This window comes from Geomicrobium sp. JCM 19055 (assembly GCF_000698185.1).
GTDB lineage: Bacteria > Bacillota > Bacilli > Bacillales > Marinococcaceae > Geomicrobium_A > Geomicrobium_A sediminis.
In genome coordinates this window covers 288,358-403,700 of sequence record NZ_BAXL01000001.1, presented here as the reverse complement: position 1 = coordinate 403,700, position 115,343 = coordinate 288,358, and the positions used below count along the sequence as shown (strand labels likewise).

General features: G+C 41.6%; 114 protein-coding genes and 24 pseudogenes (2 of these 138 only partly in view). 43 read left to right on the top strand and 95 right to left on the bottom strand.

Annotated features, from left to right (window positions below):
• From gpmI to JCM19055_RS31055, 6 genes and pseudogenes are all read right to left on the bottom strand, one after another.
• A pseudogene (gpmI, locus tag JCM19055_RS02125) lies at nt 1–564 on the bottom strand (2,3-bisphosphoglycerate-independent phosphoglycerate mutase) (it extends 960 nt beyond the left edge of the window).
• Nucleotides 561–1,318, bottom strand: a pseudogene (gene tpiA / locus JCM19055_RS02120) (triose-phosphate isomerase). The pseudogenes gpmI and tpiA overlap by 4 nt, the downstream one beginning before the upstream one ends.
• 13 nt (nt 1,319–1,331) lie before the next feature.
• Nucleotides 1,332–2,513 carry a phosphoglycerate kinase gene (gene pgk, locus JCM19055_RS02115; protein ID WP_042358294.1) on the bottom strand — a complete coding sequence of 394 codons (1,182 nt, stop codon included), beginning with the start codon at nt 2,511–2,513 and terminating at the stop codon, nt 1,332–1,334.
• A 95-nt stretch (nt 2,514–2,608) separates the two neighbouring features.
• Nucleotides 2,609–3,616: a type I glyceraldehyde-3-phosphate dehydrogenase gene (gap, locus tag JCM19055_RS02110; RefSeq protein WP_042358293.1), complete on the bottom strand. Its 1,008-nt coding sequence runs from the start codon at nt 3,614–3,616 to the stop codon at nt 2,609–2,611.
• The gene (locus tag JCM19055_RS31060; protein ID WP_370542947.1) at nt 3,617–4,273 is read right to left on the bottom strand and encodes a sugar-binding domain-containing protein; all 657 of its coding nucleotides are present in this window, start codon (nt 4,271–4,273) and stop codon (nt 3,617–3,619) included.
• Between the two features lie 57 nt (nt 4,274–4,330).
• On the bottom strand, nt 4,331–4,654 hold the full coding sequence (locus JCM19055_RS31055; protein WP_370542946.1) for a hypothetical protein: 324 nt from the start codon (nt 4,652–4,654) through the stop codon (nt 4,331–4,333).
• Nucleotides 4,655–4,841: 187 nt separating this feature from the next.
• Between JCM19055_RS31055 and JCM19055_RS02100 the strand changes: the two genes are divergently transcribed.
• The 3 genes from JCM19055_RS02100 to JCM19055_RS02090 are packed head-to-tail and all read left to right on the top strand — an operon-like array spanning nt 4,842 to nt 6,170.
• Nucleotides 4,842–5,171, top strand: a complete 330-nt coding sequence (locus JCM19055_RS02100) for a PadR family transcriptional regulator (RefSeq protein ID WP_042358292.1) — start codon at nt 4,842–4,844, stop codon at nt 5,169–5,171.
• A complete protein-coding gene (locus JCM19055_RS02095) occupies nt 5,168–5,587 on the top strand; it encodes a permease prefix domain 1-containing protein (RefSeq protein WP_042358291.1) in 420 nt (139 codons plus the stop codon). The genes JCM19055_RS02100 and JCM19055_RS02095 overlap by 4 nt, the downstream gene beginning before the upstream one ends.
• A 1-nt stretch (nt 5,588) precedes the next feature.
• The gene (locus tag JCM19055_RS02090) at nt 5,589–6,170 is read left to right on the top strand and encodes a hypothetical protein (protein ID WP_042358290.1); all 582 of its coding nucleotides are present in this window, start codon (nt 5,589–5,591) and stop codon (nt 6,168–6,170) included.
• 70 nt (nt 6,171–6,240) lie between these two features.
• On the opposite strand, the pseudogene JCM19055_RS02085 reads toward JCM19055_RS02090, so the two are convergent.
• From JCM19055_RS02085 to JCM19055_RS28010, 4 genes and pseudogenes are all read right to left on the bottom strand, one after another.
• Nucleotides 6,241–7,301, bottom strand: a pseudogene (locus JCM19055_RS02085) (hemolysin family protein).
• A pseudogene (locus tag JCM19055_RS02080) lies at nt 7,302–8,682 on the bottom strand (hemolysin family protein).
• A gap of 591 nt (nt 8,683–9,273) precedes the next feature.
• On the bottom strand, nt 9,274–9,864 hold the full coding sequence (locus JCM19055_RS02075) for a TetR/AcrR family transcriptional regulator (protein WP_042358289.1): 591 nt from the start codon (nt 9,862–9,864) through the stop codon (nt 9,274–9,276).
• A gap of 107 nt (nt 9,865–9,971) precedes the next feature.
• Complete coding sequence (locus JCM19055_RS28010) at nt 9,972–10,106, bottom strand: hypothetical protein (protein WP_265181653.1); 135 nt, start codon at nt 10,104–10,106, stop codon at nt 9,972–9,974.
• On the opposite strand from JCM19055_RS28010, the gene JCM19055_RS02070 reads away from it, so the two are divergent.
• The gene (locus JCM19055_RS02070; protein ID WP_152549697.1) at nt 10,106–10,420 is read left to right on the top strand and encodes a hypothetical protein; all 315 of its coding nucleotides are present in this window, start codon (nt 10,106–10,108) and stop codon (nt 10,418–10,420) included. The two genes, JCM19055_RS28010 and JCM19055_RS02070, sit on opposite strands and share 1 nt — an antisense overlap.
• 5 nt (nt 10,421–10,425) lie before the next feature.
• Here the strand turns inward: JCM19055_RS02070 and JCM19055_RS02065 are convergent, their stop codons facing one another.
• From JCM19055_RS02065 to JCM19055_RS22350, 3 genes are read right to left on the bottom strand one after another with little or no spacing between them, the layout of a single operon-like run.
• The gene (locus JCM19055_RS02065; protein WP_042358287.1) at nt 10,426–10,806 is read right to left on the bottom strand and encodes a hypothetical protein; all 381 of its coding nucleotides are present in this window, start codon (nt 10,804–10,806) and stop codon (nt 10,426–10,428) included.
• A 50-nt stretch (nt 10,807–10,856) separates the two neighbouring features.
• A complete protein-coding gene (locus JCM19055_RS25040; RefSeq protein WP_265181677.1) occupies nt 10,857–11,399 on the bottom strand; it encodes a hypothetical protein in 543 nt (180 codons plus the stop codon).
• Nucleotides 11,372–12,193 carry a hypothetical protein gene (locus JCM19055_RS22350; RefSeq protein ID WP_052365793.1) on the bottom strand — a complete coding sequence of 274 codons (822 nt, stop codon included), beginning with the start codon at nt 12,191–12,193 and terminating at the stop codon, nt 11,372–11,374. Before JCM19055_RS22350 ends, JCM19055_RS25040 begins: the two co-directional genes overlap by 28 nt.
• A 219-nt stretch (nt 12,194–12,412) precedes the next feature.
• Here JCM19055_RS22350 and clpP point away from each other — a divergent pair, with 219 nt between their 5' ends.
• Entirely contained in the window at nt 12,413–13,009 is a 597-nt protein-coding gene (gene clpP / locus JCM19055_RS02055) for an ATP-dependent Clp endopeptidase proteolytic subunit ClpP (RefSeq protein WP_042358286.1), read from the top strand.
• 66 nt (nt 13,010–13,075) lie between these two features.
• Here the strand turns inward: clpP and JCM19055_RS02050 are convergent, their stop codons facing one another.
• Nucleotides 13,076–14,110 (bottom strand): hypothetical protein, encoded by a 1,035-nt coding sequence (locus JCM19055_RS02050; protein WP_042358285.1) that lies wholly within the window; start codon nt 14,108–14,110, stop codon nt 13,076–13,078.
• Nucleotides 14,111–14,505: 395 nt separating this feature from the next.
• Here JCM19055_RS02050 and JCM19055_RS26905 point away from each other — a divergent pair, with 395 nt between their 5' ends.
• The 3 genes from JCM19055_RS26905 (at nt 14,506) to JCM19055_RS02040 (ending at nt 17,294) form a co-directional block, all read left to right on the top strand.
• The gene (locus tag JCM19055_RS26905) at nt 14,506–14,667 is read left to right on the top strand and encodes a hypothetical protein (protein WP_193745262.1); all 162 of its coding nucleotides are present in this window, start codon (nt 14,506–14,508) and stop codon (nt 14,665–14,667) included.
• Between the two features lie 135 nt (nt 14,668–14,802).
• Nucleotides 14,803–16,773, top strand: a complete 1,971-nt coding sequence (locus JCM19055_RS02045) for a S8 family serine peptidase (RefSeq protein ID WP_052365792.1) — start codon at nt 14,803–14,805, stop codon at nt 16,771–16,773.
• A gap of 71 nt (nt 16,774–16,844) precedes the next feature.
• A complete protein-coding gene (locus JCM19055_RS02040) occupies nt 16,845–17,294 on the top strand; it encodes a carbohydrate-binding protein (RefSeq protein WP_052365791.1) in 450 nt (149 codons plus the stop codon).
• A 161-nt stretch (nt 17,295–17,455) separates the two neighbouring features.
• On the opposite strand, the gene JCM19055_RS02035 is transcribed toward JCM19055_RS02040, so the two are convergent.
• The 7 genes and pseudogenes from JCM19055_RS02035 to JCM19055_RS26090 all read right to left on the bottom strand — a co-directional run bounded on the left by JCM19055_RS02035 (nt 17,456) and on the right by JCM19055_RS26090 (nt 22,868).
• Complete coding sequence (locus JCM19055_RS02035; protein WP_042358284.1) at nt 17,456–17,707, bottom strand: HPr family phosphocarrier protein; 252 nt, start codon at nt 17,705–17,707, stop codon at nt 17,456–17,458.
• Between the two features lie 24 nt (nt 17,708–17,731).
• Nucleotides 17,732–18,673: pseudogene (gene whiA, locus JCM19055_RS02030) on the bottom strand (DNA-binding protein WhiA).
• 35 nt (nt 18,674–18,708) lie between these two features.
• The gene (gene yvcK / locus JCM19055_RS02025; RefSeq protein WP_152549696.1) at nt 18,709–19,653 is read right to left on the bottom strand and encodes a YvcK family protein; all 945 of its coding nucleotides are present in this window, start codon (nt 19,651–19,653) and stop codon (nt 18,709–18,711) included.
• Nucleotides 19,653–20,490: pseudogene (gene rapZ, locus JCM19055_RS02020) on the bottom strand (RNase adapter RapZ). The gene yvcK and the pseudogene rapZ overlap by 1 nt, the downstream one beginning before the upstream one ends.
• Nucleotides 20,491–20,757: 267 nt before the next feature.
• Nucleotides 20,758–21,720 carry a thioredoxin-disulfide reductase gene (trxB, locus tag JCM19055_RS02015; RefSeq protein ID WP_042358282.1) on the bottom strand — a complete coding sequence of 321 codons (963 nt, stop codon included), beginning with the start codon at nt 21,718–21,720 and terminating at the stop codon, nt 20,758–20,760.
• 112 nt (nt 21,721–21,832) lie between these two features.
• The gene (locus tag JCM19055_RS02010; protein WP_152549695.1) at nt 21,833–22,699 is read right to left on the bottom strand and encodes a tetratricopeptide repeat protein; all 867 of its coding nucleotides are present in this window, start codon (nt 22,697–22,699) and stop codon (nt 21,833–21,835) included.
• Entirely contained in the window at nt 22,686–22,868 is a 183-nt protein-coding gene (locus JCM19055_RS26090) for a tetratricopeptide repeat protein (RefSeq protein WP_152549694.1), read from the bottom strand. Before JCM19055_RS26090 ends, JCM19055_RS02010 begins: the two co-directional genes overlap by 14 nt.
• Nucleotides 22,869–23,218: 350 nt before the next feature.
• On the opposite strand from JCM19055_RS26090, the gene JCM19055_RS02005 reads away from it, so the two are divergent.
• Both JCM19055_RS02005 and JCM19055_RS25035 read left to right on the top strand, forming a co-directional pair.
• The gene (locus tag JCM19055_RS02005; protein ID WP_052365790.1) at nt 23,219–23,488 is read left to right on the top strand and encodes a CrcB family protein; all 270 of its coding nucleotides are present in this window, start codon (nt 23,219–23,221) and stop codon (nt 23,486–23,488) included.
• A complete protein-coding gene (locus JCM19055_RS25035) occupies nt 23,485–23,886 on the top strand; it encodes a CrcB family protein (protein WP_081833371.1) in 402 nt (133 codons plus the stop codon). Before JCM19055_RS02005 ends, JCM19055_RS25035 begins: the two co-directional genes overlap by 4 nt.
• On the opposite strand, the gene JCM19055_RS02000 is transcribed toward JCM19055_RS25035, so the two are convergent.
• The 37 genes and pseudogenes from JCM19055_RS02000 to hpf form a co-directional block, all read right to left on the bottom strand.
• Nucleotides 23,820–24,806: a D-glycerate dehydrogenase gene (locus JCM19055_RS02000; protein ID WP_042358280.1), complete on the bottom strand. Its 987-nt coding sequence runs from the start codon at nt 24,804–24,806 to the stop codon at nt 23,820–23,822. The two genes, JCM19055_RS25035 and JCM19055_RS02000, sit on opposite strands and share 67 nt — an antisense overlap.
• A 16-nt stretch (nt 24,807–24,822) precedes the next feature.
• On the bottom strand, nt 24,823–25,764 hold the full coding sequence (locus JCM19055_RS01995) for an alpha/beta fold hydrolase (protein WP_052365789.1): 942 nt from the start codon (nt 25,762–25,764) through the stop codon (nt 24,823–24,825).
• A 13-nt stretch (nt 25,765–25,777) separates the two neighbouring features.
• Nucleotides 25,778–26,041 carry a lysoplasmalogenase gene (locus JCM19055_RS25030; protein WP_081833370.1) on the bottom strand — a complete coding sequence of 88 codons (264 nt, stop codon included), beginning with the start codon at nt 26,039–26,041 and terminating at the stop codon, nt 25,778–25,780.
• On the bottom strand, nt 26,007–26,393 hold the full coding sequence (locus JCM19055_RS22345) for a lysoplasmalogenase family protein (protein ID WP_052365788.1): 387 nt from the start codon (nt 26,391–26,393) through the stop codon (nt 26,007–26,009). Before JCM19055_RS22345 ends, JCM19055_RS25030 begins: the two co-directional genes overlap by 35 nt.
• The gene (locus JCM19055_RS01985; RefSeq protein ID WP_042358278.1) at nt 26,393–26,917 is read right to left on the bottom strand and encodes a GNAT family N-acetyltransferase; all 525 of its coding nucleotides are present in this window, start codon (nt 26,915–26,917) and stop codon (nt 26,393–26,395) included. Before JCM19055_RS01985 ends, JCM19055_RS22345 begins: the two co-directional genes overlap by 1 nt.
• Before the next feature lie 126 nt (nt 26,918–27,043).
• On the bottom strand, nt 27,044–28,273 hold the full coding sequence (locus JCM19055_RS01980) for a hypothetical protein (RefSeq protein WP_152549693.1): 1,230 nt from the start codon (nt 28,271–28,273) through the stop codon (nt 27,044–27,046).
• A gap of 129 nt (nt 28,274–28,402) precedes the next feature.
• Nucleotides 28,403–29,913 (bottom strand): annotated as a pseudogene (putP, locus tag JCM19055_RS01975) (sodium/proline symporter PutP).
• A 276-nt stretch (nt 29,914–30,189) separates the two neighbouring features.
• Entirely contained in the window at nt 30,190–30,813 is a 624-nt protein-coding gene (hisIE, locus tag JCM19055_RS01970; protein ID WP_042358276.1) for a bifunctional phosphoribosyl-AMP cyclohydrolase/phosphoribosyl-ATP diphosphatase HisIE, read from the bottom strand.
• Entirely contained in the window at nt 30,810–31,568 is a 759-nt protein-coding gene (gene hisF, locus JCM19055_RS01965; RefSeq protein WP_042358275.1) for an imidazole glycerol phosphate synthase subunit HisF, read from the bottom strand. The genes hisIE and hisF overlap by 4 nt, the downstream gene beginning before the upstream one ends.
• The gene (hisA, locus tag JCM19055_RS01960; protein WP_042358274.1) at nt 31,550–32,302 is read right to left on the bottom strand and encodes a 1-(5-phosphoribosyl)-5-[(5-phosphoribosylamino)methylideneamino]imidazole-4-carboxamide isomerase; all 753 of its coding nucleotides are present in this window, start codon (nt 32,300–32,302) and stop codon (nt 31,550–31,552) included. Before hisA ends, hisF begins: the two co-directional genes overlap by 19 nt.
• A 1-nt stretch (nt 32,303) precedes the next feature.
• Nucleotides 32,304–32,938, bottom strand: a pseudogene (gene hisH, locus JCM19055_RS01955) (imidazole glycerol phosphate synthase subunit HisH).
• A gap of 1 nt (nt 32,939) precedes the next feature.
• Complete coding sequence (hisB, locus tag JCM19055_RS01950) at nt 32,940–33,530, bottom strand: imidazoleglycerol-phosphate dehydratase HisB (protein WP_042358273.1); 591 nt, start codon at nt 33,528–33,530, stop codon at nt 32,940–32,942.
• Nucleotides 33,530–34,813: pseudogene (hisD, locus tag JCM19055_RS01945) on the bottom strand (histidinol dehydrogenase). The gene hisB and the pseudogene hisD overlap by 1 nt, the downstream one beginning before the upstream one ends.
• Nucleotides 34,803–35,447, bottom strand: coding sequence for an ATP phosphoribosyltransferase (gene hisG / locus JCM19055_RS01940; RefSeq protein WP_042358272.1), 645 nt, complete (start codon nt 35,445–35,447; stop codon nt 34,803–34,805). Before hisG ends, hisD begins: the two are co-directional and overlap by 11 nt.
• Nucleotides 35,444–36,619, bottom strand: coding sequence for an ATP phosphoribosyltransferase regulatory subunit (locus tag JCM19055_RS01935; protein WP_042358271.1), 1,176 nt, complete (start codon nt 36,617–36,619; stop codon nt 35,444–35,446). The genes hisG and JCM19055_RS01935 overlap by 4 nt, the downstream gene beginning before the upstream one ends.
• Nucleotides 36,612–37,328: a hypothetical protein gene (locus JCM19055_RS01930; protein ID WP_042358270.1), complete on the bottom strand. Its 717-nt coding sequence runs from the start codon at nt 37,326–37,328 to the stop codon at nt 36,612–36,614. The genes JCM19055_RS01935 and JCM19055_RS01930 overlap by 8 nt, the downstream gene beginning before the upstream one ends.
• Nucleotides 37,329–37,374: 46 nt before the next feature.
• Complete coding sequence (locus JCM19055_RS01925; protein ID WP_042358269.1) at nt 37,375–37,860, bottom strand: DapH/DapD/GlmU-related protein; 486 nt, start codon at nt 37,858–37,860, stop codon at nt 37,375–37,377.
• Nucleotides 37,861–37,862: 2 nt separating this feature from the next.
• A pseudogene (ppaX, locus tag JCM19055_RS01920) lies at nt 37,863–38,508 on the bottom strand (pyrophosphatase PpaX).
• Nucleotides 38,480–39,449: pseudogene (locus JCM19055_RS01915) on the bottom strand (nucleoside recognition domain-containing protein). The pseudogenes ppaX and JCM19055_RS01915 overlap by 29 nt, the downstream one beginning before the upstream one ends.
• Nucleotides 39,450–39,520: 71 nt before the next feature.
• Nucleotides 39,521–40,286 (bottom strand): annotated as a pseudogene (lgt, locus tag JCM19055_RS01910) (prolipoprotein diacylglyceryl transferase).
• 101 nt (nt 40,287–40,387) lie between these two features.
• Entirely contained in the window at nt 40,388–41,323 is a 936-nt protein-coding gene (gene hprK / locus JCM19055_RS01905) for an HPr(Ser) kinase/phosphatase (protein ID WP_042358268.1), read from the bottom strand.
• A 159-nt stretch (nt 41,324–41,482) separates the two neighbouring features.
• On the bottom strand, nt 41,483–41,836 hold the full coding sequence (locus JCM19055_RS01900; RefSeq protein WP_042358267.1) for a phage holin family protein: 354 nt from the start codon (nt 41,834–41,836) through the stop codon (nt 41,483–41,485).
• Between the two features lie 55 nt (nt 41,837–41,891).
• Nucleotides 41,892–43,040: a DUF4097 domain-containing protein gene (locus JCM19055_RS01895; RefSeq protein WP_042358266.1), complete on the bottom strand. Its 1,149-nt coding sequence runs from the start codon at nt 43,038–43,040 to the stop codon at nt 41,892–41,894.
• 79 nt (nt 43,041–43,119) lie between these two features.
• Nucleotides 43,120–45,983: pseudogene (gene uvrA, locus JCM19055_RS01890) on the bottom strand (excinuclease ABC subunit UvrA).
• Between the two features lie 46 nt (nt 45,984–46,029).
• Nucleotides 46,030–48,003, bottom strand: a pseudogene (gene uvrB / locus JCM19055_RS01885) (excinuclease ABC subunit UvrB).
• Between the two features lie 169 nt (nt 48,004–48,172).
• Nucleotides 48,173–49,303: a PDZ domain-containing protein gene (locus JCM19055_RS01880; protein WP_152549692.1), complete on the bottom strand. Its 1,131-nt coding sequence runs from the start codon at nt 49,301–49,303 to the stop codon at nt 48,173–48,175.
• Between the two features lie 202 nt (nt 49,304–49,505).
• Nucleotides 49,506–50,953, bottom strand: a pseudogene (locus JCM19055_RS25025) (S41 family peptidase).
• Nucleotides 50,954–51,266: 313 nt separating this feature from the next.
• On the bottom strand, nt 51,267–52,628 hold the full coding sequence (locus tag JCM19055_RS01870; RefSeq protein WP_042358264.1) for a murein hydrolase activator EnvC: 1,362 nt from the start codon (nt 52,626–52,628) through the stop codon (nt 51,267–51,269).
• A 35-nt stretch (nt 52,629–52,663) separates the two neighbouring features.
• Entirely contained in the window at nt 52,664–53,380 is a 717-nt protein-coding gene (ftsX, locus tag JCM19055_RS01865; protein ID WP_370542945.1) for a permease-like cell division protein FtsX, read from the bottom strand.
• Nucleotides 53,355–53,558: a hypothetical protein gene (locus JCM19055_RS31050; RefSeq protein ID WP_370542944.1), complete on the bottom strand. Its 204-nt coding sequence runs from the start codon at nt 53,556–53,558 to the stop codon at nt 53,355–53,357. The genes ftsX and JCM19055_RS31050 overlap by 26 nt, the downstream gene beginning before the upstream one ends.
• Nucleotides 53,542–54,227: pseudogene (ftsE, locus tag JCM19055_RS01860) on the bottom strand (cell division ATP-binding protein FtsE). The gene JCM19055_RS31050 and the pseudogene ftsE overlap by 17 nt, the downstream one beginning before the upstream one ends.
• Before the next feature lie 211 nt (nt 54,228–54,438).
• On the bottom strand, nt 54,439–54,786 hold the full coding sequence (locus tag JCM19055_RS22330; protein WP_052365785.1) for a cytochrome c: 348 nt from the start codon (nt 54,784–54,786) through the stop codon (nt 54,439–54,441).
• Nucleotides 54,787–54,847: 61 nt separating this feature from the next.
• Nucleotides 54,848–55,195 (bottom strand): cytochrome c, encoded by a 348-nt coding sequence (locus JCM19055_RS01850; RefSeq protein ID WP_042358263.1) that lies wholly within the window; start codon nt 55,193–55,195, stop codon nt 54,848–54,850.
• A 67-nt stretch (nt 55,196–55,262) separates the two neighbouring features.
• Nucleotides 55,263–56,138 carry a YitT family protein gene (locus JCM19055_RS01845; RefSeq protein WP_042358262.1) on the bottom strand — a complete coding sequence of 292 codons (876 nt, stop codon included), beginning with the start codon at nt 56,136–56,138 and terminating at the stop codon, nt 55,263–55,265.
• Nucleotides 56,139–56,211: 73 nt separating this feature from the next.
• Nucleotides 56,212–57,319 (bottom strand): peptide chain release factor 2 gene (gene prfB, locus JCM19055_RS01840; RefSeq protein WP_152549691.1). Its coding sequence is split into 2 segments (ribosomal slippage): nt 56,212–57,246 and nt 57,248–57,319, totalling 1,107 coding nucleotides; the frame shifts between segments, so codons are not numbered across the junction.
• A gap of 15 nt (nt 57,320–57,334) precedes the next feature.
• Nucleotides 57,335–59,851: pseudogene (gene secA, locus JCM19055_RS01835) on the bottom strand (preprotein translocase subunit SecA).
• Between the two features lie 190 nt (nt 59,852–60,041).
• Nucleotides 60,042–60,607, bottom strand: a pseudogene (hpf, locus tag JCM19055_RS01830) (ribosome hibernation-promoting factor, HPF/YfiA family).
• Between the two features lie 195 nt (nt 60,608–60,802).
• On the opposite strand from hpf, the gene JCM19055_RS01825 reads away from it, so the two are divergent.
• Together JCM19055_RS01825 and JCM19055_RS01820 are read left to right on the top strand one after the other, a co-directional pair.
• Complete coding sequence (locus tag JCM19055_RS01825; protein ID WP_042358261.1) at nt 60,803–61,261, top strand: hypothetical protein; 459 nt, start codon at nt 60,803–60,805, stop codon at nt 61,259–61,261.
• Entirely contained in the window at nt 61,234–61,731 is a 498-nt protein-coding gene (locus tag JCM19055_RS01820; protein WP_152549687.1) for a DUF6612 family protein, read from the top strand. Before JCM19055_RS01825 ends, JCM19055_RS01820 begins: the two co-directional genes overlap by 28 nt.
• 67 nt (nt 61,732–61,798) lie before the next feature.
• Here the strand turns inward: JCM19055_RS01820 and JCM19055_RS01815 are convergent, their stop codons facing one another.
• The 23 genes and pseudogenes from JCM19055_RS01815 to JCM19055_RS01715 form a co-directional block, all read right to left on the bottom strand.
• Nucleotides 61,799–62,137, bottom strand: coding sequence for a hypothetical protein (locus JCM19055_RS01815; RefSeq protein ID WP_042358259.1), 339 nt, complete (start codon nt 62,135–62,137; stop codon nt 61,799–61,801).
• 41 nt (nt 62,138–62,178) lie between these two features.
• Nucleotides 62,179–62,553 carry a hypothetical protein gene (locus JCM19055_RS01810; protein WP_042358258.1) on the bottom strand — a complete coding sequence of 125 codons (375 nt, stop codon included), beginning with the start codon at nt 62,551–62,553 and terminating at the stop codon, nt 62,179–62,181.
• The gene (gene fliS / locus JCM19055_RS01805; protein ID WP_042358257.1) at nt 62,550–62,960 is read right to left on the bottom strand and encodes a flagellar export chaperone FliS; all 411 of its coding nucleotides are present in this window, start codon (nt 62,958–62,960) and stop codon (nt 62,550–62,552) included. The genes JCM19055_RS01810 and fliS overlap by 4 nt, the downstream gene beginning before the upstream one ends.
• A gap of 13 nt (nt 62,961–62,973) precedes the next feature.
• On the bottom strand, nt 62,974–63,999 hold the full coding sequence (gene fliD, locus JCM19055_RS01800; protein WP_052365784.1) for a flagellar filament capping protein FliD: 1,026 nt from the start codon (nt 63,997–63,999) through the stop codon (nt 62,974–62,976).
• On the bottom strand, nt 63,963–64,793 hold the full coding sequence (locus JCM19055_RS22325; protein WP_052365783.1) for a flagellar cap protein FliD N-terminal domain-containing protein: 831 nt from the start codon (nt 64,791–64,793) through the stop codon (nt 63,963–63,965). Before JCM19055_RS22325 ends, fliD begins: the two co-directional genes overlap by 37 nt.
• 118 nt (nt 64,794–64,911) lie before the next feature.
• Nucleotides 64,912–65,244 (bottom strand): flagellar protein FlaG, encoded by a 333-nt coding sequence (locus JCM19055_RS01795; protein WP_042358350.1) that lies wholly within the window; start codon nt 65,242–65,244, stop codon nt 64,912–64,914.
• 161 nt (nt 65,245–65,405) lie between these two features.
• Complete coding sequence (locus JCM19055_RS01790; protein WP_042358256.1) at nt 65,406–65,603, bottom strand: putative motility protein; 198 nt, start codon at nt 65,601–65,603, stop codon at nt 65,406–65,408.
• Between the two features lie 18 nt (nt 65,604–65,621).
• On the bottom strand, nt 65,622–65,990 hold the full coding sequence (locus JCM19055_RS01785; RefSeq protein ID WP_042358255.1) for a hypothetical protein: 369 nt from the start codon (nt 65,988–65,990) through the stop codon (nt 65,622–65,624).
• A 94-nt stretch (nt 65,991–66,084) separates the two neighbouring features.
• The gene (locus tag JCM19055_RS31045) at nt 66,085–66,186 is read right to left on the bottom strand and encodes a response regulator transcription factor (RefSeq protein WP_193745261.1); all 102 of its coding nucleotides are present in this window, start codon (nt 66,184–66,186) and stop codon (nt 66,085–66,087) included.
• Nucleotides 66,140–66,823: a hypothetical protein gene (locus tag JCM19055_RS26900; protein WP_042358254.1), complete on the bottom strand. Its 684-nt coding sequence runs from the start codon at nt 66,821–66,823 to the stop codon at nt 66,140–66,142. Before JCM19055_RS26900 ends, JCM19055_RS31045 begins: the two co-directional genes overlap by 47 nt.
• Before the next feature lie 337 nt (nt 66,824–67,160).
• Nucleotides 67,161–67,385, bottom strand: a complete 225-nt coding sequence (gene csrA, locus JCM19055_RS01775) for a carbon storage regulator CsrA (protein ID WP_042358253.1) — start codon at nt 67,383–67,385, stop codon at nt 67,161–67,163.
• Nucleotides 67,366–67,824, bottom strand: a complete 459-nt coding sequence (gene fliW, locus JCM19055_RS01770) for a flagellar assembly protein FliW (RefSeq protein WP_042358252.1) — start codon at nt 67,822–67,824, stop codon at nt 67,366–67,368. The genes csrA and fliW overlap by 20 nt, the downstream gene beginning before the upstream one ends.
• Nucleotides 67,825–67,907: 83 nt before the next feature.
• A complete protein-coding gene (locus JCM19055_RS01765; RefSeq protein WP_052365781.1) occupies nt 67,908–68,465 on the bottom strand; it encodes a flagellin in 558 nt (185 codons plus the stop codon).
• Nucleotides 68,402–68,956, bottom strand: a complete 555-nt coding sequence (flgL, locus tag JCM19055_RS01760; protein ID WP_081833369.1) for a flagellar hook-associated protein FlgL — start codon at nt 68,954–68,956, stop codon at nt 68,402–68,404. The genes JCM19055_RS01765 and flgL overlap by 64 nt, the downstream gene beginning before the upstream one ends.
• A gap of 19 nt (nt 68,957–68,975) precedes the next feature.
• On the bottom strand, nt 68,976–70,445 hold the full coding sequence (gene flgK, locus JCM19055_RS01755) for a flagellar hook-associated protein FlgK (RefSeq protein WP_042358251.1): 1,470 nt from the start codon (nt 70,443–70,445) through the stop codon (nt 68,976–68,978).
• Between the two features lie 14 nt (nt 70,446–70,459).
• Complete coding sequence (locus JCM19055_RS01750) at nt 70,460–70,963, bottom strand: flagellar protein FlgN (RefSeq protein WP_042358250.1); 504 nt, start codon at nt 70,961–70,963, stop codon at nt 70,460–70,462.
• 12 nt (nt 70,964–70,975) lie between these two features.
• On the bottom strand, nt 70,976–71,233 hold the full coding sequence (gene flgM, locus JCM19055_RS01745; RefSeq protein ID WP_042358249.1) for a flagellar biosynthesis anti-sigma factor FlgM: 258 nt from the start codon (nt 71,231–71,233) through the stop codon (nt 70,976–70,978).
• Nucleotides 71,223–71,600 (bottom strand): hypothetical protein, encoded by a 378-nt coding sequence (locus tag JCM19055_RS01740; protein ID WP_052365779.1) that lies wholly within the window; start codon nt 71,598–71,600, stop codon nt 71,223–71,225. The genes flgM and JCM19055_RS01740 overlap by 11 nt, the downstream gene beginning before the upstream one ends.
• A gap of 122 nt (nt 71,601–71,722) precedes the next feature.
• On the bottom strand, nt 71,723–72,247 hold the full coding sequence (locus JCM19055_RS01735; RefSeq protein WP_052365778.1) for a ComF family protein: 525 nt from the start codon (nt 72,245–72,247) through the stop codon (nt 71,723–71,725).
• Nucleotides 72,248–72,408: 161 nt separating this feature from the next.
• Nucleotides 72,409–73,863 carry a DEAD/DEAH box helicase gene (locus tag JCM19055_RS01730; protein WP_052365777.1) on the bottom strand — a complete coding sequence of 485 codons (1,455 nt, stop codon included), beginning with the start codon at nt 73,861–73,863 and terminating at the stop codon, nt 72,409–72,411.
• 277 nt (nt 73,864–74,140) lie between these two features.
• Nucleotides 74,141–74,985, bottom strand: a pseudogene (locus JCM19055_RS01725) (DegV family protein).
• 115 nt (nt 74,986–75,100) lie between these two features.
• Nucleotides 75,101–75,821, bottom strand: a pseudogene (locus tag JCM19055_RS01720) (response regulator).
• Between the two features lie 66 nt (nt 75,822–75,887).
• Nucleotides 75,888–77,032: pseudogene (locus JCM19055_RS01715) on the bottom strand (sensor histidine kinase).
• A gap of 241 nt (nt 77,033–77,273) precedes the next feature.
• Between JCM19055_RS01715 and JCM19055_RS01710 the strand changes: the two are divergent.
• From JCM19055_RS01710 to JCM19055_RS01695, 4 genes and pseudogenes are all read left to right on the top strand, one after another.
• Nucleotides 77,274–77,897, top strand: a pseudogene (locus JCM19055_RS01710) (YigZ family protein); the annotation flags it as partial.
• A 79-nt stretch (nt 77,898–77,976) separates the two neighbouring features.
• Nucleotides 77,977–78,975, top strand: coding sequence for an LCP family protein (locus JCM19055_RS01705; protein WP_081833365.1), 999 nt, complete (start codon nt 77,977–77,979; stop codon nt 78,973–78,975).
• 122 nt (nt 78,976–79,097) lie between these two features.
• The gene (locus tag JCM19055_RS01700; protein WP_042358247.1) at nt 79,098–80,126 is read left to right on the top strand and encodes an LCP family protein; all 1,029 of its coding nucleotides are present in this window, start codon (nt 79,098–79,100) and stop codon (nt 80,124–80,126) included.
• A 120-nt stretch (nt 80,127–80,246) separates the two neighbouring features.
• Nucleotides 80,247–83,222, top strand: a complete 2,976-nt coding sequence (locus tag JCM19055_RS01695; protein WP_042358246.1) for a CotH kinase family protein — start codon at nt 80,247–80,249, stop codon at nt 83,220–83,222.
• A 71-nt stretch (nt 83,223–83,293) separates the two neighbouring features.
• Here the strand turns inward: JCM19055_RS01695 and JCM19055_RS01690 are convergent, their stop codons facing one another.
• From JCM19055_RS01690 to JCM19055_RS01675, 5 genes are all read right to left on the bottom strand, one after another.
• Nucleotides 83,294–83,878, bottom strand: a complete 585-nt coding sequence (locus JCM19055_RS01690; protein WP_265181676.1) for a CAP domain-containing protein — start codon at nt 83,876–83,878, stop codon at nt 83,294–83,296.
• Nucleotides 83,875–84,777 (bottom strand): S-layer homology domain-containing protein, encoded by a 903-nt coding sequence (locus tag JCM19055_RS01685; RefSeq protein WP_042358244.1) that lies wholly within the window; start codon nt 84,775–84,777, stop codon nt 83,875–83,877. The genes JCM19055_RS01690 and JCM19055_RS01685 overlap by 4 nt, the downstream gene beginning before the upstream one ends.
• Nucleotides 84,778–84,874: 97 nt before the next feature.
• Complete coding sequence (locus JCM19055_RS22320) at nt 84,875–85,294, bottom strand: N-acetylmuramoyl-L-alanine amidase (protein ID WP_081833362.1); 420 nt, start codon at nt 85,292–85,294, stop codon at nt 84,875–84,877.
• A gap of 31 nt (nt 85,295–85,325) precedes the next feature.
• Nucleotides 85,326–85,700 carry an SH3 domain-containing protein gene (locus JCM19055_RS22315; protein ID WP_052365775.1) on the bottom strand — a complete coding sequence of 125 codons (375 nt, stop codon included), beginning with the start codon at nt 85,698–85,700 and terminating at the stop codon, nt 85,326–85,328.
• A gap of 47 nt (nt 85,701–85,747) precedes the next feature.
• Nucleotides 85,748–86,929 carry an SH3 domain-containing protein gene (locus JCM19055_RS01675; RefSeq protein WP_042358243.1) on the bottom strand — a complete coding sequence of 394 codons (1,182 nt, stop codon included), beginning with the start codon at nt 86,927–86,929 and terminating at the stop codon, nt 85,748–85,750.
• Between the two features lie 321 nt (nt 86,930–87,250).
• Between JCM19055_RS01675 and JCM19055_RS01670 the strand changes: the two genes are divergently transcribed.
• The 10 genes and pseudogenes from JCM19055_RS01670 (at nt 87,251) to JCM19055_RS01630 (ending at nt 96,923) form a co-directional block, all read left to right on the top strand.
• Nucleotides 87,251–88,066: a lipopolysaccharide assembly protein LapB gene (locus tag JCM19055_RS01670; protein ID WP_042358242.1), complete on the top strand. Its 816-nt coding sequence runs from the start codon at nt 87,251–87,253 to the stop codon at nt 88,064–88,066.
• Between the two features lie 52 nt (nt 88,067–88,118).
• Nucleotides 88,119–90,497 carry an accessory Sec system translocase SecA2 gene (gene secA2 / locus JCM19055_RS01665; RefSeq protein WP_042358241.1) on the top strand — a complete coding sequence of 793 codons (2,379 nt, stop codon included), beginning with the start codon at nt 88,119–88,121 and terminating at the stop codon, nt 90,495–90,497.
• A 26-nt stretch (nt 90,498–90,523) separates the two neighbouring features.
• Nucleotides 90,524–91,216 carry an SLAP domain-containing protein gene (locus JCM19055_RS01660; RefSeq protein ID WP_052365774.1) on the top strand — a complete coding sequence of 231 codons (693 nt, stop codon included), beginning with the start codon at nt 90,524–90,526 and terminating at the stop codon, nt 91,214–91,216.
• Nucleotides 91,194–91,472: an SLAP domain-containing protein gene (locus JCM19055_RS31040; RefSeq protein ID WP_052365773.1), complete on the top strand. Its 279-nt coding sequence runs from the start codon at nt 91,194–91,196 to the stop codon at nt 91,470–91,472. The genes JCM19055_RS01660 and JCM19055_RS31040 overlap by 23 nt, the downstream gene beginning before the upstream one ends.
• A 5-nt stretch (nt 91,473–91,477) precedes the next feature.
• Nucleotides 91,478–92,575 (top strand): leucine-rich repeat domain-containing protein, encoded by a 1,098-nt coding sequence (locus JCM19055_RS01655; RefSeq protein ID WP_042358240.1) that lies wholly within the window; start codon nt 91,478–91,480, stop codon nt 92,573–92,575.
• The gene (locus JCM19055_RS01650; protein WP_370542943.1) at nt 92,472–93,239 is read left to right on the top strand and encodes a CotH kinase family protein; all 768 of its coding nucleotides are present in this window, start codon (nt 92,472–92,474) and stop codon (nt 93,237–93,239) included. The genes JCM19055_RS01655 and JCM19055_RS01650 overlap by 104 nt, the downstream gene beginning before the upstream one ends.
• A gap of 17 nt (nt 93,240–93,256) precedes the next feature.
• Nucleotides 93,257–93,865 (top strand): CotH kinase family protein, encoded by a 609-nt coding sequence (locus tag JCM19055_RS01645; RefSeq protein WP_042358238.1) that lies wholly within the window; start codon nt 93,257–93,259, stop codon nt 93,863–93,865.
• 60 nt (nt 93,866–93,925) lie between these two features.
• Nucleotides 93,926–95,182: a leucine-rich repeat domain-containing protein gene (locus JCM19055_RS01640; protein WP_042358237.1), complete on the top strand. Its 1,257-nt coding sequence runs from the start codon at nt 93,926–93,928 to the stop codon at nt 95,180–95,182.
• Nucleotides 95,127–95,968, top strand: a pseudogene (locus JCM19055_RS31035) (CotH kinase family protein). Before JCM19055_RS01640 ends, JCM19055_RS31035 begins: the two are co-directional and overlap by 56 nt.
• Nucleotides 95,913–96,923 carry a hypothetical protein gene (locus tag JCM19055_RS01630; protein ID WP_265181652.1) on the top strand — a complete coding sequence of 337 codons (1,011 nt, stop codon included), beginning with the start codon at nt 95,913–95,915 and terminating at the stop codon, nt 96,921–96,923. The pseudogene JCM19055_RS31035 and the gene JCM19055_RS01630 overlap by 56 nt, the downstream one beginning before the upstream one ends.
• A 46-nt stretch (nt 96,924–96,969) precedes the next feature.
• Here JCM19055_RS01630 and JCM19055_RS22305 read toward each other — a convergent pair whose 3' ends face one another.
• Genes JCM19055_RS22305 through JCM19055_RS01615 form a run of 3 tightly spaced genes read right to left on the bottom strand, consistent with a single transcriptional unit; the run spans nt 96,970 to nt 99,165 of the window.
• Nucleotides 96,970–98,121, bottom strand: coding sequence for an S-layer homology domain-containing protein (locus JCM19055_RS22305; RefSeq protein ID WP_052365772.1), 1,152 nt, complete (start codon nt 98,119–98,121; stop codon nt 96,970–96,972).
• The gene (locus tag JCM19055_RS01620) at nt 98,088–98,906 is read right to left on the bottom strand and encodes a phosphodiester glycosidase family protein (protein ID WP_042358234.1); all 819 of its coding nucleotides are present in this window, start codon (nt 98,904–98,906) and stop codon (nt 98,088–98,090) included. The genes JCM19055_RS22305 and JCM19055_RS01620 overlap by 34 nt, the downstream gene beginning before the upstream one ends.
• Entirely contained in the window at nt 98,890–99,165 is a 276-nt protein-coding gene (locus JCM19055_RS01615; protein ID WP_042358233.1) for a hypothetical protein, read from the bottom strand. The genes JCM19055_RS01620 and JCM19055_RS01615 overlap by 17 nt, the downstream gene beginning before the upstream one ends.
• Before the next feature lie 322 nt (nt 99,166–99,487).
• Here JCM19055_RS01615 and JCM19055_RS22300 point away from each other — a divergent pair, with 322 nt between their 5' ends.
• The 13 genes and pseudogenes from JCM19055_RS22300 (at nt 99,488) to JCM19055_RS01565 (ending at nt 107,681) form a co-directional block, all read left to right on the top strand.
• Nucleotides 99,488–99,841 carry a polysaccharide pyruvyl transferase family protein gene (locus JCM19055_RS22300; RefSeq protein WP_193745259.1) on the top strand — a complete coding sequence of 118 codons (354 nt, stop codon included), beginning with the start codon at nt 99,488–99,490 and terminating at the stop codon, nt 99,839–99,841.
• Entirely contained in the window at nt 99,774–100,664 is an 891-nt protein-coding gene (locus JCM19055_RS22295) for a polysaccharide pyruvyl transferase family protein (RefSeq protein ID WP_081833355.1), read from the top strand. Before JCM19055_RS22300 ends, JCM19055_RS22295 begins: the two co-directional genes overlap by 68 nt.
• Entirely contained in the window at nt 100,661–100,894 is a 234-nt protein-coding gene (locus tag JCM19055_RS01605) for a hypothetical protein (RefSeq protein ID WP_042358232.1), read from the top strand. Before JCM19055_RS22295 ends, JCM19055_RS01605 begins: the two co-directional genes overlap by 4 nt.
• A 40-nt stretch (nt 100,895–100,934) precedes the next feature.
• On the top strand, nt 100,935–102,005 hold the full coding sequence (locus JCM19055_RS01600; protein ID WP_152549683.1) for an O-antigen ligase: 1,071 nt from the start codon (nt 100,935–100,937) through the stop codon (nt 102,003–102,005).
• Entirely contained in the window at nt 102,005–102,193 is a 189-nt protein-coding gene (locus JCM19055_RS28005; RefSeq protein WP_052365769.1) for a hypothetical protein, read from the top strand. The genes JCM19055_RS01600 and JCM19055_RS28005 overlap by 1 nt, the downstream gene beginning before the upstream one ends.
• On the top strand, nt 102,190–102,372 hold the full coding sequence (locus JCM19055_RS28000) for a glycosyltransferase (protein ID WP_052365768.1): 183 nt from the start codon (nt 102,190–102,192) through the stop codon (nt 102,370–102,372). The genes JCM19055_RS28005 and JCM19055_RS28000 overlap by 4 nt, the downstream gene beginning before the upstream one ends.
• Nucleotides 102,369–103,025: a glycosyltransferase family 4 protein gene (locus JCM19055_RS27995; RefSeq protein ID WP_052365767.1), complete on the top strand. Its 657-nt coding sequence runs from the start codon at nt 102,369–102,371 to the stop codon at nt 103,023–103,025. The genes JCM19055_RS28000 and JCM19055_RS27995 overlap by 4 nt, the downstream gene beginning before the upstream one ends.
• Nucleotides 103,026–103,088: 63 nt before the next feature.
• On the top strand, nt 103,089–103,556 hold the full coding sequence (gene pssD / locus JCM19055_RS01590; RefSeq protein WP_042358230.1) for a PssD/Cps14F family polysaccharide biosynthesis glycosyltransferase: 468 nt from the start codon (nt 103,089–103,091) through the stop codon (nt 103,554–103,556).
• Nucleotides 103,553–104,029: a glycosyltransferase gene (locus tag JCM19055_RS01585; RefSeq protein WP_042358229.1), complete on the top strand. Its 477-nt coding sequence runs from the start codon at nt 103,553–103,555 to the stop codon at nt 104,027–104,029. Before pssD ends, JCM19055_RS01585 begins: the two co-directional genes overlap by 4 nt.
• Before the next feature lie 13 nt (nt 104,030–104,042).
• Nucleotides 104,043–105,604: pseudogene (gene murJ / locus JCM19055_RS01575) on the top strand (murein biosynthesis integral membrane protein MurJ).
• The gene (locus tag JCM19055_RS26070; RefSeq protein ID WP_152549681.1) at nt 105,601–106,110 is read left to right on the top strand and encodes a UDP-glucose/GDP-mannose dehydrogenase family protein; all 510 of its coding nucleotides are present in this window, start codon (nt 105,601–105,603) and stop codon (nt 106,108–106,110) included. Before murJ ends, JCM19055_RS26070 begins: the two are co-directional and overlap by 4 nt.
• Nucleotides 106,111–106,155: 45 nt before the next feature.
• Nucleotides 106,156–106,911, top strand: a complete 756-nt coding sequence (locus JCM19055_RS26065) for a UDP-glucose/GDP-mannose dehydrogenase family protein (protein WP_265181674.1) — start codon at nt 106,156–106,158, stop codon at nt 106,909–106,911.
• Between the two features lie 26 nt (nt 106,912–106,937).
• Nucleotides 106,938–107,681 carry an S-layer homology domain-containing protein gene (locus tag JCM19055_RS01565; RefSeq protein WP_042358226.1) on the top strand — a complete coding sequence of 248 codons (744 nt, stop codon included), beginning with the start codon at nt 106,938–106,940 and terminating at the stop codon, nt 107,679–107,681.
• A gap of 37 nt (nt 107,682–107,718) precedes the next feature.
• Here the strand turns inward: JCM19055_RS01565 and JCM19055_RS01560 are convergent, their stop codons facing one another.
• The 3 genes from JCM19055_RS01560 to JCM19055_RS01550 are packed head-to-tail and all read right to left on the bottom strand — an operon-like array spanning nt 107,719 to nt 109,329.
• Entirely contained in the window at nt 107,719–108,528 is an 810-nt protein-coding gene (locus tag JCM19055_RS01560; protein WP_042358225.1) for a SpoIID/LytB domain-containing protein, read from the bottom strand.
• A gap of 41 nt (nt 108,529–108,569) precedes the next feature.
• Nucleotides 108,570–109,094 (bottom strand): SpoIID/LytB domain-containing protein, encoded by a 525-nt coding sequence (locus JCM19055_RS01555; protein WP_042358224.1) that lies wholly within the window; start codon nt 109,092–109,094, stop codon nt 108,570–108,572.
• Complete coding sequence (locus JCM19055_RS01550; RefSeq protein WP_052365766.1) at nt 109,084–109,329, bottom strand: hypothetical protein; 246 nt, start codon at nt 109,327–109,329, stop codon at nt 109,084–109,086. The genes JCM19055_RS01555 and JCM19055_RS01550 overlap by 11 nt, the downstream gene beginning before the upstream one ends.
• A 277-nt stretch (nt 109,330–109,606) precedes the next feature.
• On the opposite strand from JCM19055_RS01550, the gene JCM19055_RS01545 reads away from it, so the two are divergent.
• The 3 genes from JCM19055_RS01545 (at nt 109,607) to JCM19055_RS01535 (ending at nt 112,305) form a co-directional block, all read left to right on the top strand.
• Nucleotides 109,607–110,665, top strand: coding sequence for a glycosyltransferase family 4 protein (locus JCM19055_RS01545; protein WP_152549703.1), 1,059 nt, complete (start codon nt 109,607–109,609; stop codon nt 110,663–110,665).
• Between the two features lie 127 nt (nt 110,666–110,792).
• A complete protein-coding gene (locus JCM19055_RS01540) occupies nt 110,793–111,560 on the top strand; it encodes a polyphosphate polymerase domain-containing protein (RefSeq protein WP_081833354.1) in 768 nt (255 codons plus the stop codon).
• A gap of 55 nt (nt 111,561–111,615) precedes the next feature.
• The gene (locus tag JCM19055_RS01535) at nt 111,616–112,305 is read left to right on the top strand and encodes a DUF4956 domain-containing protein (protein ID WP_052365765.1); all 690 of its coding nucleotides are present in this window, start codon (nt 111,616–111,618) and stop codon (nt 112,303–112,305) included.
• A gap of 36 nt (nt 112,306–112,341) precedes the next feature.
• Here the strand turns inward: JCM19055_RS01535 and galU are convergent, their stop codons facing one another.
• Nucleotides 112,342–113,202, bottom strand: a complete 861-nt coding sequence (gene galU / locus JCM19055_RS01530; RefSeq protein WP_042358222.1) for a UTP--glucose-1-phosphate uridylyltransferase GalU — start codon at nt 113,200–113,202, stop codon at nt 112,342–112,344.
• A gap of 214 nt (nt 113,203–113,416) precedes the next feature.
• Here galU and ssb point away from each other — a divergent pair, with 214 nt between their 5' ends.
• On the top strand, nt 113,417–113,794 hold the full coding sequence (gene ssb / locus JCM19055_RS01525; protein WP_305047328.1) for a single-stranded DNA-binding protein: 378 nt from the start codon (nt 113,417–113,419) through the stop codon (nt 113,792–113,794).
• A gap of 133 nt (nt 113,795–113,927) precedes the next feature.
• On the opposite strand, the gene JCM19055_RS01520 is transcribed toward ssb, so the two are convergent.
• Both JCM19055_RS01520 and JCM19055_RS01515 read right to left on the bottom strand, forming a co-directional pair.
• The gene (locus tag JCM19055_RS01520) at nt 113,928–114,368 is read right to left on the bottom strand and encodes a helix-turn-helix transcriptional regulator (RefSeq protein ID WP_042358220.1); all 441 of its coding nucleotides are present in this window, start codon (nt 114,366–114,368) and stop codon (nt 113,928–113,930) included.
• 232 nt (nt 114,369–114,600) lie between these two features.
• Nucleotides 114,601–115,343, bottom strand: partial view of a response regulator transcription factor gene (locus JCM19055_RS01515; RefSeq protein WP_042358219.1) — the 3' portion only. It continues 79 nt past the right edge of the window; only the last 743 of its 822 coding nucleotides appear in the window; the start codon falls outside the window, past its right edge; its stop codon occupies nt 114,601–114,603.

Genomic DNA, 115,343 nt, shown 5'->3' with positions numbered 1-115,343 from the left:
ATACCGACCATGAAGCGTACTTAGTATCCCTATACCTAATTCCTCAAGCTTCTCTTGTAACGCTTTAAGGTAGATTTTAGCACTTTTCTGACCTACGTCACGCCCATCGAGAAAACCGTGAATGAAGACGTTTTTTTACGTCATTCTCCTTAGCCATCTCGAGTAGTGCAAATAGGTGTTCAATATGACTATGAACACCGCCATCAGAGAGAAGCCCATAAATGTGCAAATTAGATTTTTTCGCTTTGACGTGATCAATTGCCTCTTGGAAAACCGCGTTCTCAAAAAAAATGTTCCCGCTGCAATACCTTTATTAATGAGCGATAAGTTTTGATGAATCACTCGTCCAGCACCGATGTTCATGTGACCAACTTCAGAATTTCCCATCTGACCAGCTGGAAGACCAACATCCTCACCTGCAGCTATTAACGTCGCATGAGGGTACTCCTTCCACAATCGATCAAAATTAGGGGTATTTGCCTTCGCAACTGCATTGCCTTCAACTTCATCTCGAAGAGCAAACCCGTCTAAAATGATAAGAGCAACTGGCGGTTGCTTTCTCATCGTACTGTCTCCTCAATCAATGCAAGGTACGAATCAACATCTACGCTCGCACCACCAACGAGGGCACCGTCGATGTTGTCTTGAGCCATGTAGCTCGCGATATTCTCTGGCTTCACACTGCTCCGTATTGAATTCGAATTGCATTTGCCGTCTCCGGTCCGTACGTGTCAAAAAGAAACTCGCGAATCGTTTTGCACATCGCTTCTGCATCTTCTGGCGTTGAAGATTTTCCAGTTCCGATTGCCCATACCGGTTCATACGCAACAACAACCTCAGCAGCTCGTGCAGATTCAATCCCCGCTAATGCTTGTTCTAATTGCGCCTTTACAACAGTATCAGCGCTTCCTGATTCTCGGTCTTCAAGCAATTCTCCAACACAAAGAATCGGTGTAATTCCGTGATTGAGGGCTGTTTTGACTTTGGCATTCACACGCTCATCTGTATCGTTGAACATTTCTCTACGTTCAGAATGACCAATAATCGCAAGCTTCACACCAATGGAAGTGAGTGCCGCGGCACTAATCTCACCAGTAAACGCACCCTTTTCTTCCTCATGAAGATTTTGAGCACCGATTTGTAAATCTGTGCCGACCGCTTTTTCCTTCATTCCTTTTAAGGAAATCGCTTGAGCACAAAGTGCATACTCAACTTTGTCAGATGAAGGCAATTTCTCTGTCACTTGTGTCACGAAATGAAGAGCATCTTCATCCGTTACGTTCATTTTCCAATTTCCTGCAATAAATGGTTTTCTCATTGATTATCACCCTTTATTTATCTTGAAGTGCTGTCACACCGGGGAGGTCTTTTCCTTCCATAAACTCAAGGGAAGCTCCTCCACCCGTAGAAATATGGCTCATTTGATCCGCGTAGTTAAACTTCTCAACTGCTGCAGCTGAGTCGCCACCGCCAATTACAGAATACGTATCGCTCTCTGCCATCGCTTCTGCAACACCTTTTGTTCCATCAGCAAACGGGTCCATTTCAAATACACCCATCGGACCGTTCCAAACGGTAAGTTTTGCATCTTTTACAGCTGCCTTGAACTGTTCAATCGTTTTCGGTCCAATATCAAGCGCTTGCCAATCATCTGGAATCGCATCGACCGTTACAATTTCAGTATTTGCATCATCACTGAATGCGTCTGCTACTTTCACATCAACAGGAAGTAACAATTGAACGCCGTTATCCTTTACCTTTTGCATGAACGTTTTTGCCATGTCAATTTTGTCGTGTTCAAGAAGTGACTTGCCGACGCTATATCCTTGTGCACGAATAAACGTATAAGCTAAACCTCCACCTAAAATCAACGTATCAACTTTATCTAATAAGTGATCAATAACACCGATTTTATCTTTCACTTTCGCACCACCGATGATTGCAACAAACGGGCGGTTCGGATTTTCTAGTGCTTTTCCGAGTACATCCAGTTCCTTTTCAAGGAGAAGTCCTGCAGCTGACGGTAAATGATGTGCAATGCCTTCTGTAGAAGCGTGAGCACGGTGAGCAGCACCAAACGCGTCATTAACATAGACGTCCGCAAGCTTAGCCAGTTGCTCAGCAAGTGCAGCGTCGTTTTTCTCTTCGCCTGCTTCAAATCGCAAATTCTCAAGTAATAAAATTCCTTGTTCTTGCAACTGATCAACAGCTTTTGTTACATCATCGCCAACGACATTGTCTGCTTTATGTACCGTTGTACCAAGCAGTTGTTCTAAACGCTTAGCGACCGGGTCTAATCGCAATTTCTCAACGACTTCGCCTTTTGGACGTCCGAGATGACTTGCCAAGATCACTTTCGCACCTTTTTGTTGTAAAAGTTGAATTGTAGGGATTGCTGCGCGAATGCGCGTATCATCAGTGACGGTTTCACCGTCGAGGGGTACGTTAAAATCAACACGGCAGAATACCGTTTGACCTGCTAGATCTACATCGTGGATTGTTCGTTTATTCATGGAAAAGGTCCTCCTTAACGCATTTATACGTTAATTTTCATAAGAAAGAAGGGAGCGAACGCGTACGTCTCTCCCTTTTCCTTTTTCATATCTTATTATAACCCAACTCTAGCCATATGAGCGACTAAGTCGACAACACGATTTGAATATCCGTATTCGTTATCATACCATGAGATAACTTTTACCATGTTTCCTTCCATAACCATCGTCGATTTCGCATCGATCGTAGAAGAAAGCGTACTACCGTTATAGTCGCTAGAGACAAGCTCTTCTTCGCTATAACCGAGAATACCTTTCATTTCTCCTTCAGAAAGCTCTTTTAGCTTCGCGTTTACTTGCTCATCCGTGACATCTTGATTAAGTTCAACAACGAAGTCAACGAGTGATACATTCGGTGTTGGCACACGCATTGCAGCTCCATTAAGCTTACCTTCAAGTTCAGGAAGCACGAGCGCTACAGCTTTTGCAGCTCCAGTAGACGTTGGAATAATGTTCTCCGCAGCAGCACGCGCACGACGATAATCTTTGTGAGGAAGATCAAGAATTTGTTGGTCGTTCGTGTACGAGTGTACTGTGTTCATAATTCCACGGCGAATTCCAAACTCATCGTGTAATGCCTTTGCTAATGGCGCAAGACAGTTTGTCGTACAAGATGCGTTAGAAACAACCGTATGCTCTTCTGGGTTGTACGTCTCATGGTTTACTCCCATTACGAACGTTGCGTCTACATCTTTACCAGGTGCTGAAATAATGACGCGTTTTGCTCCACCTTCGATGTGCTTGCTTGCATCTTCTTTAGAAGCAAAACGACCTGTCGCTTCGACTACGACGTCAACGCCATATTGATCCCAACCGATTTGTGCTGGATCGCGCTCAGAAGAAATCGCAATCTTCTTCCCACCAATAAGAAGGTTGTCGCCGTCTACTTCAATTTCTGAAGGGAACGTTCCATGTACAGTATCATATTTCAAGAGGTGTGCTAACATCTCTGCGTCTGTAAGGTCATTGATTGCTACTACTTCTACCTCTGGGTTGTTTAAAGATGCACGATACACCAAGCGTCCAATTCGTCCAAAACCGTTAATACCAATCTTCGTTGTCATTTATAAATCCTCCTCTAGAGTATCTAAAACAGCTTTCGCTGCTGCTTCGTCTGTAATCAATAAATCACTCGGTCGATGCGTCATATAGGATGCAATCGCTTTAGCTTTAGAAGCACCACCTGCAACCGTAATGACCATTTGTTCTTCATTCAAATCCGAGAGCTGTAATCCAATCGTTCGTTCTTTATGAACGATCTTCCCGTGATGATCGAAGTAATACCCAAACGCTTCAGATTGAGCGCTTTTCGTTTTTAAACCTTTAAGGTGTTCTTCCGTTGATCCTCTTCGTGTCGCCATTGATAATGCATCACCAACACTATGAATGACCATACGAGGGTGACGGATTAGCTGTAGTAGTTCTCGTATACCCGGTTCTTCAATCAATGAATCATAGGCTGTTTCACTTAATTGATCTGGTACGTGAAGCAATCGATAGTTCGCTTCTGCTTGTTTCGCTAAATCAGCGCTAATCGTATTTGCTTGCAATTCCACGTCTTCGCCAAGTCCCCCACGGGCAGGAACAAATGTGACATTGCTAAGCCTGGCATGAGGATACACAGCAGCGGCCAAAGCGGCCAGCGTTGTTCCACCTGCAACTGCAACAACGTCTCCTTCACCAAGTGTTTGAATCATTTCGTCCACACATGCGCGACTCATCTCTTTTTTTCACCCAGTCTTGTTCATCACTATTTCCTGGAGCGACGATGACTCGCTTCACATGAAGCGCGCGTTCAAGTTTCGCCTGCAAAGATGTTCGACCGTAAGCACTTGAATCGAAGATTCTAATGCCTCGAGCAAATTCTTTCCATCTTCAGTAAGGCGCATACCTTGCGTCTCAATTAAAAGCAACTGTTCATTTTTAAACAGTTCAACTTCCCTTCTCAACACGCGTTCCGAAATGTCCATTTCTTGTGCCAATGCTCTTCGACCAACCGGTTCACTCACACGAATGTAACGTAAAAGATGATACCTCCTTATAAGGTTATCCATCAGATCTGGCTGCAGTTTCTGCTGCCATTTTAGTAATGTTTCATCCATGATCTACTCAGCTCATCTTTCCGGGAACGAAAAAGTCCCGCATTGACTTTTCTGTTCCCACTAACTTAATTATCATTATAAATTAAGATTGTCGTTTTTGCAATTGATTCATCATTACTTTGACAGATAGAGTAATTAACGCTATGATTACTCTATCAGATAGAATACACAGAAAGGACCGTGCGTTGTGGTACGAAGTGACTTGTTACGAGGACACCTAGATAGCATTATTTTGACACTCATCCTCGAAAAAGATCGTTACGGTTATGAAATTTCTAAAGAGATTAGCTTGAGAACAAATGAACGATTCATGATTAAAGAAGCAACCCTCTACGCTGCCTTTCAACGGTTAGAACGAAAAGAGTTGATTCATTCTTACTTTGGTACTGAGTCACACGGCGGGAAACGCAAGTATTATGCCATTACGATTCTTGGGAAAGCATACTTACAAGAATTGAAACATGAATGGCTCGAAATGAAAGAAATTGTAGATGTATTTTTGGAGGGAAACAAATGAAAGACATACGTGCGCATGTCGAACATCTTTTTCGTGATATCCCTAACAGCGAAGAAAAAGAAGCAATGCTTCATGACCTTTGCTGGAACTTGGAAGAAAAGGTACGCGACTTAATGGAGACGGGTAAGTCAGAAGAAGATGCGATTAATAAAGCCATTGTGGAATTTGGAGATGCCGAAGAATTAAAAGCCGAATTACGTGAATCATACCCGACCAATCCATCACTTACAAAAAGAAAAAAAGCGAAATTGAATTTGCACTTTTCCCTATGGGGAAGCTCGCTTGTAATCTTGCTATTTCTTTTTATCAACTTTTACTACACACCAGACACGATTTGGTTCATCTACCCGACGTTCGCCATTCTTTGGTGGCCACTAGCGATGACGTTCGTTTACAAACGCACGGAGGACAAGTAACGTGAGCCGACGATCCGAATTGGCTGCAGTACTACTCGCAACATCAATCATCGCTATCGTCTTTATCACGCTTGATCTATTGCTAAATCCTAACGTGAGTTGGTCTATTTATGTGAGTTTGTTTTTATTACTCTGGCCTTTCTCTTTGCTGCCACATCCGGTTTACAGTACGATCGGAGCGATATGGATTATAGGGTTAATGACTGCAATAAATGTCATTGAGACACCCGAATACTTATGGGCTCTCTATATTCTTCCACTCATTTGGTGGCCCCTATCCGCTTGGTTCCCTCATCAATTTAAAACAAAACCGTTTGCATGGATTAGCTTTTTAATCTTGGGCGGCTATTATGTAATGCTAAATTTTGTTTACGATGACCGTTTTCCTTGGAGCATCTTTCTACTCTTCGCATTACTATGGTGGCCCTTCACGAGACAATGGAGCGATCGCCCCATTTGTTATTCTTATCTCATGGCAACAACGACGAGTATCTTTTTTGTTGTGGTGAACCTCATTACAACTCCCCATGAAATCTGGCAGTCTACCCGATTTTTGCTGTGCTTTGGTGGCCGCTTGCAATGACTTTCTTTTATAGGCGAAACAAAGAAACGCACCCGTAAAGGGTGCGTTTCTTTAGTGATTGTATGAATTCTTACGTTACAAGACCTGCATGATCATCGTATTCATCACGCATTTCACCGACAATTTCAGTAAGAATGTCATCCATCGTTGCAAGTCCAATCATCTTACCTTGAGAATCCGTCACGACGACAATGTGCGTTCGAGCTTTCTTCATCTTCAAGAACACTTCTTGAATCGCCATTGAAGTTTTCACATGTGGAATCTCATGAAGGAATTGTTCAATCCCACCGTTACGACCTGCTGCAATGCTCGTTAGCATTTCTTTTGTATTCAAGAAACCGAGTAGCTTGTCATTCTCATTATCCATAACTGGATAACGTGTGTATCCATGATCTTCAATGGTTTGAAGAATTTCGTCGATCTTCATTCCGACCTTTAACGTGATCATTCGTTCTTTTGGAACCATAATTTCATTCATCGTTCGTCCATCAAATGAAAAGAAGTTCTCTAAATAAGCAAGTTCTGTTTGATTGATTTGACCACTTTTATAACTGTCTGAAACGATTAACCTTAATTCTTCTTCGCTATACGCTGTTTCATGTCCAGCTGGCTTCACACCAAACCATCCGAGAATCTGCCTTGCTGAACCATTTAGAATGCGAATAAAAGGTCCCATAATGACACCGAACCAATACAGTGGTGGCGCAAGTAATAACGTCATTTTCTCAGGGAATTGAATCGCTAATGTCTTAGGCGCGAGCTCTCCAATAACTACATGGAGAAACGTTACTAAAGCGAGTGCGATTGCATAAGAAAGAACAGTCGCCATCGCATCAGAAACACTATAATAATCAAACACGGGACGAAGCATTCTCTGAACCGTAGGTTCACCGAGCGCACCTAACACTAAAGCTGTAATGGTAATTCCTAACTGACAGGCCGACAAGTAATAATCAAGGTTATGAGCAACCTTTTTTTGCTAGGATCGCTTTTTTTATTACCTTCTGCAATGAGTTGGTCAATTCTTGACATGCGGACTTTAAGAATGGCGAACTCGCCACCTACAAAAACACCAGTTAAGAGAATAAACAAAGCTACGAAAAATAAATTAACGAGAATAAATAGATCCAATTATTCCCTCTCAATAGGAGAGGGACTCACCTCCACAGTTTTTAGTATGCTTTTTGTTAAAGTTATGTCACTGATGCGTGCTGTTTGAATTTCACTTTTTTTTATCTGGTGATGATCGGCTTCAACTACAGACCATCGGTGTTCATCCATTTTCACTTCGACTTTTTGGACCGATTCGTCATTTTCTTGGGTCATGTACTGAATCCATCCACCAATGGTGTCGATATGCTCTCGGTTATCAAATTCCAGTCCGAACTGCTCTTCTAGATCATCAAGTAAGACACGACCGTTGATGAAGTAAACGTCTTTTGCTACTTTTTCAATGTCGCTCTCTTCATCCTCATCAAACTCATCTCGTATTTCACCGACTAACTCCTCGATGACTTCTTCCATCGTAACGATTCCTGAAGTTCCGCCGTATTCATCAATAATAATCGCCATCTGAACTTTGTCTTGTTGCATCTTGACCATACAATCTTGGATGCTCGTCGGTTCTAGAATAAACGGGAGGTCGCGCATGTACAGTTTAATGTCTATATCTCTTCCCGCAACGATGTCTTGTAGCATTTTTTTTGCATTTACAACACCGATAATCTTATCCTTATCACCATCATCAACCACTGGGTATCTCGTAAAATTGTGTTCATCAAAAATGGCGATGAGCTCTGCATTCGTCATGCCTTCTTGAATAGTCACAATTTCAGTTCGCGGGACCATAATATCTTTTGCAACGTGTTCATCAAACGAGAATACATTCTCCATATATTGAAGCTCTTCTTTATCAATAGTTCCGCCTTGGTAGCTTTGCGTCATAATAATTTTTAATTCTTCTTCCGTATACGCTTGGTCGTGTCCGATTGGTTTGACACCAAACGTTCGAAGCAACAAACGTGAAGCACCATTAAGTGTGACGATAAAAGGAAACATCACTTTACCGAACCAGTACAGAGAGCCTGACAACATTAACGTCATCTTCTCAGAAAACTGAATAGCTAACGTTTTCGGTGCCATTTCACCAATGACAACGTGTAAATACGTTACAAGAAGAAACGCAACCGCGTAAGAAATGACCGATGACATTGAAGGTGATACATTAAAATAATCAAACACCGGATACATAAGACTGCTGACAGCTGGCTTTCCTAATGCTCCAAGTCCTAATGCTGTCACCGTAATTCCAAGCTGACAAGCGGATAAATAATAATCTAGATTTTGAGTTATTTTTTTTGGCGACAACTGCCTTTTTATTGCCTTCTGCAATTAATTGTTCAATTCTTGAACTTCGAATCTTTACAACTGCAAATTCCGAAGCCACAAAGAACGCAGTTAAGGCCAAGAAAACCACAATTAGAATAAGATTAATTATTGTACTTAAATCCAATTATTTCCCTCAGTAAGAGGGATTCACCTCCGTGTATTTTGAAAAGACATTTATTTTAGAATTATTTGTTTTGTCATTCTTTTTGAACAGAAATACTTTTACATTCATCATCTATTTTACTTCTTTTCGCGTGTTTCTATTCAAACCGGTAAGTCGCTTATACGTTCATTTAAGTTCGATCGGTTCGGAATTCTTCGAGAGGCACACGCAATCGCTCCAACAAAATGAAAATCTCAAACTCACTCCATTTGTAAGCTCTAACACCTTCCCAAAGTCAATCACCCCGATCTTTCATATCATTATCATTCGTTTTAAAAACACTAACTATTAATCGTATTCTATGCTGCTTGAACCCCCTACTTGCTGAGGGTTAAGAAGATTATATCAAAATCGCGCTAAACGTAAAGAGTAAAAATTAGCATCACACAATTAATTTACAGAAATTTAATAAAACAAACTTTTTTTTGTTCACAATTTACTCTTACTGCCTTCATGCGTCGGCAATTATAAGGCAAAACAAAAACAGCACAACCGCTGAGGCCACGCCCACTGAAGCGAAGCCACAAAAGCCATTTTTTAAGAAGGTTATTTCTATCGACAAATATGAGCTAAATAGTGACGAACGTACGTCTCAATTTCCGTTTGGCTAAAGCCTCTTAACTTTGAAATTGCATTTAAAATAAGTCCATCCGTATAAATCTCTAATTTTTTTATTTCTAAATCTAGGTCTAACCCTTCTTTCAAACAATCTCCTTTCTGCAATTGAACAAAGACTGTTTCTAGAAATTCACGGTAAATCGTTGTAAACCGCTGATATAGTTCTTTATTCTCCTCTTGCTCCATCACTGCAAATTGAATCCAGATTGCATTTTCCATTCGCTGCTCTTGATCGCCTACTTGTATGTATTGAACAATCATCTGAACTGCATAGTCAAATGCAGACGTCCCTTTCGGTTCAACTTCGTCCATCCGTTGCTTTGTCCGTTGAAATAAGGTTTCCATTGTATACCGATATAAATCACTTTGCTTTGGAAAATAGTATTGAATGGAACCGAGCGACAGCCCGACTTCTTTAGCAATATCTCGAAGTGTCGTTGCCTCAGCCCCCTTTTGTTCAATGAGTTTCATAGCCGCTTTTGCTATGATTTGCTTTCTTTTTTGATGGTCCACTCGTTTTGGCATGCTGCATCCAACTTCTTGCCTTTTCATAAATTATTACGTTATACTTTTATTAAGTCAATTGACTTAATAAAAGGGAGGTTATTGCTTATGTTTAACGATCTCTCACACTACTTCTTCATTTTCATCGCTAGTCTGATTCCGTTTATGGAAGTCATGATTGCGATCCCAACAGGCATTGTTCTTTTTAACTTACACCCCGTCACGACAACTTTCGTTGCGACTGTCGGAAATATTATGAGCATTGTTGTTTTTGTTTTTTTGGGGAACAGCATTCGTAAATTCTCTCGGAGACTTAAGCGACGCTCTACAAGAATCAAAAAAACAACCAAATCCTAAATTCGAACATTTTTATACGAAATATGGTGTAGCAGGTCTCTCGCTCTTAGGTACCTTCCTTCTTAGCAGTCAATTGACCGCTACAGCTATTGTCTCGTTTGAAGACTCTAAAGGCAAGGCAACCTTATGGGTTAGTATTGCTGTCGTCATCCTTGCCATTGTAATGATGCTTTTATCAATCTTTGCTGCCGAGTGGCTAAGCAATCTCTTAAACTTATGACTTCACTAGTCTTCAGGGTTCATTGTGCGATGACGCTTTACTCGTCGCCATTGAAATAGAAGGTCACCGAAAGAAACAATGACAATAAACCAAAAAATCTCATGATAAGGTGTTATCCCAAGTTCAGACTCTCCACCTAATGCAGTTAATGCAAACACCATAACAACGAGGTACGTGGTGAGAAACAACTGCGTTTTAAAACGATAAAGTGGGTCCCGCGAATCAATCGCTTTCGTTATAAACATGACAATATAAATCACAATAATAATCACGAATAAGAACGAAACCGGAAGAGCACCGATTACCGGGAATTCTGGAAAAAAATCACTAATCAGTAAAACCGTAAAAGCTAAAACTAACAAACTATGTAGAGCGATATTTTTCATGGTCATAATCCTTTCCAATTGAAAAGGTCGGTGTAAAAAAACACCGACCTTTAAGCGAAACGTTTTCTTTTAGAAGATGCAGGAATCTTTAATTCATCTCGATACTTTGCGACTGCACGACGAGAAACTTTAATCCCTTGTTCACTTTGAAATCGATCGGTAATCTTCTGATCGGATAAAGGTTTGCATTTATCTTCTTCCTCAATCCACTCACGAATCGACTGCTTTAGTACGGTCGCAGAAGTATCTTCCCCAACTGCACGCTGCAAACCTTTACTAAAGAAGGCTTTTAGCTCAAAGCATCCCCGCGGGGTTTGGATGTACTTCGACGTCGTCGTTCTTGAAACTGTTGACTCGTGTACACCTGCCATCTCTGCAATATGCCTCAGCGTCATCGGTCGCAAATTACCCGTATCAAAAAATTGCTGTTGATAGTCAACAATGGCTTCTGTTACAAGACGAACGGTTTGCTGTCTTTGATCGATGCTTTTTAACAGCCAAACAAGCTGTTTGTACTTTTGGTGGGCATAGTCGAAAGCTTCCTTGTTTTCGGTATTCTTTTGTTCTAATAAATTCCGATACTGTCGTTCAATCGAATTCTCGGTAGCGATTCATCATTTAATTGCACCCGCCATTGGTCGTCTTCACGCACGACATACACATCTGGGGTGATAAAACGTGGCTGTTCGCCACCCATTCCTTGTGTTGGCCAAGGGTTAAATTGCTGAATGTAATCGTGAACGTCTTGCAATTCTTTCATCGTCACTTGTAATTCTTCACTCAACGCTTTCCATTTCTTCTCTGCAAACGGTTGCAAATAAAATTCTACAATGGTTTCTGCAAGTTCAAACTCCTCAGGATGTTCACGCATTTGAATCAATAGTGACTCTGCTAAGCTTCTTGCACCGACTCCGATTGGCTCCATCCCTTGTAAATGAAAGAGCGCTTTATGAAATTGTGACTCAGTCATACTACCTTCATTCACTGCTTTATCAACATCAACTTGTAAATAGCCTTGTTCATTTAAGTTATAAATTAAATAAGTAATATGGTCATGAGTCGCTTTATCACTATTCAAATGTTGCAACTGTTCAAACAGAATGGTTGTCAAGTCCGTACGACTTTCTTTAATTTGTTCTAAGAACGATTCTGCACCGTTTTCTACTCCAGACTCATCACGATCTCTCCAAAGTACAGGAGCATCTGGTATAAATGGCGTTTCTTCAGACTCCAATACCTCAAGCAGCGGGTTCTCAAGGGCTTGATCCTCAATGTATTCCGATAATTCTAATGATGAGTACTGCAACAGTGAGATCGCCTGGCGCAATTGCTGCGTCATGACTAGCTTCATCGTCTGTTGTTGGAACAGGCCCATCTCCAGATTCATTACAATCTCCCCCTATAAGAATTGCCTATCGTAAATCATGTCTTCAAATTATGTCTAAAAGTTGAACTTTTTCTATATTATACGTTACATCACAAAATCATGCTAGATGGGTTTGAATAATTTGCAGATCGGAAATCATATAATGAGAGTATGCGTTTGATTTGACCTTTATTGACCTAAGAGGTAAGATAAATGCAGAACATATGAGGAGGTACGACAATGAACTTAATCCCAACAGTTATTGAACAAACAAATCGCGGTGAACGTGCCTATGACATTTATTCCCGCTTATTGAAAGACCGCATTATTATGCTAGGGTCTGGAATCGATGACAACGTAGCCAACTCCATCGTTGCACAGATGCTATTCTTACAAGCTGAAGACCCAGATAAAGATATCTCTCTTTATATTAACAGCCCAGGCGGATCCATTACAGCAGGTATGGCAATTTATGATACGATGCAATACATTACTCCGAAAGTATCGACGATTTGCATCGGTATGGCAGCATCAATGGGAGCGTTCCTTCTCGCTGCTGGAGAAGAAGGTCAGCGTTTCGCACTTCCGAACAGTGAGATTATGATTCACCAACCACTCGGCGGAACGCAAGGTCAAGCATCTGACATCGAGATTCACGCTCGTCGTATTATCGAAATGCGTGGCAAGCTAAACCAAATTCTTTCTGAAAGAACCGGTCAGCCACTTGAAGTGATTGAACGCGACACAGATCGTGATAACTTTATGACAGCTGAAGCTGCCAAAACGTACGGTCTTGTTGATCAAATCTTTGAGAAAAACGGTCAACCTGGAAAATAAACAAAGGGAACGATTTAACGGAGAAGATGAGCGAGTCTCATTTCCTCCGTTTTTATTTTGCCTTCGTTAACAAGGGAATTGGTAAATTCCTATGCCGTACGGTCCATTCCCAACAGGAATTGTAACGATTACTTCACATGTATTAAGGTCAATGACGGAAACGGTATTGTCTAAGTTGTTACTCACATAAGCGAGTCGATCAATGGCATTGATTGCAATTGCTCTTGGGAATCCCCCAACGTCAATATAATCAATAATTGTGTTTGTATCACCATCAATAACAGCAACTGTACCGTTATTTAATGCGGTGTATACCGTATTCGTCGCCACATCAACAGCGGTTCTGTACGGTGTAACATTCCCCGTCGTTATCGTTGCAATGACTTGACTTGTCGTCAAATCGATTACCGGTACATCTCGACTGCCATGATTTGATACGTACGCTCGTCTCGTCGTTAGGTCAATTGTAATTTGGTTTGGATTTTGTCCTACGGGTATTTGGCCGATAATTGTTGAACCGTCAATAACGTAAACAAAATTACCAAATGAATTTGTTACATACACGTAGCCTGTGACCGAATCTCGTGCAATATCATAAGGATTACTTGCACTTGCATTGGTATTAATAAACCCAACTTGTTCAAAGGTGTTTGCATCTAACAAACGAATTCCTGAAGAAACCGTTATATAAATAATGTCTTGTACAGGGTCATAAACAAGGTTGGTTGCAATATCCGCTCCAAAGGCTACTCGAATCGTTTGTACAACTTCATCTGTTTCGACGTCAATCACTTCCAATAAACCTTCAAAACTATCAATCACGTACAATTGACGTTTGTCTTGATTGACATACGCAGAGAATGGGTTGCCCGACAATGGGATCGTTCTAATCACTTCACCGGTAGCCACGTCTAACACAGTTATTGAACGATCCCTTCCATCTGCAACGTAGATCTTTCCACAAATATCAGGCTCTGGTGGAATCGTTGGTGTTGGCACCGGTGGGACGTTACCAGGACCATTGATGAGGTTATTGTTAATGACAATTCGTTGGTGACAATGATCTTTTTTTCGATCTCGACATGTTAAACCTCCTCTCATTATTATCAGCATATGTATGAATGTATAAGTTGCATGGTTATTCGATGTCTTGACCCACCCATTTTCATACAGCGCAATGTAATCTAGACTCCACTGTGTTGTTCGTCATTCATTTCATCTTCAAGCACAAAAGATACATATCTTTTTCGATGATGTTGTGAAATGAGTGTGCTAGGCTCCTTTACTTCATGAAAACAAAAACCCCTCGATTTTAGACCTAACTATCTTTTAGTTACTAAGTCACAAATCCATCTTTTTATGGAGGTCGAAATCACTGTATTCAATTACTTGGGGAGGCTTTTTGTTTCGTATATAGAAATAGTCGTTCAATAGAAGATTAAAGGGGGGTTATTCGTACTTACATTACAAGCTTTAATTGCAAAAAGGAGGACAAGATGACTAAATTCAAAACTTTCGCACTTTCTAGTATTTTCTTTTTATTAGCGTCTTCAGCATTACCTCAAGGAGCTAATGCTCAACAAGCAGAGGACTTTATGCAGGCACAAATCTTCGGGACCATGACTTTTCTTCTTCTTCCAATAAGACGGTTATTGTAGAGTTAGAAGAGTACTCTGAACTAGAAGCAAAGCAACGAGGGGTACGTCAGTCACGCTCTGTACTTACTGATGAACGAAGTAACGTCATCGAGAACATTGAACTGAACGTAAGCTCAGTCGATGTGATTCAAGAGTATGGATACGTTTTTTTCAGGCTTTTCTATTGAACTACCTGAAAATGAAATTCCACAACTACTTACTATTGACGGAATAAAAGCGGTTTACCCTGACGTTGAATATGAAACAGGGACGGTCGGTGAGGAAATTCCGATTACAGAAGAGGAATTTAGTCCGCATATGCTCGATAGCGGTCCATTCATCGGGAATGAAGACGCATTTGACCTCGGGTTCACTGGGGATGGTGTAACTGTCGCTGTAATTGATACAGGTGTTGATTACACACACCCTGACCTTGCAAGCTCCTTTGGTTCTTACAAAGGCTATGACTTTGTTGATAACGACGAAGACCCACAAGAAACACCTCCAGGAGACCCTCGAGGTAATCAAACGAACCACGGTACGCACGTAGCAGGTACAGTCGCAGGTAACGGACTCGTAACGGGCATTGCTCCTGATGCAGATCTTTTAGCATACCGTGTATTAGGTCCTGGTGGTTCTGGTACGACAGCAAACGTTATTGCAGGGATTGAACGAGCGGTTCTTGATGGCGCAGATATTATGAACTTATCTCTCGGGAACACCTTGAATGACCCTGACTTCGCAACGAGCATCGCCTTAGATCAAGCAATGGCTGACGGTGTTGTTGCAGTCACTTCTAACGGAAATTCAGGCCCTAACAACTGGACAGTTGGATCACCAGGAACGTCACGAGATGCAATTTCTGTCGGTGCAACTCAACTTCCTTTCCCAGAATACTCCGCAGCTTTATCGAGCGGAAGTGCAAGCTTTGATTCCGCAGAGGTGATGGGATTCCCGAGTGAGTTAGAACTCCTTCGTTTAAATGACGGAGACTTTGAAGTCGTTGATGTAGGAATTGGTGCTCCAGAAGACTTTGAGGACGTTGATGTTGAAGGCAAAATTGCGCTAATGGTTCGTGGTGACCTGCCATTCGTTGAGAAAGCGGATAACGCTGAAGCAGCAGGTGCCACTGGAGCAATTATTTTCAATAATGTTGCCGGGGAACAACCTGACGTACCAGGTCTTTCTGTTCCAACGATTAAGCTTTCACTAGAAGATGGTCAACAACTTCAATCTCAAATCACTCAAGGAAACAATACCGTTTCTTTTGACCTTGATTTTGAACGTGAAGTAGGCGAAACTGTCGCTGATTTCTCTTCAAGAGGCCCGGTTATGAACACTTGGATGATTAAACCAGATGTTTCAGCACCTGGTGTAGCGATCGTGAGTACTGTTCCAACACACGATTCTTCAAACCCACATGGGTATTCATCAATGCAAGGAACGAGCATGGCTTCACCGCATGTTGCCGGTGCTGCTGCACTCCTTCTCGAAGCTGATCCAAATGCATCTGTTGATCATGTACGCTCTGCACTTATGAACACAGCTGAATCACTTTATGATGCAGACGGAAATGCTTATCCATTTAACACACAAGGAACAGGTAGCATTCGTCTCGTTGAAGCATTAACCGTTGATTCAACTGTTTCACCAGGTAGCCACTCATTCGGTATTTTCACAGAAGAAGACGGCATCCAAACGAAGCGCAGTTCATTTACGATCAATAACGTTTCTGATCAACGCCAAGCCTATGGCTTTGATATTGAATTCCACGGCAATCCAAGTGGAATTACTGCGATGTCAAGCAGCGATATCGCCCTTCAACCAGGAGATTCTGGCGAAGTACGCCTTAACATTCAGGTAAATCCTGATCTACTTGAACAAGATTACTATGAAGGTACGATTACCGTACAGAGTTTAACTGATACGATTGAAGTACCGACAATTCTTTTCGTCGGAGAGCCTGATTATCCACGTATTACGAGTCTTAATGTGCTTGAGACTGACGAAATTAATGAGTTCGATGTAGTCGCGAATGTTCCTCGAGGAGCTGAGGAACTCGGATTTTGGGTCTATGATGCTCAAACAGGTGAGTATTTAGTCTTGCAAATACGTATTCCGACGTAACTGGTGGTACGTTTGAAACGAACTACGACGCTACACTTAACGGCAACCCACTTGATGAAGGTGAGTACGTCATGATTGGCTATGCGACGTACCTCGAACAAACGAACACTGCACAAAGTGATGTGTTTGAAGTTCTGGCTCAAGACGAAGAAGCAACAGAACCTGCTCCAGAACCCGAACCTGAAAACCCACCACTGTGTGAACACGAAGCTTGGTCTAGTTCAAACATTTACACTGGTGGAGATCGCGTTGAACACAACGGCAATTTCTATGAAGCAAAATGGTGGACGCAAGGTGAGAACCCTGAACAATCTGGACAATGGGATGTTTGGAAAATCGCCTCTGATTGTACAGAACCTGAATTAGAAGACGGATACCCAGTCTGGACTCAAAGTGAAGTCTACGTCGGTGGCGATCGCGTCATGCATGACGGTCAACTATTCGAAGCAAAATGGTGGACGCAAGGAAACAACCCGAACGACTCAGGCGAATGGGACGTTTGGAAAGCTGTACAAGACTAACTCCGATACTCCCTTCAACGTACACGTCTACGTTGAAGGGAGTTTTTGATGACTCAATATGATTGTTGTGCGAGCTTCTACCGCGAACACTTACAGTATTTAACTTCGACCATCGAAGGCATAAAAAAAATGGCGTAGCCCTTAAGGAGCTACGCCGTTTTCTATTCTGTAACAAACGTTTCTAATGCATCTAATGCTTCGTTTGCATCGTTCCCATCTGCTTTAATTGTAACACTTGTCCCTTTACGTATGGCTAGACTCATGACGCCCATAATGCTTTTGGCGTTCACTTCTTGTCCGTTTTTCTCTAGAAATACGTTCGAGCCGAATCGATTTGCTTCTTGTACAAACAACGCCGCGGGGCGTGCTTGTAAGCCCGTTTTTAAGGAAACAGTCACTTCGCGTTGGATCATTGCCAGTCTTCCTTTCTATAAACGTTATGTTTGCGGAATTTGGATCGGTTCATGATTGCGAATCTTCTCAGCGAGCTCATCGATTTTACGTAGGCGATGGTTAACTCCTGATTTACTTACCTTGCCACTCGGAACCATCTCTCCCAACTCTTTGAGGGTCACATCTTGGTGTTGTACCCGAAGTTCGGCGATTTCACGAATTTTGTGAGGCAAACGCTCTAATCCTACTTCACGATCTAACAACTGAATGTTTCAACTTGTCGTAGTGCTGCACCGACCGTTTTGTTGAGGTTCGCTGTCTCACAGTTCACTAGTCGATTTACTGAGTTTCGCATATCCTTCATAATTCGGACGTCTTCGAAGTAGAGCAACGCTTGATGAGCACCAATAATGTTAAGAAACTCAGTGATCTTCTCGCTTTCTTTGACATAGAGAATAAATCCCTTTTTACGTTCTAACACTTTCGCTTGCAACTCAAACTCTGCCATCAGTTGTTGCAACGCCCGGTTATGCTCTTCGTAAAGCGAGAATATCTCCAGATGATACGATGAAGTGTCAGGGTGATTGACCGATCCCCCGCAAGAAACGCGCCCCGTAAGTATGCACGTTTGCAACATGACTCATTAACGAGTTCTTTTGAGATCGTACGTGTGAACGTAAATCCATCGTTCATGATTTCTGTATCTGCCAATATCTCTTTCACTTGTTCATATAGGCGAACAATATAGACGTTGTTTTTCTTAAGTCTCATCTTTTTGCGAACAACTAGTTCCGCTTTCATATTGCGATAAGATCGCTTTAAGAGCGTATAAATCTTCTAGCAATCGCAGCATTCTCTGTAGAAATGTCTAAAGATAAGCGTCCATTGCTAAATGAAAGGGAGCCGTTCATTCTTATGAGCGCAGCCAACTCTGCCTTTTCACAGCAATGCTCTGAATCGATTTGCGTCAGTTCTTTCTTTGTCATTGCGGCAAAAGAAGACATAGGCGCTCACCACCTTTTTATATTGATAATATTACTTCGGAGATTTTTTTTGCATGATGACGGATGTGTTCGCCATCATCAATCAGAATAAAATCATCTCGAATGACTTGTAACTTAAGTTGAAGTAGTGCTTCTTCATCACACGATACTGCCTCTGCTTGCTCATCTAAATAACGCATAGCTACTTTTTTCGGAATCGGCGCATCGTTGACAATCACATAATCAAAGAGCGCTGTCCCGACGTGTTGATGAATCGCCGTTACATGTTCTGAAGCACTGTAACGTTCTGTTTCTCCAAACTGAGTCATCACATTACAAATGTACATTTTCTTTGCACTTGAACGTTTAATGGCTTCAGAGATTTCAGGGACGAGTAAATTGGGAAGGACACTTGTAAATAGACTACCTGGACCGATGACAATCTTGTCTGCTTCATGAATCGCTTTTAAAGTTTCGGGAAGTGCCTTTGGGTTTTTAGGCTCGATCCAAACATTTGCGATCGGCTTGTTGGCTTTCGGGATGTTGGATTCACCGTGAATTGTTGTACCATCAGTAAGCGTCGCAGAAAGCTCTAAACTGTCATTTGATGCAGGTAACACCTTCCCGCGAACATTCAGTACACGACTTAACTCGGTAATTCCTTGCGCAAAATCACCCGTAATCGATGTCATTCCTGCAAGTAGCAAATTGCCTAGTGAATGACCACTAAGTCCTTCGCCGTTTTTAAAGCGGTGTTGGAACAGCTGTTCAATTAAAGGCTCTACTTCCGCAAGCGCAACCAATACATTTCGTACGTCACCAGGTGGGGGCACGTTCAGTTCTTTTCGTAACCTCCCTGAACTTCCGCCATCATCAGCTACCGTTACGATCGCGGAGATTTCGACATCAAACGTTTTCAAACCTCTTAACAGTACTGCTAGGCCTGTGCCGCCTCCGATCACGACCACCTTTTGCGGGGCCACTATCGTTCTTCTCCCCCGACTTTACGATCGCGGTGACTTCTGTGCACGTTGTATTCTTGTTCGTATAGGTTCGCAAAATGTTCCACTAACGTTACAGATCGATGTTGTCCACCTGTACAACCAATGGCAACAATAAGCTGCGTTTTACCTTCTTGTTTGTATAACGGGAGCATGAACGTAAGTAAATCTTGAAGTTTTGTAATAAAGTTCTTCGTATCGTCCCATTTCAATACATAGTCAGATACGTCTTTATCAAGGCCTGTCATTGGACGAAGTCGATCAATGTAATGCGGGTTCGGTAAGAAGCGTACGTCAAACACTAAATCTGCATCAATCGGTACACCGTGTTTAAATCCAAAACTCATAAAATGAACGGTAAAAGGCTGTTCTTCCGGTGATGAAAATAAACGATTAATTTCTTCACGAAGTTGCTTTGGCTTTAAGTTCGTAGTATCAATTCTGTGTCTTGCCCGACCTTTGATTTCTTCGAGAATCTTACGTTCCTTTTCGATTCCTTCAAGCAATGAACCGTCCGGCGCTAGAGGATGGGAACGCCTCGTCTCTTTATAACGGGAAACGAGCTTCTCATTGTCTGCATCAAGAAAAAGAATATGCGTGTGTAAATTTGCCGTATCTCCAAGCAAGCTCACAGCTGAAAATACTTGTTCAAAAAAACTCTCGTCCACGTAAGTCCATGACGAGTGCCACTCGATTCATTGAACCTGCTTCAATGAGATCTAATAACTTAGGGATTAATGCTGGAGGTAAGTTATCGATACAAAAATAGCCTAAATCCTCTAGGCTTTGAACCGTTACTGTTTTGCCTGCACCTGACATGCCCGTAATGACGACAATTTGAATATCTTCCTTCACAAGATCTCCCCCTATACTGCCACGATCCTTTAACTCTCCCTCTAGTATACATGACAATAACCTTTATGCCCAAAAAAGGCGCAAGGCGATTTCGCCTTGCGCATCAACATATATAAAAGGGGGGTCAATTAACTAACCCCATCATAGCGCATGAGTGTTGCATCGTGATTACAAATCAGTTAAAAGCGAATAACGAAATTATAAAGATTGGGTAACGACCTAGGCGATTGGTCACGAACCTTTGCCAGCTTCCACTTGATTCAACAATTCTTCAACATAATGTTGTGCATTTTGAGCTGCTAAACTGCCATCTCCAGTCGCTGTAACGATTTGACGAAGGGACTTCTCACGAATGTCTCCTGCTGCGTAAATACCTGCCACAGCCGTCTCCATCTCTTCGTTCGTTTCGATGTAACCATCTTCGTTCGTAATCCCAAGATCTTTGACTGCATCATTGAGTGGGAGCATTCCGATGTAAATAAATACACCTTCCGTTTCGTGCTCATACTCTTCACCAGTTTCAACATCAGAAAGTGTCACGCTTTTCACTTTCCCATTTTCACCGTTTACTTCCTTAACAATCGTATTCCATTTAAAATCGATCTTGTCATTTACAAATGCACGTTGCTGCAAAATCTTTTGTGCTCTTAGCTGGTCACGACGATGAACGATTGTTACCTTATTAGCAAAACGCGTCAGGTAAACCGCTTCTTCAACTGCAGAGTCTCCCCCACCAACGACGATGATTTCACGCTCACGGAAGAACGCGCCATCACAAACGGCACAGTAAGACACACCACGACCACCAAGTTCTTTTTCACCAGGAATTCCTAATGCTTTGTACTCCGCACCTGTGGAAACAATCACTGCACGCGCTTTGTACGTCTTACTTCCAGCATGAATCGTCTTGTATTCTTTACCATCTTCGATGGATTTAATGTCTCCGTATGCGTATTCAGCACCGAATTTCTTTGCGTGATCAAACATTTTATTGGAAAGATCTGGACCTAGAATATGGTCATATCCTGGGTAGTTCTCCACGTCTTCAGTGTTTGCCATCTGTCCACCTGGAATTCCTCGTTCAATCATCAATGTCGACATTTCAGCTCTAGACGTGTAAACAGCCGCAGTCATCCCTGCAGGTCCAGCACCTATAATAATGACATCATAGATTTTTTCTATATCCCCTGTCATCCTGCCCACTCCTTTTTCAGTATTCTTTGCGATCTAGTATTTATTATCCTGATATGAGTATATGGGATCTTAGACCTTGTCGTCCATTGATCTGCTTAATCAAGACCGAACGCTAAATCTTGAACCGTTTCACACTGTACTTCTTCATTCGATAACGAACGTTCTTCCCAAGTTTGTAACAACAGTGCGGCCTTTTCATGTCCTGTACGCCTTGCCATCGACCAGAATTTTTTTTCGTTTTTGCATCGTGACCACAATGAAATGCTGCAACTCCGAATCGGTAGAAGAAAACACCTTTTTCTTGGTAAGAATGCTTATGCAAATATTGAAAAGCATGGAGTGCAGCCTCATATTCACCGAGTCGGCAAAGTGTGGCGGCTACTTTGTACATGTGATTTTTATCAATTGGCATCACATCGATTAATTTTTCTTTCCAATAATAAACTTCTTGGTCGTGTCCAGCGTGATCAAGAAGTAATGCAATTTGACATATTGCCGGAACATAAACTTCAACTTGTAAGAGTTCATCAAGAAAATGAATGGCTTCTTCCGTGCGCCCGAGAAGGTGTAATACGCGAGCAAGCTGACTGTAAGCCGCATAATAACTCGGGTTTTCAAAGATCAATTCTCGCAGTTGTTCTTCTGCTTTGAGATAGTTTTGATCTTTAATAAATTGGTTCACTTCTTCAAAACGTAAAATAAACTCATCCGACATTGGAGCATCTAACGATTCATCATCGGAAAACTCATCGCTACCGATGTCTTCAAGATTCAACAGTTGCAATAACTCATCTGTATCTTCGCGGAAGTCTCCATCAGGCATAAGGTTGATATATTTATTCGCAGCGTCTCTTGCGCGATCAAATAAGCCTAAATAGGCATAATTATTAGCGAGAAAGTAATAACAGTCATAGAGCTTGTAATCGATATGTTCAATCACATGTAGTAAAATTTCATTAGAGCGTTCATATTGCCCCATATCCGATAAAACGGCTGCCAGCTGACAATGAAAAACCCCTTCTAGGACGCAAGTCAATGGCACGTTGCAAATAGCGAATCGATCGTTGCCAATCCTTCTTTTGATATGCAACGACTCCTTGTTTAAAGAAGTATTCTGGATTCTGTATAAAAGGGACAACTTGACCCATTGAACAAACCCTCACTCTCGGCTTCACATAAAAAAATGTACTTTGTCAAGGAAGGCACCTTAAAACAAAGCATAACGTTTTGATTATACCATAGATAAGACGCTTTAAAAACCCTCTAAGCCTTTCCAAAAGTTTCTCTTTTGTGGCACTACATCATGAGTTTTTACGGTTTATTTTCCGTGATGCTACTTAAGTTTTTTTGTTACGACTAATTTAGGACGAGTCTAAAGGAGGATTGTTGTGAATAGAGGTCATTGGTATACAATCACAGCCGTTCTTCTAGGAGGCGGAACTGGAAGTGCAGTGCGTTACCTTGCGCTAGAACTGCCTATAAGCCTCACATTGCAACGATGATCGTTAATTTACTTGCAAGCTTTCTACTTGGCATACTTACCGCAACGAAATCACGATTTAAACAGCCGCTATTTGTCGGTCTTGGGGTAGGGTTTTGTGGAGGTTTATCGACCATGTCGACATTCGGTTACGATGTTGTACAAATCTTTCATAAAAGTGTGGCTTTCTTAACGATCTACTTGAGCGTTTCAATCATCGGTGGCATTACGCTTGCCTTTATTGGTTACATGATTGGAAAAAGAATAAACCGAGGTGATAATCATTGAACATTCTAGCCGTGACAATTGGCGGTGCTATCGGGAGTCTTTTGCGTTATTTGCTTGGGCTCACTTTAGCTAAAGCCTTCCAAAACGCGTGTATCCCTGTATCCATGATCGTCGTGAACGCTCTCGGTTCATTTGGCCTTGGTGCATTTATTGCGATTGAACAACTTGCATCAAACTCGTTCATCTATGCAACTATTGCCATCGGCTTTTTTGGCGGTTTTACAACGTTCTCTACGTTCAGTGTCGAAGCACTCGATTTATTCTCACAAAAACGATACGTTCACATGATTGTTTACGTATCGCTCTCGGTCTTGTTAAGCATCGGTTTTTTTTATACTCGGTTACGCGATTTTAGCTCTGGGATAACGTCTCTTGGAACGTTTCCCAATGCTCCTTGAACGACGTTTTCTGCTGCACGCATTTCCATTGCGCGCGTCGTTGCCAACGTTGCTGAACCGATATGCGGGGTCAGCGTAACATTGTCGAGTTGCAAAAATGGATGATCACTCGGCAAAGGCTCCGTTTCAAACACATCAAGTGCCGCTGAGAAGATGTCTTTATTCTTAAGCGCCTGAACGAGTGCTCCCTCATCAATAACAGGGCCTCTAGCACCGTTAATCAATACTGCTGTAGACTTCATGAGCGAAAGCTCGTTTGCCCCAATTAATTTTACAGTTTCATCTGTAAGCGGGACCATAAGAAGTACAAAATCGGCTGTTTTTAGCAACTCTTCAAGCTCTACATACGATGCATCATATTGTTCTTCAATCTTTGGTTTACGAGAACGGTTATGGTAAATGATGTCCATTTCAAACCCCAGCTTTGCACGACGGACAATCTTTTCTCCGATTCGTCCCATCCCTACAATGCCTAGCGTCTTATGGTGAACATCTTGACCGTAAAACGCACTGTCAGGCTCAATTGTCCACTTCCCATTTTTCACGTAATGATGAAGTTCGCCAATTCTCCTTGATGCTGATAGCAAGATTCCGAAGATCAAATCAGCAACTGTATCGTCGAGGACATAAGGAGTGTGAGTTCCGTAGATCCCATGTTTTGAAAGCACATCAACATCAAATTGATCATAGCCGACACTCACTGTACTAATGACTTTTAGTTGGTTCGCATCACGAACGATCTCATCTGTCACTTTCGTTGCTGTCAACATCGCCCCGTCAGCATGTTTTAATTCTTGTTTCAACACCGCTTCAGGCACTTTTTCATTTTCTTCGTTCCAAATTTTATAGTGACAATGCTTTGCAATATAGGCTTCTGTTTCTTTTTCAATTGGATGTCCGATATAGACGTAAGGTTTCATCGTCTCCTCCTTCGACTTAGGCGCTTGTTTGGTGAATGATTTGTTGAAGAACGGTGATGAACTGTTCTTTCTCTTCCACAAATGGTGAATGAGCACTTTCTTCAAAAACGTGAAACTCTTTATAAGGCGCCTCGATCAATTCGTAGAAGCGCTCTGCTTCCAATATGCTCGTTTGAAAGTCATGCCTTCCGTGCAAGATATAAACAGGCAACTCAAAGTTCGGAGTTAATCGCGCCAAATCAGCATGAACCATAAATTCGCCCACTTCTTTATACGTTTGAAAAGAACCAGGGATCACATTAAACTTCTGACGATCTGTATAATGTTTGCTCCGTAAGACATCAACAAAACCTTGCCACGTAGAATAACCAGATCGCTTCATACCACCACGATATTTATTTACGTAACTGAGCACTTGAACGAGCGGACGGCTCGTATGTAACTCTTGATCAAACACAACTTTATTCGCTCGCTTAAGCGCACGTTTATCTTCGCGGTATTGAGCATTTTGTTTCACAAAACGCACGGTATCTTTCGCCGATTCCAAATAGCGACCGATTTGACCGGTTCCGATGTAAGCGTAATAATGTTCAGGGTACTGATGCGCCACTAAACTGCCGACTATACTTCCCCATGAGTGACCGAATAGATAGATCTTTTCTTTTCGCCACTGCTGTTTTAAATGCAACGTCACGTGTACGCAATCTTGAACAAACCGTTCAGGAGAAAGCTCACCTTGTGTTGAACGATTGTAAGACATGCCTGCGCCGCGTTGATCCCAATAACAAACTGTTACATGTTGCAACCAATCTAGTTTCTCACGTGAGATCATCGGATATTCTGAATACCCAGGCCCCCCATGTAGAAACAAAACAATTGGATTGTCTTCATTCGTCCCTTCAATGATCATCCCATGTTCATGACCGTCAATTTCTAAGTACTGTTTGATCGTAAACATCTTCCTCATCCCCTTACAATCGACTTCGAGCAATGCAATACTGCGCCGCATAATACGTCGACATAATTAATATATGAGAACTTGATAATGGTTCAACGAACTTATTCCAAGCAAGAATGCTATCCGAGAGGATAAAAAAAAGAGCGCCAATAATAGCTAATCGATTTCTCGTTTTGATCGCGACAATCCCCATCAGTCCGATTACAATAATATAAAAGAATACAGGTAAAACCAGACCTTGCTCAGTCGTACCGATCAGCGTCGATCCAAAGACCACCCATCGATCCCATGTAAATCGCTATAGCAATAAACGGCCACTTCAACGTTGTATGTTTACGATATTTCCAAAAAGCTGGAATATAAAGCAAATGCCCTAGTAAAAAGATGACCAAACCTGCAAGAAACGAATACGCAATGGCAACGTCAGCGATTGCACAGACAATCAGACCATACATCACCAAGTTCCTTATACCACGTTCACGGATTTTCAAACCATATACAATGATCAACAACATCGGTATAACTTTAAAAACGACGATGATTGTGCTCTGTTCAAAAACATTAGGAATAATAAAGATGTAAAGAAGACCAGTAATCAGGATTAAAAGTGATAACAGGCGAGTGTTCATCACTCACTACTCCGTTTCATGAGAATATCTCTTTGTTGCTCCTCACCGAAATAAAAATAATGCTCATCAAATGCTGTGAAACCGAGACGTTCATACACTTGTTTAGCTCGTAAGTTTTTCTCCCAAACTCCTAACCAGACATACATTTTATTAAGCTCTTTCGCTCGCTGAAACGCAAATTCAAGTAGTGCTCGCCCTATTCCTTGGCCTTGGTTGGAAGACCGTATGTAGATTCGTTCAATCTCCAAGTAGTCCTCTCCAAACGGCTCTGATTGCGCAGCACCAACATTCAGCTTCAGAAGTGCCTGAAACTCATTACCTTCATCAATCACGTAAAATTCAGATTGTTCTTCTTGAAGCTCTAACTCTAGCTTTGAGTAAGCGAAGGCGCGTTCCAAATGACGTTCCAATTGAACTGGTTCATTTTGAGAAGCAAACGTCTCTACAAAAGTATCGATACTCACCGATCGTAACGCCTCTACATCAGATGGCTCACAACGACGCATTGCACTGATCCCTGTCATTTACATCCCCCTTCCATCGATCGTTATGTCGTTACCATTATCTTACTGAACAGCGTCTTTTTGTTCAATGAATTAATTCCTACACGAAAAAAAACTAAGTCGCTAATCTCACGATAGCAACTTAGTTTAATTCCCGGTCATCGTTCCTGCTTGAAAGGCTTCATCACGGAATTTCAGCGATGTTTCTTCCATGTAATTGCGTAAGGCGACCGCTCGTTCGTTGACATTACTACGAATCATCGAACCATTTAGATTAAACTCTTCTTCTAATTGGTCTGTCAATGCACGCAAACGCTCTTGTTCAAGTCTTGTTTCTTCAACCATCTCATCTTGCTGTTCACGTGATTCATCAATGTAAACCATTTGACGATCACGCTCATCCTCCATCCACTCTACTTGCCAATCACGCCATAACTGAATCGTTTCGATAGAAGCAATTTCTATTGTGCGCGTTAACTCTTCAACTGTGGTGACTGGAACGTAATTTCCGTTACCGGCAGTAGCAATGGCTTTTAGATATTCATCTGTCTCTTCTTCAACGTCAAACCCAATTACATTAATAATCGCATCCAACTCGCTCGCTACTTCCTCTGGAACACCATCACAATTGTCTTGATTGGCAGCGATTAAGTAAACGACATTTTTAACAGGCCTATCCTCATCATACGAAGGGAAAATATTTTCAACAGAATTTAGAGCGTGAGCAATTGGTGTTTCGTCATACGACTCGACATGTAGAGATTCTGCCTCTTTTTCGTTAAATAATAAGTCTGAATCCTCATCAACACTCGTCTCACAAGGTTCCTCAACTCGTCCAGAACCGAGTAATTTCAGTGAAACATTCGTATCATCCGGCATGTCCATTAAAAACTCATACAGCAACGGTTCAATTTCACTCGTTGTGAATGCTTCAATATGAGCATCAAAAATCACATGCACATTCATTTGCAGTGCATCTTCTCTTACTTGCGCGCTCGCTTCGACGATATCATCATACACGTCATCTAGTTGACCAAAATACTCGTGATATTCACGATAATCACTCGCAACCAAATCTAACATTTGGTAGTACAACTGCGATTCGGAGACGTCATTTCCAGCTTGCTCGCGTAATATCTTTAACGCTTTTTCTTCATCATTTGGCTCATTGTACAAACTTCCAGGTTCGGCCTGCATCCATTCACTCGGTGAATCTCCTTCAAAGCGTGAGAATTCTCCGAACTCATAGGTCGATTCAATTTGTTCCTCATGTTCTGGTTGTTCTTCTTCAACTGGTTCTTCCTCTTCCAACGTACATGCAGAAAGAAGTACTACGAACATGACTAGGAACCATTTGTTCGTTCGCACCCGATACATCTCTCCTGACCTTAAGAACTAATGCTCAAGTACGATTTTATACGAAAACCACATTAGTTTCCACTCTCTCCCAACTTTTGGTATAAATCATAGAAAAAGAGCCTGTGCGAAATTGCACAGGGTCTCTATTTATCGATAGTATTCACGTTTCTCTTCGTCATATTTTGCCACTTCAACAAAATCGAACTCATCAAGAATTTCTTGCGAAGGTTTTTTTGTTCAACAAACTAACGATCACAATCGCTAGACTTCCAAGTATAAATCCTGGAACGAGCTCATAAAGTTCAAAGATTCCACCTTCAATTAACGACCAGACAATCACTGTAACACCACCGGTTACAATTCCGGCAACAGCGCCCCAGCTCGTCATCCTCCGCCAGAACACACTAAACAACATAACAGGTCCAAACGCTGCACCAAATCCTGCCCAAGCATATTCAACGAGTTCTAACACCGTATTATCAGAATCTAACCCTAAGATCATTGCAATGACCGCAATGAGAATAACACCAAAACGACCGAGCCAAACGAGTTCTTTATCTGACGCTTTCGGTCGAATGAACCCTTTGTAGAAATCTTCTGCTAGCGCACTCGACGACACGAGTAATTGTGAGTCAACCGTACTCATAATCGCTGAAAGAATCGCTGCTAGTAAAAACCCTGCGACCCACGGATTAAAGAGAATTTGACTAAACATAATAAACACAGTTTCATGGTTATCAAGTGGTGTTCCTGCGCCAATCCCGTCAAAATATGCAATCCCCATAATCCCAACAAAAATCGCTCCAAATAATGAAATGACCATCCAAGTCATCCCAACTAACCTTGCGACTGGTACTTCTCGCTCAGAGCGGATTGCCATAAAACGGGTAATTATGTGAGGTTGACCGAAGTAGCCTAACCCCCAACCTAGTAAAGAAATAATTGCAATCAGTGACGTTCCAGCAAATGCATCTAAATATGTAGGATCAATAGAGGCAACCGACGCGACAGCACTGTCCCACGTCCCAATTTCATAAATGGCTACAATTGGTACAACGACTAAAGCAAGTAACATTAATGTCCCTTGAAAGAAGTCTGTATAACTAATCGCTAAAAATCCACCCAAAAACGTATACGATACGATTGCTAACGTACCTACAATGAGCGATAGCTGATAATCCCAACCAAATGTCCCTTCGAACAATATGGCTCCACCAACGAGACCTGACGACGTGTAGAACGTAAAGAATAGAAGAATAAAAAAATGCGGATACAACACGTAGCGTTCTAGACGTATCACGAAATCGTTTCTCCAAGAAGTCCGGTAGTGTAATCGCATCCCCTGATATATGTGTATAGCGACGTAAACGCTTCGCTAAAAACTGCCAGTTTAAGTATGCACCAATTGATAGACCAATCGGTAACCAAATCTCACTCAGACCATTTAAGTAAATTGTTCCTGGTAAAGCAATCAAGATCCAACTACTCATATCCGATGCCCCTGCACTAAGTGCGGCAACCCAACCATTTAAACTTCTCCCACCTAGTACATAATCAGACATACTCGATGTCAGTCGGTAAAAAACAACTCCACATATCGCCATACCAATGATGTACACAATAAAGGTAATCAGGGTAGGAATTTCAATACCACTCATTGAGACTCCCTCCTTCTAAAGCGAATGTAACTAATTGCAGATAAAAGAATGGTTAATGACATTGGAACGAAAAGCCAAAATGCGGTGACCGCAGGCAAACCAAAAATCTCCATACGCACACACCTCTCTTGATCTAGTAAATAAGATTTATATATTAGAAATTTAGCACAACTCTAACTATGACACAATGTTAACGTCGATGCTTAAAAAACGTGTGCACACATAAAAAAGACGACCTTTATGGTCGTCTATAAATTAAACAAACGTTTATTTAACTTATTGATGCCGCTCTCTGAGCGTCTCTAGCACGTCATCAACCGAGATGCCTTGTTCTTCTAGTAAGACGAGCCAATGGAATAGAAAGTCCGCACTTTCCCAACGCATTTCTTCTAGATCACGGTTTTTAGCTGCAATAATAATCTCCGATGCTTCCTCACCGATTTTCTTTAATATTTTATCGATGCCTTCATTAAAAAGATACGTCGTATACGCACCTTCAGGGCGTTCATGCTTTCGCGCTGCAATTGTCTTCTCTAAATCTCGGATGATCGAGAAAGAGTCGTTCGCTTGTGCAACATCCCCCTTAATAAGTGACGAAGTAAAACAACTGTAAGAACCTGTATGACAAGCAGGGCCATGAGGTTCAACGAGTACGACTAAACTGTCTGCGTCACAATCGTACTTTACGTCAGTTACGGTTTGGGTATTGCCAGATGTTGCACCTTTATGCCACAACTCTTCTCGACTTCGACTGTAAAACCACGTTTCTTTCGTCTCGATCGTCTTCTGAAGCGATTCTTTATTCATATAGGCAAGAGTTAGCACTTCTTTACTTCGAGCGTCTTGAACAACGGCAGGAATCAATCCATCGTCGTTAAATCGCAAAGAATCAATCTTCACCTGACCACCACTCCGTTCTCTTTTAACGTCTGTTTCACTTCTTCGACTGACGTTTCTTTGTAATGAAAAATTGATGCCGCAAGCGCTGCATCCGCACCAGCATCTTCAAACACCTCTACAAAGTCTTGTCGGTTCCCTGCCCCACCTGACGCAATGACAGGGACACCGACAACTTCATTAACCGTTCTCGTAAGCGGCAAATCAAAGCCGGTTTTCCGTCCATCTTGGTCCATGCTCGTAAGCAGAATCTCTCCTGCCCCTTGATGAACAGCCTCTTTTACCCAATCCGTAATTTCCCAATCGGTCGGCTTTCTTCCTCCGTGCGTATACACACGCCAAGATTCAAGCGACTCATCCCACTTCGCATCAACAGCGACCACGATGCATTGCGAGCCGAAAAAGTCTGCTCCTTCTCGAATGAGCGCAGGCCTTAGAACCGCTGCAGTGTTTAGGGAAACTTTGTCCGCACCTGCTCTCAAAATTGCCCGCATGTCATCAACACTGTTAATTCCCCCACCAACGGTAAACGGAATGGCGAGCGTTCCCGCAACTTCCTCTACAACGTCAATCATCGTTTTGCGCCCTTCGTGAGAGGCAGAAATATCGAGAAAAACGAGTTCATCTGCACCTTGATCATCGTAAAATGCGGCAAGTTCAACTGGATCACCTGCATCCCTTAAATCAACGAACTGGACGCCTTTTACGACCCGACCTTCTTTCACATCTAAACATGGAATTAATCGTTTTGTGAGCATCTTCGTTCCACCTCGTGAAGTAATGAAGGTAGTTCAATAACGTCTGTGTAGAGCGCCTTTCCGATAATGGCACCCGTTACACCGTACTTACGCAATTCAAGTAAACGATAAATATCCTCGTTTGAAGAAACACCACCAGACGTAATGATGTTCGCCCCACTTTTCTCAGCAAGTTCTTGGTTCGCTTCGACATTCGGTCCTTCCATCATGCCGTCTTTATGAATATCTGTGAAAATAAACGTTTCACAACCTGCTAGTTTCATTTCAGAGGCAAGCACTTCTACACGTGCCTCAGAAGCTTCTAACCAACCATTCACTGCAACATAACCATCTCTTGCATCCAAACCGATTACAATTCTCTTCCCGTATTTGGCGAGCATTTCCTTTGTGAACGCTGGTTCCGCTACGGCGATCGAGCCTAAGATGACACGATTGGCACCTGCGTCTAAATACTGCTTGATGTGTGCTTCTGTTCGAATCCCTCCGCCTACTTGCACTAGTAGGTTCGTCGATTCAATCACAGCCTTTATCGATTCAAAATTCACAGGCTCCTTTTGTTTCGCACCATCTAGATCAACGACGTGTACATAGCGGCTTCCTTCACTTTCGAATTGTTTTGCAACGTGCACTGGAGAGTCGTGATACACCGTTTCCTCATTGTAATCCCCTTGCTTTAAGCGAACACAATTGCCTCCACGAATGTCGATGGCTGGATAAATAGAAAATGTCGTCACTTTACTCTCTCCTTTCCGCTACATAACGAATGTAATTGTTCAGCATACTCATCCCGAGCGTACTGCTCTTTTCTGGGTGAAATTGGGTACCAAACACGTGGTGTTTGCCGACGACTGCCGGAACATCCCCGTCATAATCTGCCGTTGCCACAACTACATCACTCGTATTTGCATGCACAACGTAAGAATGTACGAAATAAACATGACCTGGTTCAGTTTCGTCTACGATTGGATGCTCTGGTTGCAAATAACGCAATTGATTCCACCCCATATGCGGCACTTATAGCGATTTCCGGCTCTCGTCTTACCTGTAAATCGCTTCACGTGACCTGAGAGAAACCCTAATCCTTCGGTATGGCCATGTTCCTCACTACTTTGGAATAATAGTTGCATACCAAGACAAATGCCAAGTAAGGGCTTTTCTTCTTCGACCCATTGCTTTAAGAACGAAGAAAGGCCACTCTCATTCAAAATCTCCATGGCATCTTTAAACGCTCCAACACCTGGTAAAATCAGACCGTCGCACGACTGCAGTTTCTCTTTGTTATCACTAACGATGTACGTTGCACCGAGTCGCTCCAATGCTTTAGAAACACTATGTAAATTACCCATGCCATAATCTACAATTCCAATCATTTTAGAGCATCCCTTTCGTTGAAGGAATTCCTTTTACCCGTGGATCAAGACTTACCGCTTCTCGCAACGCACGTCCAAGCGCCTTAAAAATTGCTTCGATAATATGATGAGTATTCCAGCCATAATGAACATTTACGTGAACGTTCATCCGCGCTTCAATTGCGAGCTTCGCAAGGAATTCTCGAACGAGTTCTGTATCAAATTGACCGACTTTTGCATGTGGCAACTCGACACGCCACTCTAAATGAGGACGATTACTTAAATCAATGACAACGTGCGCGAGCGCATCGTCCATCGGAACAAAAGCGTCACCATAACGTCTAATGCCCTCTTTATTACCGAGTGCTTCTTTTAACGCCACGCCTAAACAAATTCCGATATCCTCCGTTGAATGATGGTCATCTACCTCGGTATCACCGCTTGCTTTAACATCCAAGTCGAACTGTCCATGCTTTCGGAATAAGTCGAGCATGTGAGTTAGAAACGGCACTGGCGTCTCGAGGCTCCCATTCCCTTCTCCATCTAGATTCAACGATAATGAGATGGCTGTTTCTCCTGTGTTCCTCTCAACTCCACCTTTACGCGCTGTCATTAGACCTCTCCTTCTTTCGTACGAATCTCGACCGCTCTTGCGTGTGCTTCTAGGCCTTCTTCACGAGCAAATGACGCTATCAAAGGTCCATTTTGATCTAACGCTTGTTTACTATAAGAAATGATGCTCGATTTCTTCGTAAAATCACTCACGTTCAACGGACTAGAAAAACGCGCCGTGCCATTCGTTGGCAACACGTGGTTCGTTCCAGCGAAATAATCACCGACCGACTCCGCGCTATATTCACCTAAGAAAATTGCACCCGCATGCTTAATTTTCCCGAGGAGTAAGTACGGATCTTTCGTCATGACTTCCAGATGTTCAGGAGCTAGTTGATTGACGACTTCAACTGCCTCAGCCAACGTTTCTGCTACATAAACTGCACCATAACGTTCAATAGAACGACGTGCAATCGCCTCTCTTGGCAACTGCTGAAGTTGCCGTTCAACTTCATCTCGGATGTTTTCTGCCAATGAATTAGACGTCGTTACAGCGATTGCTGATGCTCGTTCATCGTGTTCTGCTTGAGAAAGAAGATCAGCAGCAACATAAGACGGATTCGCGGATTCATCGCATAAAACGACGATTTCACTGGGACCCGCAATCATATCAATATCAACGTGTCCAAAAACTTCCCGCTTCGCAGCAGCAACGAATACATTCCCTGGCCCAACAATCTTGTCTACAGCTTCTAACGTCTTTGTTCCATAAGCCAGTGCCGCTACTGCCTGCGCGCCACCTGCTTTGTAAATGTGTTTTACCCCTAGCTCATGTGCGGTTACGAGTACGGCAGGATGCAGTTTCCCTTCTGCATTTGGCGGCGAGACCATAACAATGCGTTCAACTTTGGCAACTTGAGCTGGGATCACATTCATGAGAATGGTAGATGGGTACACGGCCGTTCCTCCCGGAACATACACCCCGACCGAGTCAAGCGGTGTAATTTTTTTTGACCGAGAATCGTGCCATCGTCTTTTGTCATCATCCACGTTTGTTCCAGCTGACGTGCGTGGTACTCTCGAATGTTTTCAGCAGCTTGACGGATGGCACGTAGCACGTCTTTATTTACGTGTTCATAAGCCGCTTGCTTTTCTTCTTCGGTAACAAAAAAAGGAAGAGAGATCCGCACCATCGTACGTTTTCGTATAATGCGAAACGGCCTCATCACCACGTTGTTTCACGTCTGACAAAATTTCTTTCACGCTTGACTGAACATTTGAATCAATCATTTCCACACTGCGGCGTAGGCTTTTCAGTTCACCTTTTACGTGTTCAATTCTCACGACTCTCCCCCTCTACAATTTGAGATAAACGCTCAACAATTTCATCAATTCGCTGATCTTTCATGCGGTAGCTCACTGGATTTACAATCAACCGTGACGTTACTGCTTCAATCGTCTCAAGTTCTACGAGTCCGTTTTCTTTTAGAGTCTGTCCTGTCGAAACGATATCTACAATTCGATCTGCTAAGCCGATCAGTGGTGCAAGTTCGATCGATCCATTTAACGTGATCACTTCCACTTGCTCACCTTGTTCTTTGAAATATTGCGTCGCTACGTTCGGATACTTCGTGGCGACCTTTGGGGCTACTTGCTCTCGCCTTTCACCCGGCAACCCTGCAACGGCTAAATAACAAGCACTAATGTTTAAATCAAGCACTTCATAGACATCTCGTTGTTCTTCCATAAGAACATCTTTACCAGCAACACCAATGTCAGCAACACCGTGCTCAACATACGTTGCTACATCCATCGGTTTCGCTAAGAAAAACTTCATACCCGCTTCTGGCGCCTCGACAATCAGCTTCCGACCAAACGAAAAATCATCGGGCAGTGGGTAGTTTGCTTTTCTTAGCAGTGCTGCTGCTTCTTCAAAGATTCTTCCCTTTGGCATCGCAATGGTTATCCATTCATTCATGATGCACTGCCTCCGATTCGCTGAATGACGTGTGTGAATGTTGAGGTGTATGTGTCTAAGTCTTCAATGCCAGTAACATGCTGAATCACAACACATTTGCCTGACTCTCGTAGTTGCTTTGCTTCATCAACCGCTTCTTTTTGTCGCTCTTTACTAAATAAGATTAGCGTTCGTTCTTGGTTCAATGGGCGGTCAATATGATTCAATGCTTCCAATAAGCGATCCATTCGAATTCCAAAGCCAGTAGCGCTTGCTTGACGACCAAACTTCGGCACGAGCTCGTCATACCGACCCCCACTCGCAAGTGGAAAACCTAATTCCTTACCATAGCTTTCAAACACAACGCCTGTGTAGTAATCGATGTGTAGCACAACATTCAAATCAATGTTCATGTATGTACTAACACCGTAACTTTCGAGAACATTCCACACTTCTTGTACTTCTTGCAATGCACGCAGTGCATCAGAGCTCGAGACGAGCTCCTTTGCAGTCTCTAACATATCTGGACCACCACGCAATGAAAGCAGTTGCTCTAGTCGATTTTTATCTAGTGCGGAAATCGGCAACTTTCTGACATATCGCTTGAAACCAACGTAATTTTTTTCAAATAAGAACTGCTTAAGCGCATGAACATGATCCCCACTGCCGACAACTTCCGTGAACAACGCATTCATGAAACCGATATGTCCGAAAGCAAGGCGAAAGTGACGTAGTCCCGTCTTCTCAAAAGCGGAAATAAGCAACGCCATAATTTCTCCATCTGCGCTTACCGTCTGATCACCAATCAACTCAACACCATATTGCTCAAACTCCGCAGGTTTCCCCTCGTGTTCTTGTGTACGGTAAAGTGCTGTATTATAAGCAAGGCGTAACGGCAACGGTTCGTCTTTTAAGCTAGAACTCACGACTCTTGCAATCGGAGCTGTCATATCTGGCCTTAAAACGAGCGTTCTTCCTTGTCTGTCCATGAGCTTAAAAAGCTTCGCATCGTGAATGGCTGACGCGGCACCGACGGTGTCATAATACTCCAACGCAGGCGTATGTAAGGTTTGGTATCCCCATAAACGAACTTCTTCTGCAATTTGAGAAGTCACTTCTTCATTTCGATCATAAAGGAGCGGAAGAGTGTCTTTCATTCCAAGAGGCTTCTCAAACATAAAAGGGCTAGACATAACTCAATCCCCCAATTTTAACGTTTTTTACTTTAACTTGGTAGAGTGATAATGAATTAAAGATACTGATGAGTTTACACGCTCCACATTCATCCGTCAACCGATAATCGAATGTACTCGTTACCTGAGTCAGAATCATAAGAAAATTATACACGAAATTCAACCCCATAATAAAAAAAGAACGACACATATGTCGTTCTTTCCTGTCTATGCTGCAGCTTCTTCTTCGAGCGGCATGTTGTTTCGAATGAAAAACACAAAGATCGGTGCCAACATTCCAAGTGTAACAATCGTAAATACGAATAACACAACGTACTGATCTGAATATTTCTTGTAAAGATGGAAGGACGCATAGATTGTAAATCCGACTGAAGCTAACGAAATAGGTAGCGCCAAGAAACCAATAAGTGGCATAACTCCAGCGATGATACCGAGGAAAAAAATTCGCCGCTAACAAAGAAGCGAGAATCCAAGGAATCCCTTCTCGCATCCCACCTGTCAATCGACTCTGAACGAGAACACCGAGTAAATAATACTGTGCAATTGGAATAAACGCTAACCAAGAAAGTTCAATATTTTGATTTTCAGCCATGCGATACAACCCAAATGCCATAAAGAAATACATTACAATAGCAAAAAGGAACATAAAAACAATAAAAATACCCATAAATGCAAGAATAGCTAGAAAGAAACCATCTTCTGCTGCCAATTCGAACACCTCCTTATTCTATGTACGATGCAAGGGGCCAAAGGTTTCAAGAACGTTTGATCACTTGCATCGGATTGCCACCAACAAATGCGCCAGCAGGTACGTCTTTATGAACGAGTGTTGCTGCTGAAACGACAGCGCCGTCTCCAATCGTCACACCGGGCAAGATGAGCGATTGTGCGCCAATCATGACGTTACTACCGATGTTTACGTCACCGAGTCGGTATTCATTCGTCAAATATTCATGAGCCAAAATCGTCGTATTAAAACCGATAATCGTATTACTACCAACAGAAATTCGTTCTGGATACATGACATCCGGCGTTACTTTTAGTGCAAATGACGTTTTGGCTCCAACATCCATTTTTAGCAAATGGCGATACATCCAATTTTTCACACGTAAAAACGGTGTAATACGACTAACCTCAATGACGATGAAGTTCTTCGCCACCTTCCAAAACGACACCGTCTTATACATATGCCATAACGAGTTGTCCTTATTAACCTCGAAACGTTCTGTATTTCGAGGCATAATTAGTCTGCTCCTACAATGTGTAGCAGATCTCGCATATCTTCTAAAATGTAATCAGGATAAAGTGAGCGGACTTCTTCTAGTCCACGAACGGCCCATCCGACTGCCGCTGTTTGAGTACCTGCACGCTTTCCTCCATCGATGTCGTGAGTATTATCCCCAACCATGATCGTTTGTTCTGGAGTGCTACCGAGCTGTGTCATCGCTTTTTTTAATTGGTTCTGGGTGCGGTTTGACATTCTCTACATCATCAAACGTTACGATCGTTGAGAAGTAAGGTTTTAAACCTGTAATCTCCAAACCGCGCTCAGTTGTGGGACGGCGCTTCGTTGTCACAACACCGAGCTTATACCCTTTGTCAAAAAGTTGAGCAACGGCTTCACGAACACCTTCATATTCGCGAAGCAACTGATCGTGATGCAAATGATTATGTTCAATGTACATTTCAATCATATCGTTCGCCAAACTAGGGTTTAGGCGAGTGAACGTCTCATCAAGTGACGGGCCAATAAACGGCAAAATATCCGCTCGTTTGTATTGCCCTGGATAATATTCTCCAAGTGTGTGTTCAAACGATGCGATAATAAGTTCGTTCGTGTCAATAAGCGTTCCATCTAAATCAAAAAGCACTGTATCGACCGTTTTCATGAATGATCTCCTCCTTAGACGCTTGCTTCTTCTCTGATCGATTCCAGAAATAAGCGACAATCATCGTTAAAAGAATCGCTGTTACAAGTCTAATCGCGAGTAACGGTAACACGGGGATCCCTAACGGAATAAAAATGAGCGTATCTTCCACAATCGCGTGACATGCTACAAGAAAGATTACGACAAGGTAGACGTCTTTCTTTTTTACCCCATTTTTCTTTACTTCTTCTACCATAACACCTGCGCCTAACGCTAGACCAAAAAACAGCCCTGATGCAAGTGTCGTTGATGTGTTCGGCGCAATGCCTAACATCTTCGTAAACGGTAGCATTTTACGTGAGAACCAATCTAGCAAATGTAAATCTCTCATCACTTCAATGAGTAGCATAATCGGAAAAACAAATAAAGCGAGTTGCATAATGCCAAGGCTTGCTGCGATAAGTCCGTCTGCAACAATTCCTAAAGCCCCACTAGGCTCAGCCGCAACATTTGCCTCAAAAAAAGCCATATTGTGCAAGTTCTCCTCCACCGTTCCAAAACCAGTTGATCATGAGTGCGGAAAAAATCGCAAGACCAATTCGCACACTTAAAATCACTGAAATTCGGACACCAAGCTTCGCAGCAACTGCTGATTCTACGATCAAGTTATGGCTAAATGACAGCATGACAGCAAGAATAAAAACTTCCTTCACAGTAAGGTCTAACGACAGAATTGCACCAATTCCCGCATACAGGTTTAAAAAGTTGCCTAGAACGAGTGGGATTGCCGCTTCCCCAGGCAAACCAAGCCAACCCATCACTGGTGCAATTTGACGTGCAATCCAATCCAACACAGGCGTATGTGAAAGCACTGTAATGAGGAACGTGATCGGGAAAATAATTTTTGCTAACATCCAAGTTGTTTTAATACCCGACCTTAGGCCGTTTTTCAACGTCTTCATACGCTCCCCCAAGGGTATTCTATTTTTTAAACTGCTTTACCTCATAATTCATCTCTTTCAATGAGCACTCGTTATTTTTTCTTTGTGTTCTTCAATTTTTTCTTCGGTTCGTCATCTAAATATCTTATGTCGGATTGCCCTGTTTTTCGGCGGTAAATGATCAGTACAATCGCACCGACAATGAGTACGATCGAGATTACTTGTGCCGTGCGTAGTAAATCAAAGATCATTAGACTATCTGTTCTAAGACCTTCGATAAAGAGTCGACCGAATGAATACCAAATAACATACGTTAAGAATAGCTCACCACGGCGAAGGTTTACTCGACGCAAGTAAAGCAAGATCGCTACACCTAACAAGCTCCAAAGTGATTCATATAAAAACGTCGGGTGATAGTACGTACCATTGATGTACATTTGATTAATGATGAACTCCGGAAGCATAAGGTTTTCAAGAAACTGGCGAGAAACTTCTCCACCATGTGCCTCTTGGTTCATAAAGTTACCCCAACGGCCGATCGCTTGCCCGAGCAAAATACTCGGTGCTGTAATGTCGCTAACTTCCAAAAAGAAACGCCACGCTTTTTCGCAAAAACAATTGCAGTTATGACGGCTCCAATAAGCCCCCCATGAATTGCAAGTCCACCTTCCCAAATCGCAATGATTTGACCAGGGTTTTCCAAATAATAATCGAGCCTAAATAAAACGTAGTAAAGTCTGGCACTGACAATTGCAATCGGCACAGCCAAATGAGCAAGTCCAAAATCAAATCTTTCGGTAAACCACGACGCTTTGCTTCTTGATTTGCCAATAGGTAACCTAGAAAACCACCAAGCATGATAATTAATCCATACCAATAAATTGGCCAGCCAAAAATCTCAATAGCAACGGGGTTTAAAGGTTGCACGGATAAAAACATCTTACTGTCACCTCTTTCAATTACAATTCTTCTTTATCGTAATCTTCAATAACATCCATTAGTTTGTTCGAAAATTCTTGAGCAGCATTAATCCCCATCCGCTTCAATCGGAAGTTCATCGCTGCAACTTCTACAATTACCGCCAAGTTCCGTCCAGGACGAACAGGAATCGTATATTTCGGTATTTCACTTTCAAGGATCTGTAATTTTTCTTCATCAATACCTAAGCGGTCATACGCTTTCTTTTCATCCCAAAGTTCTAAATGGACATTTAGTGTAATGCGCTTAAATGGTCGCACCGCTCCAGCGCCGAACAAGGTCATTACGTCTATAATCCCTAAACCCCGGATTTCAAGTAGGTGGCGAATGAGTTCAGGTGCTTGTCCCATCAATGTGTCCGCATGTTGTTGACTAATTTCAACGGAATCATCAGCAACAAGTCGATGACCACGTCGTACGAGGTCAAGAGCCGTTTCACTCTTACCTACTCCACTTGCCCCAGTGATTAAAACACCAATTCCATATATGTCTACAAGAACACCATGTACAGCTGTCGTATCGGCTAACTGCGCTTCTAGAAAGTTTGTAATCATACTGATGAGACGTGTCGTTGTCATATCTGCACGCATGATTGGTACGCCTGAAGCTTCAGCGGCTTCCATCAATTCAGGTGGAGCTTCTAATCCTCTTGAAATAATGACACCTGGCGTGTTCGGTGTACATAACTTTTGCATTCTTTCTGTACGTTGCTGATCGGTAAGTCGCTCTAAAAACGTTAACTCTGTACGCCCTAGCAACTGTAACCGTCGCCGCGGATAATATGTAAAGAAACCGGCCATTTCCATTCCCGGTCGAGATATATCACTCGTCGTAATCGGTCGATAAATGCCATCTTCTCCACCGAGTAACTCCATGGAGAATCGATCGATTAAACTTTTCGCAGTGACTTTTGACATCGTCACACCTCCGAAACTATCCATTATCTTTTTGCAGATCCTATCTATTGTAGCATGAAAGAACTTCAAGATGAATGTCAGACGTCTGGCAACCCTTTTGTAAGCATACGTACACCAAAAAGAGACCTTGGCTATCCTTCTGCCAAGGTCCCTTTTCAATTAAGAAGTAAAAGGTTTAGAAATTAGATTGAGCAATGCGTTAATTAACGCCATAACGACAGCAGCTAAAATCGCTGTACCGAAGTGGTCAATTACAAAGGCATCTCCCATCAAAAACGAGATAAAGTAGAGCAAAAAGGCATTAATAATAAAGATAAAAATACCTAATGTCAAAACTGTCACCGGGAGCGTAAGTACGACTAAGATTGGACGTACAAGCGTATTGGCAAGACCAAGTAAAATGGCAGCAATAAACGCTGAACCCCATCCACTTAATTCAAACCCATCAAAAATCAATCCTGTAATTAACAACACTGCTGCATTTACTACAATATAAAAGAAACATCCGAGCATCGTGATCAAGCTCTCCTTCCATAAAAGAAGAGAGCGGACCCCGCCGCTCTATCCTTTATTCTTCACTCTCTGTTTTAATTGAAATTGAACCCGTCTTAGTACTCGCATCGATGCGAATTTGATCCTCAAAGTTAGGGTTCGAAACGAGTGTCAACGTTTTCTGGATGAAGTCACGCTTCTCCTCATGGACGTCAACATTTGGGAGCTTCCAATGGTAGCTTCCCACATTTGTCTTTAGCTTCGCTTTGGTACTCACTTGATCAGGAACAATAACCTTCACTGAACCAGTACCGGCGTTTAACGACGCATACCCTGTTTTCACATCTTTAAAGTGACAATGGATCGTTCCATTTAATGCTTCTGCATCAATGTCTTTATAACTTCCATCCAATTCTACGCTACCATTAGCCGTCCTCAAATCGATGCGGTCAATTGTACCACCTTTAACGTGTACGGTACCGTTTAACGCTTCTGCTTCTAGAAGCTCTGTTTTAACTGCATCAACATCTAAACTTCCGTTAACAGATTTAATGGACAGATACGTTGTATCTGCATCAGCAACCGTCACCTTACCGTTAAATGTATATAACTTTACCTTTTCGAGCTTCTTCTTAGGCAAATAAACGGTCGTATTCAATTTAATACGCTTCGACTTCGTGTAAAAATGAAGTTCGTTGTCAATGGATTCGAAGACCGTATTTTCTAAGAAGCTGTTTCGAGCTTCTTCAACGTTGCTCGCTTTGTAAACTTTCGCCGTACATTCAAGCTTCACGTCAGGCTCATCCCACGTCTTTAACTCAACTGCACCATTTTCGAGGGATAAGTTAAACAAGTCTTCACTCATGCCTGTATGCTGAAAGATATGGTTAACTTCGACCGCATTGCCAAAGTTAAAATCAAGATCAAGTTCTTTAATCTTCGTAACTGCTGACTCGACAAAATCCGAAAACCAACGTGCACCTTCACTCCAACGGTTGTTGTCGTCTTGATTTACATTTTGGTCCGCTTGCTCATCAAAACGGCGATTGCCTTCTTCCCAGTTCACATCTGTGCTAAGTTGAGATTTATCTCTCGTTGTTGAACTGCTTACGGTCGGTTCAATGTTCGATGAATGATTGCTTATGGCACGCATAAGCTTTTCTCCATCCTCAGCACTAATTTTACCTTCGTCAATCATCTTGAGAATCATCTTACGCTCTTCCATGATGGTACCCTCGCTTTCCTTAACATTTAGCTATCTCACAATCCATTTACGAACAGCCACGGTATAAGGTTTCAAGCGTTTAGGAGCTAACAGATTCCTTTAGTTCATCCATGCGTTTCTTTTCTCGCTCTAAGATCGGTTTTAGGTAATCTCCCGTGTAAGAACCTTTCGTTTCAGCTACGACTTCTGGTGTGCCTGTTACGAGTATTTCTCCACCACCATCGCCACCTTCTGGGCCTAAATCAACAATGTGATCTACTGTCTTGATGACATCAAGATTGTGTTCAATAACTAGAACCGTATCTCCATTATCTACCAAGCGTTGAAGCACTTGTAGCAAACGTTTAATGTCATCTACATGAAGGCCTGTCGTCGGTTCATCAAGAATATACAAAGAGCGTCCGCTCGTACGTCGGTGCAATTGAGATGCAAGCTTCACTCGTTGCGCTTCTCCACCTGATAACGTCGTTCCTGACTGCCCTAGTTTTATATACCCTAATCCGACATCTTGTAACGTCTTTATCTTCCTGTATATCCGTGGAATGTTCTCAAAGAACACAATCGCTTCGTCAACCGTCATCGCTAGAATGTCAGCGATGTTTTTGTTTTTATATTTGATGTCTAGCGTCTCACGATTGTAACGTTTTCCATCGCATTCCTCACATGGCACATACACATCTGGGAGAAAATGCATTTCGATCTTCAGAATCCCGTCACCGCGACATGTTTCACAGCGTCCACCTTTTACGTTAAAGCTAAATCTGCCTTTTTGGTAGCCTCTTACTTTCGCTTCGTTTGTCATCGCATACACTTCACGAATGTAATCAAACACACCTGTATATGTTGCAGGATTTGACCTTGGCGTCCGACCAATTGGGGATTGGTCAATGTTCACAACATAATCAAGTTGATCAATACCTTCAATTTCTTTATGCTTTGCCGGTTTCTCCCTTGCACGATGGAGCTTTTGAGACAGTGCTTTACGAAGAATATCATTAATCAACGTACTTTTCCCTGAACCGGAGACGCCTGTGACTGCATTAAAAACACCGAGTGGTATATCAACCGTTACGTTTTTCAAGTTGTTTGCCGTAGCACCTTTAATCGTCAACTTCCGATCGGTTAATGCTCTTCGTTCTTTAGGAAGAGGAATGAATCGCTTCCCTGATAAATATTGACCCGTCAATGATTCAGGATCCTCCATAATTTCATCAGGTGTTCCTTCACTCGTAATATAGCCGCCAGCCAAGCCTGCACCAGGCCGATATCAACGATATGGTCTGCTGCAAACATCGTATCTTCATCGTGCTCAACGACGATTAATGTATTACCGAGATCTCGCATACGTTCAAGTGTTTTAATTAAACGTGTGTTATCCCGTTGATGAAGACCGATACTCGGCTCATCTAAAATGTACAGCACTCCCATCAGCGCAGAGCCAATTTGGGTCGCTAATCGAATTCGCTGAGCCTCCCCACCTGATAACGTTCCTGCTGTTCGACTCATCGTCAAGTAACCGAGCCCTACATTTGCTAAAAACCCTAAACGTTCATCGATTTCATTAATGATTAACCTTGCAATCTGCTTTTCTTTATCGGTAAGGTCGAGTGTTGTTACATAGTTCTTCGCTTCAAGGATCGGTAAGTCTGTTACTTGCCCAATATGCTTTCCTGCAACGAGAACTGACAAGCTTTCTTTCTTTAAACGATGTCCTTTACACGTGCCACACGCCTTACTAATCATGTATTGTTCCATTTGTTCCCGAACATAATCCGACGACGTTTCATGATAACGTCTTGAGATGTTGCGTAAAACACCTTCAAAGTAAATGGTACGCTCTCGCACCGTTCCAAATTCATTTTCGTGACGAAAAACAATTAAATCTTTTCCGCTACCGTAAAATAAGATATCAACATGTTCTTTCGGAAGCTCGTTAAATGGCACATCCATATCAATACCATAATGGGAGCAAACCGCTTCTAACAGTTGCGGATAATAATTAGAACTTGTTGGCTTCCAAGGTAAGATTGCATGTTCACGCAAGCTAAGAGAGGCGTCTGGAATGACTAACTCTTCGTCTGTCTCTAATTTCGAGCCTAATCCATCACACGTCGGGCAAGCTCCGAATGGATTGTTAAAAGAAAACAAACGCGGCTCTAGCTCTCCAATTGAGAAACCACATTGTGGACATGAATGATGTTGATTGAAGCGAATTTCATCGCCATCAATTAAATCAATTAGAATTTGACCTCCAGCAAGGTCTAAGCCCGTTTCCAGTGATCCTGATAACCTTGCTTCAATTCCATCCTTGATAACGATTCGATCTACAACGACCTCAATAGAGTGCTTCTTGTTCTTATCTAACTCAATCTCTTCTGAGAGGTCTAGAATCGTTCCATCGACTCGGACACGAACGTACCCTTGTTTCTTTAGATCATCAAACACTTTCTTATGGGTACCTTTTCGTCCTGAGACAATTGGAGCTAGTATTTGCATTTTCGTGCGTTCAGGATATTCTAGCAGTTGATCAATCATCTGTTGTACGCTTTGGGAAGTAATTGGGATGTTATGGTTCGGACAATAAGGCACACCGATTCTTGCAAATAAAAGTCGCAAGTAATCGTAGATTTCTGTAACGGTTCCAACGGTCGAGCGAGGGTTTTGACTTGTCGTCTTTTGGTCAATAGAAATCGCCGGTGATAACCCTTCTATGCTATCCACATCCGGCTTGTCCATTTGACCTAAAAACTGCCGAGCATACGCTGACAGTGATTCAACGTAACGTCGTTGTCCTTCCGCATAAATCGTATCGAAAGCAAGTGACGATTTCCCGGAACCAGATAGCCCCGTAAAAACGACCAACTTGTCTCTTGGAATCGTAATGTCAACGTTTTTCAGATTGTGTGATCGTGCACCTTTCACGCGAATGTTCTCTAATCCCATATCGATGTCTTCCTTTCATAACTCTTGCATTAATGGTGGTATCGTCCTACGACCCTTTTAATTCGATCAGAACGTCACGTAATTCTGCTGCTCGTTCAAAGTCCAACAGTCGCGCAGCATCTTTCATATCGCTTTCGATTTTCTCAATGGTTGCAATCCGTTCTTCTTTCGTCATCTTCTTCGGTGACTTGATCGTTTTCTCTTCGGCTGAATCATCCGTTGACAATGTCGCTTGTACAGTATCTGGGATCGCTTTGTTAATCGTCTGTGGTGTAATGCCATGCTTCTCGTTATATTCGATTTGAATCGTACGACGTCGCTCAGTTTCATCCATCGCTACCCGCATCGATCCTGTAATCTTATCTGCGTACATAATGACTCGCCCGTTTGCGTTACGTGCCGCACGACCCATCGTTTGAATCAATGAACGCTCCGCTCTTAGAAACCCTTCTTTATCCGCATCTAAGATTGCGACGAGTGATACTTCTGGAATATCCAATCCTTCACGTAACAAGTTAATTCCAACGAGACAATCAAATTCCCCAAGTCGAAGCTGGCGGATAATCTCTAGTCGTTCTAACGTTTTAATGTCAGAATGCAAATACTTCACTTTAATACCGACTTCCGTTAAGTACGCACTTAGGTCTTCTGACATTTTCTTCGTTAACGTTGTAATAAGAACCCGCTCAGAGCGTTCTGATCTTTTGTTAATCTCACCAATTAAATCATCAATTTGTCCTTGGATTGGTCTTACCTCTACTTCAGGGTCTAACAACCCCGTCGGTCGAATGATCTGCTCTACTACTTCTGGAGCTTTCTCTCCTTCATAAGGGCCAGGCGTTGCAGACACGTATACTGCTTGTGCTACTCGCTTCTCGAACTCTTCGAATTTAAGCGGACGGTTATCCATTGCTGATGGCAAACGGAAACCGTGGTCTACAAGAACTTTCTTGCGTGCTTGGTCACCGTTATACATCCCTCGAACTTGAGGTAACGTCACATGTGATTCATCAATAATTAATAAGAAATCTTTAGGAAAGAAGTCGATCAATGTGTACGGTGAATCACCGGCCTCACGGAATGTTAAGTGCCTTGAATAATTCTCAATGCCTGAACAAAAACCCATCTCATGCATCATTTCAATATCATAACGCGTACGTTGCTCTAAGCGTTGCGCTTCTAACAATTTATTGTTCGCATTTAATTCTTCTAGTTGTTCTTCCAGCTCTTTCTCAATGTTGACAATCGCACGCTTCATTTTCTCTTCGCGAGTAACAAAGTGAGATGCTGGGAAAATGGCAACGTGATTTCGTTCGCCAATCACCTCACCCGTAAGTGCATCAACTTCAGTAATGCGATCAATTTCATCGCCAAAAAAATTCAACGCGAATGCATTGTTCATCTCGCGAGGCAGGAAAGATCTCAACAACATCTCCACGTACACGAAACGTTCCGCGTATGAAGTTAATATCATTTCTCGTATATTGAATATCAACGAGATCATTTAATAGTTCGTCTCGACCTTTCTCCATATCAGTTCTAAGTGAGACGACGAGATCACGGTATTCTTCTGGAGAACCTAAACCGTAGATGCAAGATACACTAGCAATAATAATGACATCTTCACGCTCAAAAAGCGCACTCGTTGCAGAGTGTCTTAGTTTATCAATCTCATCGTTGATACTAGCATCCTTCTCAATGAATGTATCTGACTGTGGAACATAAGCCTCTGGCTGATAATAATCATAATAACTTACGAAATATTCAACAGCATTGTTTGGAAAAAATGATTTAAACTCACTGTATAGTTGGCCTGCCAGCGTCTTGTTATGAGCAATAATTAGCGTCGGCTTGTTAACTTCTTTAATGACATTCGACATCGTAAACGTCTTACCCGTACCTGTCGCACCGAGCAACACTTGATGCTTCTTCCCTTCGTTCACTTGCTTCACAATTTCTTTAATCGCTTGTGGTTGGTCCCCTTGTGCTCATAAGCTGACACTAGTTCGAATTGATTCAACGTTGCTCTCCTCCTACCGTGCGTACATCTTTTGTTACTAAAATTATATCATAATTTCATAAAAGCGAACATACTTTCGGTTTTTATTTCTGTACACAAAAAGACATTCCCGTTTTTCGGCATTCTATATCACTAGAATACCTCTTTTAGGAATGTCTAATCACTTTTGCTACGCATTTGTTTCATTTGATGTTGCTTCGTTCCCCTTCGTCTGCCACTCTACAGCCATCTCTGGGCGTAAAAAGACGATGCCTAATTCATGGTGTTCATTGTCGTATAATGCCGCTTGTTCAATCCGCTTTTCTCCACGTTCATCTACGACTTCAACTTTGCCATAAGCCGGGTTAATTTGGAGTTTCTGATAGAAGCTCCACTCACTATTCACAGGCTCTTGGTGAACTTTCGTTACGATTTCACCCGGTATTAACCCCATCTTCTCAGCCGGTGAACCTGGACGAACAGCTAAAATAACGACACCATCCGCTCGTGGCGTAAAATAAGGAGTTGCTTTGCGGTCTTGTAATCGTTTCGAAAGTTGGGCGGTGATTCTCAGCATTAACAAACCGATCACAACATACAAAAGTGCGGTTGGGTAATAAAAAACCGCAAACGAAGACGCACCAGCAAGAGCTGCAATCCAAAGGAGCTGAGTGCTCGTCCGCGCAAGTTGATGTCCGATCCTTTCGGAATAACTCACCGCATGAGCACCTAACAAAAATGGAACGAGTGTTACAGAGAGGCCGTCAGCCACAGGCAAGAACGGCCACCAATTTACGTTTGACACAAGCTCACCAGGAACAAAAACAAAGAGTGGAATTAAATACAAACGATCAAAGCGTTGACCGCCAATCCACTTCCCTCTTGAACTCTTTATTCGCAACGGTGAATATCGTCTACTACTGCGTCTTTCACGTAATAGTACCGCTTCAATAATTGTTAGTACAAAAACGAGCAAAAGCACCCATGCTGGTTCTGTCGTAGCTTCAGTTGGAAGCCAAGCCGCTTCATAAGTAATGTAGCCAAGCAACCAATGATCAATCAATAAAGCGATTAATAAGCTATATATTGGAGAGAGAAAACGTGTACCTCCAACTACGAGAAGGATTAAGTAAACGACAGCAGTAATCATTAAGTATTCTGTTGATAATACAATTCCAAGTAGTACAACAACGACGGATGCAATAATACCTGCAAGCACGCCAGGCACTAACGGGTGTAGCCACTCTTCTGTCCACGGTCGAATTGACGTATGAAACATCTTGCGCTCGCGCTTCATCCGCCTAAATCCAACCCACGCCATTGCAACAATCGCTACATATGTAAGTGGATGTACAAAAAAACATACCTATCCCTGTCAGTACATCGACCAGCCATGTCTGCATAGTGTGACCCCTTTATTGTCGTAATCAATTAATTCTAGTATAACGGAAACGGTTCGAAATAGCTTATAAAATAAATACATCCGTCGTTAAACGGATGTATTTATTTAAATGTATAGACACCTATTGCTGTTCAATGATAACTTCTAATGCTCGGTTTAATTGACGATCATTCTCAGGATCACGGATTTTCTCTACAATGCTTGTGTGAAGTGCCTGTGCCGTCGAATCGTCGACTTCACCCGTTACATCAAGATCATCATGCATTTGTTGAAACGCCGTAACCGCATTTTCTGTTTGTTCATCAAAGTACCCGTCAGTTCGTCCTGGCTCAAATCCAAGACCTTGGAGGATCTCTTGAGCACTCTTTACTTGATCGTTATTATCGTTAAGAACGAGAGAGTCATCAATGGAAAGTGCAGTTGAATAGAAGTAATCTGGTTGACTAACTTCAATCGTTGGATCTACGCCATCTTCATGAATGTTGTTCCCCGCTGATGTTAACCAACGGAACATCGATAAATTCATCTCACTTCCGTCCCCAAAATCATAAGATTGTTGGACCGTTCCTTTACCAAATGTCGTTTCACCTACAAGCTCATAACCACCGGCTTCCTGTAATGCAGCAGCTAAAATCTCAGAAGCAGAAGCACTACCACCGTTAATTAAACCGACAATTGGATAGTCTTTTTGATCTTCAAGTGTAGAAACCGTTTGAGAAATATCACCTGTTGCTCTTCAATCTGAACAATTGTTTCGCCCTTTGGCAATAGTAAACTACCGATATCTTGAACACTGTTTAGGTATCCACCAGGGTTTTGACGAACATCAATCACTAACCCGTCGATCCCTTCATTCTCAAGGTAATGCAAGCCATCTTCAAACTCTTGTGCCGTATCCACTGAGAACGATGTAATATCTATCACACCGATTGTTTGATCCTCATGTTCATACGTATTCGCATGCACTGTCTCAACAGGGATTGCGTCTCGCTCAATTTCAACTTGGAAAGGATCCGTTGCAGATGGACGTCCAATCGTCAGAACAACTGTTGTTCCTTTCTCACCACGAATTTGCATTAACGCCTCGTTTAATGACAATCCTTCCGTTGAATTGCCATCAACTTCTAAAATCCGATCATCAGGCATCAATCCTGCTTCCTCTGCTGGCGAGCCTTGAATCGGTGAAACGATCGTAACCGAGCCATTTACCATGTTCACTTCAGCGCCGATCCCTTCAAACTCATTACCTAGAGATTGCGTAAACTCGGCAGCTGTTTCACGGTCCATATAAACCGAATATGGATCATCTAATTCATGGAGCATTCCTCGAATAGCTCCTTCATACAAATCTTCTTCGTTAACATCTTCGACATAGGATTCAGAGATGACTTGAAATGCATCATGAACCTTATTCCAACCTTCACCTTCACTAGATGAAAGCTGATTCCCAGCAATCGGTGCTTCGTAATTGTTTCCATTACTAACACCCATACCGAGCAACAAGCCTCCTCCACCCGCTGCCAAAACTGTAACAGCAAGAACAACGATCCAAACACCTTTTCTATTCATTGTTGCTCCACCTCTATTTATATCCAGACCTAATGACTCTTCATGATTGTATGACAAGCACGTCGTACGTATGACGCTTATTCCTTCTTCTCATTTAAACACATTTCATCAGCAAGTACAAAAGGTAAATGGGCACGTTCTGTGACGTGTTTTCACGGGAATTTCTGCTCAATCATAGAAAGCGACAATCCGCTCTCCTGACTCGGCAAAAAAAGGATCTTCACCATCAGATAAAAGAATACAGCACCGTCCATGAGATCACAGTGCATACCTAAAGAAAACACAAGTCGCATAAGCAACTTGTGTTTTTGTATTATAGATAATTCATCGGGTCAACTGAGTTCGACTTGCTGCCATTCCAAGTTCCTTCATGAACCTCAAAATGCAGGTGTGCACCCTGAGAAGCGCCCGTATTACCCATGATTCCGATTTGTTGTGTTCGACTTACAGACTGACCTTGTGAAACACCAATTGAATCAAGATGAGCATAAAGTGTTTCTACAGTCCGTCCGCCAATCGTATGTCTAACGATGACAGTGTTTCCGTACCCGTTCATCCAACCAGCGAATGAAACTGATCCTGATTCCGCTGCTACGATTGGTACATTTGAACGTCCACCCGCACCGATATCAATACCGTGGTGGAAGCTGCCCCAACGGGGACCATACTGTGAAGAAATTCTACCTGTAGCCGGTGTTGCAAGTGTGCCTCCAGTATCACCTACGCTTGGAGGGTTTGATGCATTTGAAGAGTTATTGTTGCTACTATTGTTGCTAGAGCTAGAACTTGATTCAGATGAAGGAGACGTTGACGCTGATGCGACTGCTTCTTGCTCTGCTGCCTCAGCCGCTTCAGCTGCTTCACGTTCTGCTTGTGCATTCGCTGCTGCAACACGTGCTTCTTCTTCAGCTTTCGTAATCTCTGCTTGCTTAGAAGCTACTTGATCATCAAGAAGTAACTTTTCATTCGTAAATCCGTTGATTTCATCAAGAAGTTCGAGTTCGTCTTCTTTTAGATCAGACATAACACTTTCTTTAACAGCCATTGACCCTTCAAGATCTTTACGTAACTCTTCGAGTTCTTGTAAATGTGTTTCTAAGGCTGCTAGATTTTCTTCAACCTTTGCTTTCTTTTCTTCTAACAATTCGTGATCCGCTTGATGCTCTTCTAAGATCGCACGATCTTGTTCTGCAATCGTTGATAACGTATGTACGCGTTCAATAAAATCTCCAAAGCTTTCGGCGCCCAAAATAACTTCTAGGTATTCAACTGAACTGCCGCCACTTTTATACATTGAAGCTGCACGATCTTTAATTAGTTCATCTCGCTCAGCAATTCGAGCTTCGATTTCTTTAATTTCTTCTTTTAGCGCTTCGATTTCTGCTTCGATTTCTTCAATTTCTGCTTCACGACTCGCAATCTCGCTCGTTGTTTCTCCGATCTCTTGATCAAGTTCAGCGATTTCTTCATTGATTGCGTCTAAATCCTCTTCAACCCCACCAAGCTCTTGCTTTCTTTCATTGGAACGTTCTTCAATTCGTTCACGTTCACGTTCAAGATCTTGTAGCTCCTGCTCTAGACTACTAGAGGCGGAAGCTGAATCGTGAATCGTCGTCCAGCTTCCTAGCGCGATCAAGAACGCTGCGGCAAACATTATCATTTTCTTCCCCTGCATGCTGCATGCTCCTCCTCTAAACCTTACTCGTTTATCTATACCTTCAAAAACTTGCGAACCGACATTTGACTACCAAAGATTCCAACGAGAATACTGACTAGTAGTAGCAAACCTGAGATTTGCCAGATCATTGGATTCGGCTCTACAAATGTGAAAAATGGAACTTGGTCATACATAAAGCTGTAAAGATAACTGTAACCTACTGTTAAGCCGGCAATTGGAATGATGGCTCCAATCAGTCCGATCAACGCTCCCTCAATGAAGAAAGGGAAGCGAACAAAGCTATTCGTTGCACCGACAAGCTTCATGATTTGAATTTCATCTTTTCGAGACAAAATTGTAAGTTTAATTGTATTTGAAATGAGGAATACAGAAGTAAAGATGAGGCCAATAACTAGTGCGCCCCCTAGTATTCGTACATAATTCGTTACTGTGAACAATTGTCCAAGAATTGACTCCCCATATTCAACCGATTCGATGGCTGATTGTGCGTTTACTTCTTCTGCAACTGCAGCAGTCATTTGTGGATCTGTAGCTTGAATGATTAACGCATCATTTAATGGATTCTCTTCTCGTAAGTTCTCGAATACTTCACCATCTGAACCCATGCTTTCCATAAACACGTCAAGACCTTCATCGCGGTCTCGATAGACGACGTTCTCTACTGAATCATGACTTTCAACTTCTTCGAGAACAGTTTCTTGCTCTGATGCATCGACATCATGTTCAAAAAAACGCTCGAATTTCGACATCGTTCTCAATCGTGTCAATGAGATGATTCGTGTTGACAATTAAGAATGCAAACGCCCCAACAACGAAAAGCATAATTGCAACTGCGCTCATGGATGCAAAGCTCATCCATCCATTTCGACGTATGTTCTTAAACCCTTCACGACCGTGACGTGTGAGTGTTTTACGCTTGATAGCCATAAGAACCTCCCACTTCATCACGTACGACTTTGCCGTTTTCGATTGCAATAACTCGTTTTTTCAACGTGTTGACGATATGACTGTTATGAGTTGCCATAACAATTGTCGTGCCTCTATTGTTAATTTCCTCTAACGTCCCCATAATGCTCCAAGCGGTTTCTGGATCTAAGTTCCTGTCGGCTCATCAGCAATTAAGATCGCAGGTTGATTGACAATTGCTCTTGCAATGGCAATACGCTGCTTTTCTCCACCTGATAACTCACTTGTGTTGAACCTCGCCTTTGATTTCAAGCCTACAATCTCAAGAACGTCCATAACCTTCGTTTTAATTTGCTCTGGATCTTCTTCAATAACTTCAAGAGCAAACGCGATGTTTTCATAGACCGAGAGTTTTGTAAACAACTTAAAGTCTTGAAACACAACACCGATCTTGCGACGTAAGTAAGGAATCTGCTTGTCCGATAAATCGCCTAAGTTGTTCCCGTTAATCTGAATTAATCCTTCAGAAGGCTTTAATTCACGAATCATCAATTTGATAAATGTCGTTTTTCCGGCACCACTTGGTCCGACAACATACACAAATTCACCTTTGTCTATATGAATATTCATTCCGTTTAGCGCTTGTACCCCGTTTGGATACGTCTTGCGCACTCGTTTCATCGTAATCATGATAACCCCACACCTAATACACTTTTCTTGATCACGTAATCGCACACCTTTTCAGGTTTTATGTAGAATCATGGCATTCTTTGTCATGATCTACGAAAATTATTATATCAGACCCATCCTTTTTTTTGTGTTACAGTTTCATTTCATGTGTTTAACAACCTACCCTAGAAATATAACAAAAATAAAAACGAGCAGCTATTTTGCTCGTTTTTCAATCGTAATCTGCAATGTAATTCGCTACAGCTTCGGCCTCTTCCCCCTCTAATAAACCTGCTGGCATGCTTCCTGGTCCATGAACGATTGCATCAAGAACTTCCTCAGCACTGTAGCCTGCTAGAGGCGGGCCTGTCGCACCGCTTTCATTGTCTTCCATTTGTCCGTGGCAACTTAAACAATTTTGTTCATAAAGATGAGCCGCTTCAGCGCTGTCATACGTACGACCTACTTCCGCTTCTTGGTCGGTCGTTCCACCTTCTTCATCGCTAACCGGTTCGCGATCCTCCCCACAACCTGTTAAAAGCACGATTGCTGCAACTCCGATGATCAAACAACGTTTCATAGCGCATCCCTTTCTTCAAAAAAAGCTTTCGGATTGACCGAAAGCTTTTTTTGAATGTACATTATCCTTCTTCTGCAACATACTTCGCTACAGCGTCAGCATCTTCACCAGTCACAATATCTGCTGGCATGCTACCAGGACCTTCTTCAATTGCTGCTAACACTTCGTCTTCGCTATAACCTTCAAGCGCTGGACCTGACATCCCTTCGAAGTCACCACCGTGACAACTCATACAGTTTTGTTCATACAGTGCCATTCCTTCTTCAGCACTTACAGAACCGCCATCATCAGCAGCTTCTTCCTCCATTGCACCGTCATCATCCATCGCTGGATCTTCAGTGTCATCAGCGCCTCCACAACCACCAAGAATAAATGCAAGAGCACCCGTAATTAATAGTAGCTTCTTCACCCATCATACCTCCCTTCCTTTAAGAAAAATGGGCATACCAGATGCCCGTGACCTTAGTGTTCCTAAATCAATCCATTTTAAAACCCCGTCCAAGAACTTCTGTCGCATTGCTTACAACAACGAAAGCCTCATGATCGATTTTTTGTACGGTTCGCTTTAAAAGTGCCACTTCATTACGGTTTACAACGACCATCAAAACCGGTCGTTCGTCATCTGTGAATCCACCACTTGCTTGCAACTTCGTAACCCCACGATCAACATCGTGAAGAATTGCCTCTTTTACTTTGCCCTCTTCGCTCGTAATGATGAATGCCATTTTGTCATACCCAAGCCCTGTTTGGACGACATCAATCGTTTTTCCTGTAATAAAAAGCCCAATGAGTGCAAATAACGCGAGCTCGATACTAAACGCAAAAGCCGAAAGTGTCACAATGAGACCATCCATAAAAAACACACAAGCGCCAAGAGAAATGCCTGTGTACTTATTAATAACTTGGGCAGCCAAATCCGTTCCACCAGTTGAAGCTCCTGACCTAAACACGAGTCCTAATCCGGCACCAACACCAATTCCCCCGAATAACGAAGCGAGTAACGGATCACTCGTAAGTGGTGCCCAGTCTTCGGTTAACCAAACCACAAGAGGTAAAAACAACGTCCCAACAATCGTTTTGCCTCCGTATTTCCAGCCTCCCAGTAATAACATCCCTACTAAAAACAGAGGAATATTTAACGCCCACAACGTAATGTGCGGTGCAATTCCCATCGTATTGTAGACGATCGTCGCAAAACCACTCACACCGCCTGAAGCAATTTGGTTAGGTAGTAAAAATAAATTATATGATATCGCAACGAGCGCAGATCCAGTAAGTACGAGAAATAAATTTAGGAAAAATCTCGCGTTGCCTTCAAGCGGTTGCCTTCGTTTTGTGTCGATTTGAGTCATTGAATTCGTACCCCTTTCATTCAATATGCACAAAAATTAAGCTGCCCATTCGGGCAGCTTATTGAGACCTTGATTATTTTGTGGAGAGTGTCGAACGTAAATACTCATCAATAAATGGATCAATACCGCCGTCCATCACCGCACCCGTATTTCCAATCTCATGGTTCGTCCGATGATCTTTCACCATGTTATACGGATGGAATACATAAGAACGAATTTGGTTACCCCAACCAATATCGCCTTGGTCTCCACGCAATTCATTAATTTCTTGTTGTTGCTTTTCAATCTCTAATTGATACAAACGGGCTTTTAGCATTTTCATCGCTTGTTCCCTATTTTTAATTTGTGAACGTTCATTTTGACATTGAACGACTGTATTTGTTGGGAGATGCGTAATTCGAACTGCAGAGTCAGTCGTATTGACATGCTGTCCACCTGCACCACTGGCACGGTACGTATCAACTTTTAAGTCTTCTGTATTAATCTCAATATTCACGTCATCGTCCATTTCAGGCATCACGTCACACGATACGAAAGACGTATGGCGTCGTCCTGATGAGTCAAACGGTGAGATCCGCACAAGACGGTGCACACCTTTTTCTGCTTTTAAATATCCGTACGCATTATGACCTTTAATGAGAAGCGTTACGCTTTTAACACCTGCTTCATCACCAGCAAGGTAATCTAGCGTCTCTACAGAAAAACTTCGCTTCTCCGCCCATCGTTTGTACATTCGAAGAAGCATCTCTGCCCAATCTTGGGATTCCGTACCGCCAGCACCTGGATGCAATTCTAGAATTGCATTGCTTTTGTCGTACGGCTCACTTAATAACATTTGTAACTCAAAATCGTTAATTTGTTGTCCAAGTGATTTCAAACCCGTTAATAGCTCTTGTTCCAAATCAGCATCTGGCTCTTCTTGAAGCAGCTCGAAACTCACTTCCAAGTTCTCGAGCTCTTCTTCTAAGTTCCGGAAGGTAACCGTGATGTCTTTTAGTCCGTTTGATTCATCAATAACCTTTTTAGATTCATTTTGGTTATCCCAAAAGCCAGGCTCTGTCATCTTGAGTTCAAGTTCTTTAATGCGATCTTCTTTGACATCTAAGTCAAAGAGACCCCCTAAAGTCCGCAAGACGTTTTGTCATTGCTGAGATATCATTACGAATTTCTGAGCTATCCATGTTTATCATCCTTTATTATGCACCGTGGCAATGTTTGTATTTCTTACCGCTACCACATGGGCAAGGCTCGTTACGACCTGCTTCAGGTGTCTTTTTAATCGGTTGTTTTTTTCTTTTGTTCCTGCTTTTGTTCACCGTGAGTCGCTTGTTGCTGTTCAGCGACTTGTTCACGTTGCATGTTGTTTCGAATTCTTGCTTTCATGACATAACGAGTCACTTCTTCCTCGATATCAGAAACCATGATTTCGAACATGTTGTACCCTTCTTGACGGTATTCGCGAAGAGGGTCGTTTTGTGCATACGCACGTAAGTGAATTCCCTGACGAAGCTGCTCCATTTGATCAATGTGATTCATCCATTTACGATCAACCGCACGAAGCATAATGACCTTTTCGAACTCGCGCATCTTTTCTTCGCCAATTTCAGCTTCTTTGGCTTTGTAGTTGGCTTTGACCTTGCCTTCAAGAAGTTCAACGATCTCTTCTGGTTCTTTACCATACAAGTCGTTTACCGTAACATCGCCACGGTAAAGTACGGAGTTGTTCAGCTCTGCAATCAGACCATCAATATCCCAGTCTTCCGGTACTTCACTTTCAGGCGTAAACTGCGCAACCGTTCGTTCGAGTACACTTTGCATCATGCCACTTACAACTTCTTCAAGGTTGTCTGACTCAAGCACGTCCATTCGTTGCTTGTAAATGATGTCGCGCTGCTCACGCATAACATCGTCGTATTGAAGAATTTGTTTTCGAGCATCAAAGTTGTGCCCCTCAACTCGTTTTTGAGAATACTCAACAATTCGCGTAACAACTTTACTTTCAAGAGGCTCATCGTCTTCCATACCCATTTTTTTCTAACGTACTTTGCATTTGTTCGTTTGCAAAACGTCTCATGAGCGTATCTTCCATTGAAAGATAGAACTGTGACATTCCTGGGTCACCTTGACGGCCTGAACGTCCACGAAGCTGGTTATCAATACGGCGACTTTCGTTACGCTCCGTACCGAGTACGAACAAACCACCAAGCTCCGGTACACCTTCTCCAAGTTTAATATCTGTACCACGACCGGCCATGTTCGTCGCAATCGTAACTGCGCCCTTTTCTCCGGCCTTCGTAATGATTTTGGCTTCATTCGCGTGGTTCTTAGCGTTTAAGACGTTGTGTTCAATCTTTCGTTTTTTAAGCATCTTTGAAACGAGCTCAGACGTATCAACATTCGCTGTACCAACTAGAATAGGTTGTCCTGTTTTGTGGATCTCCTCGACACGTTCAGCAACTGCTTTGAATTTGAATTCCATTTTACGGTAGATCAAATCAGATTGATCTTGTCGTTGAATTTGAACATTCGTCGGAACAGAAATAACGTTCATATTGTAAATGTTTTGGAATTCCTCTTCTTCCGTCTTAGCTGTACCGGTCATCCCCGACAGTTTCTGATACATACGGAAGTAGTTTTGGAACGTAATGGATGCTAGTGTCATACTTTCTTTCTGGATGGCTAAGCTTTCTTTTGCTTCAATCGCTTGGTGAAGACCATCTCCATAACGGCGGCCTTTCATCAGACGGCCTGTAAAGGAGTCAACGATGACAACTTCGCCTTCTTCGACTACATAATCTTCATCACGGTTCATTGCACGATGCGCTTTTAACGATTGGTTAATATGATGGGTAAGTTGAACGTTTCCAGAATCAAATAGGTTATCTAAGCCAAAATAATTCTCCGCTTTATTAACGCCTTCTTCTGTTAAACGTACGTTTTTCGATTTCTCTTCAAACGTAAAATCTTCTTCTTCGCGAAGCATCCGAACGAAGCCGTCGGCTTTTACGTAAAGATCTGTGCTCTGTTCAACAGAACCTGAAATGATAAGTGGCGTTCTTGCTTCATCAACAAGAATTGAGTCGACTTCATCGACCACTGCATAGTGAAGAGAACGCTGAACCATTTGATCTTTGTATAACACCATATTGTCACGAAGGTAATCAAAGCCAAACTCATTGTTCGTTCCGTACACGACGTCACACTTGTATGCTTCGCGCTTCTCATCTTTTGTTAGACCTTTTTCATTTAGACCAACAGTAAGCCCTAAGAAACGGTATAGCTCACCCATTTGCTCGCTATCTCGCCTCGCAAGATAGTCGTTCACCGTAACAACGTGAACTCCTTTTCCAGTAATTGCGTTCAAGTAAACCGGCATTGTTGCTACGAGGGTTTTACCTTCACCCGTCTTCATTTCCGCTGTATCACCGCGATGCAAAACAACACCACCGACTACTTGTACATCAAATGGACGCATTCCAAGCACACGGTCTGCTCCTTCGCGTACGACGGCAAACGCTTCTGGCAGTAGGTCATCGAGTGATTCTCCGCCTTCATAGCGTGATTTGAAGTTCTCTGTTTTCTCGGCAAGTTGGTGGTCAGACAATGCTTTCATGTCATCGCCAAGATCATTTACACTGTCTACAATCTTTTGTAGTTTCTTTAATTTTTTTATCGTCTGTATCTCCAATTACTTTCTTTATTAGACCAATCACTTGACCATCTTCCTCTCAAAGTTGGGTTGATGTTGATGGAGTATATGAGGGTTTTACCTATTTACCCAATTTGTATCAATTGTCTCCAATCCCTATTTTAACAATTTGTCTTCTTTGATACAATGAGGGGAATTTGTCGTATCGTAAAAAAAGGGATCGCCCATCATTTGGGGCGATCCCTTTCGCTCGTTTAAGCTTCTGGCTCAATCAAACCGTAGCGACCATCTTTTCTTCGGTAAACAACATTTGTATCACCGTTATCTGCATTTGAAAACACGAAGAATGAGTGGCCTAGCATGTCCATTTGTAGAACAGCTTCTTCCGCATCCATCGGCTTTAAATTAAAACGTTTCGTACGAACGAGGTTAAAGTAATCTTCTTCATCTTCAGGAGAATAACCGTTCGACAGTTCCGTTACACCGATTTCGTTTTTAAAGATATCCTTTGTTCCACTTTGACGAAACTTGCGATTAACCTTTGTTTTGTACTTGCGAATTTGTCGTTCGAGCTTCTCAACGACGAGATCAATCGCCGCGTACATATCTGAATGCTTTTCTTCTGCTCGTAGAAGAAGCTGAGACATGGGAATCGTCACTTCAATACTGTGTTCATTTGTGCTTCTCACCTGCATTTTAACATGAACGTCAGCAACAGGGTCGAGTCAAAGTACCTCTCCACCTTGCCAACTTTCTTTTCCACATAGTCTCGTAATGATGGTGTTACTTCCATGTTCTCACCACGGATGTTGTAATTCATCATCAAGAACTCCTCCTTTCAGGATGTCTACACTTTCTATATACCACTCTTAAATCCCTTCTAAAACGACAAATTCGTTACAATAAAATGACAACATTCTTCCTAAGGGTCTAACCGTCTATTCCCTCGCACATACAGTATCCAAAAATATATGGTACGATACAGTCAGAAGCTCCAATGAAAGGGGATCTGACTGTGCGAAAATTACTTCTATCCATCACTCTCGCCGTAACTGTCAGTGTCGTTACCGCTTGTCTTGATTCTGATGAAGAAGATACAGAACAAGACGTCCCCGAAGATGAACGTGTAACTGACGAAGACCAACACGTTGAAGAAGATGAAAGTGAAGAAGCGCTCTCATGGATCACTTCATCTATGGAAGCAATGCAACAATTAAACAGCTTTGAAGTGTCCATGTCTGCTGAACAACGAAATCGAAGGAATATTAATACTTCTTATGTTCAAACCGAAACGACGCAATGGGTATCGAAGGATCCCTTTGCTTATCATGAAATTGCGACGATGACCGACCCGAATGCTGAAGAACTTGAACGAACATTTGAAACTTATTTACACGAAACAGAAGGTTCTACATTTATGAACCTAACTTTGAAACGTGGATGCACATGCCCGATGAAACGCTGCAATCCATGAACTCTTTACAGAACTATCAAGATGAACAGCAGTTAACGATCTTTCTTGATTATCTTGTAGAAAGCTCCTTGTCTATGGAAGAGAATGATGATGGGACGATTACGATTACAGCAATTGGTGACACAGAAACTGTCAATGAACAAGGTGAACAGATTTCTGACGTTTTGCAAGGAGGGTTTGGTTTAATGATGGATGATTTGCAATCACTTCTTACCATCCAATCGTTAAATTATGAACTTACGATCGATCGCGAATCAAAGTACTTAGAGTCGTTCTCAACATCGATTGAACTGTTCATCTCGCCTGAACAAGGTGCACAAATTCATGCAAATCAACAATTAGACCTAACGTACGATCGCCACAATGAGATTGACCCCATCACAATCCCTGACTTTGTAAAAGAAGAAGCAGAGCCTGTACAAATTGATACAGAAGCTTTCCAAAACATGCAACAAGAAGGAACCGAATAAGCTGCCTATTCCAGTAGGCAGCTTATTTTTGTATTTCACTTCTTCTCTTGTAATAACCGCTGTGATGTTAATAAAAAAAACGCTGAAATGCCGGCAATGTGACTGTAGCAATACGTTCTTGCTTTCCTTTAATAGAAAGCGAGTCAAACGGTTGCTTTACTTCTTCTAAGAGCTTTTGCCATTCTTCATAAGCCTGTTCATCTGAACGAAATATTGCATACATCGTGACATTTTCATCCCCGAACCGCTCGAATCCTTGAATAAGCTCTTTCTGCAAACGATCCGCAGGCTCCGTCTCACCTTGATGGTAAAACTGAGTAACAAGCTGCAAACCATCCGTCACGGTTTCTAGATATTCTGTTAACCGCTCTAAAAATTTGACTTGGCTCTCGACGCCGATCTCCATGTCATCACCTCACTGCAACCATAGCAAAAAGCCCCGAAAATTTAAATTCGAAGCTTAGTTTTTTGATCAAAATAATAACTCGTCATCGGTTGTTGCGACGGTGTTGTTCCTTCGTATTGGTCATTGATCTGCTTTTGTGCACGCACACGATGTAAGTCTCGACCAATGACGCTTCTTACTTCGTGTAATTTCATATCGATCTTATTGTTCATGTCCATAATCTCTTTCGCAACGATCATGGTTTCTTTGTTTCGTTCAACTTGGTGCAACGAAGACAGTCTTAAATCTCTTCGCTCTAAATAACGATCGACTTTCTCGATGTATTGATCACGCTCATCATCATTTGTCGGTAACGGCAACGTAAGGTGTTCATATAGCTTAATCGTTAACTCATGCAAAGCGTTTAAGCTGCTCATACAGGCAATTGCCCACCTTGATGACGGTTTTGACGGTCGACTTGAATGACTTGCTTCCACGTATCACGAAACTCTGTCACAATCGCTTCTGCGTTATCTAAGTTCTCTTTGCGGTTATGTACGTTAGCTTGAACAAGTTGGTCATGAACATAATCATAAAGCTTGAGCATCTGTTCACTCGTCTCATCGTTCACTTGCAACGTGACCATTAATTCCCGAATAATGTTTTGCGCTTTTGTGATGTTCTTATTCTTTTCTTCATAGTTCTCTGCTTCTAATCCTCGTTTTGCCAACCTCAAAAACTTCAAACAGCCATTATACAACATCAACGTTAACTCGCCGGGAGAAGCCGTTTGAAATTGGTTTTGTTGATACGCTTGTTGAGACATTGCCTGAGTATACGTCATCCATAAGCCCCCTTTAGAAATTACCGTTACCAAACATAAAGTTATACAGCATATCTCCTTGACTGTTTGAACGGGCAATGGCTTGTTCCATCGCAGTGAACTGGCGCCAATATCGCTGTTCCTTTTGTGCTAATCGCCGTTCAAAGTTCTCAATTCTCGAATCTAATTGATTCAATTCACGACCAATAGCAAATTGATGGTTTTGGTGACGCCCATTAGAACCACCGGCTTTTCGAGAAATGGCGTCAATACCATTGTTGACATCTTGACGCAGTTGACGGGCAATTCCTTGATTCTCACCTGACCCAGCGAAGAAATGATACGCCCCTTCTGGATCGTTCTCCACCGCTGCTTGAAGCTTCGCTTCATCAATGACGAGCTTTCCATTATCCAAGTAATCCGTTGAGGTTGTAATCCCAAGATCACCTAAATGGCGAATATTGGATTGATCTTGATCCACAGATTGATAAAGCGTCATCCGCATATTCGTTAAGAAGCTTTGCAACTCACGATCCCGACTCATTAGTCCACTTTGAGCCTTCTCTTCCCAAAGCTCAATCTCATGATCAGACATCTCACTTCGTTGTTCACTCGTAAGAGGAGGATAATCTCGATTTTGCCGTTCGTTAACTAACCCGTTCATTTCTTCAATAAGCGCATTGTACTCATCAACGAACTCTGTAATGTTCTTCACGATATTTTCTGTATCAACAGAGGAAGAAACACTCACAGACTCAGTAAATTCACCTCTAAGTGTCATCGTTAAGTTACCGATTGTGAACGTATTCGATTGTCTCTCAGTCTTTAATCCATTAATCTCAAACTCCGCGTTTTGTGCACCGTGTTGGCCTGATTCAAGATTTAGGACACTATCGAAAAAGTTAAATGTCTCTCCACCATTTGATACGTCTTCACCTTCATTATTTGAAGGCAGATTCAACGTATTAAAAATAATCTCCTCAGAACCCTCTGTTGGATTAAACACACCAGTCTCCGTTCGACTCACGGACACACGATTCGAAATTTCATCATAAAACATCGTAACCCCAATCGGCTATTGTTAAAATTGTTCATCACACTACGTAAAGAATCGGATTCCGTAATGAACATCGTATGTGTCTGTTCTTTCCCGTTAGCATCAAACGTAGTAATGCTAGCTTTCGTATAATTCCCTTCTCCACTCGGGTCAACATACTCCACTTCAACGCGAGCATTCTCTGAGACGTCATCTGGGGCAAACGTTAGCTCCCCGTTTTCGATGAAGACTTCTCCTTCAGCTAGGTTATTCATATCGCTTACCACTTCATATTCTCGTCCATTCACTCGAACGACTGGGCTCTCACCAATGCTTTCACCCTCAAGCCCGAGCCTATAAACGCCATCTTCACCACGTTCTACAAGATCTCTTTTCACTTGACCTTTAGCCCAACTCATTGATTCTAGATTTAGATCTTTGAAAGATATGTTAGGATCAATGCCTGCTTCACCGTTAATTTTCTCTTTGCTATGTGTTGAAGCTGCCTTTGCCAATTGATTTACTCGATCGATCGTATAGTGCGAATTCCCTGTTCCTGATGTTGATGTGACTGAAACGAGTGATTCATTCGTTGAACTACCTGTTCTCGCTAAAAAACGACTCGGTGTTAACAAGCGATCAAAGATCGACTGTTCAAACGCCCGAACCTTTGTGTTTAATTCTCTATAGGCATCGACTTGCCAATTCTTAAATGTCTGTTGTTGGGTAAATTTATCCATCGGAGCTCGTTCTGCTCTCATTAAGTCTGATACCATTTGGTTAATATCCATTCCTGACGCAAAACCGGAAATTCTCATTAAAGCCACCCCGCTTCTTGACTTATTCTTTATATCGACTCATTTGATAACTTGTTAACGTTCAATCACAATTCCTTTTTCAGCTCTCCATAAAAAAGACAATTGCTACATGCAACTGTCAACGTTCAACATCAATAATCACGCCTGCTTGCTTTAAAATTGCTGCGTTCAAATCAAGAAGCTTCTCTGGAGGGACTTCGCGGATTACTTCTTCAGACTGGCGATCAATGACTTGTACATAAATCCTTGATAGATCTTCATGAATCTTAAAACGCAAATTCGTATGACGCGACTCAAGTTGACGATTCGCCTCTTCAACATGAATACGAACCGTATCCTTGCTAATTGGACGACCCTTCTCTTCTAGCTCTCTCGTTTTCTCTTTACTTGGTAACTGTTCCTGTACTCCATTTATGCGTCCTCTGAATTCCATGCCCGTAATGTCATTCATTTGCACAGCAGATACCTACTTTCTTACATGTTTGTTTACTATATCGGCGGATCGACCGCTCTCTATAGTCCCAAACGCAGAAATCCTTCTTTAGCCATATAAAACTGCTACAATCAGGGTTCCATAATAAAAAAGAACAACACCCGAATAGGATATTGTTCTTATGCACGAACATCAACCTGTGCACCTTTAAACGGTTCAGCAACTTTTACCGCTTTCACTCTAGCATCAACTTGCATACGATCTAATTGTTCATGTTGCTCTAAAGCAACTTCTTGCGTTTTCTTAAGTAGCGCAACGTTCACATTAAGTTGAGTCGCCTGTTGAGATTGCAACATCGATAAACCAGCAATATCCATCTTTGCTCCTCCATCTACTTAGACATTTGGCTCAAGTGATAATGCAGACATACAATGCTCATTCAAACGCCGACTAGCCGGTAGGATTGTCAATGAGAGCATTTCAGATGCACGCACGGTATTCCCTAGTTCCACGAGATACATCACTTCCTCAATCCCACGACGATTTCGTGTCAGCCTTGCCTTTATGTTTCCAATTTCTCGATTGTCACCTGTTCTAGGAATTAAACCTTCGAGCTCAGAATAAAACAGAAGCACTTCTTTTAAATGCCGAAGAACTTCATCACACTTTGCTTTTGAATCCATCAAAGCTTCAGCATGTTCTAAAGCATAAACGACTCGGTCACCAAGAATGCCAAACCGGTTGTACAATTCCCGTTCATGCACATTCACCAACTCCACAATGATAGTTGAGAAGCAACATTCATAGAGTTGCTTCCCTTACCTATATCGGTTTGTTTGGTCAAAATGTTTAATTGACTTATCCAGAACGTAACCAGCCTAATTGAATGACCCGCTTAATAGCATGTGTCCGATCATTCGCGTTGATCTTTTTCGTCAACTGACTGACGTGATTGTTCACGGTCGAAACAGATAAAAAAATCATCTTCGGCAATTTTTCGATTGCTTTTTCCTTTTAAGATTGAATCTAGCACTCGACATTCAGACGCCGTTAAGCGGATCGATGCTTTCGCATGATCAAGCATTAAAGCATCCGGGTCCATATTCCTTTTTACAATTTCAAAAGGAGGCTCGTTAATGACTGACGACCGATTTAGTCGTAGTACTTCAATAAGTTCCGTTTGTAATAGAGGATCTACATAAGACGAGTAATCAATCGCTGTAGCAAAGTGCTGTGCTATCGACCTTGAGCTTTGATTAATACAAATTAACGTCGTAATATCCGATTCTACCGTTTTCTTAAGAAGATCTGGCGTATCTGCTGGAATCGCAGCACAGATACGAAAACGATTCATCAATCCATACAGTCGTCCGCTCTCTAATAAATAAAAACTCTCTTCTTTCGATAATAATGATACATCATTTACTACATCGTCTACCGTGTCTGGGATCTGTTCTAAGTACTTTGTCTTAAAGCCACTAGCCTTTAAAGCAGTAAGTAGGAATTCATCGTTCCTTTTTCCACCTAATTGTAGCCAAAGAAAGGGAAGCGTCTTTCCAGTCTTATTGCCAAAGTGCAGTTGGGCAGAGGTGTGCATCAACAATCCCTCCTTTATCATCAATCCACCATCAACTGAAGAAGCACGACAGTTAATGAAAGGACTTTAGAACTAAAAACTGTATCAAGTCTAATATTTCACACAGGTGAAAAACATAATTATGTTGAAAGATTAACAATGATCCAATCATCAAACAAGGTGCGATAATCATGACAAAATAAGGGATCCTATTAAAAGACAGCAAAGGACTAGGTATTTTATATTGCTTTGCCGTACACTTTTCTGAACTTTTTCCAATTCCTCAATTACAGGTAAATTGAAATATAATCTTATAGACTTATATTTCTATATCTAGTCTAAATATCTATTATTTATGCTATTCATTCCGATTCGTTATCTGGGAAAATAGTTCCTGTGAAATTGATGCAGCAGCTTGATTTTCTTTTGCAATATCAACAACAATTTCTTTTCGATGTATGCTCACATGCTTTGGTGCTGCAATACCAAGTTTCACTTGATCCTTCTCAATGCTAATCACTTTTAATTCGATGTCATCCCCAATCATAATTGCGTCATCGACTTTACGTGTCAGTACGAGCATACGCTTCCTCCCTCTGAAACAATAGCGCTCTCCGACGTGCTACACTCTCTTCTACGATCACTTGCTTAGCCAACCTCTCTTTTACATTCATTACGATCGGAGCAGCCAAATTAATCGTTGAGGATTGAAATGGGTCTTGCACTGTAATAATACCGAGTAACGTTGCCTCTTTCGCTTCATTCAAACGTAGCGATTCAATTTCATAAGGTGAAAGTTCTGCTTCGAAGTCTGGGAAAAATCCAAAGATTTCACAAACAATAAAGGCCAAATCCTTCGTTTTTGCAGATTGTAAAATTTGAAATGGTGTAGATTCATCACTAGCCATTGGCAGCAAATAGAACGTATGCTCCGTCTCAAACGCTGGGAGCCCATAAGGGAATGTAATACTCTTCGTTTCGTCCACAGTAACATCCCCGAAATATTTCGTTGAAATGTTCAACCAACCCTCACCTACTTTTTTTTCTTTATTTTACCTGATTATTTTGCTAGTAACAAAAAAATAAAGCCTAAATCAAGGCTTTATTAACGTAAAAAGTCTATTAAACTCGGTTGCATAATTCTAGCACCCGCTGATAAAGACGCATTTAAGATACTTTCATGCGATACGAGTTGGATAATTGCTTCCGCGAAATCAACATCTTCATTGTCCGACATAATTCGGGTAGCAGTTATTAATTGTTGATCCATGCGATTCTCAGTCATCATAATCCGATTTTGCCTCGCACCAATGTTTGCCTCCGCTGATAGCACACGATCAAGCTGTTGATCAAGCACGTCTAAATGATCGCCAATTTCCGTACCAGAGTCAGCACTTTTCATTGAACGTTCTAGTAAAATGAGTTCACCGAACGCTTCATAACCAAAAATATCCGCACCATTCGCATTGATTGGCATGTTTACGCCTTTCATCATCTGCAATTCGACGTCATCTTCGTTAATGGAAATGGCACCACTTTCAAAGAAGACCGCGTTATTTACATCGATCTCACCAGGTGTTCGCCCTTCAGCTTCAGCGTCTACGCCATATTCTTGGTAACTACCATCCGTAAATTCGTATAAGACTCCTTCGTAAAATAACATCGTCCCATCAGGGGGGCATTAGGGTCTTCTACCGTAATGTCGAATTTCGATTTATCAATCCGCTGATTCTCTGTATCCGTACCATTGAAAATGTACTTGTTATTGACCTTCGTATTCCCTAAGTCCTTGATGTGATCAATAAGTTGTCCAATTTCTTCAGCAGCCGCTTTGCGCTGCTCGCTATCGTACGTATCATTTGCCGCTTGAGATGTGAGCTCTCGCATTCGTTGTAAGCTCGTGTTTACATCATAAAGCGCTTGATCGCTCGTCTCCATCCACGTATGTGCAGATGATAGATTTCGTTGAAATTGTTCGATTTCACGAACTTGAGTACGATAATGCATCCCACTCGTCGCCGATAACGGATCTTCCGATGCACGACTAAACTTCTTTCCTGTGTTCAGTTGATTTTGGTACTTTGAAATGTTGTTGTAGTTTGACTGGATATGCCTTAACGTTTGATTTGCGATCATAGACTGAGTGACCCGCATATCGTCACCTCACTTTCTTTTACCTACCGACGATTCCCATACCATTAATAATCCGATCCAGCATTTCATCAATCATCGTAATCTGCCTTGCCGCCGCATTGTATGCATGCTGGAATGAAATCATATTCACCATTTCTTCATCGAGGCTCACCGCACTCATCGACAAACGGTTTTGTTCAATGGTCGATTGACGAACACCACTCGTATAATCCATACGCGCAGCATTGTTCGTAGCAACAGCCATTTCACCGACGATTGCACGGTATGATTCTTGTAGTTGTTCGATTTGATTAGACAATGCTAACGCGTTCGAGCCGTCACCTGAAACGCCACTCCCGGAAGCTGCGATGTTATCAAGGTTGTTGATTGCGTTATCAATTCCTAGACGATTGTTCTGCTGATCGAAAGTAAAGAAATTATTAGGTGTAGAATCATTTAACCCTTGTCCTTCTCGATGGCTCTGATTAAACGCTGTCACAAAACCTTCCATCATGCTTTGCAATTCATCTAGCATTTCTGGGTAGACACCCTGGACGATAGCATTACCTTCAGCATCAACCTCTTCAGTTATATACCCGTAACTCTCAACGAGCGCAGCTACTTTGCCGTGTTGTGAAGGGATATCCATCTCAATATTCCCTTCAAATCTAATGGACTCCACCACACCAGCAGACTCATGAACAGTCATCTTAGAAACACCATCTGCATCGAGTATCTTACTTTCTTCACCATTTGAATTCTTCAAATGAATCTCTAACGGGCCTAATGCAGTTGGGTGACGGTTATCTTTCGGTTGATTTTCAGCGTATTTCACTTCAATTGGAATGAGCTCTGACAGTTCATCGATTAATCGATCGCGTTCGTCATAAAGGTCATTCGGTAAATAGCCGTGTGGTTCTAAGCGATTGATATCTTCGTTAAGATTATGAATCTGCTCTAATAACGTGTTTACTTGCTTTGTCGTACCGTCTAGCTCATGCTTTAGCTCTTGCTGGACGCTTGTCAATGAGTCAACGATATAGTTGTATGTATCTGCAAGTGTCTCCCCTTGTTGGCGTACGACTTCACGAGCACTTTTATCACTTGGATTGTCCGCTAGAACTTCAATGGCACGCCAAAAGTCATCCATCACAATTCCGAGTCCAGAGTCTGACGGTTCATTCATAATGTCTTCCATTCGAATGTGCGCTTCATGCATTTTTGCCCAATACCCAGCTCTTGAACTCTCGCCTCGGTATTGTAAATCTAAAAACTCATCACGCACCCGTTGCACTGATTCTACATCGACTCCAGTACCGATTTGCCCCGCAATCGAAGGCGCATTCATCCCAGGTGCTGGAAAAGCTTGTGATGCATTAAAGTTCACCCGTTGACGTGTATAGCCTGGTGTATTCGCATTTGCAATATTATGTCCAGTCGTCTGTAACGCTCGTTGTTGGGCCATTAACCCTTTATAAGCCGTTTGTAATCCGTGAAATGTTGACGTCATCACGTTCCCCTTCCTTACGCTTTTGAATCAAACGCAGAAAAATGCTGCTTACTTTCATTTCCTTGTACTTGGTTCGGTGGCTGATATGACCGTAAATCGTCTTCTGGTCGTAACATGTCTAATGTTGCTTCGACTACAGATAAACTATCGGTTACGAGTTGGCGGTTCAATTCATTTTGATCTTTCAACTCTTCTATTGTCGCTTTAAGGTCTGTTCTAAGAGAGTGCAAGATGTTCTTCTCTTCTTCAGGTAGATACTCTAGCCATTCATTCATTGGCAAGCCTTGTACATCCTTTGGACAATACCACTTTACAACCTCTTCACTTCTCGACTTCCGTTCACGTTCAAGGTATCGCAACTCTTTCATCTGCTCTGCTTCCAGTTTTACGAGGTCTTGGATGCCTGGAATATCAGCTTTTTGAAGGCATTCTGTCTTCTTCTTCGCAAGTGACAACAAATAATGATGTCGTTGCTGAAGTTCTTCTAATGTTTCTACAAACTGATGAATTTGACTCATCTAATCCTCACCTCAACGACCATTCCAAAATTCATAAAGCTTCTTCGCCACTGCCCGTTCATCGATTTCATACGTACCATCGTCAATCTTTTGTTGTAGCTCTTGAATACGCTTTTCACGTTCAGTTGGAACAGGCTCTTCTTGCATTTCTAACGCTTTTGAAGAGATCTCTACCGAATCCTTTTTCTCATGCCCTGACGCTTTAGACTGGACGTTTTGTGCGGATGATTGGTAATAAGAATGAATAGAACCGTACGGATTAATCTTCATATTCATGATCTCCTTCCATCGTGATCGTTTCTGACATAATACGTTTGTTTACGTTTATTATCGCTTTCTTCCATATGTTCAGCAAGGTCTTTTGACATTTGCTTTTCGCATGATTTACACAACTTGCCGTATTTCGTTTTCTCTTTACAAAAGTAACAAGGCACTCGAAATTCGGTAAATCAATTAACTGTAATCGCCCTTGAGAAATGTAATCTAATATACGTTGCTCAGAAACTCCAGTCGCATCCGACGTTTCAGCAATCGTAGATTGTCGATTTTCTCGTCGCCTTAAAAACGTACTTACTCGTCTAAAATAGTCTTCTTCTTGTTGGTAGCAACGAGGACAAAGATCACGAATCGTTTTCACGTACAAACTCCCACACGATACACAATTAACTAGTTCTGTCACGTTGCCACCTCTCTACTGTTCTTCTACTTAGTATATCGGCTAGTACATGTGAAGTTTAAGTATGACGAAAGACTCACAATTCAACTTCGAAATAATGTCATTGAACTGACAGAAGTTGCCCCTGCTTCAAGTAAAACCGTCGCTGCTTTACGAACAGTGGCACCCGTTGTATAAATATCATCAACCAACACCACATTCTTTGACATGACGCTCTTTCGATCCGTCACCTCAAATGGTCGAGAGCGACCTGCTATCCTTTGCCAACGCAATTTCTTGCTCGTTTTTTCTTCATGAATGACACGACTAAGAACATCGGTGATGTTTGTTCGTATACAACGTGCGAGCACTTCTGATTGATTAAAACCACGCTCGATCATTCTTTTTTCGCTTAAGGGGATCGGAACGATCAGGTGTTGATTGAAATTCCTTGCATACATTCGTTTAAGTTCTTGTTCAAATGCTTTAGCAAGAACGACGTCTCCTCGGAACTTAAAGCGCGCAACAAAGTCTTGAGCCCAATTGTTATAGGAAAGAAGCGATACATTGCGGGTTAATTTATTTGACCAATAAGTACTTTTCTCCCAACGAACACAGTCTAAACACACGGATGAGTCTGCTTGAGGTCTGTAACAACAACTGCAATGAAGAGTATTAATCCATATCATTTGCTGCGAACAAGCGTAACAAAATCGACGATACTCACGCCTAAAAAGCGTATCCCAGCTTAATGGCTCGTCAATTGCTTTTTGACAATAGAGACAACTGCTCATCCCTCATTCATCCTTTTAATCTGCTTAACGGCCTGCTTCATCGCAATCGTCGTCCCATCATGTAAAAATAGAACGTTTCCTTTTGGATCCTCTTGACTTCGACCCGCTCTACCTGCAATTTGGACGAGCGCTGCAATTGTAAACACATCGTTTTCAGCACCTAAAATAAACACATCGACACTCGGAAATGTTACACCTCGTTCTAAGATCGTCGTTGTAATTAGACAATGATACTGTTTATGGCGGAATGCATCGACAATTTCTTTTCGCTTGGCATGTTTACTGTGAACACAAATGATATCTTTACGAGCAATAATTGATTCTAGCCGCTCAGAAACGTTGATACTCGGCACAAAAATGAGCAATTGCCGGTCTGACTCTCGTTCTTGACGGTTCATCAAAGCTGTTAATTTAGGAGGTAATTTTCCACGTTCAACATAAGAACGCCAATCACCAATCCATTTTAAGCTAGGGACAGGCAACGGGTAGCCATGATACCTGCGGTTAATCATAGCAATTTGGTTGTTTGTTTTTAACTTTTTTATAAGAAATTGTGGAGGAGTAGCACTTAAATAGTAGAATTTTGCAGAGGGCTTCGCCGCTTTAGTAACAGCAAAACGAAGAGAATTATCGTAGTGATAAGGAAATGCATCGATTTCGTCGATGATTACAACGTCAAAGTATTGAAAATAACGTCGCGTTTGGTGCGTTGTTGAGATAACTAAAGGTGCCGATTGAAAGCGCTCTTCACTTCCGCCATAAAGAGCGATACTCCGTAAGTTAGGAAATGCTTGCCTAATTCGGGGGATTAACTCAAGCACAACATCGGTTCTAGGAGTCGCAATCAGCAGTGTTTTCTTTTGATCAATTGCTTCAATAATAAGTGGGAACAGCATTTCGGTTTTGCCTGCACCGCACACTGCCCATACGAGCAACTCATTGTCTGTACGGTGTTGAAGAATTTCAACCATTTGCTTGGAGGCACGCTTTTGTGCGTCGGTCAGTAAACCATGCCAACTCAGTCGTGTCTTTGGAAATGGTTCAGCAACCGGAATATGTACGAGCGGTGTACACGTCGTTACTTTACCCATCATAATGCAAGAACGACAATATAAGCACTCGTTACGGCCACACCAATAACAATCAAACATGGCGAATTGCTCTTTATCTTGATTCCCACAACGGTTGCATGTTGGTGCAGAACGCTTTAATGAAATTCCTATACTAAGCTGCACAGTTCCTGCAATCAATTGGCGACGAGTAACGATTTGTTGGTCATTGAGCTCACTTGTGAGTAAAGACTTCCCTTGTAGCGTCGGAAGTGGTGGACTTGGCTTAAGGTGTGTAATAACTGCAGCGTCTGATTGTACGTCGTCATCTTGCTGGACCAAGTCACACGGTAATACGACTGGCTCCAACTGTCCTTTCGGAACAACCCAAACACATTTCAAAAGCATTCCTCCTAAAAAAAGACGGCTAAGCGTCTCAGAGTGTCGAAAAAGTGCTGTTCTTATATAAATGAAGTAGAGAGTTAATGAACTTGTAGATTTTAAAGTATTAAAGTTATACATTTTACTTTTGTTTTTACAGACTCAATATGCTGTATAAACGCGGCTGTCGTGGCGAAGACGCCCGCGGCAAGCGTAGCCACAGAAGCCGCTTACTCATTTACGAGTACACTTTTGGTCCGTTTAAGTTTCTCAACAGCCTGAGACGCTAAGCCGTCTTTTAATTACTTTCGTACCATGTCACTCCAATAGAATTCTCACCGAGGTGCGTACCAATAACAGGGCCAAAATATGAGATGGAACGGTAACGTTATCGTACTTTTCCTGGATCTCCTTTTGAATTCGCTCTGCTTCAGGTAAGGCATTCGCATGAATGATACTAGCATTTATTTGTTTACCTTTACTTGCTGACTGATCAAGAAAACTTAAGACTCGTTGCAAAGCTCGCTTGTACGTTCTAACTTTCTCGTAAGGCACGATGACTTTGTTTTCAAACGTTAAGATCGGCTTAATTTTAAGTGCACTACCAATTAAGCGTTGCGCACCACTTAAACGCCCTCCACGATGAAGGTGATTTAAGTCATCAACGATGAAGTAGGCTTGTAACGTTTCACGTACCTCTGATAAACGCTTGAAGATTTCATCCACATCTTTGCCGTCTTCGATCATTTGTGCAGCTTCCCTAATGAAAAATGCTTGAGGTTCACAGCTGATCTCACTATCAAAAGGATATACCTTCGCATGTTCAATTGAACGTGCTGCACTCACAGCTGTTTGGAACGTTCCACTAATCCCACTGGATAGATGAAACGACAAGATTGCATCGTGGTCTTTTGCTAATTGCTCGTACGTTTCAATGAAATGACCGAGTGCAGGTTGAGAGGTCGTTGGTAGATTGGGGAAGTTTCTCATCTTATCGTAAAACTTCTCGTATCCAAGGTTAGTTTCTTCAATTGTCTCTTCCCCGAAGTTCACACTTAAAGGAAGTACTTTAATTTGATATCGCTCGATCGTTTCCTGATCAAGATATGCTGTACTGTCGGTTACAATCGCTATTTTTGACATATTTGGACCCCACTTCTCCATTATGTTCCTATGTATACTATAAGTTTTTTTTCAAACTAAATGAAAGAAAAACAGAAAAAAAAGTCGAAGCACGTAAGATGCTCCGACTTTTTTGTTATCTTACTTTTACCCAGCCTTTTTTTAATGGACTCAACAACAGCTTGCGTACGGTCGTTTACGTTCATCTTCTGAAGGATATTACTTACGTGGTTCTTAACAGTCTTTTCACTAATATAGAGGTCCTCACCGATCATACGGTTACTAAAACCATCAGTCATCAGTTGTAGAACTTCACATTCTCTACGTGTCAGAATGTGCAACGGCTTGCGGTATTCCACTTCTCTAAAACCAACCTCAGTTTGATCGCTTGTTGCCGCAACACGATCACCAGTTGCTAATCGGCGGTACTCTTTAATGAGGTTGTGCGTGACTTTCGGGTGAATATACGCTCCACCTGAACCGACCACTTTCACTGCTTCAATAAGAGCATCTGCATCCATCTCTTTCAATAAATAGCCTGCAGCACCTGTTTTTAATACGTGTGTCACATACGTTTCATCATCATGAATGGAAAGAATTAACACTTTCACATCAGGGAATCTTTCAATAAGATGCTTTGTCGCCTCTACTCCATTAACGCCTGGCATATTAATATCCATTAGAACAACGTCTGGTCGATGTTTCGCTACGAGTTCAGCAGCTTCGCTACCGTCGTCTCCTTCAGCGACAACATCAAATTCGTTCTCCATCGCCAATATACGTTTGACACCTTCTCTAAATAATTTATGATCATCAATTAGAAGAAGTTTTATTTGATCCTGTTCTCGATCTAACATCACTATACTCACCTCTCCGCGTACAAGGATCTACTCCTCGTGCGTCGCGTTAAAATTCAAAGTCTATTAAACTTCTTGTTTTAATTCAACAGGTACGGAAAACATTAACTTAGTCCCTTTACCCTTAGCACTCTCAATGGTAAATTGACCTTTCAGCATGTTGACTCGCTCTTTCATACCCATTATACCGAAACTACCTTCTTTCTTCTCTGATTGATCAAACCCTAAACCATCGTCAGAGACAATGAGCAGTACCCGCTCTTGTAGTAACTGTACTTTAACAATAATTTGAGACGCATTTGCATGCTTTAATGCGTTTTGGACAGCTTCTTGAACGAGGCGGAACAGCGCGACTTCTAAATTCGGCTCCATTCTTCGTTCATCGCCTAGTACGAGAAAACGTAAATTCACATTCATGTCTTCACGCTCATCTACTGAGCTTAAATACTTTCGCAATGTGGGAATGAGCCAAGATCATCTAAAGCCATTGGCCGTAAATCATAAATGATTCGCCTTACGTCAGCAAGACTCATCTTAATTGCTTGTCTAACGTCCTTAACTTCTTGAAGTGCACTTTCAATACCCTGATCATAATAGAGACGTTCAACTAATTCAGCGCGAAGTAACACATTCGCTAAAAGCTGGGCAGGACCATCATGAATATCCCTCGCAACACGTTTTCTTTCAGCTTCTTGCGCTTGGATAATCTTCAGACCAAAAGCTTGCTTTTCTTTCGCGTCTTCAACAATTTCTCCAACTTCACGTAAGTCACCAACGAGGAAATTATGAACGACTGACACTTGTCCAACGAGCAATTCTGCTCTTTCAATCGTGTCCTCAAGCTCGAGCAACCTCCGCTCGACTTGATCCCGTCGTTCCCTAACTTGCTTTTCTTCTTGATTCAATACGGCCAATTGTATTTGATGTTCGTTGGCATGCTCATACGCTTTCCGAACTTCTTCATTACTGTACTTTCCAAATTCACGACTAACTTCTGCTAAGCGGTTGCGGGCCAATTTGGCATGGATTTCTTTCTGATCTGTCAATCGAATAATCTCCGCTACTTTCACACGCAAATCTTTTAATTCGATCTCCAACCCCGCGTATTCTTTTCTCGTTTTCTCACAGATTTCAAAGATCTGTTCTTTACTATCTCTAACCGTTTCCATCATTTGCTCAATGATTTGGTCTAGCGATTGTTTAGAACCCATTCCATAATCACCAGCCTTTCGAATCGTTTGTTTGACACTCTCGTGCGATTCGATATGATTATTTTAGCACATTCTTAGAGGTCTAAACGGCTATTAAGAAGAAAAGTTCAAGAAATAACATATTCTGCGTCAGTTGTTATACAAAACGCTGACATGTCTGACACTATCATGTTTATCGCTTTTCGTGTGTTACAAAAACATTATAAAGTAGTTACAGTCTCGAAAGGGGAAATTCCACTTTATGCTCAATTCGTACTATACAATTAAAAAAACGGGTCAAGCTGAACAAACAATACAAAAATCAAGATTTATTACACACATGAAACGGGTAACAACTGAAAATGATGCTAAAGAATTCATTGAAACGATTAAAAAGGAACATTGGAACGCAACTCATAACTGCTCTGCTTATGTAATCGGTGAAAATGATGAAGTTCAAAAAGCCAATGATGATGGCGAACCTTCGGGTACTGCAGGAGTGCCTATGCTAAATGTCCTCCTCAAACAAAAACTAAAAGATACAGTTGTCGTTGTAACACGGTACTTTGGAGGAATTAAGCTTGGTGCAGGCGGGTTGATTCGTGCATATGGAAGCAGTGTTTCCGTAGGTATAGAAGAAATTGGAGCAGTCGAACGAAGCCTAATGCAACACTACGAAGTAACGTGTTCCTACGAATTGCTAGGAAAAATAGAAAATGAGCTTCGTCAATCAACGTACACGTTAATTGACATAAACTATGCAGAAAATGTAACCTTTCTCACAGCTGCACCCGTTGAAGAAACAACAAATTATGAAAACTGGCTCGTAGAAATTTCGAACGATCGTGTAACGTTCAATGCAACAGAAACGTCCTATGTTGAAGAAGATCGCGAAAAAAAAGATAATCCAATAATGAACAAAGTTAGACAAATTTCCCGGGAAATAGTCAAGAAAGGAGGTTCCTATGGAAGAAGAACAACAATCAAGAACACTCCAACGACGTAAAATGCGTAGAAGGCGCAGAAGGAAACGAATTGCTGTCTTTTTCATAACGGTAGCGACACTTTTATTCCTCGTTGTAGGGGGCGGATTAACGTGGGCATGGTCACAAATATCAGGCTTAACGAACGATACGTTCCAGCCACTCCCAAGGGAGATATCTGATTTGCGCCCCGACCAAGAGTCAGTAAACATACAAGACGATCATGTATCCGTGCTCTTTCTAGGTGTGGATAGCCGCGAAGGCGCTGTTTCTGGCCGAAGTGATGCCATGATCTTAGCTACGTTCAATCGTGATGACTCCAGCGTTAAAATGCTCAGCATCCCTAGGGACTCCTATGTAGAGATTCCAGGCCGTGGCTCTGAAAGAATCAGCCATGCTCATGCTTATGGAGAGCACGATTTAGCGGTCGAAACCGTCGAGAACTTTCTTGACGTACCCGTTGATTATTACGCAACGATTAATTTTCAAGCATTCATAGAAATTGTCGATACGTTTGGTGGCATTACGGTCGATTCCGATATTTCGTTTTCCGAACAAGATTCAGAACACAATCCCGATGCTATTTTTATTGAAGAGGGAGTTCAAGAACTTAACGGCGAGGAGGCCCTCGCTTATGTTCGCCACCGTAACACAGACGGTGACCTTGCACGAGGAAATCGTCAAACGGAAGTCATTGCCTCATTAATTAATGAAGCTACGTCAATTTCTAACATTAGTAATTATGATGATGCATTTAAAAGCTTGGAGAATAATATGAATCATAATATTGAAGGTTTTCAAGAACTTATTGCCTTTCATTCATATGCCTCTTCTTTAGACAGTATGGAACGATTTCAGCTTGAGGGAACGTTTGAACGAATTGACGGGTCTGAAGTGATTGTAATTGACGACACATCACTTGCAAATGCGCGATTGAAATTGCGAAACCACCTAGAATTAGATGATTCTGAGCAGCCATAGGCTTGGCAACAAATTCCGACACATTTAGAAATAACTTTATTTACTTTTGTTCTACTAATCATGTAAAATATATTTAATGTGTTTTGAATTAAAGTGAACGAAGCATGGGAGGAGCCAGCTTTATGGCGAGAGAACAAACACGTTCCTTACGTCTTGAACGCAAAAGACGTCGAAAGAAACGTATCATAGTTTCAATGATTACTCTTGCATCACTGGCTTTTATTGCTGTAGGGGTTGGACTTGCATATACCATTTATCAAGCTGATCAAATTACTCGTGATACCGATGTACAACTCGATCGAGGAACGGTATCAAAGCAACGAGATGTTGAAGTTGACCCTTCCATAGACAATATATCCGTTTTATTTCTAGGTGTAGACAATCGCGATGGTCAGGTTTCAGGAATATCTGACGCTATCGTATTGGCAACATTTAATCACAGCGAACAATCTGTAAAGATGCTAAGCATCCCTCGGGATTCATACGTAAGCATTCCAGGTCGAGAAGCTCGTGACAAAATTAATCACGCGCATTCATTTGGAGGTACTGATCTTGCCGTAGAGACAGTTGAGAACTTCATTGATGTGCCCGTTGATTACTATATGACGCTTAACTTCCAAGCATTTATTGATATTGTGAATACATTCGGCGGTGTAGACGTTGATGCACCTCACGCCTTCAGTGAACAAGATGCAGATGGCAATCCAGACGCCTATCACATTCAAGCCGGGGAACAAACGTTAACTGGGGAAGAAGCTCTCGCTTACGTTCGTCACCGTAAATCAGACGGCGACCTCGCTCGTGGGGAGCGACAAACCGAAGTGATTCAGGCACTCATTGAAGAGGCAACATCCGTTTCTAACCTCTCCAATTACAGCCAAGCGTTCCAAGACCTCCAAAACAACATGAAGCACAATTTTGGAAGTTTCAATAACATCAGTGCTTTTCATAATTATGTCACTTCATTAGATGACATTGAGCGACATCAATTAGAAGGTGAAGGCACTTACGTGAATGGTGTGTTTTACTTTGATGTGGACGACACATCACTTGCTAATTCAAGAATTGCACTTCGCAATCACCTAGAACTTGATGATGACTCTACACCTATGGACCATACTGAAACCGCAGGCGAGAAACAAAACGATTAAAGCGATGAAAAGAATATCTTTTCATCGCTTGTTTTTTTGCCGATTGCTTTCAAATTTGATATATTAAGAGCGTTACTAATGCCTACATCATGAATTACTAGTAACGATAAGGAGGCTTTTATGAAAGTCAAACATATAACGATATTGCTCACACTTATCGTTATTGTCGGGGTCGCTTGGGGTGGAGCCTTTATTGCTGCCAAAAGTCAAGACCTTACATTTGAAGACCAGTTTTTAGAACAGGCGATACGAGAAGATCTACACTTAGAAGAAGGTGAAGGTGTTACAGCAGAACTTGCTCGTTCAATTACTTCACTTGATTTATCTAACCAGCAAATTGAAAATCTATCAGGCCTTGAACATTTTGAAATGCTCAATTCCTTAGATTTAACGAATAACAAAATTGAAGACATCTCAACCCTTTCAGAACATGAAAGACTTGAAACACTTTCTCTTGAGGATAACAACGTTCATGAGATTGATTACTTAGCTGAATTATCGTCGTTAACAAGCCTGAACCTTAGGGAAAACTACGTGGAAAACATTGAGCCCATAACAGAACTCATTTATCTTGAAGACTTGAACCTTCGTGAGAACCGAATTACATCTATTGATTCAATCTCAGGATTAGAATTTCTAGAAGATCTAAATTTACGTTACAACGAAATTACATCCATCGAGCCAGTACTTACGCTGCCTTTATTACGTGAACGTCTTTACGTTGAAGGAAACCCTATTGAAGATCTTCTTACACTAACTAATTTATATGATGAGATTGAGGACATCGACATTCCTCGCCCAGAATACCATGTAACATTCTCTCAACAAGGCGGGGTCTATCAAGAACCTTTTGTTGTAGAAGTTGATACTCTTGCAGACGCTGATGGTATTCTACGATATACCGTTGATGGCAGCGAAGTAACTGAAGACTCTCCTGTCTATAATGAAAGCATTTCAATCAATGAAGGACAGACGGTTCGTGCAAAGTTCTTTAGCGATACCGGCGAAGAAGGGCCTGAAGATGGCCAATCTTACATTGTAGATGAGTCAAGTCATCTACCCATCATTTCAATTGCTACCGATGAAGCGAACCTTTGGGACGAAGAATACGGCATCTATACACCAGGGATTTACTATAATCCAGATGCTCATAATCCACACTTAACAGGTAACTATCATCAAAGTGGCCAACATTGGGAACGTCCTGTATTTATGCAAATGTTTGAGCCCAATGGTGAAATCGGGTTAACCCAACACGCCGGAATTCGAATTCACGGCGGAGCATCACGATCGCTAGACCGCAAGTCCTTGCGCTTCTACGCTCGCTCAGATTACGGGGAAAACCGATTCCGTCATCCACTATTCGGTGAAGAAGAACGTGATTACTATAACCGATTTATATTAAGAAACTCAGGGCAAGACTGGAACCGCACACTATTCAGAGATGCGATGATGCAGTCGCTCGTTGAAGATCTAAATATGGAAACTCAGTTATATCGACCAGCTAAGCTCTATGTGAATGGTGAAGACTGGGGATTATTTAACATTCGTGAGCGTTACGACAATCATTATTTCAGGTTTGCTCATGACGTTTCTGTAGAAGACTTAGATTTATTAGAAACACACGGTGACGAAGTAGAAGGTTCAAATCATGACTATATGCAACTTCGATCAATGATGACAACCTCTGATCCTTCTGAACCTGAAGTTTATGAACAAATCAAGAAAGAAATTGATATTGATAACTTTATTGATTATCATATTTCACAAATTTACTTTGGTAATGTCGACTGGCCAAACAACAATGTAAATATTTGGCGTGAACGACCTCATGGCAAGTGGCGTTGGGCAATGTATGATACCGACTTCGGTTTCGCCCTACCTACAACTGCCTCTTCTGCCATGCATAATACATTGGAGCACGCGACGAATGAAGCCGCAGCCAATTCAACATTTTTATTACGTTCATTACTACAAAATGAAGAGTTCGAACAAGAATTCATTAACCGCTATGCACATTATTTAAATACTCGTTTTGAAGCGGACCGTGTTGTAGAGCGTATTAATGAGTTCCATTCGGCATTAGAACCGGAAATGCAGAATCATATTGAGCGTTGGAATGAGCCTGATTCACTTGAAGAATGGGAAGACCAAGTAGATATATTGCGTGATTTCGCTACGAATCGTCAACAGTTTAATCGCGCTCACATCGCCCAACATTTTGCGTTAGATGGTTGGAGTGAAATGACAGTCGTTAATACTCATATTGATGACTGGGGCCTTGCAGGCTTCGACTTATCTGGAGCTGAAGATGGTGACACAGGCATTTACTTTACAAACACACCAATTTCAACTGAGTTTAACGAAGAAGTTCACGTGCAATCTTCAAATGACGATGTCGCACAAATTACGAGCGACAATTCAATCTTGCTTGTTGGTGAAGGGGAAGCAAATGTTACTATATCTAATGTTGATGGTGATTCTATCGTTCATCTACATTTCAACACTGAGCATGTTGAGCAAGATGTAGAGCATGTTGAATTAGGTGAAGGAAGCATCACGCCTACTCATAACGACACAATCTCTTGGATTAGTAGTAATGATCAAATTATTGCTATTGAGGAGGACGGTACTTTTGAAGCTCAACAGTACGGTGCTGCTACCTTATTTGGAATGGATTCTAGTGGCGACATTGTAGAAATACATCATACCCACGTTAAGGAAATTGCTGAAGCAGGCACGACGATTAACCCTGATGCTGAAGGTGCCGTTACCTTCGTTGGAGTATGGTCTGAACAAACACGTGACGATGAAACAGATCACGTCATGCGTTATTCTCAAGAAACCGCAGCAACGGCAACATTTAGTTTTATTGGTACTGGGTTTGAATGGACGAGCATAAACGACTTACCGTTTGGCGAAGCCTCTGTTTATATTAACGGTGAGCTCCATGATACAGTCCAAGACGACAATAGTTCCTTTGAAGTTGCTGACTTAGAAGAGGGACAACACGTCGTAACAATTGTTGTTGATGATGTTAGCGAAAATGCAGACGATGAAAGTTATGTAAGCATCGATGAAATCACGATCAACTAACAAATATAAGTAAAGCTAAGAGGGGTGCATTAACATGCACCCCTCTTAGCTTTTTGAATCTATACCTTGTTTTATGGCAACGTATAATAAAGCTGTGTGTAGTAAGGACGGTTGTTACGAGATTCATCAAATGCAATCCCTACACCTGTATGAGTGTAGTTACCAAGAAGCGCTTCACGATGACCCTTATCAGAATTCATCCACCCCTCGATCGCATCCAACGGGCGGACTTGACCACGAGCCAAATTCTCGGCTGCTGAATGGTATTCTACTCCATCAGCATCCATTCGATCAAATGGACTAAGACCTTCAAGGTTTGTGTGACTAAAATAATTGTGCCTTGCCATATCTCGACTATGATTTAAGGCAGTTTCTGATGCATCATCTAAACGCTCTAGTGAACCTAAATCGTAAGAGGCACGTACAGCATTTACGAGATAAACAATTTGAGTTTCATACGTGTTACGAATTGTACCTGTTGCATCAGGATAGTATTGATCATATTCATCTTCTACTGCTTCATCAATAACAAATACGCTAGAAACCTCATCACTATTGTGTGAATCATAATAATACGTTACATAGTAATCATTTACTGAAAAGAGATCTTTTTGTCCATTGTCAACCCGATAGCGCATTCCATCTTTTACGACTATTGATTCCGGCTCCCTAACTGCTCACGTACTACTGTTTTGCTAGACCCTTTACTTATATCATTAGTTGAACGCCAACGATCCTGAGGTGTTAATGCAGCAACAACTGTTTCGTCTTCAATCCCGTATTGAATGTAACGATCCCAGTCATCATGATAGACGTACCAACGGAATCCGTACTCACTATCTAACACTTGCTCAGGGTCACCGTGAAGACGCTGTAGCTCTTCTACTGAATCTCCAATCCTAATTCCATCAAATGTCCATTCGCCACCGTAAAAGGTTTCGTTCGTTGATGACGTTCTATAGTCTTCGTTGATTGCCCTCGCCATGAACACACTGAATTGCGCTCTAGTCACTTGCTCATTAGGGCTATAGCTTCCGTCTCCTTTACCTGTCGAAATATAATTCGTAACAACAGGAGCAATCTCATCATAAGCCCAATGCAAATGATTCAAATCCCTAAACTCGACTTCGCGATCTGCTTCTAAATCAAAAGCCCTCGTTAATACAGCACTCATTTGCGCTCGTGTTAGCGGTTCTGAAGGGCGGAATTGGTCATTCTCCCCTCCGGTCATAATCCCTGCAGCATTTACTCTCTGAATGGCGTCATAATTTGAGTGCGATTCATCAACATCTCCAAAGTCTCGATCTTCTGAAACATCATCTAACTCAAGCGCACGATCTAACATCACTGCGGTCTGAGAGCGCGACACCTGCCGATCAGGACGAAAGCTACTATCTGGATAACCTGTAATGATTTCTTTAGAAAATATGTACTCAATTTCTTCAGTTGCCCAATACGAATCATTCACATCGCTAAAGGAGCTTGCGTTAGCCTCAAATGATGGGTAAACAAGCAATGTTACCACTAATGCGCTAGCGCCCAAAAATTTCTTCATAGGTGTACCCCCTCCATCTCTTTCTTTCATAATAACAAATATTACTAGTTATGAGGCAAAAAAAAGCTACGTAACGAGTCGTTACGTAGCTTTTTTCTTAACGATAGAAGTCTAGCACTCCTTGGTACAGTGCTTCGCCCGCTCTTGCCGGATAACCAGGTTGACGCATAATGCTTGCATCACCAGCATTCGTTACAAAACCGAGCTCGATCAATGAAGCTGTCATGTTTGTATTTCTTAGTACTGAGAAGTTCGCAGGATCAACTCGACGGTGATTCATTCCAGTATCACGAACGAGACGATTTTGAAGCGCAGTTGCTAACCTCCGACTATCAGGACCATCATTTGGATGATAGAACGTCTCTGCTCCTCTAGCACTTGCAGCAGGAAACGCATTTGCATGAACACTTATGAAAAGATCGGCGTTGGCTCGATTTGCAATACGAGCGCGTTCAACCAATTCAATGAACGTATCGTTCGACCTTGTCATAATAACGTTGGCTCCACCACGCTCCAAACGATTTGCAAGCTCTCTAGAAACTTGTAAATTAAGCGTTTTTTTCTACTAGACCATTGCCTGTTGCTCCAGAATCATGACCACCATGACCTGCATCAATGACAATTGTTCTTCCTGCAAGCGGACCATTCCCTGTTGATCCAACAATTAAATGCTCAACACTCGTATAGCCTTCCCCTCCAGAGAAGGAAACTCTAACCCAGGGGCCATCATTCACATATTCATAGATTTGTACTTGAGTACCTCGTGATAATCGATGAATGATAGCGTGACTTGCCCCTGGACCGCTCCGCACAACAAGGTTGTGATGACTCACAGTGGCTGATTCAATCGCTTCTCCAACTTGAGTGACATTCATGTGGTCCGCATGAGTATAGGCAACTTGCCCATTGTATAAAATCTTCACCCATGGTCCCCCATTGACGAACTCATAAATCTCAACAACATTACCATTTAGTAAATGTCCAAGAGAGTCTGAAGAACCATTAGGCTTACTCGAACCGCAAGTCTTGAAGATGTATTTACAATACCTGTAGCTACAACATCACCAAGTTCATCAACTGGATCTGTAACGGCTGGTGGCGTAGGTTCAGGTGTGGATGGGTTATCTTGTATTCGTAAATAATCACGGTGAGTATAGGCAATACCACCTTTGAACGTAATTTTCACCCACGGGCCACTACCAATTCGCTCATGAATAATTACCGCATCTCCTCGAGTCAATGCACCTACTCGTTTTGATGATCCACTAGGACTCGTGCGTACAGCAAGGTTATTGTGATTCACTACCCCACGCTCAATAATTGGTAACGACGAACCTGCTACATCAAGTAAGGTTAAGTGACCACTATGTGTGTAAGCATCGCGATTATTAAAGCGCACTTTTACCCACGGGCCTCCATTGACTTCTCCATAAACTTCTAACGCATCGCCTGTTGTAGCACCACCTACTCGTTCAGCCGTACCACTCGCTGCATGACGAATTGCCAAATTTCGATGCGTAACGATACCAATTGAAGTAATACGATCAGGTTCTGGCTGAACGATTTCTGGTGGCTCTGGCGCCTGATCTTCTTCAATTCGTAAATAATCAAGATGAGTATACGCATTACCACTCTGATAATTTATCATTACCCAACGAGAATTCTCTTGATATTCTGTAATCTCAACTTCGGTACCAGAAGTCAACCGACCTAAGATTGTAGAACTCCCGTTAGGTCGATCTCGGACAACTAAAGTATTCGCTGTCACGACTGCTCGATCTAACACTTCTCTTTCTACTTCACTTGGGACGTCTTGGTCCGGGACGTCCTTCTCTATTTTTTGAATGTAGCTGCTATGTACAAATCCTGTACTAGCATTCATTTCTATCTCATACCATTGTCCTTGGTTATGAACATTGAGAACCTTAACCGTTGATCCGTTACGTAACTGTCCAACACGATCATACGATGTTCCTGGACCTGATCTAACGTTTAAAGCAGAAGAAACGACAACCGTTCCGTCAAAAGGCACATCTAAAGTAGCAGCTTCAGCCGTTAACGGTTGAAAAACAGAACCTTTATGTAAATCTGTAAACCACGGCATGCAAAGAACGACAGCCACTAGAGCGAAAAGAAACACACGTCGACGCATATGTGCCAAAACCCCTTTAATTATAAATTAAGATTCTCTCTTCCCTCCTCCATTTTTCCTAGTTAAATATGCTCGCATTATAGCATATCATGGAAAAGTTTGTCATAGCGTAACAGTTTCGTTACAAAAAACATTAATAAACGGGATCACTCTTGTCATTTCACTGAAACTCACCATGACAATTAGCGTCAAATTCATTGTCAGAACTTTAAAGATCTTTTGAATGACCTTTTCTTTTTCAAGTAATTCTTATACACTAAATTAGATGTAGAAAACTAGATTTACCTCCGTGTAGACCTTAAGAATTTAAAGGAGATTACGATGAATAAATGTATTCCGATATTCCTTTCGTCGGTACTTTTTCTTACCGGTTGTTCAACGATGGGAATGGAACGTCACCTCGCTAATGAACGTGAAGTAGACCTTGAACAATTTGGGTATGAAGAAGACGATGACTTCACTTTAAATGAGTCTGTCATGTACAACATGTCTGACTTAACTCGTCTTGATCAACTATCACCGAGTCATGTCTCAAGTATTATCGCTGACGACCTAGATGCTGGTCACTATAATGAATGGATTGTTTTCTTTAGAGATTGGGTGAATGAAGAGCCCGAAGAAGCTGCACCTTTTACAAACCTTTATTACGATGCTTTGCTAGCACATATCGAAAGTCCTTTCCCTAATTCTGAAGGACTAGTGGATGATGCCATTCAAACGTTTTCTGAACAATATGAAGCAGACCCTTTGGATCACACACGTACATTAAGGCTTGCACGAGCATTAATGGAATCGGGCCGTGACGTAGAGCGTGGTGCAGAGATGATCTTTGCTTGGGCAGACTCCGCTAATGATGAGGAATTAGGGAGCGATGGGTTCTTTACAATTGCAAGAGCACATCATCATGTTGGCAATTATGAAGAAAGTATTGAGATTTACGATCAACTAGCCACGCTTTCTCCAGATGATGCGTCAATTTATTATTTACAAAGTCAAGCCTACCGGGAAATGGGCGACGATGAACGTGCACAAGATGCAATGGAAATGGCATTTGCACCGTCTAGAAACCTCATTACTAACTTTGGGGACGACACACTTAATTTCTATCAACAATTTTTAGAAGAAAGTGTAGATTAATACTCCAATTTATTGGTTTGTCTGATCGGAAACAATGAGGAGGATGCATACCATGTTTTCAGCTGTGAAGAAGTTTATTCCAGATCACCAGCAAAAACAAATTAAAAAGTTTGAGAAAATCGCTCAAACTGTAAACGAATTAGAACCAAGTTATCAAAGCTATACAGATGAACAATTACAACAAGTAACACACCAGCTTAAAGAGCGACTCCAAAACGGAGAAACACTTGAAGCGGTTACACCTGAAGCGTTTGCCGCTGTAAGAGAAGCAGCATTTCGAGTACTCGGCATGCGACCTTATGATGTCCAATTGTTTGGTGGACTAGCCATTAGTCAAGGTGACATTGCAGAGATGGGAACCGGAGAAGGGAAGACGCTAGTTGCAGCTTTGCCTAGCTATTTACGAGCACTTGAAGGTAAAGGTGTACACGTCATTACGGTTAACGAATATCTAGCAAAACGTGACTTCGAAACGATTGGACAAATACATCAGTTTCTAGGGCTTGAAGTGGGACTAAACCACTCTCAATTATCCCCAGAGGATAAAACAAAAGCATACAACGCTGACATTACTTATGGTGTTGGTAATGAATTTGGTTTTGATTATCTAAGAGACAATATGGCGACCACAATGGCTGAACGGGTACAGCGCCCATTCCATTTCGCTATTATCGATGAGATCGATTCTGTACTTATTGATGAAGCTAAAACGCCACTTGTCATCGCTGGGAAAACGACCGTGCACCCAAATCTTTACTACGTTTGTGCACGAATGGCTCGATCGTTTAAAGAAGATAAGGATTATTCTTATGATCGAATTGCAAGGTCAGTAAACCTCACTGATTCAGGGATTACAAAAGTTGAACGGGCGTTTGGAATTGACAACTTATATGACCTCGAACACCACGTTCTCTATCATTTCGTACTTCAAGCTCTACGGGCTAAAGTTATGTTCCATAAAGATGTCGACTACATCGTTGATGAGGACGTTATTAAACTTGTCGATATGTTCACTGGTCGTATTATGGAAGGTAGAAGCTTAGGTGAAGGGTTACATCAAGCAATTGAAGCGAAAGAAGATTTAGAAATCACGCAAGAAAATAAAACGCAAGCGACCATTACGGTTCAAAACTACTTCCGAATGTATCCATCACTCTCTGGAATGACGGGTACAGCAAAAACTGAAGAAGAAGAAATGCAACAGCTATATGGCATGGACGTTATACAAATCCCACCTAACAAAGATCGTATTCGAATCGATCACGATGACGTTATTTTTAAAACCAGCGCAGAGAAATACAACGCTGTTGCCTTAAAAGTTAGAGAGCTACACGAAAAAGGGCAACCTGTCATTGTAGGAACAAGTTCTATTATCCAATCAGAAACTGTAGCTAGTTACTTAGATGAAGCTGAAGTTCCCTATGAATTGTTAAATGCAAAAAGTGTTGAAAACGAAGTTCAATTAATTTCTCTTGCTGGACAAAAAGGCCAAGTTACGATTGCCACGAATATGGCTGGCCGTGGTACAGATATTATGTTAGGTGAAGGCGTCGCTGAACTCGGTGGTCTTTATATTCTCGGCACAGAAAGACATGAGAGTCGTCGGATTGACAACCAACTCAAAGGCCGCTCTGGACGTCAAGGCGACCCAGGGATTACGCAATTCTTCATTTCACTTGAAGATGATATGGTACAGCGGTTTGCACGAGAAGATATTGATGAACTTCTACCAAAACTACATATCAATGATAATGGCATTATTTCGGATGAAGAAGCAAAAATTCTTATTGATCGTTCACAAGATATGAGTGAACAAGGGAACTTTTCCATTCGGGAGTACAATTTAAAGTTGGATAATGTCATCTACGACCAACGTAAGGTTGTGTATGAGTGGCGTGACAAAGTTATGACTGACGAGAATCCCTTATCAATTTGGATTGAAAGCTTAAAGTCAGCATCAAAGCGGCTCGTAGAAGAGCATACTCCTGAAGAAGAAGTCCCTGAGAACTGGGACATCGTACAACTAAAAGAAACATTACAAGTCATGCTACCCGTCATGTCTGAGTACGAGTTTTCAGCAGTGGAAGATACTGAGGACATCCAACAAGTCGTTGACAGTGCAATACATGATTACCTTGCAATACTTGAACCCCTACAAGAGAAAAGCGGAGTACAAGCTCAAGCTAGAAAGGTAATGCTTAGTGTTATTGATTCCTATTGGTTAAAGCAATTAGAAGATATGGCAAAATTAAAAGAGGGAATTAACTTACGTTCATACGGTCAAGAAGATCCACTAAGAACGTACAATAAAGAAGGTTACGAGTTATTTACTCGCATGTATAGCCAAGTGGAGCGTGATGCTTCAATGTACTTAGCTCGAATTTTACGACCGCTCACATCAGTAACAAAAGGAGTGAAAAACCATGCGTAACTTTTTCTCAAAAAAAAGACAAACAGATGCAATTAGAAGGAAATGAAGCGCCTATTTTTTCTAAGGATCTTTTACATGACGAAGTAGCAAGTACAGTTGAAACAACGAATGAAGTTGAAACTGAACTATCCATTCATCCTGACTGGAAGCTACCACAAGAAGATATCTACTCTTTTCAGTTTCTTAACATTGAATGTCCACCATTATTGCCGAATCAATTATCAATCTCTGGTATTAAGATTGAAGAACCAGAAAACAACGAAGGCAGTTTGGAAGCGACAGTATTTATCCGCCATAGCATGGATAAGACCATTGAGTTAAAAGAGACAACTTTGGCACTTCTTGATCATCAAGATCAAGTTATTGGTCGTAAGCAATTAAATTTAAATGAAGTCGGCAAACTGCCACCAAATAGTAGTCGACCTTGGGTTATTGCTTTTTCTAAGGAAGAGTTAAATGTAGAAGAAAAGCCTGAAAACGGTTGGAAAGTTGTTTTTCAATTAAAGCCTTCACAACGAAAGCATTCCTTAGATCTCGATGAGAAATGGCAAAAAACACTACCTAGTAAAGATATTGAGGATTTAAAGTCACTCGTTGATCGACTTGAACGCCCAAAAGCTACAGAAGTTAATTTACTTGGTTTAAAGGCTGCTACACGTGAGAATGGGGATATACAGTTAATCATCCTCATAAGAAATGGCTCTGAAAAAAACGGTTAATCTAGAGAAAGTACCGCTCGTACTTGAAGATGCTACTGGCGATGTACTAGCTAAAGCTTCGTTTACACCAAAGGAATTAAAAGTAAGAGCAAACACGAGTAAACCTTGGGTATTTATTTTTCCTCAAAGTATGTTAAAAAAAAGGAATCTTATTCACTTGATAAATGGAAAGTATACATGCCACAAAAATAACTGCTTGATTAGGCTGGTGAAGTCATTCATCAGCCTTTTTAAAAACATTAAAGGGGGGAGTTAAGCTTAATGGTGAAGCGAATGTTTGGATTAGCTTTGCTCATCTGCCTTTGTTTATCAGTTTGGACTAGTGCCTACCTATTTGCTCAAAGTGAGAACCTTTCAATTGATGATCCAATGCTTGATAAAGCTTTACGTGAACAACTAAATGTAGATGAAGACGATCAAATTGACCAATCACTAACGTTTACAGTAACTGAGTTAGATTTATCAGGTTACCAAATCTCCAATCTCTCTGGAATTGAGCATTTTGAACGTATAACATCACTAGACTTATCTCACAATAAAATTGAAGATATTTCTCAAATTCAACATTTAACAACCATCGAACAACTAAATTTAGAAAACAATATAATTGAAGATATATCACCACTTCAAGCTCTTCAAAAACTTGAGACGCTCAACATTCGTGAGAACTTCGTTGCTTCTTTAGTACCATTAAGAGAATTAGATTATCTCCGAGCACTAAATGTTCGAGAGAACCAAATTAATGAAATTACTAGCTTAGCAAACCTCGAACAATTAGAGGATCTTAATCTTCGGTACAATCAAATTGAGTCACTGTTGCCAATCGCGCAATTACCTTCTCTTCAAGCTAGACTGTATGTAGAAGGTAATCCTATACAAGACCTTGATTTACTATCAGACTTTTATGGTGAGATCCAAGACGTAGACATTCCAAGGCCAGAATATAACATTCAGTTTTCTCATGAACCTGGATTCTACGATCAAGCTTTCTCAATTAAACTATCTACACTTGGGGAATCTGAAGGAGAAATTCGATACACGACGGATAATAGTGAAGTAACAGATGAAGATCCAGTCTATACGAACCCGGTCCCTATTCATAAAAACACAACCATAAAAGCAAAGTTCTACCCAGAGACGCCAGAGAAAACGAATGAACATGCTAATTCATACTTCATAAATGAAACTTCTCACTTACCTATTGTTTCATTATCAACGGATGAACGAAATCTGTTTGACGCTCAGCAAGGGATCTATGTACCTGGCATTTATTCTAATGAGGAGAACCCTTTGTATTCAGGTAACTTCATGCAACGAGGACGGGAATGGGAGCGACCAACTTTTTTTACAACTGTTTGATACCGATGGCAACTCTACTTTTACCCAACATGCAGGTGTACGAATTCACGCTGAAACAGATTCCTCCGTAGAACAAAAGTCTTTGAGGTTGTACGCAAGAGATGATTATGGAGAGGCCAGGTTTCAATATCCATTCTTTGGTTCTGAGGAACGTAACCAATTTAATCGACTCGTCTTACACAATGGTGACCGTGACTGGGAACGAACCCTCTTACATGACCCTTTCCTCCATGATCTGACTAGAAATTTAAACTATGAAACTCAACGTTCTCAGTCAGTAAATCTTTACTTAAATGGCGAGTATTGGGGAATTTATCATTTACGTGAACGATATGATTCGCACTATTTTCGTTTTGCTCAACAAGTTATAGAAAAAGACTTAGATTTGCTTGAAGGTGATGGGACCGCGATTGAAGGTAAGAATGAAGACTACAAACATTTGCTCGCATACATACGTGAATACGGTGCTGAAAGTGATGAGAGCTATCACTATATCGCTACTCAAATTGATATTGATAACTTTATTGATTTTTACATTGCACAAATCTATGCCGCAAATACTGAATGGAAGTATGATGATCTGTATTATTGGCGCGAACGACCGTATGGCAAATGGCAATTAGCCTTTCAAATGTCGATTCAAATATTACTGATCATAAACTAGGCTTCAAACATAACACTTTGGCGTGGATTACAAGCAGGGAAAGAGATGAGTTCGTAACATTTCTGTTTACTTCTTTATTAACCAATGAAGAATTTAGACATGAATTCATTCAACGGTTTGCTCACCAGCTAAACACAACATTTAAGCCTAATCACGCAACTGAACTTCTATCTTCAATGGTAACTACAATTGAACCAGACATGCATAACCATTTCCATCGTTGGGGAGAACCGAATAATTACGATCAATGGGAACATCATATTCAACAACTACAAGAATTTGTTTCCAACAGACCTACTCATTTGCGTGAGTATATTCAATCTCATTTCCAATTACATGGCTTTGTAGAAGTAAACATAGAGAAAGCTACCACCGAACAGATTACACTAGCCTCTTATGAAGTTGAAATTGAAGAAGGATGGACAGGGCAATACTTTAAAGACGTTCCACTAACAATTGATATTCCCGGGGCGAGTGAAATTAATGCTTCATCTACTGATGATTCTGTCGTATCTGTAGACAACAATCATCAACTTATTTTTATCGGGCCAGGTGAATCAACAATAATATTCTCTGATAATCTCGATAACCATCTACTCTCAATAAATGTAAAGGTCGATTCTTAGTTAGTTTTGCATCGAGAGTTATAAACCTTAGTACGATAAACTTTTATACCACGGAAAAGCTTGGGGGCATACGACATTAAAAAGAAAGTATTTACACTAGCCTTTGCTTTAGTTGCTCTTGCCAGTGTTTGGTCATTAGCGTTCCTGTTCTCTAGTAACGTTTCATTTGATGACCCACAGTTTGAATTAGCAATACGATCTGAACTGAACCTAGAAGAACACGATGCCATTACTTTTCAAGACCTTCAAGGCATCACACAATTAGATCTTTCTAACCATCAAATTGAAAACCTTAATGGCATTCAGCACTTTCAAAGTCTTGAAAGTCTAAATGCCTCTCGCAATAAAATTGAAGATATTAGTTACTTGAAAGACTTGCGGAGACTTACGAACGTAAACTTGGAAGATAACAACATTTCTAGTATTGATGTGTTCACAAATCAGTCACAAATTACTCATTTAAACATCAGAGAGAATTACGTAGTTTCTCTTGACTCTCTAAAAAATCATTCTACTATACGCAGTTTAAATGCACGAGAAAATGAAATTGAGTCACTTGAACCATTGCGTGACCTTCATCAACTTGAAGATGTGAACTTACGTTATAACAATATTACATCTATCGAACCGATTGTTCACCTTCCTAATTTAGTAGAAAGATTATACGTTCAAGGTAACAATTTAGAAGATAAAGAGCTATTAGCTCCCTTATTTGACCGCGAACTAGAGATTGATATACCAAGACCTGAATATACCGTACATTTCAGTCATGAAGCTGGGCTTTATTCTGAGACTCTAGAGCTTCAACTTGAGGTCACAGCTACTGAAGGAAATATTCGCTACACCGTAGATAATACAGAGGTGACTAGCGAAGATACGGTGTATACAGAGCCAATTCCTATTAGCGAAACAATGAACGTGAGAGCTAAATTTTTCCCAGAGCAAGATCATGATACGACAGAATTCGTGCAATCTTATTTAATTAATGAGTCCAGTACTTTACCGATCATCGCACTAACTACAAATGAAGCGAATTTATTCGATGAACGATACGGTATATACACTAAAGGAATTTATCACCGTGATGATGCACCCATGCCAGCATTCACAGGAAACTACATGCAAAGAGGACGGGAATGGGAACGCCCTATTCACCTTCAACTATTTGAAACCGATGGTAGCCTAGCGCTCTCTCAACATGCAGGTGTGCGTATGCATGGAAATCAGTCAAGAACGCTAGATCAAAAATCGTTCCGCCTTTATGCTCGTTCCGAATACGGGGAAAATCGCTTCAGGCATGATTTTTTTTGGTTCTGACGAACGACAAAGATTCAATCGCCTACTATTAAGGAACTCTGGACAAGACTATAATAAAACATTCTTTCGAGATGCTCTATTGCAAGGATTAGTGCAAGACCTAGACTTCGACACACAATTATATCGACCAGCACGTCTCTTTATTAACGGGGATGACTGGGGGATTTACAACATTAGAGAACGTTACGATCATCATTACTTCCGATTGAAACATAACATCCAAGAAGAAAACCTCGATGTTATTGAACATACGTTTGATGATGGTATTACAGCATCAATCGGAGATACGATTGCGTACGAGCAACTTGAGCAATTTATTCGAGAACATGACATGAGTGAATCTCAAAACTATGAAAAGGTAGCTCAGAAAATCAACCTCAATAGCCTATTAGATTATTATATAAGTCAAATCTACTTTGATAATAATGATTGGCCACACAATAACTATACTTCTATCGAGAGAAGCCACATGGGAAATGGCAGTTCGCCTTATTTGATACCGATGCTGGTTTTGATATGAGAGGTTTAAGAGGTCCACATGAAGATTCTCTTGAACGCTTGATCACTACGCGGTTCCAATGGGCAACATTTATCTTTCAGTCTTTATTAGAGAATGAAGAGTTTGAACAAGAATTCATCGATCGGTCGTTTCATTATTTGAGTACACGCTTCTCTCCAGAGCATGTACATCATCAAATAGAGAGCAAAAAAAGATGTGTTAACTCCAGAAATGCCATCTCACATCGAGCGTTGGGGAACGATAGGTTCAATGGAAGAGTGGGTTGAACATATTGATGTTTTACGTGATTTCGCAGCGGACCGTAGCAGACACATGCAGTCTCATCTTATGCGCCAATTTGAGCTCGATGGTTATGGGAAAGTGTCCATTTCATCTATGAATACCGATGAGTTTTCAATCAACAGCACAGCTGCGGATGATCTCATCGACCAATGGACGGGTAGATACAATGTAGGTCAGACCATTCAACTCGATTTTAGAGATTCATCAATAACTGCAAGCAGTTCTGACTCCTCGGTCGCTTCTGTAGATGATGAATGGAATATTTCACTCTCGAGTCCAGGTCATGCAGAAATTACTTTCACAGATGCAGAGCAGCAGCCAATGTTAGTATTAGACATTGAAGTATTGGAAGTCCCCTTAGAGAAATTAAGTGTTGAAGCCTTGGAACAACAGATCTCTCTACCATCTGTATCAGATGATGCAACCTGGATTTCTAACAACACAGACTCAATTGAAATTATCAATAATGAACAGATGATGGTTCACGAAGCTGGAATGAGTACTGTTACCGCTTTTAATGAAGAAGACATTGAAGCTATTTATTATGTAGACGCCTATGAAATTGCTGACGTTGGTGATCAATTAGATGGGCAAAGTGGAGCCATAGAACTACATGGCACCCACTGGTATGAAATGGCTAGTGACAATCAAGTTATCTACAACGAACACCCTGACGACTCTTTGACGTTTACATTCCGTGGAGAATCCTTTTCTTGGTACGGTTATTCCGAAAGAATCGGTGGGAAAGCAGATATTTATATTAATGGTGACTTCGTTGACACCATTGATACGTACAACTCAACAGATCAGCGCACTCAGTTGTTATTTGAGTCAGGCGACCTAACTGGCGATGAGCACCATGTAGAAATCTTTGTACGTAACAGCAACGAAAGATCTGCAGGAAATCGAATTGTTGTAGAATCAATTGAAATACACTAAAAATACGCCACTCATTTTAATGCTGAGTGGCGTATTTCTTCATTTCTTATTCTTCTAGATGATCGATCAGCCTTTTCATGAATGTTGCAAAGTGAGCCCTTGAAATCGGTTCATTTGGCCTGAATGTTCCATCTGAATAACCTGTTGTAATTCCTTTTGCTGCAAGAGCCTGAATGGCTTCATAAGGCTCATCGCTTGATTTAACATCAGAGAATGACGTGCTTACATCTCCAGCATCAAGGTCATATGCTCTCGTCAAAACCATAGCCATTTGACCACGTGTTAATGCAGAAGTAGGTCTGAACTTTCCAGTTGAGCGATTCCCTTGTACCCAGCCTTGTTCTGTTGCAATTGCAATTTCACTAAACGTCCCATGATCATCCGGAACGTCTACATAATTAGGATTCGGTGCTGCCTGACCTTCAAGGTCAAACTCCCTAACGAGGACAGACGCTACGTGTTGTCTTAACACATTTTGATTTGGACGGAAATCTCCGTTCGGATAACCCCTAAAGAAGCCTCGCTCCACTCCAAATAGAATCTCTTCATAATAAGCATGATTAGTTTGTACATCATTAAAAGGAGAAGCTTCCGTCACTGTAACTGGCACCTTCTTCTCTGCCTTACCAATGGTTATAATGACTTCGCCGTCTCCAGCATTCGTGGCATGGAAACGACCGCGACTATCGATTCGGCCTACGTTCCCTACAACTTCTTTTTCGACTTGTAATCCGTCATAACGAATTTCATTCCCATTAGAATCTTTTGGCTTTACATCGAGATTCGTTCGCCCATCCACAGAAGTCGTAATCGATGTTGGCAACCCAAAATCATGAATCGTATCCGTTGCAGAGATCGGTCTTCTTGCAATTTGGCTACCTTCAACTGAATAAGAAATCCCACCTGAGCCAACGTTTTGGACCGTTACTTGCCCATTTAATACTTCTCCTACTGAAGCGCTCACCCTTAATTCACCATTCGCTTCGTCACTAGAGACTTTCTGTCCAATTCCATTTAACACGTCAACAGAAACAGGAAATGTTGAACCAACGAGAAATTGGTTTCCACTTCCAAAACTTATACTCGCTTGCACAGGCACAGAAAGATCTCCTGTATACCCAACAAGGAGCGCTGATGGAACTGGACGCAACCAGCCTGTACGATTTAGAGCACGTAAATTATTGTCTTGTCTACCCACGAGTGTAGAGACCCACCACCATCAAAATTCAATGCCGAATGCGCACCTAAATTCTTCATATGTTCAGCTAACTGCAACATGTTCATGTTTCGTGTCGTCACCATAAACACTTCTTGTCCATCGCGACTTACTCCGACAGCTGCACGCTCTGTAACTTGTTGCGCACGCCAAGAATTAAGATCCATGCTAACGTCTACTTGGCCGTTTCTAACGAGTTGTGGACCACTCCCTAGCATTAACTCGGCGTCGCGCCATTTCGAGTCAATCGACGCTTCAATTCTCACAGAATCTCCAGGACTTAAATGACGTAAGTGATCTGCACCATCTCCGTGACCTGATAAAACAAAACCTGTACTAGGAATTCGACTATTACCAGGTTGACCGTATGAGCCTACGGTTTCTACTGTGCCTTCAATTACTTCACCAAATCCGAAATTTTGTACAGCATCTCGATCCGCACCTCTAACAACAACCTCCACACCATACTCATTCGTTCCTGTTCGTTCACGAACAAATTGAGGTGTATATAAACTAACAGAGTTTGCCGAACGTTCAGCATTCATATTATGTATCGAGAATTCTCGACTTCCACTACTCGCTCGTAACCGACTATCGAAACGGTCAATCATTGCCGTCCCGTCACTCATGACCCCAAAAGCAATCGGATGTTGACGATAATGACTACTGTCTGGTGAGTTTCTGCCGTAATTAATAATTTTGTTATGATCTGTAATTAAGCTAAATGACGGTTGATCGCGGTGATTCATATCAAAAAAACGTTGCATTCACGGCACCTACAACAGCAAAACCGTCCCTTGATGCACGTTCTGCATGCGACAGTGTGGATGTTAACTGGTTCAAAGGTTGCGAATAGGATATGCCCATCTTCGTATGAACATCATTAAGATTGACTTTTAAATGATGATTCCCCTGACTACTTTCATGGTTGACTCCCGTTGAAAATGACTGTGCTCCTGCATCCGCAATCATTAATGGTCCTACTATTGCACATACTCCAAGTGCTCGCAACAACCGTTTCCCCACGACAAAAACCCCACCTTTTTTTCATAGTATAATAGGTGTAGCTTAAGTGAAAGTCATTAAACTGTCAATACTTGGAGAATAATGCAAATTAGCGTCTAATGCCTGCTATATTAGAAGGTTTGTGTAACGTTGCAGTGCGAATAACGTTGGTATGAGTAGAAAGATACGAATAATTGTCGGAACCAAACGAAATCACCTATCGATTTTGTAGGTCACGGTGTATAATGAAAGCATTGTGCTTGTTTCTAAGAAGCAAGTATAGGAGTTTGTTTTTGTGAGGTGAATGGCATGCGCTCTACGTGTAGAGGCGCAGCTTCTATATATGAGAGTTGGGATTATTGGAAATTACGGACATAACAACAATGGAGATGAAGCGATTCTTCTCGGTATACTTTCGCAACTCGAAGTGATTGGGATACCTAAAGAAGAAGTCGTCGTATTTAGCAACCATCCAGCCATAACCACTAAACAGTATAACGTAAAGGCCGTTCCGCTCGTAATAAAGAAAGGAACAGCTGCAAGTTCAGCGATTGCTACGATTAAAGCTGCTAAACATATAATGAAAGATTTGGAACTCGTCATCATTGGCGGTGGTGGATTGTTGATGGATATGTACCGAAGAGACGCGCCTTTGTATAGCATGCTCGGTACGACCGCCAAAAAAATGCGGCTGTAAACTTATCATTCATTCTGTAGGTGCAGGACCTATTCGAACGGTAGTCGGGAAGTTTTTCTTAAAAAGACTCGTGAATGCAGCTGATCACGTGAGTGTTCGTGATGTACCTTCACAACAACTGATTGCTTCTATTTCAAACAGAAAAGATATTAAAGTCGTTGCAGACCCAGCATTTGCAATTCCAATGCCACCTAAACGAAAACATACCGAACGCCTCACTAAAATTGGGATGACAGCAGCTCCTTATTACAGTCAACAGTATTGGCCCGTACATGATGAAACTAAGTACCAACAATACATTCAAGGAATGGCTTTTGCTGCTGACCAACTCATTGAAACGCATGATGCAACTATCACTTTCTTCTCAACAAAATATCCACAAGACATTGAAGTAAGTAAAGATATTCAAGCGTTGATGACCCATCAAGAACGGACAACGATTATTGATCAACAGCTACTTCCACATGACATCATGCGTGTCTCCTCTGAACAAGACTTAATTATTGGCACGAGGCTTCACTCTTTAATATTATCTGTGACGGTAGGAACGCCTGTAATTGGTGTTGAGTATCATCATAAAGTTCGCCACTTTATGGAATCGATTGATGAAAGTTCCTTTAGCTTAGAGATTGGCAAGCACGGTAATGGCATCGTGACACTCATCAATGATATACAGAGCCATTGGAATGAAACGCAACAAAGGGTTGCTCACAAATCCAGCAAATTGCACCGTGAATCGTTTAAGAGTCTGGAAAATATCGAATGGTTATACGACCATTCCGTACAAAAACGTCAAGAAAGTGATGGTGGACAACCCTCATGAACATCTTTGCTTATCCGAAAGAAAAAGCCAATCGACTCGCTTTGACAGGTGTCCTATTACTCGTTTTTTGGACGACGATTAACCTACTTTTCACACGAGTATGGTCAATTTTCCCTGGAGTCGTTGGCTATCTAGGTGAAGCATTACTCGTCGCCCTTCTCGGGTATGTTCTTTTTCACCCTGAACTCGGTCGTAAACATATTTGGACGAAGTTAAAAAAACCCGATTAATTTTAGCTTCCTTTTGTTCGTTGCTTTTGCATTTGTAAGTATGTTTTTAAATAACGTTCCATTTGCACAAGGAATTTTTGGGCTAAGAGCATTGTTCCAATTCGTACTACTTGTCATCATCGTACTTATGCTCGATATTCCAACAACTTGGGTAAAGAAATTATTCTATTTAATTATCGGAATGGCGTTTGTGCAATCCGTTGTTGGGATCTTCCAAGTGATTCTGGGCATCCCGCTGCCACTACATAATATGGAAGAGCGAAGAAGTGTTGCGATTGGTGAGGAAATTCGTGCATTCGGCTTTATGGATTCAAGTAACACGCTAGCAGGATTCTTACTCGTTGCTGTACTTCTAATCGTTTTATATCTCTTTATGTACCGAGCAGAAGTACCTAAAAAGCATAAAGTTATCCTCTTATCGATGCTTGCGGTTATGCTACTAGCTTTAACGCTTACATTCTCCAGACAGGCATTTTTGGCTTTAATTGGTTGCCTAGGTTTAATTGGTCTTTTATTCCGTCACAACAAAACCTTCCGAATCATGCTGATCACATCAGTGGGACTCGGTGTACTGTTTGTCATCGGTTATGGGCTCGCTCTACTCTTCTTAGAAGGGTTTGCTCAGCGTAACTTTTACACGTTTGATTTTGAGCGGAACTATCGTGTTTTAATGGCACTGGCTGGTTTACAAGTGTTTATGTTCAGTCCAGTAATCGGCGTTGGACCAGGAATGTTTGGAAGTAACGCTGCATTTGTCTTTGACTCACCGTTCCACCAATTCATGTATGATATGTTACCGGTACTGATGACGACGGTCGATAACAATGCCCTTGCAGTGTTTGTGGAATATGGCGTCATTGGAACGGTACTATTCCTATTCTTATTCTGGTCCATATTCAGGTGGATGTTTAAGTTGTCTGACAGTGTAAACCCTGCTGTACGATGGTTATCCGTATTCGTTATTACGTACGGAATTGCCTTCTTGCTGATGGGCCTACTCTCAACGGCTTGGGAAAACCATCCGTTGTCGATCTTCTTCTGGCTTTTCTTAGGAATCGTCCTAAATTGGCACCAGAATAACAAGCACTTAACAAAGGAGGAAAGCGTCTAATGCGTGTACTCGTCATTAGTAATATGTACCCTGCCCCGCAAGCTCCGACATTTGGTATTTTTGTCCGGAACCAAGTGGAGCAATTACAGGCACATGAACTTGACATCACCGTTGCCGCAATTCGTGATCCTCGAAATGGAAAAGCGAATGTCTTAAAGAAATACGCACGTTGGTACTTGGGACGATGACGCGTTTTTCTACTCGTTATGATTTAGTCCACGCTCATTATGCGTTTCCTTCTGGCTGGTTAGCGAAGTTGTACTCGAAAATTCGTCGAGTCCCTTATATCGTCACCGTACACGGTGGCGATTTAAACAAAATGGCTAAAAAGGGAGCATTTTCAAGAAGCAAACGAAAAGCATCTTGAAAAATGCTGCCCATGTCATCGCTGTTGGACCCGCGCTTTACGAAGAAATCATTCAAGAGTACGGCGTTTCAGAAGATCGTGTTTCTTTGATAAACATGGGTGTGAACCGCAACGTCTTCCATCAAAGAACCGATGTTCCTTCTCCGTTTGATCAAGAGAAAAAACACATTCTTTTTGCTGGGAACATCATTAAGCAAAAAGGAATTGTAGAACTTATTCGTGCCTTTCAACAATTGCATGAAGACGACCAACAGTTACAATTGCATCTCGTTGGTTCTTTCCAATCGGATGCATTTAAGAGCGAAGTGGAAAACTTAATTGAAACACTTCACTTACCTAAAGAAGCCGTCCTCTTCCATGGACCTAAGTCCCAAGATGAGCTCGCCATTCATATGACTTATGCCGATGTATTTGTACTCCCTTCTCATATTGAAGGCTTTGGTCTGGTTGTTCTTGAATCTATGTCTTGTGGAACGCCTGTCGTTGCTAGTAACGTTGGCGGACTCCCTTCGCTTTTAAGCGATGAAGCTGGTGTACTCGTAGAACCAGAACAGCCTGAAAGCTTAAAACGTGGCATAGACGCTGTCTTATATGATGAATCACTTCGCAAACAGCTCGTTCAAGCAGGGTACAAAAAAAGCAGATGCGAATGAAACCGAAAAGATCATCGCACGAATCATGACGATCTACAACGATACAACAAAGAGGGATGTTTCATGAAAAGAGTCCTTTTTATTTCATCGGTTGGCGGACATCTGACACAACTGATGCAATTACAACCACTAATGAACGAATACGAATCACATATGATTACCGAAAAGACAGAAGTTACGAAAGCGCTTAAGAAAGATCATCCGAATTTATCCTTTCTTGTCTATGGTGCTCGTAATTACCCAGTTCGCTATCTCTTCAAATTCTCGTTTAACATCATCAAGTCACTCGTTCTATTTCTAAAACTGCGACCTGAGGTTGTCGTAACAACAGGTACACACACTGCGGTCCCGATGTGTTACATCGCAAAGTTGTTTCGAAAGAAAGTCATTTACATTGAGAGCTTTGCGAAAACCGACTCTCCTACGTTATCAGGAAGAATGATTTATCCAATCGCAGATTTGTTTATCGTACAGTGGAAAACGATGTTAAAGCATTATCCAAAAGCAAAGTACGGGGGGTCTATCTATTGATACTCGTCGTTTTAGGTACACAAGAACTTCCATTCACTCGTCTTTTAGAACAAGTCAATAACCTGAAAGAAAAAGGTGTAATCGAAGAAGAAATTATCGTCCAAAACGGACATACGCCCGCCGACCAATTCGCGCATTTAAACGCAACACCATTTTTCTCTTATGATGAAATGAGCGAGCTGTATGATCAGGCGAGCGTCATTATCTCTCACGGAGGGACAGGCTCGTTAATTACAGGCATCAAGAAAAACAAACCTGTAATTGCCGTTGCGCGTCTCTCACAGCATGGTGAGCATAATGATGATCACCAAACTGAAATTGTTGCTCAATTTAAAGAAACTGAACATATTATTGCAAGCGATAGTCTCGAAGAAGATATCAAACGCGCCTTTGCTGGGTTTAAGCCGGCACCGTACGAAAGCGGACAAACGCAAATTATTACGATGATTCGTAACTACATTAACAACATCTAATCACTACTCCTTAATGAAAGGCCTGAGAACTATGAAGGGAAAGCACATTATAGCGATAATTGGTGCAGTTACGATCATTAATTTGGTCTCGCGCTTAATTGGCTACTTCCGAGAAATGCTCGTTGCGTATCAATTCGGTTTTAGCTTTCAAGCAGATAGTATTGCGACTGCATACACGATCCCTAACTTTCTTTACATCGTTCTCGGAGGAGCCTTAACGAGTGCATTCGTTTCTGTCTATAGCAAAATAGAAGATCCAGAACGTAAAAAAAACAATATTTAAGAAGTATGTTCGGCTGGTTATCGCTTAGCATGATCTTACTTACGCTACTATTTATAGGAACATCGGAATTACTCATTCCATTCTTATTCCAAGACCAAGCAGAAACCATTTCTTTATCCGTAAACTTATTTATGATTATGGCTCCTGCTATTTTCTTCTTAATCCTTTCAATGTGGCTGCAAGGATTACTGAACGTGAATGACAAATTTTCCATCGCTGCACTGTCAACGTTAATTATGAACGGTGCGTTTGTTGCGATTGCCTTTGTATTCTACCCAAGCTTATCTTCTTACGCACATGCGTATGGCGCTTCAATTAGTGCGTTTTTAATGTTTGCCTTTCTTGTTGCGTTTATTTGGTACAAAGGATATTTCAACTTCAGACCTAGCCTAGAAACTACACCAGAGGTTTGGCGAACGTTCCGACTCACCATTCCGATTATGCTCGGAGGAGCAACGTTACAGTTGTACTTCCTTATCTACCGCATCTTTGGTGCACATATCGGTGAAGGTACGATCGCAGCATTGAATCTAACATCCAAATTCGTGCAACTTCCACAAACCGTTTTAATGTTAGCTGTTACCGCCGTTATCTTTCCAATGTTAGCGCGAAAGGTTGCTGCGAGCGAACATGAAACGGTTGCTAAGATTCACGGTCAAGGCTTACGGTTAATGGCATTGGTCATCATTCCTGTTACTGTATTTATCGTCGTCTATGCAAAGGACATCATCATTACACTGTTTGAGTACCAAGATTTCACACGAGAAGATACGCTCGTCGCTACTCCTCTGTTACAGATTTTTGTGATCGGTATGTTTTTCCATGCAGCAAATGTATACATAACGAGGTTTTATTATGCTTATGAGCGTTCGATGTATCCACTCATCGTCAGCCTAATTTCAGTACTAGCCATTAACATTTCACTTAGCTATGTTCTGATTGGTCCAATGGGAGCTGAAGGATTGGCATGGGCCATGACCATCAGTGCAGGGATTAACTTCATCTTACTTTTAGTAGGTGTAAACAATGTGCTAAAATGGCAAAGAAAAGCTCCGACAGAGATGAAAGAACAACTTGTAGGCTTCATAAAGTTACTGGTTATGTCAGCCATCATTGGCTTAATTCTTTATGGCATGAACCACTACTTGATTGATACGTACCCACTTGTTGACATCTTGATCGGTGGTTTCGTTTTTGCAGTATTATTTATTGGCTTATTGTATGCCTTACGTTTTCAAGAACGAAAAGATATTCAAAAGTTATTAAAACGGAAAGTTGGAGATGACCGATGAAACTGACCATCGTTGGTACAGGCTATGTCGGCCTCGTTTCAGGGGTTTGTTTTTCTGAACTTGGACATGAAGTCGTATGTATAGATAAGATGGAAGATAAAGTAGCACAATTACGCTCAGGAAAGAGCCCTATTTATGAACCTGGTCTCGAAGAACTTTTACAAAAGAACATTCAGTCAGGTCGTCTAACCTTTGACACTGATTTATCTGCAAGTGCGCCTTCAAGCGATGTGATCATGATTGCTGTGGGAACGCCTCAAGCAGAGGACGGCTCTGCAGATATGAAGTACGTACACACGGTTGCAAAAGAAATCGGGCAAGCACTTCCTTCTACAGGGCAGTACGTGGTTGTCAATAAATCTACTGTTCCTGTAGGAACTGCTGATCAAGTCAAAGAAATTATTCATAACATGAATGAAGATATTGATGTTGCGGTTTGTTCAGTGCCAGAGTTTCTTCGTGAAGGCTCCGCTGTTAAAGATACGATGAACCAGATCGCATCGTGATTGGCACGAGCATTCCTTGGGCTAAAGTCCGTCTCGTACAATTACATGAAAAGCTCGCAACTGAAGATAAGATTGTGTTTACAAACGAAAAAAAGTGCTGAAATGATTAAATACGCGGCAAATTCATTTTTAGCGACGAAAATTTCCTTTATTAATGAAATGGCAAACATAAGTGAACATGTCGGTGCGAATATTGACGATGTCGTTCGAGGCATTGGTTCAGACCGACGAATCAGTCCACATTTCTTAAATGCAGGTCTTGGTTACGGCGGTTCTTGCTTCCCTAAAGATGTGAAAGCACTTGTTAATATGGCAGAGACTCATGATTACGAACCTCAAATGCTCCATGCGGCAGATCGTATTAATGAACGGCAACGATTCAAGCCGTTAGAACAACTTTTAAAGAAGTTCAATGGATCGATTGAGGGGAAACAAATCGCAGTTTTAGGTCTTGCTTTCAAACCGAATACAGACGATATGCGCTATGCACCTTCTATAGATATTATTCATGAACTCGTTAAAGCTGGTTCTATAGTATGTGCTCATGACCCAATTGCCCAAAATGCAGCCAAGCCTTTTTTACCAAATAATGTTACACTAGTAGAAACGATGGAAGAAACGTATGCACATGCAGATGCAGTTATTTTGATTACCGAATGGGCAGAGTATAAAGCAATAAACCCTACAGATCTTCTTGCACAGATGCGAGGAAACTTTGTTATTGATGGTCGAAATGCTTTTGATGCTGACGCATACAAAAATGCTGGTATTGATTATTACGGAATCGGACGTAATTCATAATACTAGCGCCATTTAGGAGGGAAATCATGAAAGCACATTACAAACTTCTTGCGCTTACAGGTTCCCTGCTTATGCTTTACGGTTGTTCATCTTCTGCAACAGCAGATGAACAGCCTGAAGCAGCTGGTGATAGCTGGGTCAATAGTGAGATTCGTGAACTTGACTCAAAAGTAACCGAAGCAGAGGCGCGCACCGAGCAATTATCTCAAGACATTGCAATGATCTCTGAAGGACGAAGTTTTTCTGATGTTTCAATTGACCATTTTGCTTTTGATGAGATTGAATACTTAACATCTAAGGAAATTATTAATGGATTTCCAAACGGCACATTTAGACCCTCTCAATACATAACTAGAAGTCAAACGGCATCCATGATTGTACGTCACCTTAATTTAACCTCACCAGACGATTATGAAATTCAAGTAACGGATATTGACTCTGGCCATCACAATTATGACAATTTAAAAGCTGCTGAATATCACGGCATTATGACCGGGAACTCTGGTAGAATGAACGATACAGCTTATTTGACTCGTGCTCAAATGGCTCTTGTATTAACACGTGCTTATCCAGAAGAAATTCCTGAGACCGACAATCGTCATTCATTTACAGATCTTTCAGAAGGCTCATTTAGTTATGATGAAGCTAATCGACTCGCTGATGTTGGCATAACAACTGAAGTTAATCGCGCTTATCGGCCATTTGAACATACAAATCGTGCGCAATTTTCACTCTTTCTTTCTCGTACCATCAATGAAGATTATCGCTAATAAAAGAGCAGTTGAGATTTCACTCAACTGCTCTTTCTTATCTTCGTTCAATCCGAATATCTGTATAGTAATGTTGCAGAATATCTGTGTAGGAATAGCCTTGTTGTGCCATCGTTGCTGCACCCCATTGACTCATTCCAAGTCCGTGTCCCCAGCCATTCCCATTAAACACGACAGTATCACTACTAGGCCTAATTACCTCGACACCATTCGCTGTTCGTACTTGCATTTGGTTACTTCGAAGTGTAATCGTTTGTTCCCCTGGAAGTGCCATCTCTGCCCCATTTAACTCAACAGAGCTTGTCCCTCCGCCAGGTAGGCGAACTCTCGCATCTTGATCTGGAAATTCAACATCGAACTTTGTACTATTTAATGACTGACCAAGCGACCAACGTATTGAATCAGACGATCCATTCGCACTAGGAATTCGAACGGTATCGACTCGACCACTCGGACTCATTCCGGTCACCGTCATGCTTTGAACACGACCTGCCCGACTCTTACTTTCAATCGTAATGTCCGTTGCCGTCCATCCTCTTTCAAAAACCGCCTCACCGATCTGAGAGCGTGTCATTGTCGTTGTCCAAGAATGACGACTGTTACCTGGGTTGTTATCGTATGGATCTTCTACTGCACGAATGTACGGAACAGCATTTAACCAGACGTTTTCACTATCATCAGTATAACCACCAGAACTTGAATGATAGAACGCAGTAATCAAATTGCCATTATGTGTTGCATAACGACCTTTCGTTTCATCGACAGCACGGTTTGTATTTGGATGCTCTGCCGTCTTCCCTGCATACACTTGGTCCGTCGTGGTATCGACTAAATACCCTTTTGACATGTTTAGCTTCGCATAGTTTCTAGCTGCGACGGATTGAGCCTTTAAGCTTCAATTGGCCAACTAGCGATTGCCTCTCTCGGTACAACTCCTTTAAGATAATCCTCAATCCCTAATTCGTTATGTAATCTTGGACGACGATCATTCTCATTGACTCTCACAGACATCGAACCACGATATGTATTGCTCGTATAACTCGCAGCCCCTGCAACTCTCACTTGATTCACAACAACTGAATTCCCAGAACTTGGGGTACGTTCTTCAAGTCGAAAACCACGACCTGAATAGATGTATGAGTTGTTCAAATCTGATCGTACACCAATCGCATTGCTCGTTCTAGAGTAACGAAACTCTAACGATCCACGATAATCAACTGATCTACCATTATCGACATTAACGAGCCGATAAGATCCCGTTGGTGTTAATTTAAACGTTTCAGGTACGACAAGTCGAACGTTTACTTGATCATCGTAAGACGCTGCATTCGCCTTAAAATCAGAGAAAGTGAAAAAGCCAGTAAGGACAAAAAGAAAAGCGAGAATTCCTTTGGTAACTTTTCTAAGTTTCATAGATTTTATTCACTCTTTCTAACGGTTTTTTTAACGCTTCTACTTCTGATTCTAAACGGTCAATTTCAGACTCTAAGTTCGTCAATCGCTCACTATAAGGCGCGAGTTGTTCTAATACCCAATCAACACTTGCCACTACTGGTTGAGAATTTGCAATTGCATCATTCTTCAGCAATAAGCTCCCAGAACTAACCATCACAACAACAATTGCACTAGTGATGAATAATTTCTTCACGATAAAGACCCCCACATATAACTAAGATGTGAAAATTATACCAAATTCAAACAAACAGTGATAGGACTTCCGCATTGTTTCTACAAACTTATACAAAATACACGAATATATTTTGACAATCGATTATGTAAATGTATAAAAAAGTCGTGATCGCTAAGAAAACTATGCTATAATCTTATGAGGTTTAATGTGCACTATAATGACAAAGAAATACCGATATTTACTATAAATGTTGTACGCTAATTTTGCAGAAGGTACTAAGGGAGGTTTCGTTATGATCACTGCAATTTCCTTAATTGTATGTTTTATTATAGCGCTTGCCGTAACACCGATTATTAAGCGATTTGCGATTAAGATTGGTGCCACTGATCAACCAAATGATCGTAAAGTGCACCAAAAAGTGATGGCTCGAATCGGTGGTCTTGCAATTTTCATTGCATTTATTGCAGGGATCTTTATTACGCAAGCACATACGCATGAATTCTTTTATCCGATCTTAATCGGTGCGTTTATCATTACATTGACAGGGTTTCTTGACGACCTCTTTGAACTTTCTGCAAAATGGAAGTTACTAGGACAAATTGCCGCCGCTTCTGCCGTCGTGATTGGCGGAGTGCATGTTGAATTTATTAACTTACCTTTTGATATGCAGTGGGAACTTGGTTGGCTTAGCATTCCTCTAACGATGATTTGGATCATCGGTGTTACGAATGCGATCAACTTAATCGATGGTCTAGATGGTCTAGCTGCAGGAGTATCATCCATTGTTCTTGCTACAATTACTGTCGTTGCAATTATCGATTCAAACGTATTCGTAATGGCTTTAGGAGCCGTAATGCTCGGAAGTACACTAGGCTTTCTCGTTCACAACTTTAACCCGGCTAAGATCTTTATGGGAGATACGGGTGCATTGTTTTTAGGGTTTATGATTAGTGTTATTGCCTTGCTTGGATTTAAGAACATTACCGTATTTTCACTTCTCATCCCAGTCGTTATGCTTGCCGTCCCAATTTCGGATACACTGTTTGCGATTATTAGACGGATCGTGAATAAGAAGCCGATCTCAATTGCTGATAAATCTCACTTACATCATTGTCTCCTCAATCTTGGATATAGTCATAAGCAGACTGTATTAATCATTTACGCGATGAGTGCACTGTTCGGTATTGCCGCGATCGTACTCACAATGTCAACTTTATGGGTAACCGTATTGATTGTTTTAGCATTGCTGATCTTGATTGAATTGTTCGCTGAGAAAGTGGGACTTGTAGGTAAAGAGTTCAGGCCGTTTATGAAGTTCTTTACGCGAATCGGAGACAACATAACGAGACGCTAACTAGCAAATTCTCCCCTTTGCTCATGAGTGAAGGGGATTTTTTCAGAATTAGACATTGCAAAGGACAACCGCTTTTACACATGATATAATAGCGGTTGAATCGTTATTTTGAGGTGGTGAACACAGGTTGGAAGCATTAGAAATATTCCAGCGCTATGAACTGAAATATTTGATCCCCTACTCCACTTACGAGGAAATTACTTCCCTATTACAAAAACGCATGAAGTTCGACCCTTATGGAGATGAACAAGGTTGTTATAACATCGTTAGCCTTTATTTTGATTCTGACGATGACAAAATATACAATGAAACGCGCAATAACTTGAACTTTAGACAGAAACTTCGTTTAAGGGTTTATGGGGACTCTGATTTAAACAGCACTTCATTCTTAGAAATTAAACAAAAGTACAATCGAGTGGTAAACAAACGACGTACGTTAATTACGCTTAAAGATGCGTATGATTATGTTTACAACAACGCTAACAATCGCGAAAACTACAACGTTTCTAATCCGCAAATCTTAGGTGAGGTTTCAGCATTTAGCTCATTATATGAACTAAAACCTTCTGTTGTCGTCAGTTACGACCGTCAAGCATTAGCAGGTATAGATGAACCCGATCTACGTGTTACGTTTGACTTTAATTTAATGACGCGCAGCGATAATCTTCAAATTGAAGACGGCCCTGATGGTGATTTGTTTGTAGATCCGAATATGGTCATTATGGAAGTGAAAGTGTCTAATAGTGTGCCGTTTTGGTTGTCACGTATGTTAAGTGATTACGAATGTGAGCGTAAATCCGTATCGAAGTTTTGCACATGTATTGATATTTCGAACGGTGTCATGAAACCATACACTCGTAATCCAGTTGTTGAACCTGTGGGCACCTTGCTATAGTAAGGTCCCTCGGTTCTAAGAATGAAAATCTTCACACTGATCAAGGAGAATTTGAATGGATAGTTTTTTACAAGAACTTCGTAACTTAACCGACATGACGACCCAGTCATCAATCATCGATGGGTTTATGGCAATTGCACTTACCTTTGTTCTTTCAATGATCATTACCTTCTTATATCAGAAAACACATAAAGGCTCTCGATATGCGCAATCATTCATACATACGATTGTAATTATGTCTATCGTTGTTTCGGTTATCATGATTGTAATCGGCAATAACATTGCTGTTGCATTCGGTTTAGTCGGGGCATTTTCAATCATTCGTTTCCGTTCAGCAATGAATGATCCGAAAGACATTGCCTTTATATTCTTCGGTATGGCTACTGGTATTGCTTCAGGTCTTGGGTTTTACTTGCTCGCAGTACTCTTCACAATTACTTTATCAATCATTATTTACTTCTTATATGTAATTGATTACGGTGGTGGTCAATCTGTACAGAAGCGAATGAGAATTACAATTCCCGAGAACATGCATTATGAGAATGTATTTGATGAGACATTCAATACGTATTTGCACGATCATAAACTAATGACTGTCGAAACGACAAACTTAGGAACGATGTATCAGCTCACTTACATGATTACTCCAAAAGACGGTACGTCTGATAAAGACATCATTGATTCCATACGCCAGTTAAATGCAAACTTAAAAGTTTCTATCGGTATGGCAAATCCTGATTACTAAAAAAACCGAAGCCCCTATTTGTGGCTTCGGTTTTTTCTATAGTTTTAAATCACGCAAGTAATTCGTAAGGTCTTCTCGATAATCTTCTCGCTCTAAAGCAAAATCAATGGTCGCTTGTAAAAACCCTAATTTATCCCCAACATCATAACGTTTGCCATCGAATTGGTAAGCAAGAACTTCTTGAATTTTGACGAGTTCTCGAATTGCATCCGTTAATTGAATTTCATTTCCTGCACCTGGGGCGATCGTATCGAGAATTGGCATAATCTCCGGTGTTAACACGTAACGTCCCATAATTGCCATGTTTGATGGTGCTTCTTCTACTTTTGGCTTTTCCACGAGATCTGTCACATTCACAACTTCTCCCGATTCTTGTGACGAAACAATTCCGTAACTAGAAACCTTATGGTCAGGCACTTGTTGAACACCTAAGACCGAGCGCTCTTGTTCTTCATAGATCTCCATCAATTGCTGTAAACAAGGTGTGTTGGAACGGACAATGTCGTCTCCGAGCATGACAGCAAATGGTTCATCTCCAATAAATGTTCGAGCGCAAGCGATGGCATGTCCAAGCCCTCTAGGTTCCTTTTGTCTGACGTAGTGAATTGAAGCCATGTTTGAGATCTTCTTCACTTCTTCAAGTCGATCGTACTTCCCTGTACGTTCTAGCGTTTGTTCCAATTCATAAGAAACATCAAAGTGATCTTCAATGGCACGTTTTCCACGTCCACTAATGATTAAGATATCCTCTATACCAGATTCAATCGCCTCTTCTACTATGTACTGAATCGTTGGCTTGTCAACAACAGGGAGCATTTCTTTCGGTAAAGCTTTCGTAGCTGGCAAAAATCGAGTACCGAGTCCAGCTGCAGGAATAACTGCCTTTTTAACTTTCATTGATCTTCTCCTTCCACACGTGAAGCATGTATGAACAGTATAGCACAGCGAACTTACTAGAAAAATTAAGGAGTATAAAAATCATTTTGTCGAAATATTTTATAATAATTAAAATAATGGGGATAGTATAACTACAGGTCTTGTGCTACATTAAGAATACAGCAGAAAGGAGGCTCTAGAACCATAACTAGAAATGAATTGGAGGTATGCCGTATTGAATCAAGTATCACTCATTGGCAGGATGACAAAGGATCCTAATTTACAAGTAACACATGCAGGCGTGCCCTATGTAAAACTCTCTCTAGCGATTCAAAGACGCTACCGAAATGCAAAAGGAGAGTTTGATGTTGATTTTGTTCCTTGTACAGTTTGGCGTAAGCAAGCAGAATCAACCGCCCATTATTGCCACAAAGGAGCGCTCATAGCAGTCATCGGTAGAATACAGACTCGCAATTACGTCAATGAAGACGGTGAACGAGTGTTTATTACAGAGATCATCGGTGATGACGTACGATTCCTCAAGTTAAATTATGATGATTCTACTGGACACACAAAGCCCGTCAACCCTTCAGAAACAATCACCTCAACGTAACTTTTCTTACCTTTTATAGCGTACACCACTACTACCATTTCTAAAGCAACCTATTTTCCCAAGTCGACTCTCTCAGTCGTTGTATTTCCCTCTAACTATACACCCAAATGAATAAACCCCGTTCCATTCAAATTCAGGAGCGGGGCTCTTTATGTTCATCTCGGTATGCTCTCGGAGATAAACCTGTCTTGTCTTTAAATTGTCGACTAAAGTAATTCGGATCACGATATCCTACATCATACGCAAGCTGTTTTACAGACTGCCTGGTCATCGTTAACTTCTTCTTAGCAGCATCTAATCGAAAATCTCTCAGCACTTGACGGAACGTTCCTTGCTCATGTTGAACGAATAATTGTCCTAAATAGGATGGATTTCGATCAACATAGTCCGCAACATCCTTTAAGGTGAGCAACGGATTGTTATATTGTGACTTCATATAATGAAGCGCAGATTTGACAATTTCAACACTAATGGTCGTCTTTTCATTTGCTTGTAACTGTACGATCATTTGAAATGCTTCTGTGAGTATCGATAAGATTTGCTCTGCATGATCAACGTGACCTATTTCTTGCACTTTAGTAGCTAATTGAACGCCAGTTTCCCCGTCTTTTGTAATCGATGAATCTAATTCATAGTATAAAAATTCAATACAGACCGCTGTCCGCTTTTTCGTAAATAATAAACTGCGACCTTCTTCTTCATACGTATAAAGCCATTCTTTACACCACTCAATAAAACTAAATTCATCTCGATGTTGAATGAATGAAAGTAGAAGTCGATGATCTTCAATCGTTAGAAAAGGGAAATCAAAGCGTTGATCGTTTTTTTAATTGGTTTGCAAATAACACTTTTCCTTCACCGCTAAAGTATGTTTGCAAGTTCACACGTTGGCATGACAAGTATCCTTGATGATAAGTGTTTTTGCCCGTTGAAACGAAATAGCTGACAACGAGTGGGTTGTGATCATAATACGGCCATGCGTTCAGACATTCATTCGGTAGATTGTACGTTTTCGTTGATTGTTGATCAATAGTTACGAATACGCTATCTTCCGTACATGTAATCGTGTGAGTGAACGGCTGTAAAGCACTCAACTGCAATACATATTCAATGAGTAACACAGTCTCTCGATTACGCGTTCGAAACATCAGCATACTAAATTCGAGTTCGCTTTGTATCTCTTTGCCATAAATTTGTTGCAATACTCGCTCTCGTTTTGAAAGTGATGGCAGTTGAGAACTCGCCTGTAACCTGTGCGAGTCACGCTTCGTTACTGTGGAAACGACACGCTTTAAGTCATCTGCTTGGACAGGTTTAAGAAGTAATGCCTTAGCTCCAATTTCAACCGCACACTTTCCTGCCTCGAAATTCGCCTTTGAAGCTACTGCGATGATTGTACCTTGAAAACGAGCGATCGCACTTGCGAGATCTTCATGATCTTCGGTAGCAATCATATCTAACTCTATAATCACAATATCAGCTTCATTTTGGGCTAACATCACAACGGTCTCATCATAAGTCGTCGTAAAATTGCGCACAAAATGTTGGT

What these genes read in the sequence shown, in the direction of transcription:
- JCM19055_RS01985 (WP_042358278.1), bottom strand. Translation starts at nt 26,917, where the DNA reads ATGACAGGGATCAGTGCAATGCGTCGTTGTGAGCCATCTGATGTAGAG.
- JCM19055_RS01900 (WP_042358267.1), bottom strand. Translation starts at nt 41,836, where the DNA reads ATGCTCGGATGTTTCTTTTATATTGTAGTAAATGCAGCAGTGTTGTTA.
- JCM19055_RS01600 (WP_152549683.1), top strand. Translation starts at nt 100,935, where the DNA reads ATGTTTTTAAATAACGTTCCATTTGCACAAGGAATTTTTGGGCTAAGA.
- JCM19055_RS28000 (WP_052365768.1), top strand. Translation starts at nt 102,190, where the DNA reads ATGACGCGTTTTTCTACTCGTTATGATTTAGTCCACGCTCATTATGCG.
- clpP (WP_042358286.1), top strand. Translation starts at nt 12,413, where the DNA reads ATGAACTTAATCCCAACAGTTATTGAACAAACAAATCGCGGTGAACGT.
- JCM19055_RS26065 (WP_265181674.1), top strand. Translation starts at nt 106,156, where the DNA reads ATGAAAAGCTCGCAACTGAAGATAAGATTGTGTTTACAAACGAAAAAA.
- JCM19055_RS01810 (WP_042358258.1), bottom strand. Translation starts at nt 62,553, where the DNA reads ATGAGCAGCTTAAACGCTTTGCATGAGTTAACGATTAAGCTATATGAA.
- JCM19055_RS01790 (WP_042358256.1), bottom strand. Translation starts at nt 65,603, where the DNA reads ATGGATATTGCTGGTTTATCGATGTTGCAATCTCAACAGGCGACTCAA.
- JCM19055_RS01995 (WP_052365789.1), bottom strand. Translation starts at nt 25,764, where the DNA reads ATGTTTACGATCAAACAGTACTTAGAAATTGACGGTCATGAACATGGG.
- JCM19055_RS01695 (WP_042358246.1), top strand. Translation starts at nt 80,247, where the DNA reads ATGAAAGTCAAACATATAACGATATTGCTCACACTTATCGTTATTGTC.
- JCM19055_RS01925 (WP_042358269.1), bottom strand. Translation starts at nt 37,860, where the DNA reads ATGCCTCGAAATACAGAACGTTTCGAGGTTAATAAGGACAACTCGTTA.
- JCM19055_RS02010 (WP_152549695.1), bottom strand. Translation starts at nt 22,699, where the DNA reads ATGGGGCAATATGAACGCTCTAATGAAATTTTACTACATGTGATTGAA.
- JCM19055_RS28010 (WP_265181653.1), bottom strand. Translation starts at nt 10,106, where the DNA reads ATGCTCATAATATTTCCGACAGTCGCAACGAAAGTTGTCGTGACGGGG.
- JCM19055_RS28005 (WP_052365769.1), top strand. Translation starts at nt 102,005, where the DNA reads ATGCGTGTACTCGTCATTAGTAATATGTACCCTGCCCCGCAAGCTCCG.
- JCM19055_RS01650 (WP_370542943.1), top strand. Translation starts at nt 92,472, where the DNA reads ATGTACCTGGCATTTATTCTAATGAGGAGAACCCTTTGTATTCAGGTA.
- JCM19055_RS01565 (WP_042358226.1), top strand. Translation starts at nt 106,938, where the DNA reads ATGAAAGCACATTACAAACTTCTTGCGCTTACAGGTTCCCTGCTTATG.
- JCM19055_RS31055 (WP_370542946.1), bottom strand. Translation starts at nt 4,654, where the DNA reads ATGGATGAAACATTACTAAAATGGCAGCAGAAACTGCAGCCAGATCTG.
- JCM19055_RS22325 (WP_052365783.1), bottom strand. Translation starts at nt 64,793, where the DNA reads ATGAGAATTTCCGGTTTTGCGTCAGGAATGGATATTAACCAAATGGTA.
- flgM (WP_042358249.1), bottom strand. Translation starts at nt 71,233, where the DNA reads ATGAAGATTAATCCGTACGGTTCTATTCATTCTTATTACCAATCATCC.
- JCM19055_RS01605 (WP_042358232.1), top strand. Translation starts at nt 100,661, where the DNA reads ATGAACATCTTTGCTTATCCGAAAGAAAAAGCCAATCGACTCGCTTTG.
- JCM19055_RS31040 (WP_052365773.1), top strand. Translation starts at nt 91,194, where the DNA reads ATGGCTCTGAAAAAAACGGTTAATCTAGAGAAAGTACCGCTCGTACTT.
- csrA (WP_042358253.1), bottom strand. Translation starts at nt 67,385, where the DNA reads ATGCTCGTACTGACACGTAAAGTCGATGACGCAATTATGATTGGGGAT.
- flgL (WP_081833369.1), bottom strand. Translation starts at nt 68,956, where the DNA reads ATGCGGGTCACTCAGTCTATGATCGCAAATCAAACGTTAAGGCATATC.
- fliD (WP_052365784.1), bottom strand. Translation starts at nt 63,999, where the DNA reads ATGTTTTATGATGAAATTTCGAATCGTGTGTCCGTGAGTCGAACGGAG.
- JCM19055_RS02040 (WP_052365791.1), top strand. Translation starts at nt 16,845, where the DNA reads ATGATTGGCTATGCGACGTACCTCGAACAAACGAACACTGCACAAAGT.
- JCM19055_RS02005 (WP_052365790.1), top strand. Translation starts at nt 23,219, where the DNA reads ATGATCGTTAATTTACTTGCAAGCTTTCTACTTGGCATACTTACCGCA.
- hisG (WP_042358272.1), bottom strand. Translation starts at nt 35,447, where the DNA reads ATGAATGAATGGATAACCATTGCGATGCCAAAGGGAAGAATCTTTGAA.
- JCM19055_RS01620 (WP_042358234.1), bottom strand. Translation starts at nt 98,906, where the DNA reads ATGCAACGTTTTTTTGATATGAATCACCGCGATCAACCGTCATTTAGC.
- JCM19055_RS02035 (WP_042358284.1), bottom strand. Translation starts at nt 17,707, where the DNA reads ATGATCCAACGCGAAGTGACTGTTTCCTTAAAAACGGGCTTACAAGCA.
- JCM19055_RS01820 (WP_152549687.1), top strand. Translation starts at nt 61,234, where the DNA reads ATGCCCGATGAAACGCTGCAATCCATGAACTCTTTACAGAACTATCAA.
- JCM19055_RS01670 (WP_042358242.1), top strand. Translation starts at nt 87,251, where the DNA reads ATGAATAAATGTATTCCGATATTCCTTTCGTCGGTACTTTTTCTTACC.
- fliS (WP_042358257.1), bottom strand. Translation starts at nt 62,960, where the DNA reads ATGACGTATACTCAGGCAATGTCTCAACAAGCGTATCAACAAAACCAA.
- JCM19055_RS01870 (WP_042358264.1), bottom strand. Translation starts at nt 52,628, where the DNA reads ATGCAGGGGAAGAAAATGATAATGTTTGCCGCAGCGTTCTTGATCGCG.
- JCM19055_RS01765 (WP_052365781.1), bottom strand. Translation starts at nt 68,465, where the DNA reads ATGTTATTTTACGAAGGAGTCTTATACGAATTTACGGATGGTAGTTAC.
- JCM19055_RS01655 (WP_042358240.1), top strand. Translation starts at nt 91,478, where the DNA reads ATGGTGAAGCGAATGTTTGGATTAGCTTTGCTCATCTGCCTTTGTTTA.
- JCM19055_RS01675 (WP_042358243.1), bottom strand. Translation starts at nt 86,929, where the DNA reads ATGCGTCGACGTGTGTTTCTTTTCGCTCTAGTGGCTGTCGTTCTTTGC.
- ftsX (WP_370542945.1), bottom strand. Translation starts at nt 53,380, where the DNA reads ATGTCGAAATTCGAGCGTTTTTTTGAACATGATGTCGATGCATCAGAG.
- JCM19055_RS02075 (WP_042358289.1), bottom strand. Translation starts at nt 9,864, where the DNA reads ATGCCAAAACGAGTGGACCATCAAAAAAGAAAGCAAATCATAGCAAAA.
- JCM19055_RS01845 (WP_042358262.1), bottom strand. Translation starts at nt 56,138, where the DNA reads ATGACTCAAATCGACACAAAACGAAGGCAACCGCTTGAAGGCAACGCG.
- JCM19055_RS01895 (WP_042358266.1), bottom strand. Translation starts at nt 43,040, where the DNA reads ATGGAAGAGCGTAAGATGATTCTCAAGATGATTGACGAAGGTAAAATT.
- JCM19055_RS26905 (WP_193745262.1), top strand. Translation starts at nt 14,506, where the DNA reads ATGACTAAATTCAAAACTTTCGCACTTTCTAGTATTTTCTTTTTATTA.
- JCM19055_RS01660 (WP_052365774.1), top strand. Translation starts at nt 90,524, where the DNA reads ATGCAATTAGAAGGAAATGAAGCGCCTATTTTTTCTAAGGATCTTTTA.
- hisB (WP_042358273.1), bottom strand. Translation starts at nt 33,530, where the DNA reads ATGACAGCGCGTAAAGGTGGAGTTGAGAGGAACACAGGAGAAACAGCC.
- JCM19055_RS22300 (WP_193745259.1), top strand. Translation starts at nt 99,488, where the DNA reads ATGAGAGTTGGGATTATTGGAAATTACGGACATAACAACAATGGAGAT.
- JCM19055_RS31050 (WP_370542944.1), bottom strand. Translation starts at nt 53,558, where the DNA reads ATGGCTATCAAGCGTAAAACACTCACACGTCACGGTCGTGAAGGGTTT.
- hisF (WP_042358275.1), bottom strand. Translation starts at nt 31,568, where the DNA reads ATGCTCACAAAACGATTAATTCCATGTTTAGATGTGAAAGAAGGTCGG.
- JCM19055_RS01560 (WP_042358225.1), bottom strand. Translation starts at nt 108,528, where the DNA reads ATGTCAAAAGGGTATTTAGTCGATACCACGACGGACCAAGTGTATGCA.
- hprK (WP_042358268.1), bottom strand. Translation starts at nt 41,323, where the DNA reads ATGTCAAAAGTCACTGCGAAAAGTTTAATCGATCGATTCTCCATGGAG.
- JCM19055_RS02000 (WP_042358280.1), bottom strand. Translation starts at nt 24,806, where the DNA reads ATGAAACCTTACGTCTATATCGGACATCCAATTGAAAAAGAAACAGAA.
- JCM19055_RS02045 (WP_052365792.1), top strand. Translation starts at nt 14,803, where the DNA reads ATGGATACGTTTTTTTCAGGCTTTTCTATTGAACTACCTGAAAATGAA.
- JCM19055_RS02050 (WP_042358285.1), bottom strand. Translation starts at nt 14,110, where the DNA reads ATGAGAGGAGGTTTAACATGTCGAGATCGAAAAAAAGATCATTGTCAC.
- JCM19055_RS01815 (WP_042358259.1), bottom strand. Translation starts at nt 62,137, where the DNA reads ATGGAGATCGGCGTCGAGAGCCAAGTCAAATTTTTAGAGCGGTTAACA.
- trxB (WP_042358282.1), bottom strand. Translation starts at nt 21,720, where the DNA reads ATGACAGGGGATATAGAAAAAATCTATGATGTCATTATTATAGGTGCT.
- JCM19055_RS02095 (WP_042358291.1), top strand. Translation starts at nt 5,168, where the DNA reads ATGAAAGACATACGTGCGCATGTCGAACATCTTTTTCGTGATATCCCT.
- JCM19055_RS01750 (WP_042358250.1), bottom strand. Translation starts at nt 70,963, where the DNA reads ATGAGTCAAATTCATCAGTTTGTAGAAACATTAGAAGAACTTCAGCAA.
- JCM19055_RS26090 (WP_152549694.1), bottom strand. Translation starts at nt 22,868, where the DNA reads ATGGGTCAAGTTGTCCCTTTTATACAGAATCCAGAATACTTCTTTAAA.
- JCM19055_RS01880 (WP_152549692.1), bottom strand. Translation starts at nt 49,303, where the DNA reads ATGGCGTGGGTTGGATTTAGGCGGATGAAGCGCGAGCGCAAGATGTTT.
- gap (WP_042358293.1), bottom strand. Translation starts at nt 3,616, where the DNA reads ATGACAACGAAGATTGGTATTAACGGTTTTGGACGAATTGGACGCTTG.
- JCM19055_RS01535 (WP_052365765.1), top strand. Translation starts at nt 111,616, where the DNA reads ATGGATAGTTTTTTACAAGAACTTCGTAACTTAACCGACATGACGACC.
- flgK (WP_042358251.1), bottom strand. Translation starts at nt 70,445, where the DNA reads ATGACGTCAACATTTCACGGATTACAAACGGCTTATAAAGGGTTAATG.
- galU (WP_042358222.1), bottom strand. Translation starts at nt 113,202, where the DNA reads ATGAAAGTTAAAAAGGCAGTTATTCCTGCAGCTGGACTCGGTACTCGA.
- JCM19055_RS31060 (WP_370542947.1), bottom strand. Translation starts at nt 4,273, where the DNA reads ATGAGTCGCGCATGTGTGGACGAAATGATTCAAACACTTGGTGAAGGA.
- JCM19055_RS01795 (WP_042358350.1), bottom strand. Translation starts at nt 65,244, where the DNA reads ATGAATGACATTACGGGCATGGAATTCAGAGGACGCATAAATGGAGTA.
- JCM19055_RS26070 (WP_152549681.1), top strand. Translation starts at nt 105,601, where the DNA reads ATGAAACTGACCATCGTTGGTACAGGCTATGTCGGCCTCGTTTCAGGG.
- JCM19055_RS01705 (WP_081833365.1), top strand. Translation starts at nt 77,977, where the DNA reads ATGGAAGAAGAACAACAATCAAGAACACTCCAACGACGTAAAATGCGT.
- pssD (WP_042358230.1), top strand. Translation starts at nt 103,089, where the DNA reads ATGAAAAGAGTCCTTTTTATTTCATCGGTTGGCGGACATCTGACACAA.
- JCM19055_RS01980 (WP_152549693.1), bottom strand. Translation starts at nt 28,273, where the DNA reads ATGTATCGGGTGCGAACGAACAAATGGTTCCTAGTCATGTTCGTAGTA.
- JCM19055_RS01555 (WP_042358224.1), bottom strand. Translation starts at nt 109,094, where the DNA reads ATGAAACTTAGAAAAGTTACCAAAGGAATTCTCGCTTTTCTTTTTGTC.
- JCM19055_RS22345 (WP_052365788.1), bottom strand. Translation starts at nt 26,393, where the DNA reads ATGAACACTCGCCTGTTATCACTTTTAATCCTGATTACTGGTCTTCTT.
- JCM19055_RS01685 (WP_042358244.1), bottom strand. Translation starts at nt 84,777, where the DNA reads ATGAAGAAATTTTTGGGCGCTAGCGCATTAGTGGTAACATTGCTTGTT.
- JCM19055_RS02065 (WP_042358287.1), bottom strand. Translation starts at nt 10,806, where the DNA reads ATGAAAAATATCGCTCTACATAGTTTGTTAGTTTTAGCTTTTACGGTT.
- JCM19055_RS01935 (WP_042358271.1), bottom strand. Translation starts at nt 36,619, where the DNA reads ATGTCTAGCCCTTTTATGTTTGAGAAGCCTCTTGGAATGAAAGACACT.
- JCM19055_RS01700 (WP_042358247.1), top strand. Translation starts at nt 79,098, where the DNA reads ATGGCGAGAGAACAAACACGTTCCTTACGTCTTGAACGCAAAAGACGT.
- secA2 (WP_042358241.1), top strand. Translation starts at nt 88,119, where the DNA reads ATGTTTTCAGCTGTGAAGAAGTTTATTCCAGATCACCAGCAAAAACAA.
- JCM19055_RS26900 (WP_042358254.1), bottom strand. Translation starts at nt 66,823, where the DNA reads ATGCACACCTCTGCCCAACTGCACTTTGGCAATAAGACTGGAAAGACG.
- JCM19055_RS22330 (WP_052365785.1), bottom strand. Translation starts at nt 54,786, where the DNA reads ATGAAACGTTGTTTGATCATCGGAGTTGCAGCAATCGTGCTTTTAACA.
- pgk (WP_042358294.1), bottom strand. Translation starts at nt 2,513, where the DNA reads ATGAATAAACGAACAATCCACGATGTAGATCTAGCAGGTCAAACGGTA.
- JCM19055_RS01630 (WP_265181652.1), top strand. Translation starts at nt 95,913, where the DNA reads ATGCCATCTCACATCGAGCGTTGGGGAACGATAGGTTCAATGGAAGAG.
- JCM19055_RS22350 (WP_052365793.1), bottom strand. Translation starts at nt 12,193, where the DNA reads ATGAATCTGGAGATGGGCCTGTTCCAACAACAGACGATGAAGCTAGTC.